This window comes from Fictibacillus solisalsi (genome assembly GCF_900103485.1).
Lineage (GTDB): Bacteria > Bacillota > Bacilli > Bacillales > Fictibacillaceae > Fictibacillus_C > Fictibacillus_C solisalsi.
The window spans coordinates 57,339-145,024 of record NZ_FNHW01000005.1 but is presented as its reverse complement, the minus strand read 5'-3'; the positions used below and the strand labels follow the sequence as shown (position 1 = coordinate 145,024).

Genomic DNA, 87,686 nt, shown 5'->3' with positions numbered 1-87,686 from the left:
TGATAAAAAATGTTGAAACTAAATAAATTGGAGAGCGCATCTCTCCTATAAGTAAACAAAAATCCCGCTATTATAAGCGGGATTTTTAATAAAAAAGCCCATTATTTCTTATTTTCAACTTCATAATTACAAATGCTTACCTATCGTCCGTTTATGCATTGTTAATGGTTCACTCATTGTCTTATTTGTATATAACTAAAGCGAAGGATTAAACATAATAAACCTAGGATTCTCAAATAAAGATCCTTCTTGTAATGTTGCATCTAAAGTACTTTCTAATATCGGAAAGTCAAAAGATAACGGTTTTTCGCTTAAGGATTGTAGAGTTTTATCAGCAAAATCATAGGCTGATTGTAGTGTAATCTGAGATTTTAGTATGGTATCTTTATGTTTGTCTGTTCTTCCGTCTATCCTCTTTATAATGTAACGGCCTTCTATTACTTGTCCGTCATTATATCGCCGGTATGTTTGTCTAAAAATGTAACGAGCTTGCATCATTCCTGTACCTCCAGTTTGGTCTCTATATATAATCGGGAAGCACATACAATATGTTTAACATCTTTCAAGCATCCTTGTTCTTTTTATAAAGTCCTGCTGCACGAGTAGCATTACTCCACGAACCGAATAACCCATGAACAGTATCTATAGAAGGACGTATCCCCTTCTTCACGTATTCTTGAACGGTTATATATGCCTGATCCCCTGCACCTCTTTGTAGTGCCCGAATAACCTGTTGCTTTGTATACTTTTCTGCAACTTCACGATTAATAGGAATGCCCGCGGCCTTTAATGCCCTGTTCCAAGTACCAAACCTTTTTCTTATCGTGTTTAATGTTGGAGAATAATTTTTCTCTTTATAAAGGTTATATGTGATACTATATGCATTCTCTTGGTAGTAGTGCTGCAGTCGTTTGATTATTTCCTCTCTGGAATAACTTTTTGCAAACTTTGCATTTGTTTGTCCAATCCCCGCTTGTTTCAATGCGTTTGACCAACTTCCAAATCGATTAGAGTAGGTTTTGTCGGATGGAAGCCAACCTAGCTCCCTATATTTTATAATACTCAAAGAACCTCCACACTCTGCAGCAGCTTTCCTTAAAGTTACGAGTAACTCTTCATCCGAGTACTTATTCATTGGATACACCTCTTTAGTAATTTAAAAAATCTGTTCAGTGCTTTGTTTTTTACTAGTAAATAACGGTTGTATCGTAAGGAATATTGTTCGTTTTAGTACTACTTATTACAAAACCAAGCTTTGATGCTTGATTTTCAAAAAGAGCTTTGGCTACAATACGTTAACCTAGTCCACCCTTGAGGTGCTTAGGTTACATACCCTTCTCTGCTCTTTGTGGTGCCAAAGTTCGTATCCTTATAATTTCTATTTTTATGTAAGAGGAAAGCAGCTTTTCTAGCTTTGTCTATATCCAGTTTGTAAAGAGCTCTCCAATGACCTCTTTTCTAACATTTCTGGCAAATGCGAGGGGTTGTACCAAATGGGGATGAGTGCCACACTGAATTAAATATTTGAATCCCTGGATTTTGACATTAAATTTTTAACGTCTGATGTTTTCACAAGCAAAACAAAACCGATCATAAAATGATCGGTTCTTCTCTGCAGCACAGGCAAGTACGGGAATCTTATTTAAACCAGCCTTTTTCCTGAAACCGGGTAATGGCTTCAATCCGATTGGTGACTTCTAGTTTTTCTAATATTGTTGAAATGTAGTTTCGCACCGTTCCAGCTTTGATAGAAAGCTGATTGGCGATCTCCTTCGTATTTTTCCCATCGGCAATAAGGGTCAACACCTCTTTTTCACGGTCAGTCAGCGGGTTATCGTCACTGTAGGCATCGTCCACAAGTTCAGGGGCATATATTCGCCTGCCTGCCATCACACTACGGATGGAGCTTGCCAATTCTTCACTTGGACTGTCTTTCAGTAAATATCCTCTGACCCCAGCTTTCACGGCACGCTGAAAATATCCTGTACGAGCGAATGTGGTTAAAATGATCACTTTGGTACATGATTCTTTCAGTTCTTCCGCAGCTTCAAGTCCAGTTTTTACTGGCATTTCAATATCCATAATACAAATGTCTGGTTGATGCTGATGAACAAGCGAAATCGCCTTTTCTCCGTCGCCGGCCTTTCCGACGACTTCCATATCCTCTTCCAAATTAAGAAGCAGACCCAGTGCTCCCAGCATCATTTGCTGGTCTTCCGCAATCACGATCCGAATCATTGATCTCCCCCCTTTTCCGTAGATTTTATAACATTCGGCACTCGTATGATTAACGTTGTCCCCTCCTCTATAGATAGCTCCATACGTCCGTTGACAAACTCAAGCCGTTCTTTGATTCCTAGTAGCCCGTGGCCTTTTGTTTCTTCATTTACTTTTATTCCTGCTCCGTTATCCCTTATGGAAATGATAACTTCGTTTAATGATTGTTCGATGGAGATATAACAGGTGGTAGCCCCACTGTGTTTAACGACATTGGTTACCGCTTCTTTCAAACACATGCTCAAAATATTTTCAATCAGCAAGGAAACATTCGTGAGGTTTACTTTTTGTACACCTATATATTCAATTTGCGCTGCTTTAAGTAGTTGTTTCACATTGACGAGTTCTTCTTCTAATCGAATGCCTCTCATTTGAGACACCATTTTCCGGACTTCATTTAGTGCTGTTCTAGCTGTCTGCTGGACGTCATTCAACTGTGAACGGGCCTGTTCGGGGTCTTTTTCAATTAACTTTTTGGCCAAATCACTTTTAAGCCCGATCAGTGAAAGCTTTTGTCCTAAAGTATCGTGCAGATCACGGGCAATTCGCTGTCGTTCCTTCTGTTTTACGAGTATAGCATTTGCATCTTGCAATTGTTCCTCAAGCTGCTCGCGTTTTTTTCGGTTATATAAACTGAAAGGCATAAAGATGATACTAATCCAAATGATAATAATAAAAGGCAGTTGTTTTAGGAACTGATCATCCTGAAAAACGATGTTGAAGTTAAAAGAGATGGTCATGCTGACGAGATGAATAATATATAAAGCAATAAAAGGAATCCGCTCTTTTATATTACCAATAAAAAAAGCAAGAAAAAACGCAAAATAGACATAGTTATAAAGGCTTGTCATGGTAATTGAAATTGCAATTAGAATACTAGCCCATCCGTAAACAGGCCACCCTTTTGATATGAAAGCAAAACGATATGAAATAAAAAATAAAATAGTCAATAAAATACCCACCACAATGGCTTTCGTGGATGATGATTGAAAAATAAAATAAAACGGCAAAATACTAAAAACACTCCAAACATACGGAGAAATCCCTGTATTTCTTTGAAACAGCTTATATATCTTTTTCATAATGAAACCTCTTTTACAGTGTTAAATGCCTATCATGATTTTATCACAATGACTCTTCAAGAAAGAATAGAGTCCTGAAAACAAGGGTTTGACCCATGCTTTCAGGACTACGTATGTTATGTGCTGCTTAAACTGATTTCAAATAGGCGTTTACCTTATTCTTTTTTGATTTTACCTTTTGAATGCCTCTAAAGCTAATAAACGTTCTGCTCTCTTCATCCCAAAGACGGAAGCAGAGGGAACGAAGGCTTGAAGTAAGAGTGATCGTTTGTACATTTTGGAATGTGGAATCGATACTGTGAACATCTTCCAAGTTATAATTCGGCACCCTTGGGCTTAAATGATGAATATGATGAAATCCAATATTCCCTGTCAGCCATTGCAGTACTTTCGGAAGCTTATAGTAAGAACTACCATCTATAGCGGCTTTCACATAATCCCACTCTTCCTCGTTTTCAAAATAAGAGTCTTCAAATTGATGCTGCACATAAAACAGCCAAATACCAGCAACACCCGATATGAAGAAAATGGGACCTTGAACAAGCAAGAATGCCTCCCAGCCAACGGTCCAGCAAAGTAAAGCGGCCAACGCAGTGATAGAAAGGTTTGTTATATATAAATTTATGCGTTCTTTGAATCTTGCTCCTTTGCGGTTAAAGCGATTGGTAATCAGGAATACGTATATTGGCCCTAGACCAAACATGATGATCGGATTGCGGTATAAACGATAAATGATGCGCCTCCAAAAAGATGCCGCTAAATACTCATCTACCGTCATGATCCAAATATCACCTGTACCACGTTTATTTAAGTTACCACTTGTAGCATGATGGATGTTATGTTCATGCTGCCATTGGTGATATGGGAACAAAGTCAGGATCCCTGTAATCGTTCCCACTATTTTATTGACTTTTCGGTTTTTAAAGAAAGAATGGTGGCAGCAATCATGAAAAATAATAAAGATACGCGTCAAAAATCCGGCACCAATGATCGTTAAAGGCAAAGTGATTAAATATGAAATGGACAGGCTTTCGTAAGCCAGGTACCAAAGTAGAATAAAGGGCACAAGCGTATTGATAAGCTGCGCTACACTATTTTTCGTATTAGGTTTTTCATATGGAGCAACTTGTTTTCGTAAATTAATAGCATTTTTTTGTTTTAACATTGCTTATGGTTCCCTCCCATTTGTTCTACTCAAGTATACAGATGGGAGTCTTTGCTTTTAAGACATACGTGTCATCCTCAAAGTATGATATTTGTCATGTATATGTTTTGCTATACTGATAACTATGTAAGGGGGAATATGGAATATATAAAGCGAAAGGCTGGGAATTTGATAACGACGTACCATGTTTCTTTGTATTTTTTAGTAAACGGAAAATATGTATAAATGCATCCAAAAAGCAAGACATGAAAAACCAGACCTGCTACTCAAGTCTATGTGTATTAGTACTGACGTCAGTAAAATCCATTCGAAATACGGTACGTGAAATTAATTAAACTTAATTTATCATGGATGAGGTTCGTAACCTCTGATTTCATGGCTTCTGTTACTAACTCCATCCACCTGAATCAAGAGGCTCTTCAATCTTGTTTTTCGGTTCGAACCGATTTAATTTTCAATTCGCCACTCTTTTGTGTGTTTAATCGTTATTGTCTTTACTTTGGTTTTTATTAATATCACAAATATAACTAAAAACAAAAGCAAAAACACACTTGTTTTCAAAAGTGTATTTTTGCTCTTTCAATCATTTGAAATTCCATTATTGAATTAGTACCATCCGAACCATTCACCCCATCGTCCTAACCCAAAAGGAACAGCTAGTCCCCAATAAAAAATAAAGTAGGCTCCTCCTAACAAAAGAGCGGTTGTACTAATTAACTCAGCTTGATGAGGTTTTTCTCTTGCCCATTGTCCTAAACGCTTACCAAATAACAAAATGATAAGCAAAAATATAATCACCATAATCGCAATTTGACCAATGCCTTGAACACTCATCACAAAGGCTCCATAGAGAGGATTACGTGTAGACGCAGCATAGGCCAGGAAATCGCGAAATACACCAAATGGACGCCCCACAGTGAATAGCCCTACTTGTAACCCCATTAGTCCAGCTTTTGTTAATGAATTTCCGAAGAAACCCCTAACATGTAAAGGGATTCTCGAAATCAACCTATTGAAAAACCCAAGTGAAATGCCACCCCACATTAACATAAAAAGACCTAAAAGTGTAAAGGTTACGGTCGCCTGAGAAAGCCGGGTTCCTCGTTCATTGTATTTTTGGACAACTTCTGATCCCATGGAACCCGTGTAAAAACCATAAATTGCAGTAACCAATAGGACACCTAAACTAAAAATACCAAGTGCTTTGAGGGCTGTTTTTCGAGTAGAAGTCCGATCTGTGGCACAAGCCAGGGAAGGTAGCATAGAGAAAGTTACACAGTTACAAGCAGTAAATGTTGCGGCAAGTCCTGCTGCAAAGGCAAACAAGACACCAAAACTAAACCCTCTTTCCTTAAAAGAGCCTGCTGCTTGGCTACTCTCACCTACCATATTTTTTGCTACAATATCATGTCCAAAACCGTCTACTAAGTTGTAATTCCAAAATCCAGCTATGATGACACCTACTGCAATCGATAGTAGTGCCCAAATAACCCGCCGACGTACTGGGTAAAATGATTGGGTTGCTAAATAAATACTATTTGAACCTTTTTCTGTTTTTAAGTTCAATCCTTTTCCTCCAATAATGATGACAAGTTTAAATTGCTAAATGAGATAGATGCCCGGAGGGCCTGGTTTTTTTATGTGCATAATTAATAACTCCTTTCTTTGTAGTAGATAAAGAAATGAAATTATAAACTATTTTTAGTGGAAAACATGCTTAATGAAAAGTGAGTAAGTTTTAAAACTTACTTAAAGTGGTGTGGGAGATTCCGGGGCAATTTCGAAAAAGGTAATAGATTTGAGAGATTAGTTAATTTGTAAAGATCTTGATGTGGTTCACTCGTTTGCTTGCTCTTTTCTATAACCCTATTACAATTTTGGTTACATTTACACTGACATTCCTGTTTGCACATTTTTTCACCCCCCTTCTCTTCCTATAGAGCTGAAAAAAAGTTTAAAGGTTAGTACCAATATGATAATCGCTCAGTATTATGTTCTCACAATCATCTTTTGTTTGGTGTAATATCGATATGGGATAGTGAAAAGTAAACTGATTATAAAGCTTGCGTAAAATTGCGAATTAGGAATACTAGAGTTTCTAAAAATAGCATCAATCAAAGCAACCATTATGGCAAAGATAATTCGCGCTTTTCTGCTTTTCGGTGTAGTTTTTGGGTCCGTAATCATATAGAAACTAAATAGTTGCAGGGAGGCACCCATGATAGGTCCAATTGCTGACCAAAGGGGTTCTTCGAAAAAGAAATGTCTTATTAGGCCAAATATGAAAAATCCAAATAAGAAAGAAAGTACGGTATCAAGTCGATTAGCTAAATAGGATACAAAAAGACCCAAAATCAAAATGGTTACCATTACACCTATTCCATTTGTCCACTGTTTGGGGGTACTCACAGCAAACTCCGGTAAAAAGAACAATATAATAACTAATGCTAGATTATTTGGGTTAAAAACATGTCCACCTTGAAACCGGATAAAAAATTTAAAGAACATAGCAAGAAATGCAGCAAGAGCATATGGCCAAAGAGCGTAAGAACTTAGTAATAAACTTATACCTAAACCAGATATTACTGCACTTAAGGGGAATTTCCATTTTTTATATAGGAGTCTCACTAATATTAATTCAGTTATTGTAGTACAAGTAACCGATACGATCATGGCATTTAATGTTTGAAAAAAACCTAAATAAATCTGTCCAGCTGTAAAAAACAAAGCTAAAAATAACAATAAGAAGTATCTTGGATCAACTTTATAATCACTCCAAGAAGTTACTGCACTCTTAGGTGTGAGGCTATTGATTTTTGAAGGCTCTTTGTCCATTTTTCACGGTCCTTTACGTATTCTATATTGTCAATTTATTGGAATTCCCCTATCCGTTCTCGTGTTTTGTTGTTGATTTATATAAGAAAGAGAAAGGTAGGACAAAAATTATCACACACCCATATTTTTAAGGTATCTAGAAGTTAACGTGACCTTTAAGACTGATAAATGGGGATAGAATATAAGGAACTCTCGTTCAAACACAATCATAACTACTACTTTGAGGAGGATTTGGAGGACTTGCATTTATTTGTATAGTGAGGAGATAACCAGGGCAAACCTGTAAAAGGATATCTGTGTGGATAGGAACTAAAATGATTAAGTAACAACTGAACAGTTTCCTCTTTTTGTCTATCCTTTTTAATTGATTTAGATCCACAACTCGTGGGATGCTGACATTGACATTTATGTTGGCACATATGTTCCGCCTCTTTTATTTCTTTCTTAACATGTTTGTTAGTGGTTTATTCAGGTCTTCTCTTCGGAGCGCAAAATCGATATTTGCTTCAAGAAACCCTAATTTATCCCCCACATCGTATCTTTTTCCTCGAAATACATATGCGAGCATGTTCCTGATTTTACTTAATTGAATTAATGCATCTGTGAGCTGAATCTCTTGGTTTTGATCCGGAAAAATTTTTTCAATCAGAGGAAAGATTAGAGGGGATAAAATGTACCTTCCTATAACGGCATACCGAGAGGGAGCCAAATGGAGTGCAGGCTTCTCGACAAGGGTCTTAATAGGGATAATTCTGCTATTAGTAATGTTTCTAGGATGTATAATCCCATATTTTGAGACATCACTATCCTGAACGTGTGACACCCCAATTACTGGGGACTGGTGGATTGTGTATATACGAATCAATTGTAATAAGCAAGGAATCTTATTCTTTACAATATCATCCCCAAGTAGGACTGCAAAAGGTTCATCATCTTCAATAAAAGGCCTTGCGCAGAGAATCGCATCACCCAATCCTTTTGGGCGCTTTTGTATAATGAATTGGATTTTTGCCATTTCTGACAATTTCTTTAGTTCATCTCTTAATTCAAATTTTTTTCGTCTTTCAAGAATTTCTTCAAGTATATATGATCGATTAAAGTGGTTTTGAATGGAGCTGTCTGAAGGATTAATAATTATAAAAATTTCTTCTATTCCTGATGCAATAGCTTCTTCTACTACATACTGGATTGCAGGCTTATCTACAATTGGTAACATGGCTTTAGGTTGGGCCTTTGTTGCAGGCAAAAATCGAGTTCCTAATCCAGCAACAGGAATGATGGCTTTACGTATCTTCAAGGAGATATCCCCCTCTACTGTTTAGAATTACAAAGAGAGTTCAACACGTTCCTCAAGTGATGTATATTTTCTATTTCTTGAGAAAGAGTTCTTTCAAATCTTTTAATAATTCTTTCATTCATGGCCTTCCATGTGTTTAAATATTGAGCTTTAAGTAACATATTCCCTAAGGAAATCCAGTTTTGAGAAGCCTTAGTAATAAATGATAAGTCGATTGTAGGGTAATAACGGTGCAACAAACGAAAAAAATTATACCTTGAATTTCCAACCTCTTTAAAAGCGTTATACCAATCATCTATCTCATCTTCGTCTTGCCCATCGCCATTAACACATTGTAAAAACTTATTGGTCATTATTGAAAACGCATTAACCCCTAATTCTCCTCGTAACGATACATTAAATAGTTTCTCACCGCTCATTATCGTACACGTTTCTTGAATGATCTGGATTAAATCGTGGGTAGTATACTCTACCTGGTTATTTTTTAGGAAACATAAATTAATTTTCAAGGACTTAAACTGTTCTAAGTAAGAGCTTACACCCGATACAATCTCTTCGTGCGTCATTTCTCCTTGAAAATGAAAAAAATGATCTGTTACAAAATACTTCTCCCCCATGCGTTTATTGATTTCAATAAGATGTTCGTGATGCTGATTATGATAGCTATTGGAATGCTTTAACTCATAATTATCAACGGTTACGGCTAGAGAATTCCCTTGCTTTAAATAATAATCAACCTGATCCATACATGTACCTACGTCAAAAAATTCATGTTCTTCAAAGTAACAGTTTAATATTTGGTCTTCTATTGGTTTATACCTTGAGTCTATAAGAAATCCGTCGTCGCCTTGATCCTCAAAATAAAATCCCGCTTGATACCATATATCATCTATTTGTACGCCTTGCTGTTCAGCAAGAGAGGTAATGGCTAATTGAAAGCATGACAAAGTATTATCCTTAATTATTCTAGGTGGATTTTGCAATTTCTTCACCTCTTCAATACTCAAAAGTAATACTAAAAATATGCATGGAAGGATTATCTTCCAATTCAATCTTGTTTACTCTTGTCTTTTTATTAAAATCAATTCTTTGGTACCATAAATTTGAATTCATATGCTTGTTAATTCCCACTTCCGTATGAATGCCAGGGAAACGGATAGCTGGTTCATTTTCATTGAAACGTGGAAGGGGGGCAATCCAATCTGTGAAGGATAGTGTACTTGCGTATTTCTGTTGATTATCATAACAGAAGTTGATTTTCTCACTGAAGTCACCGTTATTCGAGGCTCCGATAAAATGGATGGTCTTTACGTCTATTGCAGGAAAGTGAAGGGATTGTCCTTCAAGTTCGATGTTGTCTCCATTAGATGTCAATAAAAACTGAAAAGGTACATTTTTATAAACAAATACCTTATCATACGGAATATATTCCGCAGGGAAAGAAGATCCGGATACCGTAAACTTCCCATGTATATATTCTTGTTTATATGTGGAGCCACGATTATTTAAGTACGTTGTAATATTTAATGGCTTATACAAACAATGGTCACCTTGCTTTCCGTTCAAATAAAAGTCATATGAAGATAAAAGATTCTCAACCTCTTAATATAAGAGGTTGAGAAAAAGTATGGAAGTGCCGCTGTTTATAAGTGGTATAGTCAAGTCAAGTCAGGTCAAGTCAATGAGGGAGGTAGGGGGAGTAAAACAAGTACAAAGTACTTGTATCAGGGGTTTTAAAGATATCGACACCTTAGTGGTTATTAGGAATTCATTTTCTTAGCCATTATATCCCCCCCCTTTCTTGTACTAACACGTTCCATACATATATCGTAAAAAAATGCTGAAGTTATTGATAGGGTTTTATTGCTACGTTAACTGCAAACCATAAGAATGTTCTTTTCTAAATCCTCAAATAAAAAACCCGACACAGAACCGGCATTACTGAAATCGTATACCTTGATTCCTTTCTCTTTTAATTTTCTAAATGATTCTTCTATATCTAAACTATAAAAAGTGAAAACAGGATGTTTGGGTTTTATCTTTTCTTTGGATCTCCAAGTAAGCAAAGTTAAGTTGACGCCATTCATTTGCAATTCAACAAATCCTTTAGATAAGTCTTTTTTACGTATTGAGAAACCGAGCATTGTCTGATACCATTCACTAGCTCTAGCCAAATCATCAAAATGAAGAAACAAACAACAAACGTGATTTTCAAATGGTTGGTTAATCATTAAAACCATTCCTTCTTTCTATAATGAATTCATCCATGATTAAGACATCTAAACCTAAATGGATATAACTATTTATTGCATCCTTTGGAGATTCTACAATGGGCTCTCCACTTCCATTAAAAGAGGTGTTTAATAAAAGGGGGATACCGGTGAGGTTTTTATAATGCTCAAGCAATGCATAAAAGATTGGATTACTTTTGCGGGTTACTGTTTGAACTCTGGCCGTCCCATCAATATGACTAACCGCTTCTATTTCATGAGCTTTGCTTGGTTGTATCTCATTTACATAAAGCATATGGTAGGAGGAAACAGCGTCCACAAAATAATCCTGTAGGTATTCTTCCATGATTGCTGGCGCTAACGGCCTGAAAAATTCTCTTCGTTTAATTGACTGATTAATTCGCTGTCTCGTCTCTATTTTTCTAGGATCTGCAATGACACTTCTGTTTCCCAGAGCCCTTGGACCAATTTCAGACCTTCCTTGATACCATCCAATGATCTTCCCTTCATTTAAAAAAGCTGCAGTATCTTCAAATATGTTTTTGGAAATACGGTAACAAAGGTGTTCCTTGTATTCTTCTAAGGTTTTTTCCATAACCTCTGCATCATACTCTGCTCCTAGATAAGGGGAGAAAGGCTCTTCTTTAGGACTCCATGGATTTTGAAGCTGAACATAATATAGATATAGTGCGCTCCCTATTGCGCATCCTGAATCCGCCGAAGCAGGAAAGATATACACCTTCTCAAACGGTGTTTCTTTCAGAATGCGAGAATTGGCAACACTATTTAAAGCAACTCCTCCTGAAATACATAAATGTTTACTTTTTGTCTTTTCATAAATGCTGAAAGCTAATTGAATAAGGAGCTCTTCTATGTGATATTGCACAGCTCGAGCAAAGTCCGCTTTGGTTTTGAATGAATTCTTTGAAAGAGAGAGTTCATCAAGAATAAACATTTTCAAATCCTGAATGTCCTGATCTGATTGCAGAAACCCATGGTGTGGACTATACGTATAAAACCGATGAAAATCGTCAATATACCGATCCGAACCATAAGAAGAAAGCCCCATTGTCTTCCCATCCTCCAAAAAGTGAAACCCTATTGCTTCTGTTACTGCACGATAAAATCCACCCAGGGAATTGTTAGGTAAAAACTCATAGACATTTTCTTTGCTTTTATTGCCTTTATGAATAAAAAATTTGTTCAGCTTATTTCCTTCTGCATAAAAGAAACTTATAGTCTCATACTGGGTATTACCAATTTCGCTTCCGCTGCCGTCTATAACCATAATTGCAGCTTCGGTAAATGGAGAGGTGAAAAAAACACTTGAGGCATGTGTGAGGTGATGATTGTAAGTTTGAAGTTTATATTGGTATTTCGAGATATATCTAGGATCAATGATGTCATTGGTGGCAACATAATCAATATCCGACATCGTATAACCGGCTTGTTTCAAACAATACTTAGCCGCATAATTTCTCGCGAGTTTTACTTTGGAAGCATCAGGAGGAAATAGAGCATACTTCACTCGATTCAATCGCTCTTCTTCTATCGCATAGACAAGCCTTCCATCTTCTACGATACATGCTGAAAAATTATGGCCAGATCCTCCCAGGCCTAAAATTTTCATCGTCCCACCTACCATCTACTTTTGTAAGGCACTATACCTAAGAAATCCTTTGCGATTATTTCATAGAGGACATCCTTTTGTGGAGGATGAAATGGGCCTGCCAATACATCTTGGTATAATTTGGCTAAAGGACTTCGTGAAGACAAACCTCCAACTCCGACTGTCTTTAAGGCAAATTCAACTAGTTTTATCGTGGATATAGTCGTATATTCCTTTGTGATTAAACTTTTCTTTTTTAGTTCTTTCATTGTGGTGTACGATCTAGAGCTGTTAAGATATTCATTTATTGAACGGCATAATTCTAAAATCTGTGAATTGGCAGTTTCATTTAAAATTAACATTTCCGCAACATTAAACTGAGCTCCCGGGAAAAAAGCAAGTGGTTTGTCATGATGTGGGACTCGTTGTGATCGTATTTTCTGATACAAATATTGTAACGCCCTCTCGCCTATTCCCACATAAACGCTTGAAATCGCAAGTCGAAACAACAAACCTAATACATCAGTTTCCCTAACAAAGGCATTAGAATTTAGGATTACATTTTCTTTTGGGACAAACACATCCTCAAAAGTAATACTGTTGCTTTCCGAAGGTCCCATTGAGATGGAGTCCCAATCTTGATTGACCTTAATCCCTTTGGTTTCTTTAGGTATGATTAGGGTGATGATTCCATAATCATTACCTTTATAATTTTTAAGTCGACAGTAAACAGGTAAATAATTAACGAGGGGTTCCATGGAAACGAACCGTTTTATTCCGTTTATTAGATAACCATCTTCTTCTTCTGTAGCAGTTATACTATAATCTTTTTCTTTGAAATTTTTGGAATGGATAAAATGGAGGGAGGGTTCATTCAAGGAGGCAAACAATTTTTTTTGTTCTTTTACTTGATCCAGACAATCAGTGACAAACTCATTTTGAGAAGTGAAAAGTCGAATCCCCCAAACCGTGTATAAGTGCATGGCCAGGCAAAGCGCTGTATTGTGACAGATGGAAGAGAGATTACTGATAAAATAAAACAATTTTTGTGGTGTGATATCGGGATCCAAGGTAAGAAGATGGAAGTTTTGATCTATCAGATATTTAATTTTACCTTGAATGTCATTTTCATCAAATGTCTTAAGATAATTTAGCTTATCCTGCATTTCACTATTTCTCATAGATAATCCCCTAGTTAATAGATCTTATCTCCTTCTTCCATTTTTTTCGGTGGAAGTAGGAGACTTCGTATTTTCCCGTGTTTTTTGTTAACGGGTCTTTGTACAACATCCCCTCTTTTATTATAAAGGTGGGTGAAATTCGCAAATACTTTTTCAACAGTTTTGGTTGTAAAATGCATGGCAAATGATCGTCTAAAACGAGTGGATGTGCTATTGGAATTCGATCCATGAATTGTATTGCCATCAAAAATCACGACATCGCCTGGATTTGTTTTAATATGCACAATTTTAGTTTCATCTCCCGTCTCACCATTTACATTTGTTGAAAGTACACCATAAGGGTGAGTAGCTGGGAGATTAATAGAGTAAAGCCCATTTTTATGAGAACGAGGGATAAAACAAAGACTGCCGTTTGAAGGATCGCTGCCGTCTAAACTCACCCAAAGGGCTACATTTCGGTCAGGAATACAGCCGTTGTCAATGTTATCCTGATGAAAAGGAAGAGCTTTGGTATGGGGAGCTTTAAAAAAACAAGTCGTCCCAATGAGGAGTGGTTCACTCCCAAGAATTTCTTCAGCAATCGCAAAGTTTCTATCTTCAAGCATAAAATCCTTTAGTACTTCGTTTTCACGCTGCACTTCATGTAAAGTAGGGAATAAGCTTTCCATAGGATATTTAGAATCTTGCTGGATATGGCCCTTTTTCACTTTATCGATCCATAAATCCTGATATAAGTCGATTATTCTTTGCACTTCCGATGGATTGTAGACGTTTCGAATGATGAAGTATCCTTCCTCTTCAAAAAGTTTACGATCTTCAGCTGTTAAGAATGGCATATAATTCCCCCCCAATTAGTCAATTAAATTAGACAAGTAATCGTAGGCATCCTTAAGTGTGTGGATATCATCTAAATTTAAATTGTCATCCAGAATATCTACATCGTATTCCATTTCAAATTCAATAAGCAGTTCGATCACATTAGTGGAATCTAATCCAAGTTCTTCAAACGACTGGTCTAATTCTAATTCCTGCTTCTCTACAATCTCTGATACTAAATCTAAAAATCGGTCAATATTCATTTTTTCACCTCAATATAATGTCTTCAACTAGTTCAGCACTTCGAATTTCGGGTTGATAACCTTTAGTTTTTTTCATTAATGCCAACAATTGACTTGATTCTTTTCTTTCCATTGTTACTTGAATAGCATGAGCTAACCTTTCAGGAGTTAAATCCTCTGGGAAGATAAGCTCCGCAATTTCTAACCTTCGGCATTTATCCCCTAGTACTTCATGATCTCCTCCCAATGGAATGATTACCATCGGTTTACCGCTTTTTATAACATTTTGCAGGGTCCCACAACCCCCATGTGTAACAACAATATCAGCATAAGGAATAAGCTGGTCATGAATAGGTGTTTCTTGAATCCATTCCACATTAAGTGGTAACTCCTCCCCCCACCAATCTTGTGTGTCAGAGATAAGGAGTTGAATATCCATATTGTTAGCAAACAAATCAATGGTTGTTTCAATATAACGGTTCATTGATTCTCGATATTCCAATCTTGGAATAGAGGACGTACAAACAAGAATTTTGGTTTTATGAGTAGCAAGAATTTTTTTGATCTGGGGAGATAATGTGTTTTTTTGATAGTTAATGTTACCAACAACATAGGTATTGGGAGGAAAATAAGTGGTGATTGTTTCATCTATCAATTCGGGGTAGACCATGATTAGGTGAAGTTGGCTGGAAAGCCCCACCAAATCACCTCTCGTTCGATATAGCTCACTGTCCAAGGGAGGCAATCCGATTCTATTTCGTAAGGTATTCAAATGATTTGTATATTCATTTCTAAGTCGTCTGTTCACCTTTGCTCTTCCGGGCATAAATTCTTCAGGTAAAGGAATGGTTGTCTGGAAGCTGACCCAAGGAATGTTTAATTTTTCCGCTACATATACAGGTGGACTTTGTGTTGAATCACAAATGAATAGATCAAACCTTTTTTTATCGATTTGGTCTATAATTTCCGAGTAAAATTCATACAAGTAAAGATTCGGTACTTTATCCCACCCTATGGAAATAAAATCCAATTCGGACTCACAGATCATTTTCTGATTACTGGTATGACCGAGCATTACTACATGGTGCCCCTTCTTCTTTAACTCCATTCCAAGCTTAATACCGGGCAATAAATGACCTAACAACCGTTGAGTGCTAATTAATATATTGGCCAATCCTAACCACCTGCCTCTCGAAAATAGACTAGCTTTTCTTTATGTGAGTGGTATCAAACGTTGCAGACGTGGATGAACAATCTTACCATCTTTCATAAAGAGTACCTCATCAAAAAAAAGACAACCCCCACCATCTTCTTTTAACAAAGAAAGGACAAGATCCATATGTACAGTAGAATCGTTTCCGTTATAGGAGGATTTATACGATTGTCCAAGAGCTAGGTGAATGGTTCCTGCCATTTTTTCATCATACGCAGAAGTGTAAACAGGCCTTACGATAAAAGGATTAAGCCCAATTCCAAATTCACCGAATATACTTGCCCCAAAATCGGATTGTATAATTTGTTGGAAGTGAGTATCGTCACTGGTTACATAATATTCGAGTGATCCATTGCAGTAAAAAAGTTGAATAGTTTCAAACGCCGTGCCAAACGAGTGAAATGGGATGTTAAAGGTAATATAACCATTTACGGATGAAGGAATGGGAGCCGTATATACCTCCCCACCTGGTAGGTTATGCTTTCCCATGCACATTGAAGGATTAACTCCTTTGATCGAAAAGCGTAAGTCCGTTAAAGGCGTTTTAATATGAACTTGATCGGTCTCTTCAAGCAAATTCATCATCTCTTTGAAGAGAGGATAATAGCGGTTATGTTCCAATAGCCCAACCGCATCATTAAATATATGGTTAAGTTGTTCTAATGATTGAGAGCTTAGTTGGGCGAGAGCAGTAGAAGGAGGATGTAACAATAGCCATTTGGAAAGGGACTGAGCGGTAAGTAAGAGAGGTTCATAAAAGTATTTATAATACACTTTTAGACTTTCTGCTGAAACATCTTTTAATTCATAGAGGTTTTCATCCGTGGTTAATCCAATGAACCCATTCATCTCTTGAAGCAACCGTAATTCTTTTTTTAGCAATCCTCTATAGGTTCTCGCTGTGCTAAATTTCACAATCGTTTTCCAATTGGATATCGAAAGTTGATTCAAGTAAACAGTAGCTCCTACTTCCTGTACCTTCTGTATAATCTCGTCTACTAAGTTTGAATCACCGATACTATAGATATAGATTTTGTCTCCACGCTTGATTTGTAAAGACTCATGAACAGCGGTATGAGCAACATTTTGCAATTCTCACACTCCTAGCGATTGTTTCATAGCCAAAAAGAATCTTTCTTCATTTTTATAGGTCTGAGTGACATAATCAACAAGTTTTTTCTTATAATCTTTCGAAGGCTGCCTTTTCCATTTCATCAGAACCCCCATAATAAGAGACCAACATTTACATAAATAAAACAGTTCTTCAACCCACAGCGGGTTAACGTACGGTTTTGGAATAATCCCTCGATTGACGGCCAAAAGCCAAAGTTCTCTTAGTCTACGGAAATAATGAATATCAAATTCAAGTGTTTCAATGTATTCAACAATAATAGATGGGCTTGTTTCCTGTAAAGAGTCAACAAAATCCTTCAAATTCTCCAGGCCACCATGAGTAGTCATATTTTCGACAGATGATCTCATCAATTCAAAACAAACTGAACTCCAGTCAGCGTTGGATGACTCTTCTTTTATAACTTGTCCTATCCCATAGTTGGAGTCACATAACCAGTTAGATTGGAAGTTATCAAAATTCACGTGCCCCAAATGGCCTTGAAAGTAACTAGGATGTCCTGCTTCGTCAATCAGAGTGAGCTTACCCTCATCCGCATTGACAATCAGGGACCAGTGAACAATATCAAACGTTTTATAATAGCTGGAGTACGTTGTCTCAAACGATTTGTAAAAAAGTAAGCAATAGCCATTCTTGCTTATAGAATGCTGAATCTCTGAAATGATCTTCTCTTTTGGAATCGAGTGCTTGGTTTGCAATGACCAGCCAAGATTTAAATTTGGTTCAGATCTTCTCAGTTGAAGATCCTTATGGGAACAATCAAAGGGACTTAAGAAGATTGGAAGAAGGTCTTTTTCTTTACGCCATCGAAGAACCTCTTTAACCGCTAATTGTTTGCAGTCGAGCGTTCTTTCGCAAAATCCATCTTTATCCGGGAACCTCCAATCCACAACTTTGGGATTCGTTAGAAAGTCTTGTATCGATTTTGAGTGCATCAAACAAACTTCCTTTCACTTTTATAAGTTTCGTTCAACCAATTTGACAATACTCTCAACCGATTCGAAGTTTTGGAGGACAATTTCTTCATCTTCAATCTCAATATCAAACTCATCTTCTATTTCCACCACAAGGCGAATAAAAGTCATCGAATCAATTCCCAAATCCAATAGATTACTTTCATGATCGAACTCCACATTGTGAAGAACCTTTTTTAAGCAATTCATAATTACTTGTTCATTATTTGACATCCTTTTCATTTCCTCTCTACGTTTAATTTCCATTTCATTATAGGTGTGTTATGGAGACGATTCTCAGCTAAACTTATCCATTTTTTGTTGAACTAAGTAATCTTTGAACATGGCATTGATTCGTTTTTCAATTTCATAAATTCTCGAAAACCCTTGACTGATCTCCTGAATGATTTTACCCTGCTGCATTGTTTGATATTTAAGAGATAAACTTCTCAACTTCAACAACTCTTTTTTCGTATTACATTGGAAGTCAATTAACCGTTTGAGAACTGTATGGTTTGGATACTCTCTTGACATAAATTTCATCATATCGATCGATAATTTTTTATGTTGGATCATTTTGTAGATATTAATGTTCCATAAAGCATACTCCGATTCCGGCAGAAAAAAGGCCTGCCCGAGTTTTTGAAAATACAAAAATAGGAAATAGTAAACGTAAAAACCGTTAGCAAAAGCTCCTTTGGCGCTCACGTCTTTTGAAATTGCCTTAGAACGATCCAGTGCAAAGAAAAGAGTAGTAGTATCCAATCGAGGGTTGTAGTGGGGATTTAACTGTAGGGAACTGATGGGGAATCCATAGTGGGCGAACCAGCGCTTGTGATGAAGATGGTTTTGTATAATGTTCTCGATGTGTTTATGACACTCATTAAACGGGAGTTTAAATTCTCCAAAGGTCTTCCCATTCACATCAAAACCAAGACCAAGGAACATTTTCTCATCTTCATTGAAACCGTAAAGGAGCGCCTCATGAATCATATCCTTTGTTCCGTTAAAATATGTTGAGCCCCGTATGTGTCTCCAATTCAAAAAAACAAGTATATATTGATCACTGTTAATACTGTTCTTTATGGATTCAACCCAAGAAGATGATTTTATTAACCGTTGTTCGATTAAAAGCTCTGAATAAATTTCAAGGTGCTCTTCAAGTCGAACCATGGGAAACTGTAACGGATTTTCAATAAGGATTTTTAAGTTCGTAAAGTGACTATGTATCCACGGCCATAATCGCTCTTGGCTCTTAACGATACTTAGCCTGCAGTTGTGATAACATTCTGTAGACAACCCTGGGTTTTTATGAATAGGTAGTGATTTACTTTTCATCCCCTATCCTCTCCCTAAGGTAGGTTGGCCAATTTTCCAAGTTATCTCCAAAAGTATATAAAATAGCTTCAACCCAGCGATCCACACCGAAGGCAGTACATCCTGAAGAGACATTTTCCCCCTGCTTACCTTTAATTCCAAAAGATTGAGTTAGAACCTCGCCTACAAGGTTGAAAGACCCTATAGAAAAGCTGAGGTCTTCATTAGGTGAAAAGATCAATTCATATTTCATTTCAGCAGCCCGCTGAAATGCGATCCGATTGCGGTCATTCTTTATAAAGAATGGGTCATTGGCCGTTTCGATATAACCCCGTAAGCCAATTCGATTGAACAGTTCCCAAACCTCTTGAATGATATCTTTTCTTAGGTTTTCCACCTTCTCCTTACTCCCGAGATAAATGATCTCGTACATCGTAAAATCACGGGACCGATGAGCGCTAATTTTCTTGTCATGTTCATGGCGATAACACGATCCATAACTATAAATCACTTCAAGATCACGGTCGAAGCTTTGATCTTTTCTTTCATCATAAGCAAAATAACAAAGGCAAGGTCGAAGAAAATGCGAATTCACCTCAAATAAGTCCTCTACTTTATGACCCTTTTCCATGTTGATTCGGTATTCATCTAAGCGTTCCTTTTGGTGTCTAATCTCAGCTATACGATAAATATTTTGTGGAAAATGATACGCATACTTACTTCTTTCCATCAATTCAGAATCCATAAGTGTCGAAAAACGTGCTGGAGACCCTTTGAATTTCCGACTTATCTCATCCAGCATTTTTTTGATGCATTCATGCAGCCGAAAAATAACTTCTTTATTTACTTTTTGAGACACTTCCTTCTTAACGATAGGGTGTATGAGGTTATCGGCTAATCTTACTTTTTTTATCGTTCGTTCCCTATCGTTCAAGACGGCCTCTAATTGTTTTAAGAAGACTTTCTCATGGATTCCTTCATAATGAATGATGAGGTATCCACTTTTCCTTTCTACTTTCTTAACATCTGGATCTAAATAATAAATCTGGTCTATTACCTCTGAGAGATCTTTTTGTTTTATTTTATCTTCGGAATATCTAATGTACATTCATTCAACCCGCCTCTTCTTGAAGATTTGCATCCATTATATAAAGAGGGGTTTTTAATTGCTCTGCCAAAAAAGGCAAAAAGTAAAGTTTACCTTTTGAAATTCCGCGCAAAAAGCCGAGAGCTTTTATGTGGTATTTCTCATAATAAAAATGACATGTAACAAGAGGAGGATTTCCAATGATATCGGAATACGATCATCAAACAGTGCCCGTTTCACACCTTGAAAAATCAATCATTTGGTACCACAAAAAACTGGGCTACGATCTTATTACTTATAAACCCAATGACAAAGCGATCCTAACCATTAATGGAAAACAGTTTGTACAGCTCGTTTATAAGAAAGATCCTTCTAATTATAAAATGAGTGTATTAGTGATTCCGGATCTGCACCAAAAGTATGAAAACTTGAAAGGGTCGAAAGATAGTATTATTGATATAAACATCCCAAGTATCGGCACCGGTTACCTTTATAAAGACATGGATGCAAATACTTTACTCCTGTTTGCCCAAAGGTGATTATATGTCTGCATTAAAGGATCGTTCGTTTCCTATCAATGTCCCTTACTACATCCCTTGTGATTTTCCATTAATCAGTGAGACATTAAAGTCGAGAGGTTTATACGTCTCGTATACTCTCCTATTAAATTTAGATTTAGTGGGATTACCTGTATATTTTAAAGATCAGGAATTAGAAACAATGGATATGGAAATATGGTACGTTAATCAACTAAAATACAAAGGGAAATTCTTCTCTTTGTCTAGCCAATACTTTGATGACTATTCCAGCGCAAACGATTATCTCCAGCATCAACTCAAGGAGAGAAAGGAACCTGTTATTTGCATAGGAACTACCTACTATTTGCCTCATTCAAAAGATTACATAAAGAAATTCGGTGGTCATTTTCTCTCTGTTTACGAAATGGACTCTTCTCAGGCATATGTTTATGATCCTGTACCCCATAAATACAAAGGTAAAGTTCCTATTCAAGATTTCGAAAAGTTTTGGAAAGGCGCCATAAAGGAAAACAAAGACTTTTTCAAAGGAACATTTGGTACAATTGACGTAAACATTAAACAGGTCCCCACTGTAGTAACCAACTTGTACTTTGATACGTTAAAAACAGTTTCCTATGAATTCTTAAAAGGACAAATCCTTAAAAAAAAGGAAGGTTCCTATTATTATGGAAAAAGTTGCTCACAACAATTAATAAATGATTTGAAACAATCGGTGGGTATGCCCCCTGCAACATTAGAGGTGGTTTCAAAATGTCTTTTTGATATGAGGTGGAGCCGTTACTTTTTAAGGGATTTATTGCAAGAAGTTGATTACATTTACGGGGATACATATGAGATACTGGTTGAAACCTTACTTAAAATCATCCATCAATGGGAGTTGGCGTATATTCGGTACAACCACCTTGTCTTACGAAATCAGGTATCCCTTAATAAAGTACTTCCCATCATAAAGTTGATTCAAAATACTTATCATTTGGAACAGCGATTCCACGAAGAATTGTATGACAGACATAGTTCCTACCAGTTACTCGAAAAAGATAGTCATTTCGACAAAGAAAACACCTTATAAAAAAGCAAAACTCGCCCTTTGGCGAGTTTTCTTTATGCTGAATTTTTATCCCTTCTTTAACTAAAGGCACCCTTTAGTTCAATTTACTGTTCACTTTACGTTTCTATAAATGGTTTTTTACACTTTGTTTTAAGTAATCATACTGTTTCTGATTTGTATCTAAGAATGCTTCCTCTCTATTTGACGGAATATCCATATACTCAATATCTTCGTTGAACTGGGAAGCCGTAAAATCATAACGCTTACCGCTGATTTCATTATAAAAATGCCATCCTTCAGATAACATTGTCTTTTTTATCTCGCCACCCAATACGTCGTTAACTACCAATGCGGTCACACCACACTGTCCTCTTACTGGATTAACTTTAGTCCATTTTGAACTTGAGTTAATTGACCAAGAATTTAATAATACCTTTTCCATGTCTTCTATTAATGTTGATTTACTCATTCAAAGATTCTCCTTTATAGAGTTACGAACTTTTTTCCTTCTTTAACTAATCTGCCCCTTTAGTTCCATAAGAAAAAGCTGCCTTATAGACCGCTCAGATTTTCAGCGAACGCACCCTTAAGTTTAACAAGAAGCAGAACTATCTTAGATATCCTCCATTATTAATATCGAATGTTGCACCTGTATAATGCTTGGCTTTATCTGATAATAAAAAGACGACAGTATCAGCCACATCTTCAGGTAGGACAGGCGTATTGATGAGTTGGTGACTTACATACTCCTCTTTTCTCCAATCAGGTATCGTACCCATCATGGGAGTATTAACCATCGTAGGAGCAACAGCATTAACTCTGATGTATGGTGAGAAATTCATTGCACAGCTTTTAGTTAATCCTAATATGGCAGCTTTTGATAACCCATAAATTGCATCTGAACTGCCCTCCATTCCAGAAACTGAAGACATATTAACGATAACTCCCTTACGTTGGCTTTCGCACAATTTTTTACCGAACATTTGTGAGAGGTAAATAAACCCTTTAACGTTTATATCTAGGACTTTATCAATTTCGTCTACTTTATAATCCAGTATATTTTTTGCCAAATAAATCCCTGCATTATTCACTAAACCATCTATATCAGCATGTTCTGCTTCAACATATACAAAAAATTTAACGACCTCTTCATAGTTACTGACATCTAACTGATATGTATGTAGATCATAGCAATCATCAGTTGACTGTTTTAAATCATATAAGGAATGATCATTAATATCGCATGCAATTACTGAAGCTCCCTCATGTAAGCATTGTTTGACAATTTCTTTTCCTATTCCAGAAGCCGCACCTGTTACAATTAATTTTCTATGTTTGAGCACTTATATAGTTCCTCTCTATCTAGTATTACTCTAATCAACTAAATAGTATCATGATTATCCAATAATCTTGTTGAACTAATCTGCCCTATAATTGAAAAGAAAAAGGGATCCCCCCTTCAACATAAGCCCCCTTTAGTTGAATAAATTTTACTCTTTATATGGGTTTTTAAGTACCTTTTGCATAAATAGTTCGGGATTAACATTCTGTTCAAAACCATATTGATTATATAATGAATGTGCATCATTAGTAGCTAACATAAATCTACGAATTCCCTTTAGGTCGGAATGGCTAATAATAGTATTCATTAACCATTTGGATAGCCCTAATTTCCTGTATTCTGGTAATATAAACACATCACAAAGATAAGCGAACGTCGCTGAATCGGTAATTATCCTTGCAAAACCAACTTGTTCAAAAACATCTTTACCTACTTCACCTTTATAAACTCCAAAACATAGCAGAGAATTTTCAATTGCCTTTTTTACTGTTTGTTTGGGTATCCCCTTTGACCAGTATGCTTCTTTACTCAAGAAGTTGTGTATTAATGATAAATCTAAATAGTCTTTATTCGTAGAAATTGAAAATCCGTTATTAATCCACATATTTAATTTAATCCCTCCAACTTTCAAAATAATCTGTAATAAAATTAAACTACTGTTCAAAATTATTTTCAACTACCTGCTACGTTAACCCAATAAGAAAAAGCTGTCTCAACGACAGCCCTAATCCTCAACTATTGCACCCTATAGTTTAAGTAAAATCCTTCACAATCCTTTTACGCTACAACGCTGTAGGAGCATTAATTTGATCATCAAAATTTATTTCTAAAAGTTGTCCAGCTTGAACCAAGCCTGCTCCAAAACCGTACATAAGAACTTTGTCTCCATTTTTCACTTTACCCTCTCGGATTCCAAGGTCAAGCGCTAAAGGAATTGTAGCAGCAGATGTATTACCAAAGTCGACCAAACTGAAAAGGGTTTTTTCCATTGGGTATTCTAATTTTTCACAGATTGGCTCTATGATCCGTAAATTGGCACTATGAGGTACAAACCAATCGACCTTGTCTAAACTCAATTGCGTTTTATTCAAAATTTGTCGAACACTAGTAGGAACATTCCTTACAGCCCACCGAAAAACTTCCCTGCCATTTTGTACAAGGCAATTTGTATCGATTAACTCAATCTCATTAACCCTGTTTGAAAGTCCGGTTTGATATACATACTGTGCACCACTTCCTTCACTTCCTAAATGGAATCCAATGAAACCTTTTGATTGTTCATCCCTTTCAACCATTACAGCCCCAGCTCCATCACCAAATAAAACACATGTGCTTCGATCGGTATAATCCGTTATCTTTGAGATCGTATCGGCACCGATTACCAGAATCTTTTTGTGAAGTCGGGAGGTAATATAAGCGTTTGCTGTATGAAGAGCATATACAAATCCAGCACACGCCGCACTTAAATCAATGGCGCCTGTTTGTTCGATATTTAATCGTTCTTGTATGATACTTGCGACAGATGGAAATGGGAAATCTGGAGTGCTTGTTGCCACGATAATCATATCTACATCTTCGACTTTTTTATTATATCTGTGCATTAAATCCTTTACGGCAGCTACACATAAATCACTGGTAAATTCATCAGGACGACTAATTCTGCGTTCACGAATTCCCGTTCTTTGGATAATCCAATCATTAGTTGTTTCAACCATCTGTTCAAGATCGAAATTTGTTAGCCTTTTTTCGGGCACATATGTACCAATAGCAGTAATTCTCGCACCTATCATAGAACCCACCCCATATTTTTTATTATTAGTTAGTATTAGTACCTGGTGCTAATTATAGCGATTTATATTATTAAAAATCAATTTAAATTCCTTTTTTATAATAAAAAAGGTCACTCCTTATTGGAGTAACCTGCCTCTTAGTTGAAAAAGAAAAGGGGATGCCGCAGCATCCCTCTATCTTGAACATAAGTCCCCGTTAGTTGAAGAAGACCTGTAACCATATGACATTCATATTGACAGTAAATTGGCAGTTTCTCTTAATTGTACGATTGTACGATACTTAATGTTCAGCATTAGTTATTGTCAATTTCTATGTTGACTTAAAACCCTAATTAATAAGGAAATGACGTGTGCCAATTCACATGCTCATTTCTTCTTATTCCAGTTTTTCAGGAAAGCACCTGAAAATGGTTTAGTTTTATAGCACAAATCTTTTTAGGCAAAAAAATTCCCTCTTAATTGATAAGTAGGGAAATGATGCCAAAATTTATAACAAGGGATTTAATTTACTAATGGCTCGCGAACCCACCTCTACTTCAGGAAAAAACTTATAAAAAGAGGGGTGGTACCTATCAGGAGGTAATTGAATGATTTTTGCACCATCCTCATAATAAGTTATGGCAAAGGCTTCTCTTCGATGTGAAAGCACGTTGGCATTAGCACTATGGAAGGTCCATCCATTATGAAAAGTGACGTCCCCCACCTGGAGAGCCCCATAATTAATCTCCTTGAAGCCCTGGCGTATTGCTTTTCTTATTTTAGTTTCCTGATTAACGTGGGACCCGCTCATAAAGTTTAAAGATCCTACACTCGATGGCATGTCGTGCAAAGGAATCCATGCGGTTATCGTTTTATTGGTATCAAGTGGCCAACTTATTTGATCCTGATGCCATGGGGTTGCATTTCCGTTAGCCTCTTTAAAAAAAATACAATCATAATGAAGTCTTACAGCGGGAACACCTAGTAACCGTGCTGCAATATTGGCCAATGGTTTAGATGTAACAAACTTCCTGATATACGAAGAGTAGGTCCAAAGGTTTGTTACTTCCAAAAAATTCTTCCCAAAATCATCCCGTTCATATTGGGATAAATAATCCTCTTCTAAAGCATTGATTACGTCATGAATCTCAAACCTCAATTGTTGTATCGCTTCCTGTTCAACTAACATTCTAATCAGCCGGTGTCCATTCAGTTGGAAAAGTTCAACATCACGTTCTTTAAAATTATGATCTTTTATCATAGGAGGATTTTATTTCCAGGAATCAAAGTATCCTGCCTCTTTAATAGAGAAAACAGATTTTTGCTTCTGAGTAATTTTCGTATCTTTATTTAGTCGACGTCGAATTTTTTCCCCTTCTCGGTTGATTAGTTTATTAAAATTTAACGCAAGTCGCTCTACACTCTCTCCTGTGTAATGTGTAAGCAAGCAACGCCTAAATTGATAATCTGTGGTATTTTCGGTCGAACCATGAATAATATTCCCATTAAATATTACAACATCCCCTGGTTCAGTCTCTACATATTCAATTTGATCCTCTTCAACAGACAATCCTTGTCCAGTATCCGAAAAGTATTTCTTTACATTAGTAGGATCTGCATCGGGAAAGCTTAGATCCGTGGTTTGTGTGCCTGGGACAAACTGTAGTCCTCCATTCTCCTTATTCGTATAATCTAACGAAATCCAAGCAGCATAGGTAGTTCCTGGTGATACCCCAAATGCGTAATTATCCTGATGAAGAGGAAGTGAACGAGTGGTAGGGCTCTTAAAATAATAACTTGTCGAAATCACCAGTGCTTCTTCTCCTATAATGGTTTTCATTAGATCAAATAGTTCAGCTTTAAGGGTTTGCTCCATTATGACAGGGTTTTTACGGTGATAATCCCTCAAACGTGGGTATAAACTTTCTAACGGGCGAGTAGATCGTACTGAAATCTCACCTTGTTGCACCAGTTTGAGCCATTCCCCTTCAAAAGCGCGTATGATTGTTTCGACCTCATTTAAATCAAAGACATTTTTTACAACGACATAGCCTTTCTCATCAAATCTTTGTTTTAACTGCTGGTTCTGTTCAGTCATAGTATTCTCCTATTTTTTCAGTCTGGAAAAGCTCGGACATTTTTCACCTTTTCTAGGGTTCTTGGGATTCAATCTAAGTGTTGTTGGTTGTCGTAGCATTTTTGCACCTTCATGTTTATGCTTTTTCGAGTCAGTTACACTCTTGTCTGTTTATGATTAGATTTAGCATATCTAATTCCTTGTTTTCTTTCTCGGCTTCTCTATTTCACTTTCTTTTACAATCTTGTCTTCTATCATTGCACATAGTGAATGGTAAATAGGCAAATGATACTCCTGGATTCTATAGGTTTCTACAGAAGGAACTCGGATGATCACATCACAAAAATGATCTCCCTTAAAGCCTTCGGTGTTCCCTGTAAAACAGATTACCTTCATTCCTAAAGCTTTTGCCGTATATATGGCATTGGTAATATTGATGGATTTACCTGAAGTAGTGATAGCAATTAACACATCCCCCTCATTACCATATCCGACTACTTGTTGCGCAAAGGCAAATTCATACCCTATGTCATTAGAAACAGCCGTCATGGTTGCGGTATGAGCAGATAATGAGATAACAGGAATCGCTTGTTCAAGGTGATTGGATAAATGTATGCCTTGCTCACCTAATTTTGCTAAACGTTCTTTAACTAACATTGAAAGCGGACGTTTTGCCCGGAACGATTTCATTAGTTCTGCTGTAAAATGATCAGCGTCTGAGCTACTTCCACCATTTCCGCAGACGAGTATTTTACAGCCCGTTTTATTCACATTCACTAGTAATTCGTATGCTCTCAAAATAGTGGTTCTACATACATTCAATTCAGGATAATGGAACATTAATTCATCTAAAAAGGTCTTTTTTGTCATATAGCCTCCTTTTTCATAGTTTCACTTGGAATAGTGCCAGGTGGCTCGGCTTAATATTTGAAGCTTGCACAAGTTATGCAGACCATTTTTTCTACCCATATACTATAATTACAATAAATTAAAATGCAGGTGATTCATTTGGACACAGAGCGGAAAAAAAGTGTGTTTGTTTTGGGGGATATTGTCTTAGATTGTTATGCAGAGTGTCATAACCAATTCTCAAACAATGAAGAAATTCAGAAGCTGATTATTCAAAAAAAGAAGTATCTACCAGGGAATGCAGCAAATGTAGCTAATAACCTAAGCGCCTTGGGGGTGGATGTTTATCTTTTTGGGGTCACGGGAGAGGATATGTATGGGGACTTACTTCAGCAAGGGCTAGATCCTGCTATTCATAAGCATATTATTAAAAATCCTTCCGTTCTTACACCGCTAAAATCACGCTTTATTTCTAAAGAGAAGACGGTCATACGGATCGATGAGGAAGTTTATGCTCCACTCCTGTTAGAAGAAGAGGCACATTTACTGAATTTATTTGTATCTCTTCGAAGTAAAATTGGTTATCTTGTGATATCAGACTTAAATAAAGGAACATACAGTGATGCACTGTTGAAATCCATTATTAAAGATGCCATCGATCATAATATCCAGGTTTTTATCGATCCATCAGCCAAAAGAAATTTGAGCGTCTACACCAACGCAACTGTAATAAGCCCTAATTTAGAAGAGTTTAATGCCCTGACGGATACAAATGCACCTTCTTTACAAGAGGCTTTGCTTGAAGCCAAGGAAACCCTTAAAACGCACAAATTTACTTATCTCCTTCTAAAAGGGGATGCATCCGGATCTATTCTTGTAAGTGAACATGGTAGTTACCATCTTCCTGGCTTAACAAAAAGAATGGTTAGTAGTATTGGTGCCGGGGACTCTTTTTTAGCTGCATTCATCGCTTCAATGATCCAAAGTTCTAATTTATTTAAATCCTTCGTGATGGCGAATGTAGCAGCATCCATCTCCGTTTCAAAAAAATATACATCGACTGTGACAAAATCAGAGATTCATCATTTCTTACATGAATTAAAGGCAGGTGGTGACAATTATGGATCTATTCAAAGAGAAAGTTAAACAGAATAGACAGTTACTTAAACAACGAGAAAAACTATTCGTTTTCCTATTTGAACAAGATAACGTTAATGGAGTTTTATCAACTGTTGAAGCCTATACTCATTCCATTGTTGCGTTTAAAGGTAACCAAATAGCAGCCCTTTCTGAGATGTTTCCATACGCTGAGGTTATCTATCTAAACAGCAATCCATCCTCACAGAGCATTAAAAGTGCCTTTCAAAATCAGGGAGCTAATGAAACTAATCATCCCATTCCTTATAAAAATCCATTAACACTGCTTGTAGCTCTTCAGCCAAATGTTGATCCCTTTCTTGTTAACGATTCTATCTTAAATCGTGTACATAATTCCCAAAATTTCCTCCCCTATTCTCTCCTTCATTCCCAAAATTATATTTATCCTTTCTTTATCCATAAAAATCCTCGTTTCACATATAAGTACCAACCTAAGAAAAAACGAATCGCATTACTGTTCGACTGGTTTTTCGGAAATGGCGATGTAGCAGCAGTGTTTAAGCAGATACAACACTTCGTTCAGACCCATCATATGAACCATAGGGTGGACTTAATTACAAGAAGTGGCCCACTTCATCTTTTAAAGGAATTGTTTCCTAACTGCCGGGTTTATGTTCACTTTGATAGTTTTCATGTATACGAAGCTATTACAAAATGTAATGTTTATGAAAACGTCTATTTTCTAAATACAAGACTCGACCATCCTCCTCATTTACATCTTATTGATGTGGTATCACGTTCGCTTGGCTTACCCGAACCCGTTAGTCATCTAATGGAAGAAAGCGACCTTCCTCCACTACCTGAAGAAATTCAGTTTAAAATTGACGCCATTAAGCGGCATTCAAAGTCGGTGATTGGAATCCAGTTCCATACAAAGGATTCACAAAGATGTTGGAACCCGGAGAATATATCAGATTTTGTAGTAAAATGTGAACAAAATTCCCTTACTCTAGTTAATTTAACTCCTCAAAAAGACCTTCCACAAAGTGTTATGGATTTAAGTTCATTACCCCTTCCCCAGTTATTTTCACTAATAAAACAATTAGATATCGTTGTGGGAATTGATAGTGTTTGTGGACATATCGCTGGCGTAGTAGGTACACCCTCACTCACCATATGGGGAGGAGGAACCCCTCTCTCGAGTGGGGTAAACCCTTATGTTAGTTATCGACCAGTTAGTGGCAATTATAGCGTTTATACAGAATCAGGCTATGCAAAAGAAATCCCTTCCACCCTCATCTTCAAGAGGATGATGCAGATTCTTAAAAAGGAAATACCATTAGGCCTAGAGCGCATTACCATACAACAGACTCAAAAAAAGGTAGGGGTAGAGCAGGTAGGGGATTCGAGATGAATACAATATTCCTATTGAATAAAACAAAAGATCCCACACTGAGTGAATGGTATGAAAGAAAGATCAACGATGAATTAAGAGCATTGGGAATCAAGGATGTTCATTGTAAAGCTGTTAGTTCAGAACCAATGGCATTAGAAATAACACACCCCCTTGTGCTAATCTGCTCATCTTCTATTCTAAGGGATACGTATTCTTATCAAAGTGCAGAACAGGTATACGCTCCACATGCTAAGATTCTTGCCATTATCGTTCATGAGAAAGTAAAGTTTTTCCGTCACCGCTTTACCAACCTTCAATTTTCTCCACTTAGATTTATCTATAACCCCCATCGCATGCCTCTCCGCGAGTTGATTTTCCATTTACTATCTCAATTAGACATCGACTTGGAGGTACGAAGATGAACTCAAAGCGGTTGCAAGAGAAGGTCCTTCTAGACTATGTAGACAACTATAAAAGAAATAAAAAAACCATTATTCTTGCTGGAGGGTGTTTTGATTTATTTCATCCTGGACATCTCGAATATCTGCAAGGTGCTAAAAAGCTGGGTGACATTCTTATTGTTGGTATCAATAGCGATAACTCCATTCAATCCATTAAAGGGCAACCGCCCTTGTTTTCATTAGAAGAACGAGTGGCAATTCTTTCTAGTCTCGAGTGCGTGGACCATCTACTTGTTATTTCTGAGTTAACTCTTGTCCAAGCAGTTAAGACGATTCAACCTCATTTTTTTGTTAAAGGCATTGATTATCAAGGGAAAGTGTTTCCTGAACAACAAGCCGCAAAAGAGATTGGCACTAAAATCAAGTTAATTGGCGAAAGAAAACTATACTCTTCAACGCAATTAAAAAAATCATATGAGAGGTGATTATTATGGAACCTATAAACTTAAATACTGAGTACCCTTTAACCGAAGAACAAATCAAGCAGTATCAGAAGGATGGCCATATCTTCCTCCCACAGGTTATGAAGCAATCTGAAATTAAAGAATTTCAGCCAGAGGTTAAGAAGCATGTCTTTAATTATGCTCTAGAAAATGTACCGGATGAAGATCGTAAATACTATGGGGTAGAAAAGGCATTCCCTACGGTGATGAACATGTGGGAAGTTAACCAAAAAATCAAAAGGTTAACTTTTGCAAAGCGTTTTGCAAAGATTGCCGCAGATCTTATGGGCGTAGATAGTATTCGTTTGTATCATGATTCTTCTATTTTCTTACCTCCAGGAGGAGGTGCCATTCCTTGGCATACCGATAGTGCATACATGCTGCCCATTCATCCAGATAAAACGATAACCATGTGGATGGCATTAAACCATATTCCTGAAGAGATCGGTTCAATGGGCTTTGTTTCCAGGTCACATGAACTTGCCACAGAGGACGTACTCCTTGCAGCCAGAAAAGGATATCCTCTTGCTTCTTATGGGGCCATGGAAGCTGGAGACGCAACCTTCCACTCCGGTCTAACCCTGCATTATGCGGCTGGAAATCCGACCAAAAATTATAGAGAAGTACTAACCATCATCTATATCGCAGACAACCTCACGATCGTCGAGCCGGAAGAAAACAAAGCAAAAGAAGCAAGGAATTATCATTTAAGAAGGCTCTTCCCAGGACGTAAGCCTGGAGATCTGGCTGAAAGCGAATTGACCCCGGTTCTTTACTCAAAGGATGGATATCATAATGAGTAAACCAACTTCCTCTTCCTTCGATTTAGACCGACCTTACCCCGTTTCCTCCAACCAAATAACCACCTTTCGTAAAAAGGGACATGTGAAACTTGAAAACCTAGTTAATGGACCAGAGCTGGCTATTTTTCGGCCACTCATTAAGCAAGCCGTCAAACAGTATAACCAAGAGGTTAGGCCATTAAAAGAACGAGACACATTTGGACAAGCCTTTCTCCAAACAATAAATTTATGGAGAAAACACGAATCGATTAAAAGGTTCGTTACTGCGAAACGGTTTGGTAAAATTGCTGCTGACCTTTTAGGAGTTAATCGGGTAAGGCTCTATTTGGATCAGTCTTTTTTTAAGGAGGCGGGCGGAGGACCTACCCCCTGGCATCAAGACAACCATTACATGATTGAATTGGACCCAGATAAAAAAGTCACCATGTGGATGCCTCTTGTGGACATTCCTGAGAGCTTAGGATCGTTGTCCTTTGTATCATCGAGCCATCAACAGAAAGAAATTACGTTAAAGAAAGCTCTAAAAAACAATTTGCACATCGAAAACTACGGAAAGATGAATGCCGGGGATGCCACTTTTCATGAGGGTTGGATCCTTCATAGTGCTAATAGAAACCCTTTGCCTATAGACCGTGAAGTCATGACGATCACCTATTATGCAGATCCAGCGAAGATCGTTGACCCTGGAGACAATGAAGCCAGACAAACTCATCTGGGAACCTACTTTCCGAATAGGCGTGTTGGAGATTTTGCCGATACATGGTTAAATCCTCTAATTTATGATCGAGATACAGATGGATAGAAAACAACCCACCAAATAATTGGTGGGTTGTTTCGTATTTTATGAATTGCTATTTTTCACAATGAGATGGTCCTCCAATACCAACGCGTCCAAATCGGTAGAACGGAAGAAATCAAAAGCTTCCATTGGTGTCTCGATTAGGGTCTCATCTGATTTTTTCAATGGCGTATTCAGGAGAAAAGGAATGTCACTTAAAGTGTAATATTCCTCCAATATTTGTGATATAAAGGTGTTCTTTTTCACGGGTAGGAAGTAGGTGGAATGGTCTTCATTGATCACGAGTGGAAATTGATCAGGTTCTTTTAAATAACACAGATTGAACACCGATGAAGTAGTAATTTGTTGAGATTGCTCCAAATTCAATATGCTAAATGGGTCAAGGCTTTCTCTCTTTTTAGTCCATAGCAGTTTTTTCTTAAGCCCCATCACCCTTGCATCTCCTACTATATTTCGCTGGCCATTGGGATATCTTCCAAAGCTACTTTTACCGGTAAAGATACCGATCAGGTAACCCCGTGTTAATAACTGGGCAGTAACTTTGATAAGCTCTTCTTTTGTGTATATACGATATTTCGATTCACTTAGGTGGTTAACAAGCTCTTCGGTTGAATAGCACTTTCCCCCAACCTGTAAATCTGGTCTCTTTTTCACCAATTTATTTGTAGTATGATGGTAGAGCAAGGCAGCTCCAATACTGGTTCCGGCATCCCCCATGAAGGATGGAGTATAGATGTTTTGAAAAGGGACTTCATTTTTTATTTTCATTAAAAGTTGAGCATTTTCAAAAATTCCACCTGCAAGACAAAGATTCTGCTTTTTAGTGATTTGATAGAGCCTTTGACAAAGGTAGACAACAATCCGTTCAAGATGATATTGAGCAGCAAACGCCAGATCCTTTTTACACTGTACTATGGAATTAGGCTCGCTTGCCTCTTTCAGCTTTTCCTCTAGATATTGTTTTAACGCCTCTAACTCTTCAAAGCCTTGGAGAAACTGACCATTGTGTAAGGTGTAAAAATCATTAAAATCCTCTAAGAATCTATCTGTTCCCCCATGACTTAGTTTAATCATCTTTATTTCATTCATTTCGGAATAGCCCATTCCAACCGTGACATACTGTAAAAACATTCCGATGGAATTCGTAACGATGCTAAATTCATCTGTCTCTTGTCCACTACTTTTTTGAATACAATGAATCTCATTTAAGTCTGCTACATACATGCTAATGGTTTCACGTATCCGCTTCTCTTCATTAATGTAACTACCTCTTCCATCTATAACGAGCACAGCGGCCTCATCATAAGGCGAAGGATAATAGGTAGAAGACGCATGGGTCAGATGATGGTTATATAATTTTATCTTGTCTGCATACTTCATGTAATAATCGGATTCAATAAGATCATTTCCAACGACAGCATCGATTTGATCCATGGAGAGGTCTAAAGCCGAGAGACAATATTCAGCAGCTTTGCATCTAAACGTTGACCGATTGTGTACAGCATATTTCTTTTTCGTCAGTCTTTCTTCTTCGATGGCCACAGCTGTTTCACCCTTGGATAAGATACAGGCTGAAAAATCATGAATGGAGCCCCCAAGGCCTAAAATATTCAACGGTCGTCTCCTTTGGAAGCAAACATGGAATGCTTCATTAATGGACGTATATCATTGATCAATCGTTTTGCATCGTCCTCTTTTGTTAAGTCATAATCATAGAGAAAACGAACATGTTCCAGAGGTTCACGATAGTAATCGAGTAACTTAAGAGGAATATTGTGAGGATTTACTTTCGCCCAAAGTTCTTTTCTCTGCACTTCAGAAAGACAATCAATTTCTAACCTTCTCTTTTTAGGTCCAGGTTCAGGGAAAAGGTGATGATTTTTAAGTGAAATGCGGTAACCGTTGATATAGAGCAATTTTAATCCTTTTCGTAGGCAAAAATTAATGGCCTCCTCTGCCCTATTAATAATTGGTTCTCCTTTGTCATTTAAAGAAGTATTGCAAAGAATGGGTACTCCCGTTTTAGTATAAAAGTGTTTAATTAACTTATACATAAGAGGATTTTGCTCTTTAGATATAGATTGCACCCGAGCTGAGTCGTCTAAATGAGCTACAGCAGGAATTTCGCTCACCTTTTCTGGTTGAATTAGAAATGTATGGAGCATTAAAGGGGAAGGATAAAAATCCTTAAACCATTGGTCAGCTAGTTTATCAAGTACCATTGGTGCAACAGGTCTCCACCACTCACGCTGCTTGATTTCGTTCAAGCGATCTTTCATTCGTTGGGATCGGGGATCACTGATAATGGAACGATTGCCGAGTGCCCGGGGTCCAATTTCCGAATGGCCATTAAACCACACAACAGGATCTATAGCGATATCTTCTACTGCTGTGTCAAAGTCTAGGGGTGAAATCTGCTCGATATATTCCTCGTAGTTCTTCCAGAGTGTATTTAGATTTATTGGATCATTTTCCCCAAAGAACGGATGGTCCATTGAAAATGAAAATCTCCCCATCTTCTTATAAAAGGCATACAATCCCATTCCAAGTGATAATCCGCTATCTCCAACACATGGGGGAGCAATAAAGTTTTTAAATCCATACTTTTTCATCAGATAGCTGTTGGTGGGACAATTCAATGTAAATCCACCAGACATGGCTAAATGGACATCCTTTGGATCAAAACCAAACCGTTTAATCGCTCGGTCAATGTTCAATTCCATGATTGTATAGGATGCTTCTTGGATGATTTTCATCAACATACTGATTTTATTTTCCTCTTCAGTAAAACGAGGATCAAAATAGTTGAATAAAACGCCCTCATCGGCTGTTGTAAACCTGCTTATTTGTTTATAGATTGATTCGAAATAGTTTTCTTTTCCAAAATATCCTTTCCCATCATAGATGGGTATATGATGCTCATAATTAATATATGCCCTACTGTTACTGGCAGAAGCGAGCGCCATCAACGTTCCTTCCTTCATTCCGAAATAGAACATAGCCCAACCCCACAAAAGCCCTGGGGATTCCACTGGAAACAGCTCTATATTCCCATTGTGAACAAAGCACCCTGCATAGTACGGCTTTTTAATACGTTCACTAGCATCGATAACACCATCCGGTCCGCCATCTACTGCAAATCCAATGATGTTATCCTCATAATAATGATTAGAATTAAGCATTATGGAAGAAAACAAATGCGATATGCTATGGTACGACAAATTGGGATAATCGTTTAAGGAATGATAATCATTCGTTGTATCCAAACTAGGAGTTCCCCAAATTTCCTCTATATCATCTAAAGATAGGCCAAGAGGACACAATAAAAGATTAATCGTATCATAGGCTTGTTCTAAACTGGCAAATGATTGATGATGTTCTTTAATTCCCGAAATCCTCTCTAACTCCCAAAATCTTATTAACTCGATGTGTTCATTGGTTTTTTTAAATAACGCTAGGTTTTGGTCATGCCTAACGATTTTGTTCAGAAGATGGTCAATCGGATCAATATGTAGGTAGGTTGATAAATAGTATCCATTTCTCATACTTACACCTCTTTAATCCCGTCTGATTTTGCTAGTACATATTCTCCAACAACAAGATAATCTAGATCCAACTTAAGAAATGTGACAACTGCATCCATCGGGGATTCAATGATAGGTTGCCCATTGTCATTAAAGGAGGTATTCAATAAAACCGGAACGCCGGTTTTATTATAGAAACACTCTAGCAATGAATGTAAGAGGGGATTCATTGTTTTTGACACCGTCTGAACCCGACCAGTGCCATCCACATGAGTAACAGCAGGAATTTGATTCCGTTTTGAAGGTGAAATTTTGGAAACAAAAAGCATATATGGAGAGGGAGATTGTAAGGAGAAATAAGAATGGGCATGTTCTTCCAGAATGGCTGGAGCGAAAGGACGAAACGGCTCTCGGTGCTTGATACGTTTATTAATCGTGTCTTTCATATCTTTTCTTCTTGGATCGGCGAGGATACTCCGGTTGCCAAGCGATCTTGGTCCAGCTTCTGATCTTCCTTGAAACCAACCAACAATCTTACCGTCCGCTAATAGATCCGATACATACTCAGTAAGATTAGGGGGATGATGAATGATCAACTCTTCAGCGTGTTGATCAATTGCTTTTTTTATTGACTCCTTCGAATACTCTTTGCCGAGGTAGGGAGTACACATGCCGGATTCAGTAACAATCCTAGGGTTGTCATGTAACGCATAATATCCATACAACGCACATCCTACAGCTGTCCCTGCATCACCGGCAGCGGGAAAGATGTAAATGTTCTCGAAAGGAGTATGTTGAGCAATTTTATTGTTTGCAACACTGTTCAATGCCACACCTCCCGATAAACAAAGATTTTTAGATTTAGTCAGTTGATAAAGAAATTGGCATGCGTGTATTAAGTACTCCTCCGTATGGTGTTGCACTGCAAAAGCAAAGTCCGCCTTACACTGATCCGGGTCTAAAGAAGTACCAATTTCTTCAATGATAAAATCTCGTAGGCTTTGAAGTTGGGAGGCTGTCTGCAAAAACATCCCTTGTTCATCCCTACCGAAAAAATCATGAAACTTATTGACGTATTTATCTGTACCATATGGGGCAAGACCCATTGTTTTCCCGTCCTGTAAAAACTCAAATCCAATTGCCTTGGTCACTTCTTCATAAAAACATCCTAATGAATTTGTAATGAGCTCCTGATGTTCTTTACCTTTGCTTTTTTTTAGTTCTTGAATTTGGTTTCCCTCACCATAATAAAAAGAGATTGTCTCTTTTGTGTCTTCCTCAATAGAGCTTCCTCTTCCATCAACAACCAAGATAGCTGCATCACGAAAGGGAGATGGATAAAATGATGAAGCGGCATGGGACAGATGATGATTGATAATTTGCATGTCATGATGTGAAAATCGGGAATAGTATGCTGGCTCAACAATATCGGTGGTGACAATCATATCCAAGTCTGATTCCTTTAGGTTACTTTCCATCAAGCAATACTCTGCAGCTTTATTCATGACCGTTTTACGTCCAATATTAAGTGCATGTTTGATTTTCAACAATCGCTCCTCTTCGATATAATGCACTATCTCACTACCGGACGTTAAACAAGCTGAATAATCATGAATAGAGCCTCCTAAACCTAAGATGTTCATCCTACGCCTCCTTATCAATTTCTAATTTTTTCGCTTGTATGGTGGACAGGTGGAAAAAATGACCTTGTTTGTCCATCAATTCTGTATAAGTTCCCATTTCACTTATTTGTCCGTTTTTAAGTACGACGATTTTATCTGCTTCTTTTAACGTTGCCAACCGGTGAGCCACCATAATAACAGTCTTGTCATGGAAATTATCAGAAAACAATTCAAATACTTTCTTTTCAGTTTCAAGATCCTGATTCGATGTCGCTTCATCTAAAATGATAATTTTCACATCTTTTATTAGTGCTAAAGCGACGGTTAGAAGTTGCTTTTCTCCAATAGATAAACCATAGACCTCTTGTATTCGATGCTCTCTAATAGTATCGGCAAGACTTGCAAGTCCAAGTTTCGAAATAATTTGTTGAAGCTGATCGAATTGCTGGCTAGTTAATTCATTTAAATATTCGATGTCGAATTCATAGCTATGTTGATCCACATAAGCTATTTGGCTTCTCAGATCTCTTTTGTTAACATCATCAATATTGTATTGATCGATTAAAATCTCTCCCTTATCAAGAGAATAAAATCCTAATAATAAATTGATTAATGTACTTTTACCCGTACCTGTTTTTCCAACTAAAGCTATAGTCTTGCCACTCTCAATGGAAAGGTTCAAGTTTTGAAGGACCGGACGCCCCTCATAACTGAAGCTTGCTTTTCGAAACTGAATGTCCCCTTTGAAAATTCTTTTTTGAGATAATTGTTCTTCAGTTTCATGTTCATTGTTTTCGTATACTGAAAAAACACGGTTCGCCGATTCTAAAGAAGTTAGAGATTGAACCCATTGTGAATTAATGCCTCTAAAAATGTTGAAAATACGTCTGGAATAATCAATTAACAAATAGATTACTCCAACCGTATACTGTCCTTCGAGTATTTTCCCCCCAAAAAACAGTAAAACTACAGCAATTAAGACTCCTTGAAATAAACCGTTAAAGTTGACATCCGTCAGATGTAAGATATGCATCCTTTTAAGCATATTTTTGTAGAGAACGTTGTTGGTCCTTGAGTATTCTTTCTCAAGATGGTTTTCAGCGGAATTCAATCGGATAATCGAAAGATTTTTCAACATATCTACCATCAGTATGTTCAATTGGTTCAGTTCAGATTGGATTCGTTTCACATACTGATTGACAGGTGAATTAACGAGATAATTTACTATCAAAAAGACAATGGGAACCGAGAGGGCCATTACTGCAAAAAATGAATTTATAAAAAAAAGAACACTGTATATACCGAGTAATTGAAGCACACTTACGACGAACCCGCCAAGAAAGTTATGATACAAATTTTTGATGTTCTTTATTTCATTTATTGCCTTGTTGATAAGGTCCCCTGTAGGAGTCTTATCATAGAATAGTTTTGGTAGCCTATCCAAGAAGTTAATAAAATCCTCTCTGATTTTTTCAATTACACGAAAGATATAGTTTGAGAAAAAATAATCATGAACGTAATTAAGAATCCCAGAGACTGTGATACAAAGCACAAAAATAACGATTGCCATAAATAATCCCGAATTAAACCCTTGATCGCTAAACCTATCCAAAAGAACTTTTACCATATAAGGAATAAATAAATCAATTCCTACTGCAAGGATTAACAAGATATTGCTAACAATAAAGGGTCGTTTATATAAAAGAATGTAATGTAGCAACCGGTTAAGCGTTGGATCTTTCATGTTACCCTCCCCCCTTAATGTTATTTCTGCTCATTGACAACTTCTTCTAATTCAAAAAGACATTTATTGATTGTTGTAGGCTCTTCTGTAAAACCTTGCTTTTCTAAACTTGCCGCCCTTTCTTTTAAACGAGCTGTTGGATCTTGTTCAATTTTGGTAACTATACGAACTCCATCTACAAATTTAAAGTATTCAATCATATGTTCTTTACCTTCTCTCTTCGTAACCCAATAAAGTTAACTGCTTTGATTTGTTATAGTGTTTTGCATACCAATTTCCTTCTTCTATAAGGCTCTGGTGGCTTCCACTTTCAACAATTTCCCCATTTATAAGCACAAAAATTCGATCAGCAACAGCGGCTTGTTCCAAGTTATTTGTAGCAAAGATGGTCGTTGTTCCTTTTCTTTCTTTCAGCAAATTAGTAAAGATGCTTAATGCATTTTCAGCATCCATTGAAGAAAATACGTCATCAAGTAAAAGCAGGTCACACTTTTTTAAAATAGCGCGAGCGAGGGAGAGCTTTTGATGTTGGCCACCTGAGAGGTTTTTTCCATTACCACCAATAACAGAATTTACGGTAAGGTTGGAGTTCCTAAGTTCTTCATTAAGTGATGAAATAGTTAAAACCTTGGATACTTCATCCTCAGTCGCCTTAGGATTCGCTAACTTTATATTTTCTAAAATATTCTTTGATAGATTAGCAGGGTGCTGAGGACAAAAGGACACGACAGCTGATAATTCTTTTTGGGAAAGATTTTCAATGGGAACGTTCGATAATAAGGCTTTTCCTGCTCCACCTTTGACTTCCCCAGCGAGGTACTGCAATAAGGAAGATTTCCCACTTCCCGTTTTTCCTACAATGGCTATAATTTCCCCCTTATTGATTTTCACATTGATGTTTTCCAATCGATTTTTTCCGTCAATCACCAAATTGAAATTTTCGAATTCAATGGAATCGACTGACTTGATGACCTGGTCTTGCTTCTTAGTTGGTGGAGTGGACAATTCTCGATTAAAGCGAGAAGCGCTAGCATTTCCCTGTTGAAAAAGATTAATGAAGTCACCGAATGCTGTCACAGGCCAATTTAAAAGGTTGATATACATCGTAAAGGCGATAAGTTGACCAATTGTCAATTCACCTCTGGAGATTAAATACGCGCCATACCCAATAGCAATAGCATAACTAGTCCGAAGTAGCGTAGTGACCATGGGATGATACAGCTCGGCTGTTTTGTTAAAGTGAATACCTGCTTCCTTCCATCTTCGATTAGCCTTATGAATTTTCTTTAGATATACTTGTTCCAGACCATAAATCCTAATCAACCGAATCCCTTCAACAAAAACTGATAACTCAGAGTTCAACGCACTTTCCCTAGACTGGAAATCCACTGTTTTCTTATGTGTCGCATCCCCTAGTTTTTTCACAAAATAAATGATGAATGGCATCGGAGCCAGAGAGGCAAGGGTTAATTTCCAACTAACAAATGTACTCATTGTAAAAAGAACAACTGCAAAACCAATTACCGTACTCATAAAGCTTAAAATTCCAAAACCATAGGCAACCCCGATCGTTGAAATGTCAGTATTCATAAGTGTCATGACATTGCCCGAATGCTTATTTTTTAATGGTAGATAATTGATGGTACGAGAAAAAAGACTTTTCCGTAAAACTTTCTGGATATAGAATTCTCCCCCAAATAAACTGGAAGACCAAATATAAATCACAATATAATGCAATAAAGCAATGCCAAAGAGAGGAAGAACACCTTGAAAAAGACCTGGATAGGTAAGTTGGTGTTTTTCAATATCATCAATAATGTTTCCAATAATTTTGGGAGGAATGACATTTAGAATTTCTGAGGAGAGAAGAAAAACAAAGGCGATAATATACAATGGGGTTCTTTTGGTTAAGTGGTGTTTATAAATTTTTATAAGTTCCATTAACTCATCCTAACGGAATCCAACAGGCCAACTAGGGCTGTTTTCTCCATTTCTTTTATCTCGAGTAATTTATTATTTAATTTCAAAAAAGCTCTCTCTTCCTTTGTCCACATGTATCTTAAAACTGAATTCTTGAAATAGGCAGCCTTTGGATGAAGCTGCTCTAACATCTTCAGTACATCACTTGGTACGTTTGTCAATGTAGCTAATAAACGAACCATTTTTAAAAGGACATGTTTATGTTCAGATAGGACTTGGAAATTTGTAATCTCTAGTTCCTTCTCGACCTGGTGGACAGAGTTCAAGTGAGAGAGTAGCAGTTGATAAATGTCTACTCCGAATACAAGAGAATCATCTCGAACCGTTTCAAACCTTTTAGACGAATCATAAGCCGTCATATAATCAATTAAATAGGCAATGATCTGCTTTTGAATAGTATCCGTATGTTCGGTGGGAAATTTGGTGAGTTGATAGAAGAAGATCTTTTTTCTTTCTGGGTCTTCTGGATTCGCGAAGGTTAAAGCAGATCTAAGATTGAAAGGTGAAATTGTCTTTTTCTCATACAAACCATTCTTATTGACTGCCAAGTAGTGAAATAATTTGGTATCTTCATCATAACCATAGATGAGCGTATCATTGGTTTTATAAGATCGGAAATAAGGGTTTTGGTATTGGAGATAATATTGATCCAGATACAATCGTACGTAACAGTTTTCTTTTAGTGCATCGATGATTACCTTATCGATATTTGAAGTCGAAGAAAACTGATTTCCCTGTATATTGAAGAAAGGGGTCGTTAATTTGTTCGTGTTGTGCGGCTGAAAAAAATCTAACGACTGACTCTTTGCATTACCCACTAGCTGCAAACTGCTCAATAAAAACAAATTCTGTGCATTCGTATCTTGCAACATGGACAAAGTAAAAGCGTGATCACTTTTGGCTGTAATGACAGGATCATTTAATTCTAAAAAAATTCCCATTTAGTTTCTCCCCCTACATACTTGATTTTTTCACAGTGATAGCACCTATGAATGTCTATAAAAACCCTTTAGAGAACGTTGCTATTAAACTCTTATTCTACCGTCATATTCCCTTTACCCCATTTAGATTTTTTAGATCTTTAGGGATGAAAATACCATCCTTCCTGATAAGCTCCTTGTCGAAATACAAGGATCCTCCTCCATGTGAAGATTGTTGATTCAAAACAAAGTCTAGATGTATGGCTGACTTGTTCCCATTATTCGCCATAGGAAAGGCTTGGCCAATCGCAAGATGGAGGCTTCCGCTCATTTTCTCATCAAACAAAATATTATTCATGGGTTTGGTGATAAAGGGATTTAGACCAATACCGAATTCTCCAATATAAGATGCACCGTCGTCCGTTTCTAAAATTCTCTTTAGAAGGTCACGGTCATTTCCTTGATAGGAAGCGATTTTTCCATCTACAAATTCAAACCTTACATCCTCAAGGACATAGCCTTGAAAAGAGGTAGGACAATTAAAGTGAATGACCCCATTAACCGAGTCGCGAATAGGCGCGGTAAATATCTCACCATCTGGTAAATTGTACCTTCCATCACACATAAATGAGTCCATATGCTGAATGGAAAATGTGAAGTCAGTATCAGGTGAGGTGACTGTTACAGTTTTGGATTTACTTAATCTCTCTTTTAACGGTTTTACATTTTCGGAGAGCTTTTTGTAATCCATCGTACAAGATTGGTAGAAAATCGTCCTTAGCTCTTCAGACCCTAGCTTAGCAAGTTGGGCCATACCCTTTGTGGGATAACGCATCAAAATCCATTTGTTTTTCCCCAGATAATCCAACTGTAATGGCTGTGAAAAATTTTGTTGGTAAAGCTGGTATTGATCTCTAGGTATATCGTTATATTCAAAAATATTTTCCTCTGCTTTTATACCGATATATGCATCCATACCCTCTGCTTTGTATTGTTCATGACGTAACCAAAGGTTAAGGCTCTCCTTCGTCGCCCCTGCGATGAGTTTTTTTAAGTTTGAGACTCGAGTACTCTTTAAAAAAGGATAAGCTCCTGCATGATAAATTTCGATCATTAATTGATTACTAAACTCCTCGGCTTCTCCCTCAATATCAATTAAAACCTTTTCTCCCCTTTTAATTTCAAGGGAATGATGAACGACTCTTTTTGCAATGTCCGATAGTTCTTGAGTTGACAACACTGGAACTCACCTCCTTGCTTTTAGTTGAGAAACCAAATCCTGTTCAATACAAATAAGTTCTAGTACCTTTTTCGTTAGCATTTCACTTTTTAGCTTTCCACGAAGAATTGCTTTATTTAAACTGTTCCTAATTTGGTTCGCCATCTCAGATGAGGTTATGGCTTTTTCCACGACCGCTTTGTCCATATTGATAAACGTTAAAAATTTTGAAAACATCTCTCTCGAACCAGATTGTAGTGTATAGGCAGCACTTAATTGTTTTAAAGTATTTATAAAATCAATGTCCCCCTGGGTAACCAAGAATTGAAGGAGATACTTATGAAGTATATGGGTGTCATCAAACCTATCCAAATGTCGATTGAACAAACGGTTGGCTTCTTGTTGAATGTCTTTTATCGGGCATTTCTCCATCTCCTCAAAAAATGTAATATATCGAAATCCCGTTCCTTCCTGGTAACATTGTTCCAACAACGACAAAGGGTATTTGAAATGTGAGAATACAGGAGCCGTTTCATCTAAAATATAAATTTCACCATCCGGCGCTATACCATTAATCATTAGAGAATGGGGAGATTTTTCTTTCTGGTAGGTGAGGTGACGATGGGGGACATGAAATACTTCGACCGATACGAAAACCACTTTACCTTCCTCGGTGAGACGATTGATCCCATGCCTTAATGAGTCTAATGATTCTGCATAGACGTTCCTCTTTCTCACACCGATTAATGTCCAATCCTCATGTTGAAATCCTAACTCGTCATAGATCCACCTTGATTTCTTTTGATTGATGATTTGCTCATAGATTTCATCTGAGGTATCTAAACAGCTATAATATAATGCCTCGACTGGGAAACCCTTATGCTTTAAATAACTCACATACTGACTTTTGCTGCAATCCAGATAATTTAAATCAAACATGGAAAGTTCCTTTATGGATAATCCCATCACTTATCACCCTGATCAACGGTATGCATGGGCTTTGTAATCAAACAAGAAGTTTGTTGTTTAACTAGTTTGATAACCTTTTCAACCACTTCGTCCATGGCCACAGGGTGTTGATAAAAATATTTCACATCATTGAGTATATAGACTTTAGCATTTGGGAGACTCTTTATTAGTCTCAACCCTTCAGTATCGTGTTCACCCAATAATACAGATACATCGGTAACAGTCCTTAGCTCCTCCTTCAAATCAAATTGATCCAGTTCTCGAATCAGTTCATACGATAGTTTTTGTCCATGTAAATAGAGCATATGGCCACCTAATGAAGTAACAAACTCATATTGAGAATTATCAAAATCACTAAGAGTATAATAATCATATCCCGGTATCAAGACTTGAGAATCTACCGCTCCATTTTGTTCTAGTGCTGCCAAAGATTCCTTTGAAAATAAATCCGAGGCTTTTGGATACTGAAATAAAGGGGGTGAAATGCAAATTACTTTTGCCTGAATAGAAAAATACTTCCAGCTTAACCTGCTTAGTCTGCTGGCAACAAAAGATCCTATTCCATTCCCAATGAGGTATATCGTTTTTGGTCTGAATTGAATATAACAATCTTGCATGACCATAAGTCCATCCTCAATCATTGTTTGCAGGGAATAATCGCCTAGCTCCCCGAAACTGTCTCCATGACCACGGTAATCAAACTGAACACAAGTCTGTCCACTTTCAGCTAAGACTTTTCGAAGATTTGAAAATAAGTAGTTTTTTTCACTCATAGCCTGACCTAGCCCAGGAAAAAATACGGTTAATGTATCACACTCTCTACTTCCGTGCTCTATCAAACCGTAGATCTCTTTCTTTTCACCAAATTTATGTTGTTTCCACAAACGTCTTCAGCCCCTTATAGATCCATTAGATGTTCTTGTAGCCAAGCACCCGATACTTCCATCAATTGTTGTTCTAATGATTCTGAAGTGAATAAATGACCTGCGTCGGGAATCGTATGTGTTCGATGTAAACCATCATTTTGATATAAAGCGATGGCCGAGGTATCAAGATGTTCTTTTTCTTCTGCCACCAACGGGTCGTTTCCACCGAATACAAGTAAAGAGTTTCCTACATACTGGTTTAATTCTTGAAGAATATTTATCCCTTGAAGATCTTTATAAAAATCAAGACTGTTCCATAAACCTGCCCACGGCATTACCAATTTATTTGAATGTGTTTTATGCCTGGTAAAACGTGGCTTTTTAGCATTAGGATAGTTGCCACCATATTCATTAAAAAGTGGACTCCAAATTAAAAGGTTAGTAACGTTTGTACGGTTAGCAGCCATGAGAGCCATTCTAGCCCCGTCACTAAAACCCAGATACGCCATTTTGTTTTGATCCACAAATTCAAGGTTTTTTGCATAACGATACGCCGCTTCAATGTTCGATACCTTTGTTGTAGTGGTCATATCGTGATAGAACCCGTCACTAAGTCCCATGCCATAATAATCAAAGCGAAGGGTGGCTATACCTTGGTCTGCGAGGTGTCTTGCAAACTTCACGGCAAGACGGTGTACTTCATATCGCTCTCCGTTCTTCCCTGGACAATAAATAACCAATGGACAAGGAGATTGGAGACCGTCAGGTATATGTAAAATACCAGCTAACTTTCCTTGATCTTCAAGTTCAACAAACTTTTCAATCGCCATATGTTACTCCTTTTGATAAATCAGTTTTCCCCTTACAATGACAGTTCCATCGACCTCACCAGTCCCTTTAAAACAAAGCTGCCCCGCCCTTTCTTCTTGATAAAGCGAATAGCGAATAATACTACCTGGAATAAGTGGTTTAAGAAATCTTGATTGGATATCCTGAAGCGTATAATTCTTCAACTGAATCAATTGTTGTCGATCCGCCATAATCAATGTCTGTTTCATCCCTTCGATCATTAAAATACCAGGGTAGACACTATAATTTTTAAAATGCCCAAGAAGAAAAAAGTCACTGTAACTAATAAATTTACTGCTCTCGATTCGATTAGAGGCATTCATGCCATAAAATTTATCTATCAGACACCATGGTTTGGGAAAATGTTCTCCAAGTTTCATTTTGACGCTCCTATGAGATACCTACCGTTAGAGTTCCTTTTAAAATCCTTCGCTGATCTACCCAAATACTTCCTTCAATTAATGCTTGATCTTGAAGCAATCTAAGCGGTTTAATGTTATACGTTATCAATTGACCGGGTTCAACCTGCGATAGCATAGTTGCATTAATGGCACCTAATACTGGAAATTCATCATTTTGTAATGGACGGGTTTCCAATTGTGTAAATATTACTGCGCTTTGAGCCATTCCTTCCATAAGGATGGTCTCGGGAATAGGGGTTTTTATCGATAACCACTTAAGATGACGGGTATCATATTTCGAAACTAATTCTTCCCCTGGCTTATAGAGTTCTACCTTATCAACTAAACGCAGAGGATACTCATGAGGTAGCAGGCTTAAATAATCCATTGAGATTACCGTTGGTTTTTTTGCAGTTTTAAGATCATACGAGGACTTTCTGCAGAGTAAGCTTGTCCATCAAAAAAACCGAATAGATCCTTGAGAGCTAAACCGGCATTTTCATTCATATGAATGATTTCTGATGAGGTATAAAGTCTTAAATTTAAAATGGATTGTTTCTCAGCTCCGTCTTCATACCATTTGATCACTTCGTTCCAACGACCTGAGACATAATCGAAATTTCGATTACTCCAAACCAGCTTATTATTCATGTGGTACCATGTTTGTTTAGACAAGTTTTTAACTTTAGCTTCTCTGTTTTCAAGATCCTGAATAAATAGACCATTCGGTTTAAGCGCTTGATGAACTTTTTCTAATATCATTTGGTCATCTTTTTGTGACTCGATGTACCCAAAAGCCGTTCCGAAATTGATTACAGCATCAAATTCCTCAATAAAGCTCATTTCTCGCATATCACAATGGATAAATTCAATGTCTACGTTATACTCTTCTGCTCTTCGTTTTGCTTCCTTCAAAAGGTCTTTCGCTCCATCTAACCCAGTAATTGTAAATCCCCTTTGAGCAAGGGGGATAGAAAGCCTTCCCTGTCCGCAGCCTAAATCAAGGATTTTAGCTCCCGGTTTTAGGTTTAATTGTCTCAAAATAAATTCGATTTCAAAGTCTGTTCGTTCCGATGTTAGGATTTCTTCTGAAAATGTTAAATAGTCTGAAGAAAAGAATGTCTTCCATTTTTCCATTTACTCACCTGTTTCCTTTTTTTATATTTTGTCAATTAATTTCCTGTTCTTCTCAGCTTACCCGTCTGAGTTTTCGGCATTTCTTGTTTTAACACTATTTTATCCGGCCATAACTTTTGATCCCAACTATGAATTTCCTTTTGTAGCAAGGACATTTGGTAAGTGGAACTTGGAACAATCCATGCTTCAAGAGTTACTTTCTTATTCTCAGATTCACGTTTAATGACTACCGATTCATTGACGAAAGGACTAGCATTTAGTAAAGACTCAATCTCTTCTAATTGAATGTTCATACCATGTCGAATAATGGTATTGTCTGCTCTCCCATGTATAATGAGCTGCTTATTCCTTATCTCTGCAAGATCATTTGTATTTAGCCATCCATTCTTTTTTACTTCACGGGTTAATTTCTTTTGTTTTAAATACCCCTTCATTATGTTAGGTCCTTTGATGTGCAAAACTCCTTTTGACTGATCAGGAAGCTTTCTACCCACTTCATCAAGAATTTTGATTTTGATTCCATTCAGGGGTACACCTACACACCCTTCGACGAATGATTCCGTATCAATCTTATGAATAGCTACTCGTGGAGACGCCTCGGTTAGACCATATCCATTATAGATAGCGACTGTTTTCGGAAGTCCTGCTCTAATAATTTGAAACTGGCCAGTATAAAGGATTTCCCCACTTAAAACAATTGCTTTTAATCTTGTTAATTCGAGAAATGAACGTAGTTCAAGAAGTTTTAAAGTAAGCGACGGGGTTAGAAAGAGGATTGACACATTATGTTGTTTTACGTGGTTGATAATTCGTAGCGGTGAAGACGAGGGGGCTTTGAATAAAAAGGAACTCCCTGCAAGCAACCCTGCAAAAATCTCTCCCGTGATAGAAGAAGCATAGGATAAAGGTCTTGCCACTAAGAGACAATCTGATTCTTTTAATTTCAGCCGGTCTTTTATCTGTTCAGCATTTATTAAAATGTTGTCGTAAGTTAACATTACACCTTTTGGATTGCTAGTTGTTCCAGAAGTATATAGGACGAAAGCTACTTCCTTAAGTTCTTTATAATGGGTTAGATATTGAAGGTTTTTTTCATCCTTCATTTCCCCTTCGCTGTTAAAATCATCTGGTCCAAAATGAACATCTGGAAACTGCTGGTGAATAAAGTGAGTTAAATTAGGACTACGCAACCTGTCTACCGGAACTAATGTTAGTTTTTCAAGAAAACATGCCAAAAAAACCGGGATGAGCTTCCACCCTATCGAAATATCAACGACTATTGCCGGTTGCCCACTTTTTTTCCGTTTGATTGCTTTTAAGATTGATTGATTTGCTTTGGTAATTTCCTTAATTTGTTGATACGTAATAGATAAACCATTTTCAATTTTCACACACACCTTTTCAGGATCGGTGCTTAGAATACGGTCAATTGCTCTCATGATTACACCAGTTGGTTAATTCTTAAAACAATATCCTTAATCGTCGTTTCACTGTTTATATCTAAAAGATCATCCGGGAACTCGATGGAGAAACGCTCTTCAATGAGAACCACCAGCTCCATAAACCTTAAAGAATCAAAACCAGCCTCAAATATTGTCAAATTTTCGTGAATGTCTTCCACAGGAAGAACACCACAATGCCGTTGGCTCATCAATTCGTATAATTCATTAGCAATGCTCATGTTGATCATCTCCTTTACCTGTCCATAAAGAATCAGATGATGAACGTTGCTTCGCTAACATCTCCCTTTTCTCCTTAATGTCTTTGAACGATTCGTTCTCTGTATCTACGAGCCCTGTGAATATGTCTTCTAATGAAAAGTTAACTACTGAGGTACGTACTTGTCCGTCACTAAAAAAGGTAATTTGCACATTATCCAATTTTTCACCATAGGAAGAAATGGTTTTTACAAATTCTTCGTAATTCCCTGTTGGCTTACCTCCGACCGAGAGAATAACATCGCCTTTGTTCAGGCCAGCGCGGGAGGCAGGACTATTAGGAAATACTTCAAGAAGATAATTTCCTGCCTCTTGGCAACCTGTAAGCACTCTTTGTTCTTCATTGATCGTACAATTTAGAATCCCCAAGCGTGGATAGCTGAACAAAGGTGTTCTTAAATCCATACCTAACTCAAGAACGGATTTTAAGCTCATCATGGAACGTTGCCAACCAAATTTCATACATTCTTTAAACCATTGGCCGAAAGTATCTAGACTAAATCCATTTACAGACAATGTTAGTTTTACAAACGTTTCATCAAGTTGTTCAAGAGTCGTTCTGGTTACCACTTTAAATTCTTGAACTGACCCATCTGGAGAAATCGATTTATATGAATCAAACACCTTAAAAGCTTGATTTTCTGTATACTCCAAAACGATTTGTTCATTTTCAATATCTCCGTAATTTAGAAAAAACCGATCCCCCACCTTGGGAGAAGAGGCATCTCCTGAAGATCCGGATTTATAAGTAAGAAATGTATTCATACCTTCAGGGGTAGATACAGACCACCACACTTGTTCAATCGGTGCCTCCAGATATGTCTCGATTTGAAAATAAGTTTGTTTATTCATGTTCGTCCTCCTGTAAAATTTGAAGAATAGCTTCAGACTTAATGGTTAAATTTTTGGCTAAACTCGGAAAAGTGCATAGCATACTTGCAGCGTTATTTTGGGATTCTGAAATGACGGTTTGATGGAGGGCTTGTGTCTTTTGTGAGGCAAAAAACTGAGGATATACTCTATCATCTCTATATTTCTTATATTCCATCATGGCCTCGGTCCAGCTCTTTTTGTACTGAAGAAATTGGTCGAGCTGAATGGCTAACACTTCTGAGATGCATATCGCATTGTCTATACCTACACCACTAATTGGATGGATATTAGCACATGCATCACCGGCGAGAACCCACCCATCACCATGAGTATTTTTGATGTAACTATTGATACGTTTGATACCCTTTAAATTCCCGTCCATGGATAGTTTGGTGATACGAGATGACAACATTTTTAGCTTGGATATCCTACGGCTAAATTCATCTCTATTACACCATTCTTTAAAGTGTGAAGGATGGAACATAAGTGCAACACAGTGTTTTCCTTTATCTATTGGATTGCAAATCGCAATCAAGTCCTTCGTCCAATACCATTCGATGGTTCCTACTGAAAGAGGCTGTATGCCTGACAAATAGCCATACATTACGGCTAATTCCTCAATGGAGCTTTGTTGTTCTATTCCTGCATTTGTGAGAGAGGCAATTGTAGAGTTGCGGCCATCAGCCCCAACCACAACTTTCCCATAATACCTTTTCTCGTTCCCACTTTCATCGAATGCGATAACGCCAGTGATTTGCCCGCTACTCTTTATTACATCCTTGATGTTAACAGCTAACTCAACCTGTACGTTCGGAAGTTTTTTCACCTCATCCATTAAATAGGAATCGAGTAATTCTCGTCTGACGCTGATTGCTCTTTCCGTAACAATAAGATCTGATTCAAATAGATGGCTGTCAACATTGACACGAAATCTTGTAAGAAAAGGAGCTCCACTGTTGATCATTTTCTTTTCTATTCGTAAATGTTTATAAACATCAATCTCACCGATAATATGTGTGGATAACGTCGGCCCTATTTGTGCAGCACGGTCCACTAAAAGTATGTTATAACCTAGCCTTCCGAGAAAGATTGCTAAAGAAGATCCTGCACAGCGGGCCCCAACAATTATGAGGTCATACATGAGTAATAAACTCCTTTTGAAAAATAAAGGGTCATAAATATGACCCTTTATCCTTTTATTCCATTAGTTGGATTGCAAGCAGCTGTAGAGTGTACCCACTTGTTGATCGTTAGCATCAAAAATTGGAACAACGTCCTGAGAATTGAATGTTGCATCTTTTGGAGGAAGACCCGTAATATGGCCTTTCATATGGATAGGTTGTTTGTTATGGAAATTTCCTTCTGGCGTTTCAATAACCCAGTATAGGAAAGATTCTGCATCTACCCCGTCAACAATTACCTTGTTAGCAGGAATCGTTGCATGTGCTTTAATTGGTGCTCCTTGTCCATTAAGACCACCGCGCACTCGAATTTGTGCACCAGGCCAAAGAGTTTTTGAAGCAGCTTCCAAATCAACGTTTTCAATTTCAATTTCAACATTTACTCCAGACTTAATGCTGAAATTTGAATCGCTAACTGTAAATTCGGTCGGACGTACTTGATTAAAAACCAATTCTTCACGACGTCCATCTACCAATTCTAAAATGGTACGACTTGTAGATGTTTCAAGTGATAACTTCTTTTTTACTGCCTTTTTTAAGTTTTTCAATTAAATACCCTCCTTGTTTATTGGTGTCCCGGAACACTTCTATCATGTCATATTGAGGAGAGTGGCCGCTCTGTTTTAAATGGGTTGAGTTTAGTTTTTTTATGTTCACTTTTTCTCGCAAAGACTGCTAAAAAAAGGACAATCTCTAATCGGAAAGTAAGAAAATGACCTGTAAGTAACAAATTTAAGATTCAGGATAAGAGATCCATTAGTTTGCAGGTATGGTAAAGTGAGGAGAAATAAGGGGACAACATTGAATAGCATTTTAATACACACGTCTTAAAAATTCTAAAAGGCAAGACAAAATAAGCGTAGTCTGAATCTCATGATGATCCTGTAACTTTTCTATTTTTCGTACTCATTTTTATCTAAGTAGAATTGCTTCTTATAGTTTAAAGGACTGATTCCCTCCATCTTTTTAAACGTTTTTGAAAAATGCGTTAAGTCTCCATAGCCTACTTTTTCGCAAGTATAGGTTACGGAAAACCCATATTGTAGCATTAACTTAGCTTTGTTTATTCGTTGCCTAATTAAATATTGCTTGAAACCTATTCCATAGTATTTTTTGAAAATTTTTGATAGATAAGATGAACTAATATTAAATTGATTTGAAACAGTTAATAAATTGAATGAACTGTCATGAATATTTTCATGTAAATAATTAATAATTGACGGAAGAAGATTATCATACTTTTGATCGGAAGATTTCACTGTCGACATTATCCCCACTGTTTCCAAGTAGTTATAGATGGAAAGTAATTTTTTTTCTTTTATACCGATAAAGACCACATAAGGGGTCTTTGTAAATTTATTTAACATCCAATCTGCGGGTAGAGATTGGTTTGCTGAGAGAAAAACCACCATAGTATAGAAAGTATTTTTTTTAACTTTCAGAACTAACTCATCAAATTGTTCTGCGGTCTTGACTTGGTTAATTTCTAAGATTTCACTTTCCCTTTGAAGATCTAATGGAGTCATACTAGCATCTAAAACAATAAGTATCTTCAGTTTGTTCACACCTTACTAATTTATAATCGTAATTAAAGACCGTGAGTCACCATCTGAATGAGATGGAGTTCAACCAAAACTTTTATCTCTGCTTAGTACCACCATGCCCGTCGCATAGTCCTTTGAATGGGAAATACTAGCATCAATTTTTATATTCAGTACGGTACATTTTGTTTTAAGTTCGCCTGTTAGGTTTATATAGGGCTTGCCACCATGAAGGTTTATAATTTCAATTTCTTTGAGAGCTCTCATGTTTTGAATCCCCGTTCCCATAGCCTTTAAAAAGGCTTCCTTTACAGCCCAACGTCCTGCCAATGATTGAATAAAATTCTTTTGTTTAGAGTACTTTAATTCCCGCTCTGTAAATACTTTCTGTAAAAAAGCTTCCTCTCTTCTATCGACCACTTTCTGAAACTGTTTTAGTTCTTGTAAATCAATCCCTACACCAAATATCATTGAGATTCCCTCTTCTGTTTTCTTTTCAGAACGGTATTTGCTATATCAAAAGCGCGTCGTTCCCCTTTATATTTTCTGTTTGCTACCTTAATATTGTAATCTCGTAAATTTACTGAATAAGATGTATCACTAATCATATACTTAACCATTTTTACAAAATGCTCATCTGTCACTATATTTGGTAACATATAATCGCCAACACCCAGTTGACTTATTCTTTTGGCATTGAAATAACGTTCACTATGTGTGGGAAGAATGAGAGAAGGAACTCTATATTTAATGGATGAAAGGCAACTTCCATGGCCGCCATGATGAATAAACAATGAAGCATTTTGCAACATGTGTGTGGTGTAACTAGGAATCACCTTGACATTTTTAGGGGGGGTTAAGGAGAGCGCTGTTAATGATTCATTTGTAACGAGGATAAATTCTTGATCTGTCAATTGTCTGCTAGCCTTGATGACCTTTTCCACAATTTTAATACCCGTATCACCCGCTGAATCTCTAAGCCGCCCAGGGTAAACGAGGATATAGTTGCCCTTAAAGTGATGATTGGATTTATACTGTAAAAAGTTCGAGTCGATGGGCCCCACATATTCGACTGTTGAATTGTTAATTGGATCGATCTCTGGGAAACTAGGCACAATGGTTTTATCCCCTATACATAAATCTTCCATACAATTTATTGGTGTTAGTCCTAATTGATCTAATATTTGATTAAAAACAGGCGTTACTTTAGGAAGGTTTCGGGGTACCTCACCTTGAAATGGTAATCCATCAGGATGTAGGCAACTCTGTACGAGGGATAACGTGGGTATTTTTAAGTATTTGGCAGCAATCATTGTATGTGGGCTCAAATCTGTGACGATGAGATGGGGCTTATAAGTTTGTATCATCTTTATACGATTCATAATCCACTTTTTCGTGAATTTGGGATCCAGAAAGCCCATTTGAGCAAAGTAATGATCCAAATTATAAAAAACAGAACTGGGCTCAATGGTAAATTGGGAGTCAGGTGAGGTTTGGTCGTCATCAATAAAAACTCGATACCCCGATTTCCGCAAGTATTTACTAGCGTTATCATCATAAACACTAAAGCAGACTTCGGCTCCGGCATTCTTAAATTCCTCAGCGATTGGGAATGTTCGAGTAACTGGACCTAAACCTCCACTTAATCCAATAAAAATTTTATAGTCAAACATTATAACCCCCCTCATGGATAAATTTCTTTAGTTCACTAGGTGTCCCCAAAGGAAAACAAATTTCTACCTCCGATTCAACAAAGACGTCACCGTGAGAAATTAAATCCTGAATTATATGTGAGATATAAATCTCTCCTTTAGTTTCTTTTTGCGCTAATCGTTGATGGGTATAATCCATAAACCTATTAGTTTGTGGGAAATAATACAGGCCTGTACAAGCATTTGTAGAAATGACTGTTTTTTCTTTGATCCTGTTAACCCTAAGGCTTTGATCTACGTCAACATAGCTATAGGCTGGGTTTTCAGATTTAAAGGTAAAAATCACTCCTTCCTTAGCTGCATCCATTAAACTTTTCTCAAAATAAGGCGCCATTTGAAAGGTATCCCCATTGAATACCAATAAGGGTTTAGTCTGATCTAAAAATAGCTGTGCTTGTAAAACGGACTCTGCTTGTCCATTAGTAGGCGTACTACACTCAATTATTATGGCATTGGGGCAATATTCATAAATTTTTCTTTTTAAATCGGTTGTTTTCAAATGTTCTCGGAGACACACAAAAGTGGGAGGGAACTTTTTTAGGAGAGGTTCAATACTTCGTAAGGCCCAATAAAACATTGGAACCCCCATAACGTCTACTAGAATTTTAGGAGTGGAATATCCTTCTTTTTTAAAGCGTTCTCCTTTTCCAGCCAAAGGAATTACAATGTTCATGATTAAACTCCTTTATGAATTTGATGTTGGATATCATCCCAATTTGTAAATCTTAAGGCAAGGTCATCTATATAAACGTGGCCATAAGGTTTCCCAAACACTAACTCATCATAAGGAACATCGTACTTCTTAAGCCATGCAATGGTGAGATCACCAATGTCCGCGGTCACTTTGCCAACATTTCCGGAATGAGTCCTCATTCTCCGAGCCGTATATATCACAATTTCATGCCCCTGATCTTTTAACGCATGAAGTGTTTTAATAGCATTTACTTTTGGCTTAACATCTTGGTAATTTTCACCTGATTGCTTTAATTCACAGATGGTCCCATCTAAATCAACAACGATTCTCATTAATCTCATTTCCTCCTTAATACCGTTACATTAAAGTAACGACAACTGATGTTTATTTCTATTGTGCAGATTAACTTTTTTCAAATGATATTACGATTCATCCTTAATGTTATTATTTATTTCATTTATGAGGTACTCAGGCATAATATCGCTCTTAAATGCATCAAACAATAATCTTTTCCAGTACACAGAGTTTCCTTTTCTAAAGATATTTTCTTTTAAAAACTGAAGACTTTCATCATTTGCAGAATCACCAAACATTCGAAGCAACAATACATGAAACTGTGACGCTAGTACCTCACCAAAAAGAGAATGAGAGGAATGAGCGGGCAATGTTGTTAACTGGATATTGTTTGCCCAATAGGCATGATTCCAATCAGCGGGTCTTCTCAGCTGCTGCGTTTCCTCCACAATATCCCACCAAAGCTTATTCAGGTTTTGAGAGGGGTTTGCATATAATTCATATTCGAAGGCTGTAATGGAAATGGCTTCATAAAGCCGAAATAAGGTATTAATAAAATATTGTTTTGATTGAATAAAAGGCGCAAATGAGGTGGTTGGGCCAATGGTTGAGGTGAACCAGCTTTTTTTATAAGCTAATCTCTCAAAAAACAAAGCGACAGCCTCACTGATAAAGGGTTGAGAGGCTTTTCTTAAAATGAAGGGGACGCTAGGGGAAAAATTGAACTCGTACAATGCATGACCTAATTCATGTAACAAAAGAGCTACAGATTCCTGATCTTGTTTAAAATGAATTGAAAGGCGTATATCTTCTTCTCGATCCACATTGAGACAAAAATTCTCTCTAGATGGATTTGGGTTGGATGAAAATTTACTTTGTCTAATTATGTCCTGTATATTAAATCCTTTGTCTGAAAACCAAACGTTTAAAGACTCTACCACCTTGTCTTTGGTTAACCTTTTGTCTTGTGTTCCATTGAAAAACGGTTGATTATAATGCCAAGGCATAGGATCTTTTTGCAAATCAAATTTATCTTTTAACTCGTTATCCATTTGAGTTTTTATAAAAACATAAGTTTCATCTAAGTTCCTTTTCAATTTTTGAATAAGGTTTGTGAGATCATCCATTTCAAGTTCTTGACTCTTTAGTTTTAACTCATAGAAATGAGAAAACCCCTTCGATTGAGCTAGCTTATTTCTTATGGAAACAAGCTCTAACAGGTCTCCCTCAATTGCATCACCCAGCTTCATTTTATTCATCCAAAGTTGTTCTCGTTGTATACTATCGGTACTGTTTTGTAAAAGGGTTAAGGCTTCATTTTCATCCAATTCGCTCCCTTTAAACAAGGTTTTGTATGTAAATGTTTTAGAGGTTATGTTATTCACGAGCTCCATATAATCTTCTTGGCACGATACATCATACGACACTTCAAGTCCCTCATTCTTCAATGCTGAAATTTGGCGCAAGATTGAGTAATCCATATCAGAAGTTCCTGAACTTTGAGTCAGTGTAGCGATAGTGTCACTAAGTAATATTTGGTTGTACTTCTTCCGTTCTTCATTTAGTTTACTTTTCCAACTTTGATCATTTGTTGTTGTCATCCAAAGTGCATACATATATTGTTTATACTGAGTATGTAAAGCTTTAGTAATTGAGGAAAGCTTGGAACTTATATTAGTATACATACCAATGTCTCCAATCAATCTTTTGTTCAGTATAAGAAACTTTCAGTGTTTTTTTCTCTGCTTTATTTGTTTAAAAAACTCGTGAGTTTACCCAATAAAGGTCATCCGCAAAAGGTATGTCTCCCGAGTGATGTGATTAGACAATATAGGGAATGAAGGAAAACTCATAGAAGACTTTTTCCGTCTCTGGTTGTATTATCCTGTTTTTTTTCAGAATTGCTTTAATTGTAAAATAGATTCTTTTATACTTAGTTCATGAAGGAAAAAGGAGGGATAGAAGTGGGGATGAATACAATCGATGACGTCATCACTGAAACACGGAAAATTCATATGGAATTTGATTCGACCATTCAACCATATAAAATCGATTTATGGAGATATTGTAAATACATTACAGGTTCTCCATGGGAAGGAGAAGACCTCTTTCAAGAAACCTTATTGAAAGCCTTTACTTCTTTAACACAAGTATGGAATGCTATGGATCCAAAAGCCTATCTGTTTCGAATAGCGACCAATAATTGGATCGATCATTTAAGAAAGCAGAAAAAGGAACTTGAATATTTCGCCATAGAAGAAGATCTTTCTGACGAAAGTAAGTTATCTGATTTTGAAATTCGGGAAGCCCTTGAATCTTTGTTATTAAACCTTACACCGAAACAAGCAACAATTTTTTTATTACTTGATGTCTTCTCATTTACCGGAACAGAGGTTGCTAGCATGACAAATATGTCTGAAAGCGCTATTTACACCTCTTTACATAGATCTCGAAAGAAATTAAAAACCCCTATTAAGAAAGAAGTAAAAATAAGGGAACCGGAATCCTCTTCAGAATCTATACTCGATAAGTATCTTGTATATTTCAACACCTCTGATGTTGAAGGACTTCTCAATTTGATGACAGAAACAGTAGAATATGACGTATCGCCTGGATTCAGGGAATTTTCAAAACAGGAAGTTCGTAACGGTTCCCTTCGATTTGGGCTTCCTGGACATTTAGGCAAGAGAATAATGTTATGGGGAAAAGAAGTAAACATTGTATTAGCAAAAAAAGATGATATCTACGAGCTTCACGATATTAACTATCAAGAAGTTTTTGAAGACAAGATTGTTTTTCATAAAAGTTATTTCTTCTGTAAAGAATTAATGAGTGAAGCGGCAAAAGAACTAGGTATCCCGCTGCAATTGGAAAAGCCTCCGGTAGATTGGCGTTGAAAAAGAATGGCTAGTCTTAAGAGTACAAGCTAGTCGTCAATCCATATAATAAGTAATGTATAAAAAGCCTTGTATAAAAAGCCTTGTCCCTAATAAGATAAGAAAGGACCTCAATATCCAGTGGATTTGAGGTCCTTTCTTATCTTACTCTTCAACTAAAGCACCCGTTAGTTAAACAACAGAAGGTTTCTTAGTCAAGAACCGATCCAATCATATTACGGGTATTAAACATATCATAAGGTTCAAGGTTCAAGCTTCAAAATAAATTCTTCCACATCCTTGCCTCTTGCGTTGGAAAAACCCTTATCTTCAGAGATGATTTTAAACCCGCATTTTTCCAATACCCTGATGGAGGCGAGGTTATCTTTAGCGGCACGTGCATAGAGCGGGCGTACTTCAATATGCTCCAGAAACTCTGACAACGCTTTAGTTGCAATACCTTGACCCCAATATTCCTTCCCAATCCAGTAGCTTACTTCGGGTTCGCCGAACTGTTCAAAGTTCGAGACCCAGTGACAATGTCATTGAATAATATAGTCTTAATTGTGATGGTCTCGTCAGCGATAATTTTTGTCCAATGGTCAAAAAATGCGTCCTTATCAGTGGGGTCTTTAGCTGTAAAGGCAGCCATATAGTTCGCCGTTGAATCTAGTTGTTGTTCAAAAAAGATAGGAAGATCTTCCTCTGTGATATCTCGTAGATTCACTTCGCCTTTGCTAATGGATTCCATATAATTCACAAGCTCCTTAACATATTTTTGAATATAAATTCTTCCGAGTTTAGAGAAATTCCTTCTTCAACTATCCTGCCCCGTTAGTTAAATAACTCCAAGTCTATGATAACCTAGCCTGTAAATTGCGTTTGAATATTATTGCAAAAAGAAACTCACCAAATACCGGCGAGTTTCTTTCACTTTTTATGCCAATTCACTTGTCACTCGGCTTGTTATTCTAGTTCTTATTTTTAAAAAAGCACCTCAAAGTGGAACCCTTTATAACTTTATTAGAGCAGCCTTTGGTTACTATAGTAGTTTCTTTATCTCCTGTAAGATTTGATCCGACTTTCGTAATGGCTCAATCACAGCATACTCAATATTGGAATAAATTAAGTTAATGAGATCTTGGGTTGCAAGTAATCCAAGATCGATGCAGTATGTCTCTTTCATATGTGATTGCACCGTTTTAATAAGCTCTATGTGTTCATCATATGGTAATTGTAATCTCACTTTACTTCTCCTTAACTTGTAATGATTTCAAGTGAATTAAATACATGGCGAGGATTAATGACTTGTGTAATACCATATAAGATGCAATCTAAAAAGTGATCAATAACACAAGATGACGGTTTTCCATCCTGGCGTAAGATGGGCTCTATTTTTACCGTACTTATTTCTCCGTCAAACGTTTCAACTTTAAGTATTTGAAGTTCCTCTCCGAAAGTCATAATCCCCTTATCACCATAAATGGTCGTCCGATGGTCTTGAAGAGGATTGTTCCAGCTTACATTGATGGAGCCTACTACTCCACCTAATGTCTTTAAAGAAATAACAGCTCTATCGTCTAACACACTATTTTTAAGTACCTTCCATTCTGAGAAGACATCTTCAAGTATCCATTGCATTAAGTCTAACTTATGAACTCCCAAATCTCCTACTACACCAAATGTAGATAGTTGTTGATTAAAGAACCAACTGTTCTCTCCATCCAAACTCCAATACTTTGGGCCAGGATGCTGGTAATTAGAAATGAACTGCAAAATATTACCGATAGAACCTTCTGCAATCATCTTCTTGGCCTTCAAATGGACAGGATCAAATCGTTGATTATGCCCCACCATTAACAATTTATCATTCTCCCGAGCAACGTCGAACATTTCATTTAATTCTTGGATAGATGTAGCCACTGGCTTTTCCACTAAAACATGTTTGTTTTGTTTCAAAGCTTTTATACTTTGATCTGCATGAAATATATTTGGAGTGCACACCGAAACAGCTTGTATATCTTGATGATCAATGATGTCATCGGCCCGATCGGTAACAAAGGGAATATTGTATTTAGAAGCCAAGGCCGTTGCTCTCTCTAGATTCTCATCGCACAAGCCAATGACCTCGACATCTTTCCTCTCCAAATATTCTGGAAGATGACGAACTTGAGTTATTTTTCCACATCCAATAATTCCAACACGCAGCCTATTTATCATTTCCTCCCCCTTTCTCCTTGATTACTTCTTGGAGATGACTTTATATGAGCCTTTCCCTTCCACAATCGATAAAATCTGATTTGATTTAATGTTTTTAAAGACTTCTTTTTTTCCACTTGGCCATCTAATATCTAATTGATCAAGCGTTTCACTTTTTCCTAAGCCAAGATGGATACGCGGATCGCTTTGGGAGCCGAAACTGTTTCCTCCATCTTTTTCAACCACCGTTTTAATGCCATTATTGTGGAAAGTAAGCCTAGCCCCTATTGCCTCTCTATTACTGGGAGGGGTTCCTTTAAGGTCGATTTTAATCCAATTTGTTGGTTTCTTTTGTATATTCGTGTAAACTTTTGGTTTTGCCCCTTGATTTGCAAAAAATAAATCCAAGGTTCCATTGTTATCGAGGTCTCCTACCGCCACCCCACGGCCATCTTTTTTAAATGTAATTCCCACATCTTTAGCGACATCGGGGAAGGTTTTGCCTTGATTAAGAAAAAGTGATTTTTGTTCATGACCAGACATATCTTTGTCACCAATCGCTGGCCAGTTCTTTGCATCCTCAACGATGTTACCAGGAGTTGTGGCAAGGGTCCCCATGTCAAACCAATAGGTCTCTCTTGACTTTCCTGTAATGAATCCGTTGGTCACCACCAGACTCAAATTCCCTGAGTTGTTTACGTCAAAAAATCTTGCGCCCCAAGACCATCCGGATTGAAATATATCTAGTTCTTTTGCTCGATCAACGTACTTCCCTTTAGAGTTCATATGCCAGAGTTGGTTTCCCTCTAGCAAGTACTTTTGTTTACTAATGTTCGATACATAGTTTGCAAAATTCCCATCATGGAAAACATCCGCAAAATCAACATTCATACTTTTATACGTATCTTCACCAATCCCCCGGTGTTGAGTGATTTTTTCAAAACGCTTTCCAGCTTTATTAATCAGTAGGGAATCAGCTCCAAAATCGTTTGCATTATAAATATCAGGATAGCCATCGTTATTAATATCGGCCATTCCAGTGGCGAGGGTCCAACCGGTATCATCTAAATTAAGTTTTTTTCCAATCTCAGTAAATGTACCGTCTCCATTATTTTTGAAGAAGTAATTCTCTCCTCCATTTCTTGCTTTTTCAAAATCATTATGAAAGATTTTTGTGCTTTTCAGATTCCATAAGTCAACATCTTTTCTAAAGTAGTTGCCGATATACAAATCCAAATTACCATCTCGATTGTAATCTATGGCAATGGCTTTTGCTGCATAACCCATTGCTTTGAGTCCTGAGGATTCTGTCACATTCGTGAATGTACCATCCCCATTGTTCTTAAATAGTTGGCTTTTGCCCCATGCACCAACAAATAGATCTTGAAACCCATCATTATCATAATCAAACCAAAGGGCGGTTTCAGAAATTCCTTCTTTATTAACATCACCGATCCCAGCCTGATCCGTTACATCCTCAAATTTATTGTTACCCTTGTTTTTATACAACTTGTTACTCGAGCCTTTTTTAGAATTAATTAAATAGACATCGATTTTCCCATCGTTGTTGTAATCGTTTAGGAATACACCTGCACCAGTTGATGCAAGCCAAGGCATAACATTGCTCACTTTCTTGTCAAATTGAGGTTTTTGATGGGTGAAATTTATTTCGGTGGATTGCGTAATATCCTTGAATTTGAATCCATAGTTAACCTTAGCTTCTTGTTGACATGCACTTAATAAGATTACAAAAACCACTAGAACTAACATGGCTACTTTTTTTACAACTGGTTTCATCATCGATATCCATTATCTCCTTCTAATGTGTTTCTGATTTTATCAATCCATAACAAATAGTAATCACGGTCGGTACAGTACTCATCTAGTTCTTCTTCAACTTGGTAACAAATTTGAATGAAACCATTCATTTGCTCCTTGATAGGAAGGGGTAAAGCCTCTATTGTGCTCTCCCATAGTTTAGGATTTTGTTTTTTTCGTGCTTCTAAGCCAAATGCGAGTCCTTGGGCAAAACTGCTCGTGTCTTCAGATGAAAGAGAAGTCAGTATAGTACTTCCTAATGACAAATCATCAAATTTACTATATGCAACGGCAAGACCAAGGCCGCTTAAAATATCGTTTCGAAATGGATGGTCTTTCCCCAATCGGTCAAGTTCAGTTAAAGCCGTTGACCAATGAAATTTACTTTGAAACCAGAGGCTTCGTCCAAACCCCTGATAACAAACTCTTTGCTGTGGCACAGTAAAGTGTTCTAATACTGCTAGGCTTTTTTTATTATGGTAAAAGGTAAATAAACCAACTTTAAAACCCACACCATCAAAAAGTATCAAAGCATATTTGAAGTGAAGCTGCCTAATCCAGTCGTCGTATTTTTTAGGGTTATAGCGATAGCGGTAATGAAGCCACCATCCTAAGCCAACGTAGTATTGGTATATCGATCTGCTAGTCAGGGATTGAATGCTGGTTTCAAATGAGCGCCCTCTTTTTTTAAAGAAATGCGCTCTTAATCCAAAACCAATTCCGGCACCTTCATCAGTAAATCCCCGGTAAAAGGTGGGAGAGAGATGTTCGATAAGGAATCTGAGGAGTCTAACAGAGGGGATCAAAAAAGCCAGGAAAGCTCCACTGAAAAAATGGAAAAGTATGCTGAGAAATCTCTTTTTAAAAAATGAATGGTTCCCGGAAAAGTAGTGTGTAAGAAACTTAACCATTATGAGCACTCATCCTTATTCCATTAATTTGTTTTTAAAAAACTTAAAAGGTCTTCTACTTTTCGAAGATTCATTAGTTCATGTTCCTTAATGAATATATTGTAATCACGTTCGAGATACACCGCTAACTCAAGAGCCATTAGGGAATCAATCCCTAAATCTGCAAAATCACTATCTTCTTTAACCTCATTTACATCAATTTCTACCATTTCTGCAATTAACTCTAAAATTCTTTGTTTTTTAATTTCGTATGACATCTAACCACCCTTTCTAAATTAATCCACCATCAATAGTTATGACTTGGCCAGTTATATAGGAAGCGTATGAAGATAGTAAATACAAAGCCATATGAGCTACATCTTCAGGTTCTCCTATTCGATTCAATGGAATATCCTTTTGAATTTTGTTCCATTTATCTTTAGGGACTCCACTAATCATATCTGTTTTGATATATCCAGGAGCGATACAATTGACCCTTACACCTAGTCGACCTACTTCCCTGGCAAGGGCCTTTGTCAATCCAATGATTCCCGCTTTAGAAGCTGAATAGTTTACTTGTCCTTTTGTACCAATTAATCCAGATATGGACGTAATGTTTACAATAGCCCCCTTTTGCACTAACAAAGTACGAAGTAGCTTACGAGTCAAGTAGGAAGTAGCGGTTAAATTCACCTGTAGCACTTTCTCCCATTCCTCGTCCTTCATTTTTAAGAAGGGTTGATCCATTGTAAATCCTGCATTGTTGATGAGAAAATCAATCTTTGTGGGATGACTTGAAAGGTAGTCAATTAGACGATCCAACTCGCGTTTCTTTTCCAGATTGCACTGAATGGCCTTGAGCACTACATCCTCATTTTTCAACTCTGCTAGAAGGGATTCTGCCTGTTCAATCCCATTATTATAGGTAAAAATTACATTGGCTTTATTTTTGACTAACTGGGTGACAATTTCTCTTCCAATTCCTCTTGAACCGCCCGTCACCAACGCGGTTTTGTTCGCAAAGTCCCTAAGATTAAACATGCGTTCCCCCTCAAGTTTTTTCAATAATGGTCGCAGCATTAAACCCGCCATATGCCGCTACGGTTTTTAATACACTGTTCATTTTCTTAGTAATTTTCTTTTGAGTGAAAGGTAGTGCAACGCTTGGATGTGCGTGGAAATCTGGAGGGAAAAACGGTGGAATTACATCTTCATTCAAGCTAAATATTCCTAAAACTAACTCTATGAGACTGTTAGCCCCTAAGGTGTGACCTATAAATCCCTTAAATGCAGCAACATGGGGGATTTCTAGATTTAAATCTTTAAAGGAAGATGTTATTTCTCTTGCTTCATACTTATCCCACATCGGAATTCCTGTACCATGTGGGATAATAAAATCGACATTACGCCCATATCGGGATAAAGCCTTTTTAATTACTTTTGAATACGACTTTGCTGTTACATCTGGTAGGCTAATTCGCCAATGGTCTTGTTGAAAAGCCGTTGTAATATAACGACCTAAAGGCGAGTGCTTTCTTTGAGTTAAACTGTCTTCTGATTCCAAAATAATAACTCCGGCTCCATCCCCAAGTACTGACCCTGTAGCTTTTTGATCGAAAGGAGCAATAACATTATTAGACGCATTAAACCCCTTTTCGTTTAACCACAAGTATTCAGTCACATGTGCATAATCACTGGAAACAACAATAACCACATCGGCCTGCTCGCTTTTAATCAGATTACTCCCTAATTCAAGAGCATAAAGGCCGGAAGCACAGGCATTATTGATGGTATATGTGGGTCCATTTACTTTTAATATTTTTGCCAAGTGATAGAGAAAATTAAAGTTCTGGAGTCGGAAAAAATCATGTTTATATTGTTGAAAAGATTCTAGCGGACTCGACGGATCTAGTAAATTGGGTTTTTGTATCAGACCATCAATTAAATGGTTCACCCCTAAGTTTTCATGAGCAATGACCAAAGCAACTGTCTTATCCATGCAGTTAATATTGGCATTTCGAAGGCCCGCTAATGACGCAATCAATAACAAAAGAAAGTCTTTATCCTCCAGCAAGAACTGTTCAATATCATCTTCACGAATACCAAACTCTGTGAATAATTTTTCTTTAAGATACGCTAGCTCGTCTTCTCCGATGGGGAATACAGGATACTCAATTTCAATATTATTATTTAGAAGATACTGTCGTTTGGCCGGGTTTTGTTCATTTCTAAACAGTTTTCTCCAAGCAGACATATCATGCCCAAGAGAAGATATTAGTCCAATACCTGATAAATAAATGTCTTTCATCATTTTGAAATCCTATTAAGACTGAGGCAATATGTCCCATGACCCCTTGCATACGTGTACATTTTATCGTTATTGGTACTCTCATCTTTTAACAACGTAAAACTCTTTTTTATCAGCTCTCTTGTAATATTTCTTGGATTTTCTACAGTGTTGCCTTCTTTATTTACAGGATTAACGGATAACTGCAGTGAATCGTTTTTTGGTTGTCTTTCAAGAAGTATGGCTCCTACGCTCTCAAAGTCGGGGAGGAATTCTTCAACTTCTGATTTATATTTGGTAGGTGGAAAAATATTTAGATCACAAATTAGGATCTTTTCCGCTTTCCCCTGTTGAATAAGGTCATAACCATACAAAAGACTCTTAAATCCAGAATCAACCCCATCGGATAAGGTAATATTGGGGCCATTAAACTTGAAAACGATAGAAATATGGCCACCTACTACATTTAATACCGTCCCAGGAAAAATTGATGGATTCACTTTTGTCGGACCATACTGATCACACTCTTGAAACATATCTTGAATAGCTTCTAAACTACCATAGTTATTAGAAACGACTATCCCGATTTGGCTATTTTTTCCCAACAACCCTTTATAGCCAGCAAACCGGAGTGCTTCTGAAATAGCGATGCAACCATACCTGCTCACCTTGGGAAGTCGATTCAATCCTTTAATATGAGTGTACTTCAGTTCATTTGGTAATCTGTTTTTACTTGAGGCAGTAGAATCTTTTTGCATTCTTCCAATCAACTTCTCAATCCCAATGCCAAAGGGAGAGATACAAGAAAGCCCACTAATATATACCATATTTAACTCACCTAGATTCCAGTTTCTGTTTTATTAATGCGTTTAGCAATCCATATTCTAAAAGGGATAATGGTTAACAAGCTAATGAGGGAAAGAGCATAAAACTGGGGATTTGGAATGCGATAGATACGGAAGATCGCATCTAACGCGCCGACTAAAAATGCAAATAGGATTCTCTCTCGCCTTGTACTTGGGGTTGATTTGGGATCGGTAATCATGAAAAAGGCAAACAACTGGAGAGATGCTCCCATTAGGGGACCTAGTGCTGCGTACATTGGAGCCCCCAACCAATAGTGGCGAAGTAGTCCGAACAGTGTAAAACTGCCTAGAAATGAAAGGACAACATCGAGTCGATTCGCCATGTAGGTTGCAAAAATACCCAACAACAGAATAACCATCATGATTTCAAACCCATTGGTCCATTGCTTAGGTGTACTGACGGCATATTGATTTAATGTGAACAAGACCAATACTACCGCTATATTATTGGGATTAAAAATATGTCCTTTTTTGAACCGTACAAACATTTTAATAACAATAGAGAGAAAGCTAGTAAGTGCATAGATCCAGGGATAAGGAGAACTAATTAACAAACCAACCCCCGTCCCAGTTATGACCGCACTAAGTGGAAATCGCCATACTTTATGGACAAGCCTTGTTAGCACAACTTCAGTTGTAACGGAGACCACAATTCCCGTTAAAATGGATTTCCAAGATTGAAAAAAACCTAGATAAACCATGCCGGCCAAGGTAAATGAAAAAAGAAATAGCAATACAAAATACCTGGGGTCAACCTTATAGTCCTTCCAGGAAGTAATTATCTTAAGCGATTGTTCTTTTAAATTGATCATATATCCTCCATATGCGCTATTTCCCTATAATAATTGACGAATTAATTCCCCCAAAGGCATAGGCATTGGAAATGATATTTTCACCGTCAAAATTAGCGGGGTGATCTTTGATTACATGAACCTCCACTTCTGGATCCACTTGATGCAAGTTTGCCGTGGGGGGAATAATTTTCTCATTTATAATTTTCACGCTCAACGCTGCTTCAATCACACTGGCCGCACCTAAGGTATGGCCTATATTCCCTTTGACTGAGCTCGTAGTAATACCACTTCCAAAACATTTGAACAGGGCTTTACTTTCCATCGAATCATTTGCCCTCGTTCCAGTGCCATGTGAACTAACATACTGAATATCCTTTGGTGACAACTGAGCATGTTGAAGAGCTTCTTGCATTGCCGTGATTGCCCCCACTGCGTCTGGATCTGGTTGAGTTATATGATGAGCATCACAATTGAGACCATAACCTTTTATGACAGCTTTTGAATTTCTTGACCTTTTTTGAAGATGCTCAATACTCTCTAAGATTAAAACTGCTGCTCCTTCACCTAGAATTAATCCCTTTCTATCTTTATCAAATGGACTACAAAAATCAGGGGACATCGCACGTAAACTGCTAAAGCCCGTAAAAGCTACCCAAGATAAAGCGTCCACACCTGCAGCAATCATCACATCTACTCTACCGGATTGTAATTCGTCCATCGCCTTTGCTATGGAAAAATTCCCGGCCGCACAAGCATTGGTGAGGGTCCACGAAGGCCCTCCTAGCTCATAATAGTCCCGAACATTCTTCGCCAAAAGATGGGGACCATATTTCATATGAGCGCCTTCTCGACTTAACCCATTCAACTCTCCCATTGTTGTTCCGACACTTAATCCACATCGAGCGGATTGTAAGAAACTCTCGTCGAGTCCTGCATCAAATAATGCATCGTCTATCGCTGTAATGAGCAAGCTTGTTGCCCTGCCTTTTTCATAAACCTCTGGGATACAAATTGATTTAAGATCTTTTACCTCACATGCATTACGATTATGTTGATCCTCTACCGGAAACAAAGTTACCTGGCTGACACCACTTTGTTTATTTAGCATATTTGACCACGTTTGCTCGATATTTGAGCCTAATGAAGAAATTACGGATATTCCAGAAACAGCAATGGATCGCATGAATCGATCCCCCCTATTTAATGATTTGACCAAATAATACTAAGATCGGAGATGGACTTATCTGGCTGTTGAAAACCATCAATTCCTCTCTCTTCTTTAACCAATTGAAAAGCTTTTTTCTCATCTAATCCTTGGCGTTTTTCTAATTCAGAAGAGTGAGGATATTTTTTATATCCTTGTTTCCAAACAGCTTGTCCCTCTTTTTGTTGTCCATCCTTAACAAGGGCATCCCCTAAGGCAACATAAAACAAGGCCCAGAACGGAAATTTGTCTCCTCCAAATTCTTTTTCAACAGCCACACAATACGTCAGATCTTGAATAGCTTTATTGGTTCTTTTCAATCCCAAAGGCCAATATAGGTTGTTAAGGCCTCTGGCATAATGGGCTAACAAGTCGTGTTTATTTTCTTTAATAATTTCATTTAATAAATTTATGGACTGTGCCGACTTTTGTCCTAAGTTAGCCGTCCCCATTCCAGGGGTTTGTAAATAGTCCACATAGGCCAATGCTTCGTTCATTCTAACTTCATATGTCTGAGGAATAGCTTCCATTGTTTTTAAGAAGTCATCTGTCTTGTTTTCCTTAAGTGCGAGTATTCGGAGTTCATTAAGATAAACCCATTGATTCGGTTTTAACTTTACGATTTTTTTTAGTAATTGTGAGGCTTGGTTATACTTTCCTTCCTTTATTAACTTCTTAGAATAGTGATAACCCTCTTCTACATTAACCTCATTGATATCTTTAACACCTAGTTCTCTGTTCTCTGCTATATTTCTGTTTGCAATTTTTATTTCTTCTTTAAAATCAATGTTAAGCTCATGAATGTTCACATTACCTTTTAAGGACGGGATTTCGTAAGCCTTGTAAAAGTTATAACTTCGAAAGGATGTTATAGCAAATGCGATAATCCCTATAACAGATAGAACAATAAGTATTTTCTTCAAGATGTTTTAGCCTCCTGGCATGCACTATATTGATTTCTGTACTGAGAAGGATTAATGCCCACAATCTTTTTGAACATTCGTCCAAAGTGGGTTAGATCGTTATATCCGATGGAAAAACAAACATCAGTAACGGTCTCACCTTTCTTTAGCAGCACTTTCGCTTTTTGAATTCGTTTATTGATGACATACTCTTTAAATCCTTTACCGACATATTGCTGAAAGATTCTTGAATAATGACACTTACTTACGTACGCGTGAGAGGCCACCTTTTCCAAGGACAATTCATTATCACAAAGATTATCATCTAAATAATCAAGAGATCGATAAAACGAGGAATTGTCAGGGCTAGGTTCTACATAAGTGTCCAAGGAATCCAGAAACGAGTTGAGTAATACCATATTCATCTTATTGAAACCGGCTAATATCATTAATGTAGTATCAGCTTGTAATTGAGTGAATTGCCAATTGGCGGGAAACGATTGACTATTTGTCAATAAAATGTAGACTGTGTAATCTCCCATCTTCATGACGGACTTGACGTCTTGAAAACTAGTAACTTTCATTAACTTGACTTTGTTGGACAAGTTCCCGACCCATTCGTAAAAATTAAAATCTTTTTGCAATGTTGGGTAATACAAGATTACTGGTTTCACATAAAATCCCCCTATGATGTCAATTGTTTACTTTTTACTCGCTAAGCACATATTATCAATAAAATTTTCTGAAAGTTCATAATCCATTGCGGTAGATTCGTGTAAAATTTACAAAATAGCCTAAAATATTCTATAAATAGTGCTATCTTCCTACTTAATCCCACAAATTTCCCAGGCTAAAAAAGCCGATATCTTCCGATTAAAGACCGAGAATTTCTTTCTAACTTTTTCTATTATGGAGAGAGTTTGAAAGGAGGACATGATTTGGACTACAGAATATTGGTTTGGAAACATGACTTAGATGAGGCAGAACTGGCAAAATGGAGATCTAAAGGAATTGGTGGTACGGATGTCAGTACGCTGTTCGGGGTAAATCCTAGTAAAAGTAAGCGGAAGTTAATTGAGGAAAAAACGGGTCACACACAGGTAATTATTCATGAAAAAATGAAGTTTCGAATGAGGGTTAAAGAATTTATTGCTGAGGAGTTTAAAAAGACGGGAATCAAGCTCCTGAGAAAAAACGCGATTCTACAAAATGTTAAACATCCATTTATGATAGCAAATGTTGATCGAATGGTTGTTGGTAAAAAGGAAGGATTGTTGTGTAAAGCGACATCTAATAAAGACTTTACACTCCAAAAGGATGAGAGGTCATCTATTTATCTTCAGTGCCAACATTATATGGCTGTTACAAATGCCAAGGGGTGGTGGGTAGCTACGTTAGTGGGTGGAATCCATTTACATTATTATTACATTGATCGTGACGAAAATCTAATTAAAAAAATTATAAACAAAGAGAAAGAATTTTGGTATAACGAAGTTATGAAGTAATATGTTCAGAATCTATAGAACTTATATATTGATCAAGTAAAAAAGAGCTCGATTACATATCCAAGCTCTTTTTTACTTTTGTTAACTATTTTTCGATTTTTTCGAACCGGTGCTTTTGGATATTATAATCGATATAAATAAAGAAAGTACACCCTTTTTCGGAATAGACGTCATGTGCTTCTTGATCAATTGCTGTCAAGAAGTCGCCTTTTTTCATCAAGTCGTCATTCAACCAAACCTCCCCTTCTACAAGAAACGCAATTTCCCTTCTTGGATGATCATGAAATGGGATTCTTGCGCCTGGTTCTAATTTTACGAGAAAGGCTACTCTGCCTGTCTCCTCATCTTCCCATAGGTAAGTCATTTCCGTTTGATCATACATCCCATATTCCCAGACCATGTCTTCCTTACGAACAATTTTGTGTTTGTCTTCACTCATATTTATTTATACCTCCAAAAATTTGGTTGATTGCTTGACTAACCTTATTGGTAAGAAAAGTTGCTTCACCTTCCGAAAGGTTTAGTGGTGGATATAACAATAGAATCCCATTAAAATAATTACCCAGCACCCCATGCCTTCTTAGTTCTTGAGAAAAGCGCTCGCCTAGCGAAAAGTCTATAGTGTTATTAGACTGACGATCAGTCACAAACTCAATAGAAATCATTAATCCTTGCCCTCGTACTTCTCCGACATGTTCACAGTCCTTTAAACGATCTTTGAAGGTGGAAAGAATGTTTTCTCCCAAATGTTTTGCGTTGTCTAGCAGGTTCTCTTCTTCAATAATTGAGATTAGCTCAAGAGCAGCTACACATCCAACCGGGTGACCACATTGGGTTGAACCATGAAGAAATACCCCGCCTTCCCTAATTAAAGTTGATTCTACTTCTGAAGAAATAAGTGTGGCCCCCATAGGAAAGTAGCCTCCAGTCAATCCCTTTGAAATCGCTAACAAATCTGGTTTGATTCCATAATATTCACTGGCTGTCCAATATCCTGTTCTTCCTAATCCAGTAGTTACCTCATCGGCAATTAAGAGGATATTATTCTTTTTTGCTAAAGAGGCGACCTGTTGCAGGAAAGACTGAGACATTGGAATGATTCCATTGACAGCTTGGATAGGCTCAAAGATAATGGCAGCGATTTCGTCCGGAGAAATTTCGGCAATTAACTTTTCAAGTTGTTGAAGGCAATAGGCCATGATCTCTTCTTCTGTCCCTTCAAGAGGAGGTCTTAACATATTTGGAAAAGGCGCAGTGTAACAGCCTGTAATCCCCTCTCCAAAGCTTTCTTGAATCCCCATATTTGTTACAGAACCCGAGGCAAACATAGTGCCATGATAATTGCCATCAAAACTAATGAACTTGGATTTTTTATGTAATCCTTTTTGAATGAAATGTTGTCTAGCAAGCTTCATCGCAGTTTCAATTGCACCACTACCATCCATAGTATAAAAGCAAAGGGAGAAATGATCTCCGGCTACACTTATTAACTTCTCAGCAAGTTTTTGTACATAGGGATGTGTTTGACCACAGGTAGACGCAAAACTCAAACGTTCCATTTGCTTATGGATGGCTTCCACTACTCTTGTATTACCTAGCCCAACAGTTGGAACTGCTGTTGTAGCATAAAAGTATTTGTTTCCTTTATCATCATTTACCCAACAACCTTTTCCACTTTCTAAAAAAGTGTACAGTCCCTTAATATCCTCTTCGGTCTTATCCTGTAAATTGGGCATAAAGCTGAATGGATGAAGGACGTTATACTTATTCATACACACACTCCTAAAAATTAGTAATTTTCACAAACCGATCCGGTATATTTTTGAAGTTAGGGACGTTGTCATGCAAGGGAAGACTAACATTGTGTAGATCCAATAAACTGACATCACCTAACATAAAATCCAAAAGTAGCTCGACTTCTGGGGACGGGTGTTTCTTTTTGAATATGTCATGACTTTTTTTGAGATGAGTTTGATAATTGATTTGACGGCTATGAGCGATATGAATGTTAACCGCATTCTTGTTGTATAAGAAATCAACAGATTGCCGATAGGCACGGTATCCGAACTCAAAGTGTTCAAAACCCCAATCACGAAAATTGGCATCAAATCCCCCAATCTTATTAAAAAGGTCATAACTAATGGAAAAATTCCCACTAAACGTCGCTAACCAAGGAATATTGGATATGGATTTCCCTTCCTCGTCAAATAACGTGTAAACAATACGAGGATATTGTGGCCTCCTCAACCGCTTTGTAAATAGATAGTTTTCAAAGACTGTAGGAAGGCTATTCCACAGGTCAGGGACATACATCTCCTTGATATCACCTACTACCAAAGCAGCTTTCTTGAAGTTATGGGCTTTAAGATGTTCTTGAATAAAATTCCTCGCCGGAATACGATCGGCATCACAAAAAATGAGGGTAGAAGTTCCTTTAAGTGTTTCGACTCCCACATTTCGTGCGATTGCTCTCCCACTTTTATTGATTCTCGTATAGGTGATATCCAGTACATCCTCAAACAAACGCACAATGCTCCTTATATCCTCGTCAGAACCATCGTCCACAATCGATATTTTAAATGAATTAACAGATTGTTTTTGGAATCCATGTAAGGTACATAAAAGAGGAATTGCTTGATTAAAAACGGGGATAATGACTCCGGTTGTTTGCATTTTTTCACCTGTTTTTGTACTACATTATAAAATCATTATTCAAAACAGTACTCGTTTTTTATTGCCAATCTCATTTAAAAACGCCGAGTCAAAGAGCCTAACATTCAAATAAGATAGTCATAGAAAGGAGGCGTATCATGGATAAAACGAAATTTTACACGCTTAATACAAGCTACATTAATTGTAAACATGAGGAGCTTTGGGCCCTGATCTCGACCACCGACGGTTGGAACCAATTCTTGACGGACGTTGCCTTAATCGAAGGAAAAAAGAAGAGAATTGAAATTGGAGATGAGGTTGATTTTATTATTGGTGAATTGACCAATAAATCCATATGTATAATCAAGGAAGCTCCTCACCGTATTGTCTTTTGGGACAAGTATAAGGCGTTACTTCCTGATGGCTCCTACAGAGAATATGAGCTGCATACTGACTTTACGTTACAAGAAATATCCGAAAATTTCATAAAAATCACCGTGAAGGTGGATGGATATGAAGATGACGAGGTTATGCAGTGGATTAGAGAATGTGGAGATATGGGTTGGAGACAAACACTTTATAATATAAAAAGCGTTTTAGAGCTCGGACTGGATTTGCGAAATGATATTTTTAATTACCCAAGGATCGGAGTTATAAACTACACAGCCACACCTGATCAATTGCTTCAAGCGAATTCAAGTCATGAGGGAAATTTTATTATGAAGGTCTACCCAAATAGTCCAGCGTACTCCGCAGGATTACGCGAAAGCGATATCATTACTCATATTAATGGTAAACCCGTTGCCACTTACTACGAGTTTGTCCGAACTTTATCCCATTATTTTAATAAAGAAAATCTCATAGAAGTCGTCTATTTGAGAAATAAACATCTAAATAAATTAAACATTCAATTAACCTATGACGACCAATATACGGGCATGATCGACCCGGAACAAACTCCTCTTGAGGACGTTGCACTCGTTAGAAAAGAAAAAAGCATCATCGATGAAGCCTAAAACTAAGAGGGCCGAAACCCTAAATCTTTCGGCACTCTTAGTTCAAGCACATTTTACTGATTATGGTGTTCCTGACATACCATGACCATATTTCCGTCTGGATCCTCGAAATTAAAGAATGAAACCATTTCATCTCGTTCTATCTCACGAATAATTTTGCCACCATTTTCAGTAACTAATTTGTAAGCTCGATCCACATCATCGGTATTCAACATAAAAGAAGGGCGAACATGATCTGCATTGTTCCGATTATCATCAAGAAGCACCCCTCGTCCTTCACCCATCTCAAACCAATGTACAGGACCTTGTGGTTCTTCTTCCGGCTGTGGTTTTTCTAAAATCTTAGCATACCATTCCGTTGATTTTTTCAAATCACTTACATGAATAAAAACGCTTCCTAATCGATTAATAACCGCCATATTAAAGCACGCTCCTTTATATATTAGTTTTTAGATGATTCAACGTACAAAAGAAGTGCAGGTGATAATTCTCTGGAGGATGAGCACCAAACCCCTGTTTGAGGGTTGTTACCCACACAATAGACTCATGGTCATCCTGAAGGGAAATTAAAACAAGATTCTCAAACGACCCGTATACTTTTCTGATTCAATTGATGATTTCCCACACTCCTTTTCTACGTTTTACGGGGAGACTTTAACGCGAGTAAAAAGTACTGACCCGTAGAAGGATGCTTTATAAAAGCCCTTCATACTATGTAACGAAGAAAAAGTGAAAATCCTTACACTGTTTTTTACTTTTTTTATTTTTTATTTTTTCGCTTTAATATTTGTTCCGGCTGCCATTCGTATAAATGCTACACACCCTGGTATATCCACCAGGGTTATTTATTTAGAGGAAAATAACGATTAGTTAAAATTAGGGTATTAAGTTACTGTTTGTATGAGTAATAAACGCGCAGTAAAAAGCCCCCATGACACGTCAAATGGAAATGGGGGAAAATCTAAAGGAATATCAACTCTGCTTCTTTCTTTTTGTTCTCCTCCTTTTGGAATCATTATCTTACCGATTTAGTAAAAGACAATTTTAATTGGTTTATTATGTTTTTAATCAACTGTTCTTCTTCTTTTTGTAAGGAATGTGTCATCTCAATCATTTTAAAAATGATATTTTTTTTATGAGTCATGCTGTATTTAATAAATAGATTACGTAAAACCAAGGCTTGATCTTCAATTTTTAAAGCGGCCTCAACGAGTTCCTCGGTTATTAACCCTAGGTCACACATATATTTGGCACGTAATCCCATCACTTTTTTGTGTTCCCATAGTATATGAGTAAACTTAACGTCAATATATAAATCATTATTCAGCAAGCCTTGATAATAATTGTTTAATTGCTTGTAAGAATCCATACCATAGTGTCTATCCCATTCTTCTGTTAACATGCTTACTTTTTTAGATGTATTCCGTGAAAATAGATAATCCTCCAAAGTTTCAATTACTAATTCTGTATTGAAGCTATACGTTCCATGAGGGTTATATTGATATAAATAAATTTGATGGCAATTGTTTTCAATTATATCTAGGCTAGCAAACGAATGGCGAAACTCTGAAAACCTAACCTTTGAATTTTTAAAAATCGTTTTATCATTAAACCCTAAAACATCAAAAGTGTTATTTTCTAAATCATATCCATAAACAAGAACATCATGACTAATGTGCTTTTTATGAAAGTTACTTCTTTCAGGAATATGATATTCATCGACATTTAGATATACATAATATTGATTGTCTAATGCATTTTTAACAAAATCAACGATATCTTGACCTGTTATGTCAAATATGTTTCTTTGTAACCTTTGAACATTCAACCAAGGGTTAATAGCATAATCATACATGTAAAAACAAAAAGGTACTGGTGAATAGAAATCCTTATCAAAAGCCAATTGTATATAATTACTATAAAACCAAGGGTGTGTTTCCTTATGATTGAGAATTATCGCTAAGGGATATGCGTAAAATTGGTAACCATTAATAGTTGGTGGAATCATTATCGATAATTTAGTTTTCATTTTTTCACCCTAACGTTAAATTTTTTAAATGTGAAGTGTGTATCGCTAATTGGTTTGACTAACTCTTTACCATGAAAGCGTTTACCGAATCACTCGTAAACTAACATAAATAGTTTTTTAAGAAAACTTCTCAACTTTAATCAATAGACAAAAAGGCACCACATCGAGAGGTAGAGTGCAGCCTAAGGTGTTGGGCAGGACAGGACAATAGCAGATAAAATCATTTGAAATACCTAAAAAATGAATTGGGTTAGGGATTACGACCAGAGATGATTAAACGCTGACCGAGGATTGGATTGAAAATCATAGTAAGCTACCGAGAAGAGATAGAGAGAACGAGGACAAAAGCAACTGATTTTATACGTTCAGATGATATCATAAATTGTTTAGTTTTACTCATATAAATTTTTTCAAATATGGAGTAATTAATTAATAATGAGAAAGAAAAGAAGATTACTTCAGTAAGTAAAATGGAAATCATTCTTCCAAATGTATGGTTGCCATTTTTTAAATACGGTTTTCCTTAATTAAAGACCTACTCTTCAGTTTGAATATTCACTCGTCATTGAGAAAATCAACAATAATGAAAATGTTCTATCCTTTAGCATACTTACCAGATTGGGATTTGTGGTAATTCGAACCTCCCCAACTTTCATGACTTAACATTTTCGGGTAAAATTGTTAAAAATAATTAAGCAAATTCCGGAAAATTGTTGTATTCTGTCTTTTCATGCATTAAAATAGAACATACGTTCCCTTATAAAATTAAAAAAGCGAATGAGACGTTAACTAAGTGCCTGCCTTATCTTTATAAATACATAAAATATGGATGATTTGTTATTTTAAAAGTCAATTTTTACTCACATATAGAGAACACATTAAAAGCCGAGTGTTCATATTGGGTATCCTTCATAGTTAACTTAACAAAACGTAACCTTTTTCCTCTTAACAAGGGTTAGCATTTTATCTTTAACTTTTTCAAAGTTATTTCTCTTCGTTAGAAATCTCAAGATTCATTGATGTAAAAAGAGAAAGATAGGAGGTTAGCATGTTACACACAAAAAAACTAGATCCTCCTCGAGGTGATCACTTATCTTTTTACAAAGAAGAAACCGATCATCTGAGTGCTTATCATTGGGTAACTAAGTCCAACGCATTAATTGAAAAAACATATCAACTTTCTGTCTTAGAACAAAAGTTAATTCTATGCCTTTCTAGTCTGGTTCAACCTTCTGATGAAGCCTTTCGTCCTTATCGCATTAAAGTTACGGATTTTGTTCAACTATTGGGCTTAAAATCCACAGGTAAATATACAGAAATACGAAAAGTCGTCAATGCTCTTCAACAAAAAACCATACCACTTCATACGGATAAATCCATTTTGGATATCACTTGGCTCTCAAGTGCAGAATACTTTCATGGCAAAGGGTATGTTGAGCTGGAGTTCAGTCCTAAGCTAAAGCCATACTTATTGCAGTTAAAAGAGAAATTCACTACATACCAGTTAAAAAACATTGTACAGTTACGATCGTCTTACTCTATTCGTATTTATGAATTATTGAAACAATATGAACACATCGGCCAACGGACCTTCTCACTTCATGACCTCCGTGAAGTGATTGGTATTTCACCAACTAAATATAAATTATTTGGCCATTTTAAGGACAAGGTATTGAACCTCAGCCAAAAGGAACTTAAGGAAAAAACAGATCTTTGTTTTGAGTTCGCAGAAATAAAGACCGGAAAAAGAGTAACAAAAATTAAGTTTTTTATTTATAAGAACAAAATCAAACAAAGTGTTGCCTCCTCTGTTACAAATGACGACAACCCAAAAGTGCAACTAAGAATAATCTTGGAAAATATAGGGGTCAAAACTTCAGTAGCAAATCGTTTGATTAGCGATTTTCCGTTAGAACAAATTGAACGCAATATTCGATATTCTCAAACTGTGTTTACTAAGAAAAAAACGGACAATCCCGTAGGTTATCTAATTCAATCCATTAAAGAGGATTATGCTCATTCTCTTACCCAACGTTCAGCAAAAAAACTTCCCAGCTATCTAAGATCAATTGATATAGATAGGTCAAACGATTCAAATACCGTTTTGCCCAAAGAACCTGAGAGTGCGTCTCTTATCGAAGAGCATCTTCTTGAAGTTAAACAGCTTCTTTATAACCTCATGGAGTTTTCACAACAAGATGAAGAAGCTGTCGGCAAGCGCTTTAAAGACGAAGCCCTTCAGTATTTACAAGCTATGCTTGACCAGAGAAAGCAGCAAAACCTTCCTCTCTTCACCTCCTCCGAATTTAAAGACCAGGAAATTAGAAGCTATTATTCTTCTCTTTTTCCGGTCACCCCCTAACCCTCCTCAAACTATGTAGAAAACCGCCCCCACTCGGGAGGCGGTTTTTTACATCGTTCATTTAAAATCTGTATTTGATTAAAATTTCCCCCAAAACATACGCTGAAACCTCGTAAAGTAAAGTTGTTCCCAATGGGGTTTATCATATTGCAATGAATCTTCTAGTAAGTAATATTCTCGTAATGCTCTAGATTTCATATCCTGATTCTTATGAGCTTCTTTTTCCTTAGAGTCTACATTTTTTTTGTCCATAAATGCCTCCTTACTAGGTGATCATCATTCTGTATTAATGATTAATCCTAGAATAGGCTATATGTATCAAGAACACTCGGCTATTGTTGATCACACCTTAATAAATGGTAACTATTCAGCCAACTTTACAAATAAAGCCGAGGAATCTGTTTTTTATTCTAATATGCTTGATTTACTACTAAATTTCTGAGGAGGTCTATCAATGAACAAGACCAGCATACTGAACGAGTTTAAACAACAAGGTTTTGTTGTGATTTCAAATGCCTATACATCATATGAGGTAAAAATACTAAAAGAAGAGTATCAACACTTATGGATGGATCAAGTTAGAGAAGGGATTATTCAACAAGACCATGATAAACCATTAGAATCCCTTTATCCCAGGATGAAGGATTATCATCAAAAGAGAGATAACGTGTTTCAGTTTGTTATGAAACACGAGGTCATTAACATAGTGGAATATTTGTTGGAGGAAGAAGTTGATTTAATCTCCACCAATTTTTATTTTAAACCCCCAGGGGCCCAAGGTATTCCTATGCATCAAGACAATTATGGGATTGGTGTAACACCTGGAAAGTGTATTGCTGTTTGGGTGAGTTTAAGTCAAGCTAATGCGGAAAATGGGAGTATGCGTTTTGTACGGGGCACTGCTGATTTCGATATATTAGAACCTGAAAAAACATTTGACGAAAAGGCTGATACCTTCGGTGGGTATGTACAGACTTTACAGGTACCGACAGGTCATGAAATTGTGACTGTAAACACCGCGCCTGGTGATATTGTTATATACAACGGTGCTATACTTCATGATTCACCACCAAATAATTCAGAAAGTGATTTCAGACAATCCATTATTTCACACTTTGCACCCGTTAGTGCGAAAAAAGTTACACTGAATTACAATTACCTCATAAACAAAATGGGAAAACGGATTCGAAAGCGCCCCAATTTTCAAGGAATTAAAAAATAGGAAGGCATCCTCATGATTGAAAAGTATAGAAATGGATTTCCTATCAAAAAACACTACTCTGAGGGTTGCGGATGAGGAATGATCCCTCTATGCTGAACCTGTCCTATCATGTTAGTCAATGGAAACATGACTATCTTACGGCCTTTAAACGACTTTGTGAACACGGAGTGCAATCAGTAGAAATGGGAAGTGCCCTTCTCCAAAATCCTTCCGTCATCAAATCTGACCTCGAAGCCCATAACCTTACCCTTTCCTCTGTATTTGAGTTTGGTCACTTTCAAAGTATTCATCGAAAACGGGAAATTTTAATGCATCACCGTTTACTTGCCCATAAACTGGAACTTCTTCGAGTTCCGATGGTTGCATTGGCTCCTGGGTTAAGGTACAAGCATACGACCCTCTCTGAGATGTATAGGTTTGTTGGAGAAATAACAAATATTTATGCATCTTATAATATAACCACAGCGATTCATCCTCATTTTAAACAGTGCATTTTTTATGAAGAAGACATAAAGTCACTTTTAGAGAATGTCCATTCACCTCTTTTTCTCTTACCTGACACCTTTCATTTAAACCTAGCCAATATTGATTGCCATTCTTTCTTCCGACAGTTCTCAACCTTTATAAAAGGCGTTCATATTCGAGAACCATTACATGGTCTTTTTTCTTCCCTCCATACTCATTTACCAAAAAATTGCTTATTGATTATTGAGGAAAAAGAAAAAGCATCACCTTCCATAGCTACTATCGACAATAACATTGAGGAAGTAAAAAAATTCATAGGATTTGAGGCTTAGTTTATGGAATTACAACGGTTAAACAAGGAAATGAAACAAAAATATGAGCGGATGATGGATTCTTTATGGCATTTACTTGTAACCGGTAATCCAGATTATATTGAAGTTGCCGAACAGACTGAAAAGGATTACCAAGCATTATTATTATCTAAAGAGGTCCAACAACTGATTCATTCACATAAAAAGGACAGATCAACCAGCAACGATCTTGAATCTTTACAATTGAAAGCACTTTGGAAAGAAACATTAGAGTTTAGTAAGGACTTAACTTTACGGGAAGAAATTAATGAGCTTTGGAGTGAGCTGAATTTCCATTTTGCAACATTTCGGCCTACGATTGAAGGACAAGTCTATACTGAGAGCGAACTTCTTGCAGCACTTGCAAAACAAGCTACCCCAGACGAACGTAAAAAGTTATGGAAAGCTTATATGAAAAGTGGCCAAGAAATCGAGGATCGGTTACTCAAATTAATTGAGAAGAGAAATAAAGTTGCCCGCGAAAAAGGATACTCAAACTTTTACGAACTGAAATTGTCCACCCAAGATTTAAATGTAAAAACTATAAAAGAAACCATTAACCATATTAAATCCTTTCTGGATCCCATTTATGAGGACCTTAAAAACACAATTGATGAAGAAATTATGGAAAGGTTTAATATATCTTCTGAAGAGTTACGGCCTTGGCACTATAAGCACCCTTTTTTTCAATATTATGAAAACACTTCAACAAGTTCCTCTATAGACTTATTAGATATCCAGCACTTTTTCAGTAAAATTAATCTTGATATCACACCCCTCATTCAAAATGGGCACTTTACCAATAGTGAAGACAAAAGCCCTACTGGTTTTTGTTTCCATATTGACCGTCAAGGTGACATTCGAATTTCTGTGAATCAAAATTCCACTTTTCAATCCCTTCAGACAGTGCTTCATGAACTAGGTCATGGCGTTTATGAAATGTTCATCAATTCAGCTCTTCCTTTTATACTAAAACAGCCTTCACAAATCTTCATCAGCGAAGCGGTTGCCTTGTTGTTTGAAAAAATCCCTTTATATTCTTCCCATTTCGGTGCCAACGACTTTTCGAAAGCTTTACCTAAAGAAACATATTATCAGAATTTATTGGTCAGGTTGTATTGGACCATGACTTTAACATTGTTTGAAATGCAGTTATACGAGAACCCGGAACAAAATTTGAACAAGCTATGGTGGACATTGGTAAATGACATTCAAAAAATAAACCCTCCGGATGATTGGGATTTTCCATATTGGGCAAGTAAATCTCACCTCTCAACCTTACCAGTTTACTACCATAACTATTTATTTGGGGAATTACAAGCCTCCACCCTTTTTATTTATTTGACAACCTCTTTTAAAGAGCCCTTTTCGGAGGAGGCACTCCAGGATCTAAAAGAATACTTGTTTTATCCAGGGGCTTCTCTCTTATGGAAAGACGCGTCAACCGCTGATTTTTATCTTCCTGTAACACCTCAACATTTAAAAGATGAAATTACAGCTTATTTTAAGGCAAAGAGTGATTAACATGAATGAAAGTTATAATTCTCGTTTCTTCAATTCCTTACAACTCACAAATAATGGTGTAACCGTAAAAAAAACCAGTGAAAAGACGGACATTCTCCATAGTGAAATATTATGGTATCTTCAAATCCCCGCGCCACTTCAGATCTATATGCCCTATGTACAAGACTATTCCTTACATTCCCATGATATGTTTTTGGAATTGGAACGTATTTCTGTTCCAACGCTCTCGCAACTATATATCAGGAAAAGTGAAGTTAATTGGGAAAATGTTGGAGTGGCCTTGCAATCTATGTTATCTGATTTCCAGCAATACCAAGAGCCCATAAATAAAGAACAAATTCACGCAATGTATTGGGACAAAACGATAAACCGATTAACTGAGTATTTACAAAAAAATCTACTAGATCATCAGGGTAATCATGTTAAAAAAGAATTGAAGATTAACGGAAAGCCATATCCTAATCCGCTGCTATTATTAATGGAGAATCAAAACCATCTTTTAAATCTCCTAAATACAAACGATGGTGCAATTATTCATGGAGATCTTTGTTTTTCTAATATCTTTTATGATGATCGTACACAACGCATTAAATTGATTGATCCAAGAGGATCCTTTGGTAAGCTTACACCTTATGGAGATCCACGATATGATCTTGCAAAACTTAGGCACAGTTTATCAGGATATGACTTACTCATTCATAATTGTTTTGATGTAAGGACCAGCTCTACTTCCATTGAATACCACCTCCATACCACAAAGGAACAAGTAGGTATTCACCGTATATTGACCGATACTCTTCAATTAAATGATAAAACAGTTCGCCTTATAGAAGCACTTCTTTTTCTTTCCATGACTCCACTCCACCAGGACTATCCACAACGGCAGTGGGTTATGTATGGGTTGGGTACTGAACTTTTGTATCAGTTTTTACAAGATGGGCACTAGGAGGACACTATGAGAAGTGGGAAAAAATTAAAGAGCCAGGAATATCAATTAATAATACAGACGACTAGCCATATAAAAATACAGTATCGAAACATAAAAAAGGGAATTGCGTACGTAGGGAAACAAACGTTAGATTTGCTTAAGCACGCTGAGACTCCTTACCGTCAATTCGTTTCTGGAAAACCATTTGCTAATGATCAAGCTTTTTTTAGGAATAGCAGAAATACTTTAACGTGGATTAAGGAACATCAGGTATGAATATTATTTTCCCTCTGATTAGTCGAGAAAAACAAGGAAAGAAGGCGGAAAATTCCCTTCCTAAGATGTTGGTGGAATACAAGGGAAAACCATTGTTTTCTTGGGCGTTACAAGGATTAAAGCCCTTTTTTCAGAAGCCCTATAAACTGATTTTCATCTGTTTAAAGCGAGATCTACAACACCATTCACTGCTACAACAAATAAAACAACATTGTCCCTACCCATGTACAGTCTTTACCCTAGACTCTTGGCCGAGCAGTCAGACACAAACTGTATTAATGGCCCAACAGTACATCGATAATCAACAGCCCTTACTTATCTATTATGGTGATACCTTTTTTGATACAGGTTATCGTTCATGGTCACCTCTTCAAAATTCTGCAGGAGGTATTATTTGGAGCATTGCATCTATAAAATCAGATTCAAGTTATATTAAAGCCAAATCTGATGGTACAGTAGTCAAAGTACTTAAAAAGACCACATCTCCTTATGCTTCAATCGGCCTGTATTTCTTTAGAACAGGTGCCTCATTTGTACAACTAGTAAAAAAAACTTCACACAATAAAATCAAGGTAACAGGAGAAAATGATATTGAAGATCTATACAACGAGCTCATTAAACAAGGAATTACCGTGAAAATGGAAACTGTAAAAACGTGTTTTCCCGTGGTGATGAAGAACAATATCTAGCCACTGGCAATAGGACATATAATAAATCATAAAGGAAAGGAGAGCCCCGCTCTCCTTTCCTTTTATTTTCAATCCACGATCCCTTTTTACCCCAAAAAGATAATATTTAGTTGATGCTTATATTTATTTCTCCTTAAAGCTTTTAACTGTAACTGAACCCCTTTTTTTAGCTGCCTTTACCAATCGCTTTAATTCCTTACTTTCAATTCCTAAGTTACTTGTTTTTTTCTTAAACATACGTTTTCCCCATCCTTCCGGTAACTGTTCGTGTCTACCAGTTTGGACGATATTTTCCCATTTAATACGTTCTAGCTCTCTCCTGTCAGACATACCTATAACTATCTAACAAATTAACTAAATGACGCTAACTTAAAGCCCGGGGAAGGGCTAATCTGAAGTGGGGGAGAGGGGTAAATGAGCTTCATTAATCCATCATTCAAATCTAAATTAAATCAAACCACAAACACACCTATAAAGGAAAATGTTCGGAAACCAGAAAAGGCACCGCGTAAAAAGAGAAGTGACGCTAAATTCGATATTAAGATTTATGTCAGTGAAGATGAAAAAAAAGCAGCTCGACTGTTTGCTAACCGAGCTCGCTTACCTATAACACCTTATTGCTCTGAACTGGTTAAAAAAGCGTTAAGCAGAAGTGAAACATATCCAGAGTCAGAACATCAAACATCCGGAAAACCAATAGAAATCAAACTAGATCAAGCATTTAATACTATATTGATGGATTATTGTATTGAGTGGGATTGCAGTAAACGTAAAGCGGCTCAAAGGATATTTAAATACGCTTTAAAACGGGAAAGAGGATTAACTTTATGAGAGCATATAGCCAACTGGATCTTATAGGACAAGAACTCAAGAAAATACAATCTAATCAGAAAGGAAAGGACTTTTTCAGCAAAGTGTTAGACAGACTATTAGTAAAAAAATACGTAAAGCTAAATATTAAATTGGAACCTGAAGTATTGGTTCGGTCCCAAGGCCTCTGTTATGACCTTTCTCGTGAATTAGAAAGTACATTTAACCAAGCCGATCTTTTACAAGTCTTATATGGTGATTTTTTGTTCTATGTCCGACGAAATTACGATAACCTCCCCCAAATCCTTCAGTGGCTTGTTACTCGTGACATAACTCCACCTGCGATTGAGGACTATAGCGATCAAACCCCTAACATTTATTGTGGGGATGATGAATTGACCACCATTTCCATTACCATGGGAAGGGAGGAAGCTTTGCGTGGCGAACATCTTTGTTTTGACTTAGAAGAAGTGGAAACTAATCACCATTTTACACTGGAATCCTTATTGTCCATTGTCTTTACTGATTTTGTTGAGCAATATAGGAAAGGTAACGTTAAAAATGCCGCAAAGAAAATTCTCAAGTATGTTGAACACAAACCTTCTTCCAATCTTTGAAGCTGGCCACAGCCACGGCACCTTGAAACTGGTGTTGAATCAACATTGTGTTATTAATCGAATACGAATTAAAGCGAGAAATAAAATCTTTTTAGTAAACTTTCAGACGATTAATTCAGAAAGAACTTTATCGGACAGCTTTTGAATCTCCTCTTTTCTTTCCTCACTTGATTTACGAGTAAATTTTTCTTTAGCCAATGATCACACCTCGCGTTTCGTCAAACTCTACAAAAAGAAATAGATTTTACATAACCATCATCGAATCGTTCCGCATAGTATTTGATCTGTTCATCCGAAACGACCTTCGTTTTTCAAAAATATAATTAGCGAGTACCAGTACATTATTTTCGGCATTGATCTCTTCAATCATAAAAACTTTCCTATAGATTGTTCCTCTTGTAATAGAGGAAAAGAGCATAAGGGAAAACTGTCCCCAACTGCGTTGTGGAACTAGGCAAAGCCTAGTGTTTTCATGGGTACAAGAAATTTCAATAGGTGGGCTTATTCGGGATACTTCCGGTCATTAAAGTGGGCTTATATGGGTCTGCTGAAAAGCCATATAAAATTGATAAATCTAATTATCATTTTTTTAATTCAATCTTTTGTTTCTGATCTTTTTTATAAATTTCTTTTTTGGCATTAAGATCTGCAACCAGTTATTGCTTTTGAATCCTCTATTTTCATTATGTATCCATTGATAATGTTTTCTGTTTCAGCCTTTTCTTCTGCGGTTTAATAAATCTTTTCATCTTGATTGGACGCAATTGCATTTTCTAACTCATTTTGTTTCTATTGTTCTTTTCGTTCATTTTTTCGACTTCTTCCAGATATCCTTCAAAAAGAGTATATGAAATCAAATAAAATTACGTTTTGTAAAAACTTTTGTTTAATAAATATTTACCATTATTTGAGCTGGGCATTCTTTTCAACATCCTGCCCATTTTTTTCGAAAATCTTTCGAGTTTATGATAATTTTTAAAAAATATGGTTTATTGGCTAAAAGAAAAGTAACCTCATTAATGAGGTTACTTCAGCATCAATATAAAGCCTAATGTCTACAAGCTGTGCTTTCATGTAGCTTTTATCGTTCTAAGTTAGCA

91 protein-coding genes and 1 pseudogene (1 of these 92 only partly in view) are annotated in these 87,686 nt (G+C 36.9%); 19 read left to right on the top strand and 73 right to left on the bottom strand.

Going from position 1 to position 87,686, the window contains the following annotated elements:
- Positions 1–195 precede the first annotated feature (195 nt).
- From BLT53_RS22130 to BLT53_RS22030, 21 genes are all read right to left on the bottom strand, one after another.
- Entirely contained in the window at positions 196–498 is a 303-nt protein-coding gene (locus BLT53_RS22130) for a hypothetical protein (RefSeq protein ID WP_090238923.1), read from the bottom strand.
- A gap of 64 nt (positions 499–562) precedes the next feature.
- The gene (locus BLT53_RS22125; protein WP_090238920.1) at positions 563–1,135 is read right to left on the bottom strand and encodes a homing endonuclease associated repeat-containing protein; all 573 of its coding nucleotides are present in this window, start codon (positions 1,133–1,135) and stop codon (positions 563–565) included.
- Positions 1,136–1,638: 503 nt separating this feature from the next.
- Entirely contained in the window at positions 1,639–2,238 is a 600-nt protein-coding gene (locus BLT53_RS22120; protein WP_090238918.1) for a response regulator transcription factor, read from the bottom strand.
- Positions 2,235–3,359, bottom strand: coding sequence for a sensor histidine kinase (locus BLT53_RS22115; RefSeq protein WP_090238915.1), 1,125 nt, complete (start codon positions 3,357–3,359; stop codon positions 2,235–2,237). The genes BLT53_RS22120 and BLT53_RS22115 overlap by 4 nt, the downstream gene beginning before the upstream one ends.
- Before the next feature lie 127 nt (positions 3,360–3,486).
- On the bottom strand, positions 3,487–4,524 hold the full coding sequence (desA, locus tag BLT53_RS22110; protein WP_090238912.1) for a Delta(5) desaturase DesA: 1,038 nt from the start codon (positions 4,522–4,524) through the stop codon (positions 3,487–3,489).
- Positions 4,525–5,130: 606 nt separating this feature from the next.
- Positions 5,131–6,090 carry a cytochrome c biogenesis protein CcdA gene (locus tag BLT53_RS22105; RefSeq protein WP_090238909.1) on the bottom strand — a complete coding sequence of 320 codons (960 nt, stop codon included), beginning with the start codon at positions 6,088–6,090 and terminating at the stop codon, positions 5,131–5,133.
- A 423-nt stretch (positions 6,091–6,513) separates the two neighbouring features.
- On the bottom strand, positions 6,514–7,359 hold the full coding sequence (locus BLT53_RS22100) for an RnfABCDGE type electron transport complex subunit D (protein ID WP_090238907.1): 846 nt from the start codon (positions 7,357–7,359) through the stop codon (positions 6,514–6,516).
- A gap of 433 nt (positions 7,360–7,792) precedes the next feature.
- Complete coding sequence (gene galU / locus BLT53_RS22095; RefSeq protein ID WP_090238905.1) at positions 7,793–8,656, bottom strand: UTP--glucose-1-phosphate uridylyltransferase GalU; 864 nt, start codon at positions 8,654–8,656, stop codon at positions 7,793–7,795.
- A 14-nt stretch (positions 8,657–8,670) separates the two neighbouring features.
- Positions 8,671–9,639 carry a hypothetical protein gene (locus BLT53_RS22090; RefSeq protein ID WP_090238902.1) on the bottom strand — a complete coding sequence of 323 codons (969 nt, stop codon included), beginning with the start codon at positions 9,637–9,639 and terminating at the stop codon, positions 8,671–8,673.
- A gap of 13 nt (positions 9,640–9,652) precedes the next feature.
- The gene (locus tag BLT53_RS22085; RefSeq protein WP_090238899.1) at positions 9,653–10,195 is read right to left on the bottom strand and encodes a hypothetical protein; all 543 of its coding nucleotides are present in this window, start codon (positions 10,193–10,195) and stop codon (positions 9,653–9,655) included.
- Positions 10,196–10,527: 332 nt separating this feature from the next.
- Entirely contained in the window at positions 10,528–10,887 is a 360-nt protein-coding gene (locus tag BLT53_RS22080; RefSeq protein ID WP_090238896.1) for a VOC family protein, read from the bottom strand.
- Positions 10,880–12,517, bottom strand: coding sequence for a carbamoyltransferase family protein (locus BLT53_RS22075; RefSeq protein ID WP_170834473.1), 1,638 nt, complete (start codon positions 12,515–12,517; stop codon positions 10,880–10,882). Before BLT53_RS22075 ends, BLT53_RS22080 begins: the two co-directional genes overlap by 8 nt.
- 8 nt (positions 12,518–12,525) lie before the next feature.
- A complete protein-coding gene (locus BLT53_RS22070) occupies positions 12,526–13,677 on the bottom strand; it encodes an acyl-CoA dehydrogenase family protein (RefSeq protein WP_090238890.1) in 1,152 nt (383 codons plus the stop codon).
- A gap of 14 nt (positions 13,678–13,691) precedes the next feature.
- Entirely contained in the window at positions 13,692–14,513 is an 822-nt protein-coding gene (locus BLT53_RS22065) for a phytanoyl-CoA dioxygenase family protein (protein ID WP_090238887.1), read from the bottom strand.
- Positions 14,514–14,528: 15 nt separating this feature from the next.
- Positions 14,529–14,756: a phosphopantetheine-binding protein gene (locus BLT53_RS22060; RefSeq protein WP_090238884.1), complete on the bottom strand. Its 228-nt coding sequence runs from the start codon at positions 14,754–14,756 to the stop codon at positions 14,529–14,531.
- Between the two features lie 4 nt (positions 14,757–14,760).
- Positions 14,761–15,909, bottom strand: a complete 1,149-nt coding sequence (locus BLT53_RS22055; RefSeq protein ID WP_090238881.1) for a glycosyltransferase — start codon at positions 15,907–15,909, stop codon at positions 14,761–14,763.
- A 39-nt stretch (positions 15,910–15,948) separates the two neighbouring features.
- A complete protein-coding gene (locus BLT53_RS22050) occupies positions 15,949–17,040 on the bottom strand; it encodes an aminopeptidase (RefSeq protein ID WP_090238878.1) in 1,092 nt (363 codons plus the stop codon).
- A 3-nt stretch (positions 17,041–17,043) separates the two neighbouring features.
- A complete protein-coding gene (locus BLT53_RS22045; protein WP_090238875.1) occupies positions 17,044–18,015 on the bottom strand; it encodes a hypothetical protein in 972 nt (323 codons plus the stop codon).
- Positions 18,016–18,036: 21 nt separating this feature from the next.
- A complete protein-coding gene (locus tag BLT53_RS22040; protein WP_244520538.1) occupies positions 18,037–18,276 on the bottom strand; it encodes an acyl carrier protein in 240 nt (79 codons plus the stop codon).
- A 54-nt stretch (positions 18,277–18,330) separates the two neighbouring features.
- On the bottom strand, positions 18,331–19,371 hold the full coding sequence (locus BLT53_RS22035) for a hypothetical protein (protein ID WP_090238869.1): 1,041 nt from the start codon (positions 19,369–19,371) through the stop codon (positions 18,331–18,333).
- Positions 19,361–20,458: an aminoacyl--tRNA ligase-related protein gene (locus tag BLT53_RS22030; RefSeq protein ID WP_090238864.1), complete on the bottom strand. Its 1,098-nt coding sequence runs from the start codon at positions 20,456–20,458 to the stop codon at positions 19,361–19,363. Before BLT53_RS22030 ends, BLT53_RS22035 begins: the two co-directional genes overlap by 11 nt.
- A 179-nt stretch (positions 20,459–20,637) precedes the next feature.
- On the opposite strand from BLT53_RS22030, the gene BLT53_RS22025 reads away from it, so the two are divergent.
- Together BLT53_RS22025 and BLT53_RS22020 are read left to right on the top strand one after the other, a co-directional pair.
- Complete coding sequence (locus tag BLT53_RS22025) at positions 20,638–20,976, top strand: VOC family protein (RefSeq protein WP_090238861.1); 339 nt, start codon at positions 20,638–20,640, stop codon at positions 20,974–20,976.
- Positions 20,977–20,980: 4 nt separating this feature from the next.
- Positions 20,981–22,045 (top strand): cysteine peptidase family C39 domain-containing protein, encoded by a 1,065-nt coding sequence (locus tag BLT53_RS22020; protein ID WP_090238859.1) that lies wholly within the window; start codon positions 20,981–20,983, stop codon positions 22,043–22,045.
- A 103-nt stretch (positions 22,046–22,148) separates the two neighbouring features.
- Here the strand turns inward: BLT53_RS22020 and BLT53_RS22015 are convergent, their stop codons facing one another.
- From BLT53_RS22015 to BLT53_RS21985, 7 genes are all read right to left on the bottom strand, one after another.
- A complete protein-coding gene (locus BLT53_RS22015; RefSeq protein WP_090238857.1) occupies positions 22,149–22,493 on the bottom strand; it encodes a YunG family protein in 345 nt (114 codons plus the stop codon).
- 139 nt (positions 22,494–22,632) lie between these two features.
- The gene (locus BLT53_RS22010) at positions 22,633–23,367 is read right to left on the bottom strand and encodes an SDR family NAD(P)-dependent oxidoreductase (protein ID WP_090238854.1); all 735 of its coding nucleotides are present in this window, start codon (positions 23,365–23,367) and stop codon (positions 22,633–22,635) included.
- A gap of 147 nt (positions 23,368–23,514) precedes the next feature.
- Positions 23,515–23,970 carry a GNAT family N-acetyltransferase gene (locus BLT53_RS22005; RefSeq protein ID WP_090238851.1) on the bottom strand — a complete coding sequence of 152 codons (456 nt, stop codon included), beginning with the start codon at positions 23,968–23,970 and terminating at the stop codon, positions 23,515–23,517.
- Positions 23,971–24,148: 178 nt separating this feature from the next.
- Positions 24,149–25,156: a ketoacyl-ACP synthase III gene (locus tag BLT53_RS22000; RefSeq protein WP_090238848.1), complete on the bottom strand. Its 1,008-nt coding sequence runs from the start codon at positions 25,154–25,156 to the stop codon at positions 24,149–24,151.
- 487 nt (positions 25,157–25,643) lie between these two features.
- Positions 25,644–26,396 carry a phytanoyl-CoA dioxygenase family protein gene (locus BLT53_RS21995; protein WP_090238845.1) on the bottom strand — a complete coding sequence of 251 codons (753 nt, stop codon included), beginning with the start codon at positions 26,394–26,396 and terminating at the stop codon, positions 25,644–25,646.
- 9 nt (positions 26,397–26,405) lie between these two features.
- Positions 26,406–27,233 (bottom strand): phytanoyl-CoA dioxygenase family protein, encoded by an 828-nt coding sequence (locus BLT53_RS21990; protein ID WP_090238842.1) that lies wholly within the window; start codon positions 27,231–27,233, stop codon positions 26,406–26,408.
- A 171-nt stretch (positions 27,234–27,404) separates the two neighbouring features.
- Positions 27,405–28,082, bottom strand: a complete 678-nt coding sequence (locus BLT53_RS21985) for a D-sedoheptulose-7-phosphate isomerase (protein WP_090238839.1) — start codon at positions 28,080–28,082, stop codon at positions 27,405–27,407.
- A gap of 138 nt (positions 28,083–28,220) precedes the next feature.
- Here BLT53_RS21985 and BLT53_RS21980 point away from each other — a divergent pair, with 138 nt between their 5' ends.
- From BLT53_RS21980 to BLT53_RS21955, 6 genes are read left to right on the top strand one after another with little or no spacing between them, the layout of a single operon-like run.
- Positions 28,221–29,207, top strand: a complete 987-nt coding sequence (locus BLT53_RS21980) for a bifunctional heptose 7-phosphate kinase/heptose 1-phosphate adenyltransferase (protein WP_170834472.1) — start codon at positions 28,221–28,223, stop codon at positions 29,205–29,207.
- Positions 29,182–30,573, top strand: coding sequence for a glycosyltransferase family 9 protein (locus tag BLT53_RS21975; protein ID WP_090238834.1), 1,392 nt, complete (start codon positions 29,182–29,184; stop codon positions 30,571–30,573). Before BLT53_RS21980 ends, BLT53_RS21975 begins: the two co-directional genes overlap by 26 nt.
- Positions 30,570–30,977 carry a hypothetical protein gene (locus BLT53_RS21970; RefSeq protein ID WP_090238831.1) on the top strand — a complete coding sequence of 136 codons (408 nt, stop codon included), beginning with the start codon at positions 30,570–30,572 and terminating at the stop codon, positions 30,975–30,977. The genes BLT53_RS21975 and BLT53_RS21970 overlap by 4 nt, the downstream gene beginning before the upstream one ends.
- A complete protein-coding gene (locus BLT53_RS21965; RefSeq protein ID WP_090238828.1) occupies positions 30,974–31,441 on the top strand; it encodes an adenylyltransferase/cytidyltransferase family protein in 468 nt (155 codons plus the stop codon). The genes BLT53_RS21970 and BLT53_RS21965 overlap by 4 nt, the downstream gene beginning before the upstream one ends.
- Positions 31,442–31,446: 5 nt before the next feature.
- The gene (locus BLT53_RS21960; protein ID WP_090238825.1) at positions 31,447–32,262 is read left to right on the top strand and encodes a phytanoyl-CoA dioxygenase family protein; all 816 of its coding nucleotides are present in this window, start codon (positions 31,447–31,449) and stop codon (positions 32,260–32,262) included.
- Positions 32,255–33,064, top strand: a complete 810-nt coding sequence (locus BLT53_RS21955; protein ID WP_090238822.1) for a phytanoyl-CoA dioxygenase family protein — start codon at positions 32,255–32,257, stop codon at positions 33,062–33,064. The genes BLT53_RS21960 and BLT53_RS21955 overlap by 8 nt, the downstream gene beginning before the upstream one ends.
- Positions 33,065–33,103: 39 nt before the next feature.
- Here BLT53_RS21955 and BLT53_RS21950 read toward each other — a convergent pair whose 3' ends face one another.
- From BLT53_RS21950 to BLT53_RS21830, 25 genes are all read right to left on the bottom strand, one after another.
- Positions 33,104–34,675 (bottom strand): carbamoyltransferase N-terminal domain-containing protein, encoded by a 1,572-nt coding sequence (locus tag BLT53_RS21950; protein ID WP_090238819.1) that lies wholly within the window; start codon positions 34,673–34,675, stop codon positions 33,104–33,106.
- Positions 34,672–36,606 (bottom strand): carbamoyltransferase C-terminal domain-containing protein, encoded by a 1,935-nt coding sequence (locus tag BLT53_RS21945; protein ID WP_090238816.1) that lies wholly within the window; start codon positions 36,604–36,606, stop codon positions 34,672–34,674. Before BLT53_RS21945 ends, BLT53_RS21950 begins: the two co-directional genes overlap by 4 nt.
- A 2-nt stretch (positions 36,607–36,608) precedes the next feature.
- A complete protein-coding gene (locus BLT53_RS21940) occupies positions 36,609–38,228 on the bottom strand; it encodes a carbamoyltransferase family protein (protein ID WP_090238814.1) in 1,620 nt (539 codons plus the stop codon).
- A 1-nt stretch (position 38,229) separates the two neighbouring features.
- Positions 38,230–39,951, bottom strand: coding sequence for an ABC transporter ATP-binding protein (locus tag BLT53_RS21935; RefSeq protein WP_090238812.1), 1,722 nt, complete (start codon positions 39,949–39,951; stop codon positions 38,230–38,232).
- A 20-nt stretch (positions 39,952–39,971) separates the two neighbouring features.
- Positions 39,972–40,151, bottom strand: coding sequence for a hypothetical protein (locus tag BLT53_RS21930; RefSeq protein WP_090238809.1), 180 nt, complete (start codon positions 40,149–40,151; stop codon positions 39,972–39,974).
- Between the two features lie 7 nt (positions 40,152–40,158).
- Entirely contained in the window at positions 40,159–41,892 is a 1,734-nt protein-coding gene (locus BLT53_RS21925) for an ABC transporter ATP-binding protein (protein ID WP_090238806.1), read from the bottom strand.
- A complete protein-coding gene (locus tag BLT53_RS21920; RefSeq protein ID WP_090238803.1) occupies positions 41,892–42,872 on the bottom strand; it encodes a hypothetical protein in 981 nt (326 codons plus the stop codon). Before BLT53_RS21920 ends, BLT53_RS21925 begins: the two co-directional genes overlap by 1 nt.
- A 103-nt stretch (positions 42,873–42,975) precedes the next feature.
- On the bottom strand, positions 42,976–44,088 hold the full coding sequence (locus BLT53_RS21915) for an aminopeptidase (protein ID WP_170834471.1): 1,113 nt from the start codon (positions 44,086–44,088) through the stop codon (positions 42,976–42,978).
- Positions 44,089–44,097: 9 nt separating this feature from the next.
- Positions 44,098–45,036, bottom strand: coding sequence for a hypothetical protein (locus BLT53_RS21910; RefSeq protein ID WP_090238797.1), 939 nt, complete (start codon positions 45,034–45,036; stop codon positions 44,098–44,100).
- Positions 45,036–45,923 (bottom strand): serine aminopeptidase domain-containing protein, encoded by an 888-nt coding sequence (locus BLT53_RS21905; RefSeq protein ID WP_090238794.1) that lies wholly within the window; start codon positions 45,921–45,923, stop codon positions 45,036–45,038. The genes BLT53_RS21910 and BLT53_RS21905 overlap by 1 nt, the downstream gene beginning before the upstream one ends.
- Positions 45,924–45,937: 14 nt before the next feature.
- Positions 45,938–46,735 carry an alpha/beta hydrolase gene (locus tag BLT53_RS21900; RefSeq protein ID WP_090238791.1) on the bottom strand — a complete coding sequence of 266 codons (798 nt, stop codon included), beginning with the start codon at positions 46,733–46,735 and terminating at the stop codon, positions 45,938–45,940.
- Positions 46,736–46,738: 3 nt separating this feature from the next.
- The gene (locus BLT53_RS21895; protein ID WP_090238788.1) at positions 46,739–47,134 is read right to left on the bottom strand and encodes an ApeI family dehydratase; all 396 of its coding nucleotides are present in this window, start codon (positions 47,132–47,134) and stop codon (positions 46,739–46,741) included.
- A gap of 10 nt (positions 47,135–47,144) precedes the next feature.
- The gene (locus BLT53_RS21890) at positions 47,145–47,543 is read right to left on the bottom strand and encodes a 3-hydroxyacyl-ACP dehydratase FabZ family protein (RefSeq protein ID WP_090238785.1); all 399 of its coding nucleotides are present in this window, start codon (positions 47,541–47,543) and stop codon (positions 47,145–47,147) included.
- A 5-nt stretch (positions 47,544–47,548) separates the two neighbouring features.
- Positions 47,549–48,292 carry a class I SAM-dependent methyltransferase gene (locus BLT53_RS21885; protein WP_090238782.1) on the bottom strand — a complete coding sequence of 248 codons (744 nt, stop codon included), beginning with the start codon at positions 48,290–48,292 and terminating at the stop codon, positions 47,549–47,551.
- A gap of 35 nt (positions 48,293–48,327) precedes the next feature.
- Positions 48,328–49,731, bottom strand: coding sequence for a class I adenylate-forming enzyme family protein (locus tag BLT53_RS21880; protein ID WP_090238779.1), 1,404 nt, complete (start codon positions 49,729–49,731; stop codon positions 48,328–48,330).
- 2 nt (positions 49,732–49,733) lie between these two features.
- Positions 49,734–49,973, bottom strand: coding sequence for an acyl carrier protein (locus tag BLT53_RS21875; RefSeq protein ID WP_090238777.1), 240 nt, complete (start codon positions 49,971–49,973; stop codon positions 49,734–49,736).
- Complete coding sequence (locus BLT53_RS21870) at positions 49,960–50,862, bottom strand: PDZ domain-containing protein (RefSeq protein ID WP_090238774.1); 903 nt, start codon at positions 50,860–50,862, stop codon at positions 49,960–49,962. The genes BLT53_RS21875 and BLT53_RS21870 overlap by 14 nt, the downstream gene beginning before the upstream one ends.
- Positions 50,855–52,024: an NAD(P)/FAD-dependent oxidoreductase gene (locus BLT53_RS21865; RefSeq protein WP_090238770.1), complete on the bottom strand. Its 1,170-nt coding sequence runs from the start codon at positions 52,022–52,024 to the stop codon at positions 50,855–50,857. The genes BLT53_RS21870 and BLT53_RS21865 overlap by 8 nt, the downstream gene beginning before the upstream one ends.
- Positions 52,025–52,087: 63 nt before the next feature.
- Entirely contained in the window at positions 52,088–52,612 is a 525-nt protein-coding gene (locus BLT53_RS21860) for a hypothetical protein (RefSeq protein ID WP_090238767.1), read from the bottom strand.
- A 345-nt stretch (positions 52,613–52,957) separates the two neighbouring features.
- Positions 52,958–53,590 carry a helix-turn-helix domain-containing protein gene (locus tag BLT53_RS21855; RefSeq protein WP_090238764.1) on the bottom strand — a complete coding sequence of 211 codons (633 nt, stop codon included), beginning with the start codon at positions 53,588–53,590 and terminating at the stop codon, positions 52,958–52,960.
- A gap of 99 nt (positions 53,591–53,689) precedes the next feature.
- On the bottom strand, positions 53,690–54,076 hold the full coding sequence (gene acpS, locus BLT53_RS21850) for a holo-ACP synthase (RefSeq protein WP_090238761.1): 387 nt from the start codon (positions 54,074–54,076) through the stop codon (positions 53,690–53,692).
- On the bottom strand, positions 54,073–55,278 hold the full coding sequence (locus BLT53_RS21845; protein ID WP_090238758.1) for a glycosyltransferase: 1,206 nt from the start codon (positions 55,276–55,278) through the stop codon (positions 54,073–54,075). The genes acpS and BLT53_RS21845 overlap by 4 nt, the downstream gene beginning before the upstream one ends.
- Positions 55,271–55,990 (bottom strand): sugar phosphate nucleotidyltransferase, encoded by a 720-nt coding sequence (locus BLT53_RS21840; RefSeq protein WP_090238755.1) that lies wholly within the window; start codon positions 55,988–55,990, stop codon positions 55,271–55,273. The genes BLT53_RS21845 and BLT53_RS21840 overlap by 8 nt, the downstream gene beginning before the upstream one ends.
- 2 nt (positions 55,991–55,992) lie before the next feature.
- On the bottom strand, positions 55,993–56,343 hold the full coding sequence (locus BLT53_RS21835) for an HAD hydrolase family protein (RefSeq protein ID WP_090238752.1): 351 nt from the start codon (positions 56,341–56,343) through the stop codon (positions 55,993–55,995).
- Positions 56,344–56,433: 90 nt separating this feature from the next.
- Entirely contained in the window at positions 56,434–57,990 is a 1,557-nt protein-coding gene (locus BLT53_RS21830; protein ID WP_090238749.1) for a gluzincin family metallopeptidase, read from the bottom strand.
- Between the two features lie 285 nt (positions 57,991–58,275).
- Here BLT53_RS21830 and BLT53_RS21825 point away from each other — a divergent pair, with 285 nt between their 5' ends.
- Entirely contained in the window at positions 58,276–59,202 is a 927-nt protein-coding gene (locus BLT53_RS21825) for an RNA polymerase sigma factor (RefSeq protein ID WP_244520543.1), read from the top strand.
- Positions 59,203–59,444: 242 nt separating this feature from the next.
- Here the strand turns inward: BLT53_RS21825 and BLT53_RS21820 are convergent.
- The 12 genes and pseudogenes from BLT53_RS21820 to BLT53_RS21760 form a co-directional block, all read right to left on the bottom strand.
- Positions 59,445–59,932 (bottom strand): annotated as a pseudogene (locus BLT53_RS21820) (GNAT family N-acetyltransferase).
- A 506-nt stretch (positions 59,933–60,438) separates the two neighbouring features.
- Positions 60,439–61,401, bottom strand: coding sequence for a Gfo/Idh/MocA family protein (locus BLT53_RS21810; RefSeq protein ID WP_090238740.1), 963 nt, complete (start codon positions 61,399–61,401; stop codon positions 60,439–60,441).
- Positions 61,402–61,422: 21 nt separating this feature from the next.
- Complete coding sequence (locus tag BLT53_RS21805; RefSeq protein WP_244520537.1) at positions 61,423–63,180, bottom strand: CRTAC1 family protein; 1,758 nt, start codon at positions 63,178–63,180, stop codon at positions 61,423–61,425.
- Positions 63,177–64,109 (bottom strand): DUF1702 family protein, encoded by a 933-nt coding sequence (locus BLT53_RS21800; protein WP_090238737.1) that lies wholly within the window; start codon positions 64,107–64,109, stop codon positions 63,177–63,179. The genes BLT53_RS21805 and BLT53_RS21800 overlap by 4 nt, the downstream gene beginning before the upstream one ends.
- Before the next feature lie 23 nt (positions 64,110–64,132).
- Positions 64,133–64,366 carry an acyl carrier protein gene (locus tag BLT53_RS21795; protein ID WP_090238734.1) on the bottom strand — a complete coding sequence of 78 codons (234 nt, stop codon included), beginning with the start codon at positions 64,364–64,366 and terminating at the stop codon, positions 64,133–64,135.
- Between the two features lie 13 nt (positions 64,367–64,379).
- Positions 64,380–65,129: a 3-oxoacyl-ACP reductase FabG gene (fabG, locus tag BLT53_RS21790; protein WP_170834469.1), complete on the bottom strand. Its 750-nt coding sequence runs from the start codon at positions 65,127–65,129 to the stop codon at positions 64,380–64,382.
- Positions 65,130–65,139: 10 nt separating this feature from the next.
- The gene (locus BLT53_RS21785; protein WP_090238728.1) at positions 65,140–66,399 is read right to left on the bottom strand and encodes a beta-ketoacyl synthase N-terminal-like domain-containing protein; all 1,260 of its coding nucleotides are present in this window, start codon (positions 66,397–66,399) and stop codon (positions 65,140–65,142) included.
- A complete protein-coding gene (locus tag BLT53_RS21780) occupies positions 66,396–67,202 on the bottom strand; it encodes a beta-ketoacyl synthase N-terminal-like domain-containing protein (protein ID WP_090238725.1) in 807 nt (268 codons plus the stop codon). Before BLT53_RS21780 ends, BLT53_RS21785 begins: the two co-directional genes overlap by 4 nt.
- 11 nt (positions 67,203–67,213) lie before the next feature.
- Entirely contained in the window at positions 67,214–68,053 is an 840-nt protein-coding gene (locus tag BLT53_RS21775; protein ID WP_090238722.1) for an RnfABCDGE type electron transport complex subunit D, read from the bottom strand.
- 16 nt (positions 68,054–68,069) lie between these two features.
- A complete protein-coding gene (locus tag BLT53_RS21770; protein ID WP_090238719.1) occupies positions 68,070–69,218 on the bottom strand; it encodes a beta-ketoacyl-[acyl-carrier-protein] synthase family protein in 1,149 nt (382 codons plus the stop codon).
- A gap of 17 nt (positions 69,219–69,235) precedes the next feature.
- Positions 69,236–70,162, bottom strand: a complete 927-nt coding sequence (locus BLT53_RS21765; RefSeq protein WP_090238716.1) for a hypothetical protein — start codon at positions 70,160–70,162, stop codon at positions 69,236–69,238.
- Positions 70,159–70,815 carry a helix-turn-helix domain-containing protein gene (locus tag BLT53_RS21760; RefSeq protein ID WP_244520536.1) on the bottom strand — a complete coding sequence of 219 codons (657 nt, stop codon included), beginning with the start codon at positions 70,813–70,815 and terminating at the stop codon, positions 70,159–70,161. Before BLT53_RS21760 ends, BLT53_RS21765 begins: the two co-directional genes overlap by 4 nt.
- 264 nt (positions 70,816–71,079) lie before the next feature.
- On the opposite strand from BLT53_RS21760, the gene BLT53_RS21755 reads away from it, so the two are divergent.
- Positions 71,080–71,646, top strand: coding sequence for a YqaJ viral recombinase family nuclease (locus tag BLT53_RS21755; protein ID WP_170834468.1), 567 nt, complete (start codon positions 71,080–71,082; stop codon positions 71,644–71,646).
- An 85-nt stretch (positions 71,647–71,731) separates the two neighbouring features.
- Here the strand turns inward: BLT53_RS21755 and BLT53_RS21750 are convergent, their stop codons facing one another.
- The 3 genes from BLT53_RS21750 to BLT53_RS21740 are packed head-to-tail and all read right to left on the bottom strand — an operon-like array spanning position 71,732 to position 74,319.
- A complete protein-coding gene (locus BLT53_RS21750) occupies positions 71,732–72,085 on the bottom strand; it encodes a cupin domain-containing protein (RefSeq protein WP_090238708.1) in 354 nt (117 codons plus the stop codon).
- Positions 72,078–73,418 carry an aminotransferase family protein gene (locus BLT53_RS21745; protein WP_090238705.1) on the bottom strand — a complete coding sequence of 447 codons (1,341 nt, stop codon included), beginning with the start codon at positions 73,416–73,418 and terminating at the stop codon, positions 72,078–72,080. The genes BLT53_RS21750 and BLT53_RS21745 overlap by 8 nt, the downstream gene beginning before the upstream one ends.
- 10 nt (positions 73,419–73,428) lie before the next feature.
- Positions 73,429–74,319: a glycosyltransferase family 2 protein gene (locus tag BLT53_RS21740; protein WP_090238702.1), complete on the bottom strand. Its 891-nt coding sequence runs from the start codon at positions 74,317–74,319 to the stop codon at positions 73,429–73,431.
- A 137-nt stretch (positions 74,320–74,456) separates the two neighbouring features.
- On the opposite strand from BLT53_RS21740, the gene BLT53_RS21735 reads away from it, so the two are divergent.
- Positions 74,457–75,314, top strand: a complete 858-nt coding sequence (locus tag BLT53_RS21735; protein ID WP_090238699.1) for a PDZ domain-containing protein — start codon at positions 74,457–74,459, stop codon at positions 75,312–75,314.
- A gap of 53 nt (positions 75,315–75,367) precedes the next feature.
- On the opposite strand, the gene BLT53_RS21730 is transcribed toward BLT53_RS21735, so the two are convergent.
- Together BLT53_RS21730 and BLT53_RS21725 are read right to left on the bottom strand one after the other, a co-directional pair.
- Positions 75,368–75,733 (bottom strand): VOC family protein, encoded by a 366-nt coding sequence (locus tag BLT53_RS21730; RefSeq protein WP_090238696.1) that lies wholly within the window; start codon positions 75,731–75,733, stop codon positions 75,368–75,370.
- 596 nt (positions 75,734–76,329) lie between these two features.
- Positions 76,330–77,343 carry a cysteine peptidase family C39 domain-containing protein gene (locus BLT53_RS21725; RefSeq protein ID WP_090238694.1) on the bottom strand — a complete coding sequence of 338 codons (1,014 nt, stop codon included), beginning with the start codon at positions 77,341–77,343 and terminating at the stop codon, positions 76,330–76,332.
- A gap of 1,048 nt (positions 77,344–78,391) precedes the next feature.
- Here BLT53_RS21725 and BLT53_RS21720 point away from each other — a divergent pair.
- On the top strand, positions 78,392–79,705 hold the full coding sequence (locus BLT53_RS21720) for a replication initiation protein (RefSeq protein WP_090238691.1): 1,314 nt from the start codon (positions 78,392–78,394) through the stop codon (positions 79,703–79,705).
- A gap of 78 nt (positions 79,706–79,783) precedes the next feature.
- Here BLT53_RS21720 and BLT53_RS25235 read toward each other — a convergent pair whose 3' ends face one another.
- Complete coding sequence (locus BLT53_RS25235) at positions 79,784–79,957, bottom strand: hypothetical protein (RefSeq protein WP_170834467.1); 174 nt, start codon at positions 79,955–79,957, stop codon at positions 79,784–79,786.
- 202 nt (positions 79,958–80,159) lie between these two features.
- Between BLT53_RS25235 and BLT53_RS21715 the strand changes: the two genes are divergently transcribed.
- The 5 genes from BLT53_RS21715 (at position 80,160) to BLT53_RS21690 (ending at position 85,159) form a co-directional block, all read left to right on the top strand.
- Positions 80,160–80,927: a phytanoyl-CoA dioxygenase family protein gene (locus tag BLT53_RS21715; protein WP_090238689.1), complete on the top strand. Its 768-nt coding sequence runs from the start codon at positions 80,160–80,162 to the stop codon at positions 80,925–80,927.
- 89 nt (positions 80,928–81,016) lie between these two features.
- Complete coding sequence (locus tag BLT53_RS21710) at positions 81,017–81,724, top strand: sugar phosphate isomerase/epimerase family protein (protein WP_170834466.1); 708 nt, start codon at positions 81,017–81,019, stop codon at positions 81,722–81,724.
- A gap of 3 nt (positions 81,725–81,727) precedes the next feature.
- On the top strand, positions 81,728–83,266 hold the full coding sequence (locus BLT53_RS21705) for a M2 family metallopeptidase (protein WP_090238684.1): 1,539 nt from the start codon (positions 81,728–81,730) through the stop codon (positions 83,264–83,266).
- A gap of 1 nt (position 83,267) precedes the next feature.
- Entirely contained in the window at positions 83,268–84,212 is a 945-nt protein-coding gene (locus BLT53_RS21700) for a hypothetical protein (protein ID WP_090238681.1), read from the top strand.
- Between the two features lie 254 nt (positions 84,213–84,466).
- Positions 84,467–85,159, top strand: a complete 693-nt coding sequence (locus BLT53_RS21690; protein ID WP_090238676.1) for a glycosyltransferase family protein — start codon at positions 84,467–84,469, stop codon at positions 85,157–85,159.
- A gap of 123 nt (positions 85,160–85,282) precedes the next feature.
- Here the strand turns inward: BLT53_RS21690 and BLT53_RS21685 are convergent, their stop codons facing one another.
- Positions 85,283–85,489 carry a hypothetical protein gene (locus BLT53_RS21685; RefSeq protein ID WP_090238673.1) on the bottom strand — a complete coding sequence of 69 codons (207 nt, stop codon included), beginning with the start codon at positions 85,487–85,489 and terminating at the stop codon, positions 85,283–85,285.
- Between the two features lie 84 nt (positions 85,490–85,573).
- Here BLT53_RS21685 and BLT53_RS21680 point away from each other — a divergent pair, with 84 nt between their 5' ends.
- Both BLT53_RS21680 and BLT53_RS21675 read left to right on the top strand, forming a co-directional pair.
- Positions 85,574–85,990 carry a hypothetical protein gene (locus BLT53_RS21680; protein ID WP_090238671.1) on the top strand — a complete coding sequence of 139 codons (417 nt, stop codon included), beginning with the start codon at positions 85,574–85,576 and terminating at the stop codon, positions 85,988–85,990.
- Entirely contained in the window at positions 85,987–86,586 is a 600-nt protein-coding gene (locus BLT53_RS21675; RefSeq protein WP_090238668.1) for a hypothetical protein, read from the top strand. The genes BLT53_RS21680 and BLT53_RS21675 overlap by 4 nt, the downstream gene beginning before the upstream one ends.
- 1,081 nt (positions 86,587–87,667) lie before the next feature.
- Here BLT53_RS21675 and BLT53_RS21670 read toward each other — a convergent pair.
- Positions 87,668–87,686, bottom strand: the 3' end of a protein-coding gene (locus BLT53_RS21670; protein WP_090238665.1) for a Fic family protein. The gene runs 755 nt beyond the window's last position; only the last 19 of its 774 coding nucleotides appear in the window; the start codon falls outside the window, past its right edge — the gene reads right to left on this strand; its stop codon occupies positions 87,668–87,670.

What these genes read in the sequence shown, in the direction of transcription:
- BLT53_RS22005 (WP_090238851.1), bottom strand. Translation starts at nt 23,970, where the DNA reads ATGTGGATTAATAACGGATTTTCAATTTCTACGAATAAAGACTATTTA.
- BLT53_RS21825 (WP_244520543.1), top strand. Translation starts at nt 58,276, where the DNA reads ATGAATACAATCGATGACGTCATCACTGAAACACGGAAAATTCATATG.
- BLT53_RS22025 (WP_090238861.1), top strand. Translation starts at nt 20,638, where the DNA reads ATGATATCGGAATACGATCATCAAACAGTGCCCGTTTCACACCTTGAA.
- BLT53_RS21725 (WP_090238694.1), bottom strand. Translation starts at nt 77,343, where the DNA reads ATGAAAACTAAATTATCGATAATGATTCCACCAACTATTAATGGTTAC.
- desA (WP_090238912.1), bottom strand. Translation starts at nt 4,524, where the DNA reads ATGTTAAAACAAAAAAATGCTATTAATTTACGAAAACAAGTTGCTCCA.
- BLT53_RS22075 (WP_170834473.1), bottom strand. Translation starts at nt 12,517, where the DNA reads ATGAAAATTTTAGGCCTGGGAGGATCTGGCCATAATTTTTCAGCATGT.
- BLT53_RS22020 (WP_090238859.1), top strand. Translation starts at nt 20,981, where the DNA reads ATGTCTGCATTAAAGGATCGTTCGTTTCCTATCAATGTCCCTTACTAC.
- BLT53_RS21715 (WP_090238689.1), top strand. Translation starts at nt 80,160, where the DNA reads ATGAACAAGACCAGCATACTGAACGAGTTTAAACAACAAGGTTTTGTT.
- BLT53_RS21705 (WP_090238684.1), top strand. Translation starts at nt 81,728, where the DNA reads ATGGAATTACAACGGTTAAACAAGGAAATGAAACAAAAATATGAGCGG.
- BLT53_RS21720 (WP_090238691.1), top strand. Translation starts at nt 78,392, where the DNA reads ATGTTACACACAAAAAAACTAGATCCTCCTCGAGGTGATCACTTATCT.
- BLT53_RS21840 (WP_090238755.1), bottom strand. Translation starts at nt 55,990, where the DNA reads ATGAACATTGTAATTCCTTTGGCTGGAAAAGGAGAACGCTTTAAAAAA.
- BLT53_RS21750 (WP_090238708.1), bottom strand. Translation starts at nt 72,085, where the DNA reads ATGAGTGAAGACAAACACAAAATTGTTCGTAAGGAAGACATGGTCTGG.
- BLT53_RS21835 (WP_090238752.1), bottom strand. Translation starts at nt 56,343, where the DNA reads ATGAGAATCGTTGTTGATTTAGATGGGACCATCTGTGAATTAAAGCAA.
- BLT53_RS21770 (WP_090238719.1), bottom strand. Translation starts at nt 69,218, where the DNA reads ATGCGATCCATTGCTGTTTCTGGAATATCCGTAATTTCTTCATTAGGC.
- BLT53_RS22040 (WP_244520538.1), bottom strand. Translation starts at nt 18,276, where the DNA reads ATGAAAAGGATGTCAAATAATGAACAAGTAATTATGAATTGCTTAAAA.
- BLT53_RS21955 (WP_090238822.1), top strand. Translation starts at nt 32,255, where the DNA reads ATGAGTAAACCAACTTCCTCTTCCTTCGATTTAGACCGACCTTACCCC.
- BLT53_RS21685 (WP_090238673.1), bottom strand. Translation starts at nt 85,489, where the DNA reads ATGTCTGACAGGAGAGAGCTAGAACGTATTAAATGGGAAAATATCGTC.
- BLT53_RS22000 (WP_090238848.1), bottom strand. Translation starts at nt 25,156, where the DNA reads ATGATAGGTGCGAGAATTACTGCTATTGGTACATATGTGCCCGAAAAA.
- BLT53_RS21675 (WP_090238668.1), top strand. Translation starts at nt 85,987, where the DNA reads ATGAGAGCATATAGCCAACTGGATCTTATAGGACAAGAACTCAAGAAA.
- BLT53_RS22080 (WP_090238896.1), bottom strand. Translation starts at nt 10,887, where the DNA reads ATGATTAACCAACCATTTGAAAATCACGTTTGTTGTTTGTTTCTTCAT.
- BLT53_RS22115 (WP_090238915.1), bottom strand. Translation starts at nt 3,359, where the DNA reads ATGAAAAAGATATATAAGCTGTTTCAAAGAAATACAGGGATTTCTCCG.
- BLT53_RS21970 (WP_090238831.1), top strand. Translation starts at nt 30,570, where the DNA reads ATGAATACAATATTCCTATTGAATAAAACAAAAGATCCCACACTGAGT.
- BLT53_RS21795 (WP_090238734.1), bottom strand. Translation starts at nt 64,366, where the DNA reads ATGTCATACGAAATTAAAAAACAAAGAATTTTAGAGTTAATTGCAGAA.
- BLT53_RS21880 (WP_090238779.1), bottom strand. Translation starts at nt 49,731, where the DNA reads ATGAGAGCAATTGACCGTATTCTAAGCACCGATCCTGAAAAGGTGTGT.
- BLT53_RS21735 (WP_090238699.1), top strand. Translation starts at nt 74,457, where the DNA reads ATGGATAAAACGAAATTTTACACGCTTAATACAAGCTACATTAATTGT.
- BLT53_RS21910 (WP_090238797.1), bottom strand. Translation starts at nt 45,036, where the DNA reads ATGGGATTATCCATAAAGGAACTTTCCATGTTTGATTTAAATTATCTG.
- BLT53_RS21845 (WP_090238758.1), bottom strand. Translation starts at nt 55,278, where the DNA reads ATGTTTGACTATAAAATTTTTATTGGATTAAGTGGAGGTTTAGGTCCA.
- BLT53_RS21875 (WP_090238777.1), bottom strand. Translation starts at nt 49,973, where the DNA reads ATGAGCATTGCTAATGAATTATACGAATTGATGAGCCAACGGCATTGT.
- BLT53_RS21690 (WP_090238676.1), top strand. Translation starts at nt 84,467, where the DNA reads ATGAATATTATTTTCCCTCTGATTAGTCGAGAAAAACAAGGAAAGAAG.
- BLT53_RS22035 (WP_090238869.1), bottom strand. Translation starts at nt 19,371, where the DNA reads ATGAAAAGTAAATCACTACCTATTCATAAAAACCCAGGGTTGTCTACA.
- BLT53_RS21960 (WP_090238825.1), top strand. Translation starts at nt 31,447, where the DNA reads ATGGAACCTATAAACTTAAATACTGAGTACCCTTTAACCGAAGAACAA.
- BLT53_RS21805 (WP_244520537.1), bottom strand. Translation starts at nt 63,180, where the DNA reads ATGATGAAACCAGTTGTAAAAAAAGTAGCCATGTTAGTTCTAGTGGTT.
- BLT53_RS21780 (WP_090238725.1), bottom strand. Translation starts at nt 67,202, where the DNA reads ATGGTATATATTAGTGGGCTTTCTTGTATCTCTCCCTTTGGCATTGGG.
- BLT53_RS21890 (WP_090238785.1), bottom strand. Translation starts at nt 47,543, where the DNA reads ATGGATTATTTAAGCCTGCTACCTCATGAGTATCCTCTGCGTTTAGTT.
- BLT53_RS21935 (WP_090238812.1), bottom strand. Translation starts at nt 39,951, where the DNA reads ATGAAAGATCCAACGCTTAACCGGTTGCTACATTACATTCTTTTATAT.
- BLT53_RS22015 (WP_090238857.1), bottom strand. Translation starts at nt 22,493, where the DNA reads ATGAGTAAATCAACATTAATAGAAGACATGGAAAAGGTATTATTAAAT.
- BLT53_RS22125 (WP_090238920.1), bottom strand. Translation starts at nt 1,135, where the DNA reads ATGAATAAGTACTCGGATGAAGAGTTACTCGTAACTTTAAGGAAAGCT.
- BLT53_RS21990 (WP_090238842.1), bottom strand. Translation starts at nt 27,233, where the DNA reads ATGACTGAACAGAACCAGCAGTTAAAACAAAGATTTGATGAGAAAGGC.
- BLT53_RS21830 (WP_090238749.1), bottom strand. Translation starts at nt 57,990, where the DNA reads ATGTATACTAATATAAGTTCCAAGCTTTCCTCAATTACTAAAGCTTTA.
- BLT53_RS21945 (WP_090238816.1), bottom strand. Translation starts at nt 36,606, where the DNA reads ATGAGAAATGGATACTATTTATCAACCTACCTACATATTGATCCGATT.
- BLT53_RS22070 (WP_090238890.1), bottom strand. Translation starts at nt 13,677, where the DNA reads ATGAGAAATAGTGAAATGCAGGATAAGCTAAATTATCTTAAGACATTT.
- BLT53_RS22120 (WP_090238918.1), bottom strand. Translation starts at nt 2,238, where the DNA reads ATGATTCGGATCGTGATTGCGGAAGACCAGCAAATGATGCTGGGAGCA.
- BLT53_RS22065 (WP_090238887.1), bottom strand. Translation starts at nt 14,513, where the DNA reads ATGCCATTCTTAACAGCTGAAGATCGTAAACTTTTTGAAGAGGAAGGA.
- BLT53_RS22045 (WP_090238875.1), bottom strand. Translation starts at nt 18,015, where the DNA reads ATGCACTCAAAATCGATACAAGACTTTCTAACGAATCCCAAAGTTGTG.
- BLT53_RS21865 (WP_090238770.1), bottom strand. Translation starts at nt 52,024, where the DNA reads ATGTATGACCTCATAATTGTTGGGGCCCGCTGTGCAGGATCTTCTTTA.
- BLT53_RS21800 (WP_090238737.1), bottom strand. Translation starts at nt 64,109, where the DNA reads ATGGTTAAGTTTCTTACACACTACTTTTCCGGGAACCATTCATTTTTT.
- BLT53_RS21745 (WP_090238705.1), bottom strand. Translation starts at nt 73,418, where the DNA reads ATGAATAAGTATAACGTCCTTCATCCATTCAGCTTTATGCCCAATTTA.
- BLT53_RS21985 (WP_090238839.1), bottom strand. Translation starts at nt 28,082, where the DNA reads ATGACAAAAAAGACCTTTTTAGATGAATTAATGTTCCATTATCCTGAA.
- BLT53_RS21785 (WP_090238728.1), bottom strand. Translation starts at nt 66,399, where the DNA reads ATGATGAAAGACATTTATTTATCAGGTATTGGACTAATATCTTCTCTT.
- BLT53_RS21900 (WP_090238791.1), bottom strand. Translation starts at nt 46,735, where the DNA reads ATGGCGATTGAAAAGTTTGTTGAACTTGAAGATCAAGGAAAGTTAGCT.
- BLT53_RS21975 (WP_090238834.1), top strand. Translation starts at nt 29,182, where the DNA reads ATGGATCTATTCAAAGAGAAAGTTAAACAGAATAGACAGTTACTTAAA.
- BLT53_RS21925 (WP_090238806.1), bottom strand. Translation starts at nt 41,892, where the DNA reads ATGGAACTTATAAAAATTTATAAACACCACTTAACCAAAAGAACCCCA.
- BLT53_RS21920 (WP_090238803.1), bottom strand. Translation starts at nt 42,872, where the DNA reads ATGGGAATTTTTTTAGAATTAAATGATCCTGTCATTACAGCCAAAAGT.
- BLT53_RS22030 (WP_090238864.1), bottom strand. Translation starts at nt 20,458, where the DNA reads ATGTACATTAGATATTCCGAAGATAAAATAAAACAAAAAGATCTCTCA.
- BLT53_RS21680 (WP_090238671.1), top strand. Translation starts at nt 85,574, where the DNA reads ATGAGCTTCATTAATCCATCATTCAAATCTAAATTAAATCAAACCACA.
- BLT53_RS21855 (WP_090238764.1), bottom strand. Translation starts at nt 53,590, where the DNA reads ATGACTCCATTAGATCTTCAAAGGGAAAGTGAAATCTTAGAAATTAAC.
- BLT53_RS21965 (WP_090238828.1), top strand. Translation starts at nt 30,974, where the DNA reads ATGAACTCAAAGCGGTTGCAAGAGAAGGTCCTTCTAGACTATGTAGAC.
- acpS (WP_090238761.1), bottom strand. Translation starts at nt 54,076, where the DNA reads ATGATATTTGGTGTAGGGATTGATTTACAAGAACTAAAACAGTTTCAG.
- BLT53_RS21810 (WP_090238740.1), bottom strand. Translation starts at nt 61,401, where the DNA reads ATGATAAATAGGCTGCGTGTTGGAATTATTGGATGTGGAAAAATAACT.
- BLT53_RS21700 (WP_090238681.1), top strand. Translation starts at nt 83,268, where the DNA reads ATGAATGAAAGTTATAATTCTCGTTTCTTCAATTCCTTACAACTCACA.
- BLT53_RS22060 (WP_090238884.1), bottom strand. Translation starts at nt 14,756, where the DNA reads ATGAATATTGACCGATTTTTAGATTTAGTATCAGAGATTGTAGAGAAG.
- BLT53_RS21730 (WP_090238696.1), bottom strand. Translation starts at nt 75,733, where the DNA reads ATGGCGGTTATTAATCGATTAGGAAGCGTTTTTATTCATGTAAGTGAT.
- fabG (WP_170834469.1), bottom strand. Translation starts at nt 65,129, where the DNA reads ATGTTTAATCTTAGGGACTTTGCGAACAAAACCGCGTTGGTGACGGGC.
- BLT53_RS25235 (WP_170834467.1), bottom strand. Translation starts at nt 79,957, where the DNA reads ATGGACAAAAAAAATGTAGACTCTAAGGAAAAAGAAGCTCATAAGAAT.
- BLT53_RS21895 (WP_090238788.1), bottom strand. Translation starts at nt 47,134, where the DNA reads ATGAAACTTGGAGAACATTTTCCCAAACCATGGTGTCTGATAGATAAA.
- BLT53_RS21995 (WP_090238845.1), bottom strand. Translation starts at nt 26,396, where the DNA reads ATGATAAAAGATCATAATTTTAAAGAACGTGATGTTGAACTTTTCCAA.
- BLT53_RS21930 (WP_090238809.1), bottom strand. Translation starts at nt 40,151, where the DNA reads ATGATTGAATACTTTAAATTTGTAGATGGAGTTCGTATAGTTACCAAA.
- BLT53_RS21710 (WP_170834466.1), top strand. Translation starts at nt 81,017, where the DNA reads ATGCTGAACCTGTCCTATCATGTTAGTCAATGGAAACATGACTATCTT.
- BLT53_RS22130 (WP_090238923.1), bottom strand. Translation starts at nt 498, where the DNA reads ATGATGCAAGCTCGTTACATTTTTAGACAAACATACCGGCGATATAAT.
- BLT53_RS21870 (WP_090238774.1), bottom strand. Translation starts at nt 50,862, where the DNA reads ATGAATAAACAAACTTATTTTCAAATCGAGACATATCTGGAGGCACCG.
- BLT53_RS21775 (WP_090238722.1), bottom strand. Translation starts at nt 68,053, where the DNA reads ATGATCAATTTAAAAGAACAATCGCTTAAGATAATTACTTCCTGGAAG.
- BLT53_RS21885 (WP_090238782.1), bottom strand. Translation starts at nt 48,292, where the DNA reads ATGGAAAAATGGAAGACATTCTTTTCTTCAGACTATTTAACATTTTCA.
- BLT53_RS22100 (WP_090238907.1), bottom strand. Translation starts at nt 7,359, where the DNA reads ATGGACAAAGAGCCTTCAAAAATCAATAGCCTCACACCTAAGAGTGCA.
- BLT53_RS21940 (WP_090238814.1), bottom strand. Translation starts at nt 38,228, where the DNA reads ATGAACATCTTAGGTTTAGGAGGCTCTATTCATGATTATTCAGCTTGT.
- BLT53_RS21740 (WP_090238702.1), bottom strand. Translation starts at nt 74,319, where the DNA reads ATGCAAACAACCGGAGTCATTATCCCCGTTTTTAATCAAGCAATTCCT.